The organism is Prevotella sp. oral taxon 376 (assembly GCF_003043945.1).
Lineage (GTDB): Bacteria > Bacteroidota > Bacteroidia > Bacteroidales > Bacteroidaceae > Prevotella.
This window is the reverse complement of record NZ_PYXG01000002.1, coordinates 115,344-230,686: the sequence shown is the minus strand read 5'-3', so window position 1 is coordinate 230,686 and position 115,343 is coordinate 115,344. Positions and strand designations below refer to the sequence as shown.

Annotated in this window: 95 protein-coding genes, 7 tRNA genes, 1 other RNA gene and 4 pseudogenes (2 of these 107 cut by a window edge); 51 read left to right on the top strand and 56 right to left on the bottom strand. The window is 44.4% G+C overall.

Annotated elements, in window-relative coordinates:
• Nucleotides 1-651, top strand: partial view of a histidinol-phosphate transaminase gene (gene hisC, locus C7120_RS10465; protein WP_107621624.1) — the 3' portion only. 384 nt of this gene lie to the left of the window's left edge; 651 of the gene's 1,035 nt are visible here — the last part of the coding sequence; its start codon lies beyond the left edge, outside the window; its stop codon occupies nt 649-651.
• Nucleotides 652-842: 191 nt separating this feature from the next.
• Complete coding sequence (locus C7120_RS10460) at nt 843-2,318, top strand: anaerobic C4-dicarboxylate transporter (protein ID WP_107621623.1); 1,476 nt, start codon at nt 843-845, stop codon at nt 2,316-2,318.
• A gap of 242 nt (nt 2,319-2,560) precedes the next feature.
• Here C7120_RS10460 and C7120_RS10455 read toward each other — a convergent pair whose 3' ends face one another.
• On the bottom strand, nt 2,561-4,309 hold the full coding sequence (locus C7120_RS10455; protein ID WP_107621622.1) for a phospho-sugar mutase: 1,749 nt from the start codon (nt 4,307-4,309) through the stop codon (nt 2,561-2,563).
• 124 nt (nt 4,310-4,433) lie between these two features.
• Here C7120_RS10455 and C7120_RS10450 point away from each other — a divergent pair, with 124 nt between their 5' ends.
• From C7120_RS10450 to C7120_RS10435, 4 genes are all read left to right on the top strand, one after another.
• On the top strand, nt 4,434-4,793 hold the full coding sequence (locus C7120_RS10450; RefSeq protein WP_369916886.1) for a DUF4491 family protein: 360 nt from the start codon (nt 4,434-4,436) through the stop codon (nt 4,791-4,793).
• A complete protein-coding gene (gene rlmH / locus C7120_RS10445) occupies nt 4,765-5,235 on the top strand; it encodes a 23S rRNA (pseudouridine(1915)-N(3))-methyltransferase RlmH (protein ID WP_107621621.1) in 471 nt (156 codons plus the stop codon). Before C7120_RS10450 ends, rlmH begins: the two co-directional genes overlap by 29 nt.
• Before the next feature lie 176 nt (nt 5,236-5,411).
• Nucleotides 5,412-5,498: transfer RNA gene (locus C7120_RS10440), tRNA-Ser, on the top strand.
• A 29-nt stretch (nt 5,499-5,527) separates the two neighbouring features.
• Nucleotides 5,528-5,599 (top strand) — tRNA-Glu (locus tag C7120_RS10435).
• A 116-nt stretch (nt 5,600-5,715) separates the two neighbouring features.
• On the opposite strand, the gene nqrF is transcribed toward C7120_RS10435, so the two are convergent.
• The 6 genes from nqrF to C7120_RS10405 are packed head-to-tail and all read right to left on the bottom strand — an operon-like array spanning nt 5,716 to nt 11,453.
• The gene (gene nqrF, locus C7120_RS10430; protein ID WP_107621620.1) at nt 5,716-6,984 is read right to left on the bottom strand and encodes an NADH:ubiquinone reductase (Na(+)-transporting) subunit F; all 1,269 of its coding nucleotides are present in this window, start codon (nt 6,982-6,984) and stop codon (nt 5,716-5,718) included.
• A 9-nt stretch (nt 6,985-6,993) separates the two neighbouring features.
• Nucleotides 6,994-7,602: an NADH:ubiquinone reductase (Na(+)-transporting) subunit E gene (gene nqrE / locus C7120_RS10425; RefSeq protein ID WP_107621933.1), complete on the bottom strand. Its 609-nt coding sequence runs from the start codon at nt 7,600-7,602 to the stop codon at nt 6,994-6,996.
• A complete protein-coding gene (locus C7120_RS10420) occupies nt 7,602-8,231 on the bottom strand; it encodes an NADH:ubiquinone reductase (Na(+)-transporting) subunit D (protein ID WP_107621619.1) in 630 nt (209 codons plus the stop codon). The genes nqrE and C7120_RS10420 overlap by 1 nt, the downstream gene beginning before the upstream one ends.
• A 1-nt stretch (nt 8,232) precedes the next feature.
• The gene (gene nqrC / locus C7120_RS10415) at nt 8,233-8,934 is read right to left on the bottom strand and encodes an NADH:ubiquinone reductase (Na(+)-transporting) subunit C (RefSeq protein ID WP_107621932.1); all 702 of its coding nucleotides are present in this window, start codon (nt 8,932-8,934) and stop codon (nt 8,233-8,235) included.
• A gap of 13 nt (nt 8,935-8,947) precedes the next feature.
• On the bottom strand, nt 8,948-10,099 hold the full coding sequence (locus C7120_RS10410) for an NADH:ubiquinone reductase (Na(+)-transporting) subunit B (protein ID WP_107621618.1): 1,152 nt from the start codon (nt 10,097-10,099) through the stop codon (nt 8,948-8,950).
• Nucleotides 10,100-10,103: 4 nt separating this feature from the next.
• Nucleotides 10,104-11,453, bottom strand: coding sequence for a Na(+)-translocating NADH-quinone reductase subunit A (locus C7120_RS10405; protein ID WP_107621617.1), 1,350 nt, complete (start codon nt 11,451-11,453; stop codon nt 10,104-10,106).
• A 271-nt stretch (nt 11,454-11,724) separates the two neighbouring features.
• On the opposite strand from C7120_RS10405, the gene C7120_RS10400 reads away from it, so the two are divergent.
• The 3 genes from C7120_RS10400 to rho all read left to right on the top strand — a co-directional run bounded on the left by C7120_RS10400 (nt 11,725) and on the right by rho (nt 20,844).
• Entirely contained in the window at nt 11,725-16,035 is a 4,311-nt protein-coding gene (locus C7120_RS10400) for a translocation/assembly module TamB domain-containing protein (protein ID WP_233247089.1), read from the top strand.
• 928 nt (nt 16,036-16,963) lie between these two features.
• Nucleotides 16,964-18,733: a 30S ribosomal protein S1 gene (gene rpsA / locus C7120_RS10395; RefSeq protein ID WP_107621616.1), complete on the top strand. Its 1,770-nt coding sequence runs from the start codon at nt 16,964-16,966 to the stop codon at nt 18,731-18,733.
• Between the two features lie 170 nt (nt 18,734-18,903).
• Entirely contained in the window at nt 18,904-20,844 is a 1,941-nt protein-coding gene (gene rho, locus C7120_RS10390) for a transcription termination factor Rho (protein WP_107621615.1), read from the top strand.
• 39 nt (nt 20,845-20,883) lie between these two features.
• On the opposite strand, the gene C7120_RS10385 is transcribed toward rho, so the two are convergent.
• A complete protein-coding gene (locus C7120_RS10385) occupies nt 20,884-23,070 on the bottom strand; it encodes a lipopolysaccharide assembly protein LapB (RefSeq protein WP_146154258.1) in 2,187 nt (728 codons plus the stop codon).
• 60 nt (nt 23,071-23,130) lie between these two features.
• On the bottom strand, nt 23,131-23,928 hold the full coding sequence (locus tag C7120_RS10380) for an ABC transporter substrate-binding protein (protein ID WP_369916873.1): 798 nt from the start codon (nt 23,926-23,928) through the stop codon (nt 23,131-23,133).
• Nucleotides 23,929-24,123: 195 nt separating this feature from the next.
• Here C7120_RS10380 and radA point away from each other — a divergent pair, with 195 nt between their 5' ends.
• Complete coding sequence (radA, locus tag C7120_RS10375; RefSeq protein ID WP_107621612.1) at nt 24,124-25,527, top strand: DNA repair protein RadA; 1,404 nt, start codon at nt 24,124-24,126, stop codon at nt 25,525-25,527.
• Between the two features lie 75 nt (nt 25,528-25,602).
• Here the strand turns inward: radA and queC are convergent, their stop codons facing one another.
• The gene (gene queC / locus C7120_RS10370) at nt 25,603-26,256 is read right to left on the bottom strand and encodes a 7-cyano-7-deazaguanine synthase QueC (protein ID WP_107621611.1); all 654 of its coding nucleotides are present in this window, start codon (nt 26,254-26,256) and stop codon (nt 25,603-25,605) included.
• A 126-nt stretch (nt 26,257-26,382) separates the two neighbouring features.
• Here queC and pgk point away from each other — a divergent pair, with 126 nt between their 5' ends.
• From pgk to C7120_RS10350, 4 genes and pseudogenes are all read left to right on the top strand, one after another.
• Nucleotides 26,383-27,633: a phosphoglycerate kinase gene (gene pgk / locus C7120_RS10365; RefSeq protein WP_107621610.1), complete on the top strand. Its 1,251-nt coding sequence runs from the start codon at nt 26,383-26,385 to the stop codon at nt 27,631-27,633.
• 240 nt (nt 27,634-27,873) lie between these two features.
• Nucleotides 27,874-29,115 carry a DUF5103 domain-containing protein gene (locus C7120_RS10360; protein WP_107621609.1) on the top strand — a complete coding sequence of 414 codons (1,242 nt, stop codon included), beginning with the start codon at nt 27,874-27,876 and terminating at the stop codon, nt 29,113-29,115.
• 116 nt (nt 29,116-29,231) lie between these two features.
• Nucleotides 29,232-29,663 (top strand): Fur family transcriptional regulator, encoded by a 432-nt coding sequence (locus tag C7120_RS10355; protein WP_107621608.1) that lies wholly within the window; start codon nt 29,232-29,234, stop codon nt 29,661-29,663.
• A 51-nt stretch (nt 29,664-29,714) separates the two neighbouring features.
• Nucleotides 29,715-30,270 (top strand): annotated as a pseudogene (locus C7120_RS10350) (NADH peroxidase).
• A 134-nt stretch (nt 30,271-30,404) separates the two neighbouring features.
• On the opposite strand, the gene C7120_RS10345 reads toward C7120_RS10350, so the two are convergent.
• The 10 genes from C7120_RS10345 to C7120_RS10300 form a co-directional block, all read right to left on the bottom strand.
• Entirely contained in the window at nt 30,405-30,926 is a 522-nt protein-coding gene (locus C7120_RS10345) for a hypothetical protein (protein ID WP_107621607.1), read from the bottom strand.
• Nucleotides 30,927-32,291 (bottom strand): histidine--tRNA ligase, encoded by a 1,365-nt coding sequence (gene hisS, locus C7120_RS10340; protein ID WP_107621606.1) that lies wholly within the window; start codon nt 32,289-32,291, stop codon nt 30,927-30,929.
• Nucleotides 32,291-33,568: an adenylosuccinate synthase gene (locus C7120_RS10335; protein WP_107621605.1), complete on the bottom strand. Its 1,278-nt coding sequence runs from the start codon at nt 33,566-33,568 to the stop codon at nt 32,291-32,293. Before C7120_RS10335 ends, hisS begins: the two co-directional genes overlap by 1 nt.
• Before the next feature lie 11 nt (nt 33,569-33,579).
• Complete coding sequence (locus C7120_RS10330) at nt 33,580-34,032, bottom strand: Fur family transcriptional regulator (RefSeq protein ID WP_107621604.1); 453 nt, start codon at nt 34,030-34,032, stop codon at nt 33,580-33,582.
• A gap of 73 nt (nt 34,033-34,105) precedes the next feature.
• Nucleotides 34,106-34,729, bottom strand: a complete 624-nt coding sequence (locus tag C7120_RS10325; RefSeq protein ID WP_107621603.1) for a DNA alkylation repair protein — start codon at nt 34,727-34,729, stop codon at nt 34,106-34,108.
• Nucleotides 34,726-36,684: a dihydrofolate reductase gene (locus C7120_RS10320; protein ID WP_107621602.1), complete on the bottom strand. Its 1,959-nt coding sequence runs from the start codon at nt 36,682-36,684 to the stop codon at nt 34,726-34,728. The genes C7120_RS10325 and C7120_RS10320 overlap by 4 nt, the downstream gene beginning before the upstream one ends.
• 6 nt (nt 36,685-36,690) lie before the next feature.
• Nucleotides 36,691-37,182: an AraC family transcriptional regulator gene (locus C7120_RS10315; RefSeq protein ID WP_107621601.1), complete on the bottom strand. Its 492-nt coding sequence runs from the start codon at nt 37,180-37,182 to the stop codon at nt 36,691-36,693.
• A 170-nt stretch (nt 37,183-37,352) separates the two neighbouring features.
• Entirely contained in the window at nt 37,353-38,231 is an 879-nt protein-coding gene (locus tag C7120_RS10310; RefSeq protein ID WP_107621600.1) for an N-acetylmuramoyl-L-alanine amidase-like domain-containing protein, read from the bottom strand.
• A 24-nt stretch (nt 38,232-38,255) separates the two neighbouring features.
• Nucleotides 38,256-39,383, bottom strand: a complete 1,128-nt coding sequence (locus tag C7120_RS10305) for a DUF4421 domain-containing protein (RefSeq protein ID WP_233247088.1) — start codon at nt 39,381-39,383, stop codon at nt 38,256-38,258.
• Nucleotide 39,384: 1 nt separating this feature from the next.
• Nucleotides 39,385-40,365 (bottom strand): Gfo/Idh/MocA family protein, encoded by a 981-nt coding sequence (locus tag C7120_RS10300; protein WP_107621929.1) that lies wholly within the window; start codon nt 40,363-40,365, stop codon nt 39,385-39,387.
• Between the two features lie 682 nt (nt 40,366-41,047).
• Here C7120_RS10300 and yihA point away from each other — a divergent pair.
• Entirely contained in the window at nt 41,048-41,644 is a 597-nt protein-coding gene (gene yihA / locus C7120_RS10295) for a ribosome biogenesis GTP-binding protein YihA/YsxC (protein WP_107621599.1), read from the top strand.
• A gap of 12 nt (nt 41,645-41,656) precedes the next feature.
• Nucleotides 41,657-42,448, top strand: a pseudogene (locus C7120_RS10290) (ABC-F family ATP-binding cassette domain-containing protein); the annotation flags it as partial.
• On the opposite strand, the pseudogene C7120_RS10285 reads toward C7120_RS10290, so the two are convergent.
• Both C7120_RS10285 and dnaB read right to left on the bottom strand, forming a co-directional pair.
• Nucleotides 42,444-43,481: pseudogene (locus tag C7120_RS10285) on the bottom strand (2-isopropylmalate synthase); the annotation flags it as partial. The pseudogenes C7120_RS10290 and C7120_RS10285 overlap by 5 nt on opposite strands.
• Before the next feature lie 190 nt (nt 43,482-43,671).
• Nucleotides 43,672-45,186, bottom strand: coding sequence for a replicative DNA helicase (gene dnaB, locus C7120_RS10280; protein ID WP_107621598.1), 1,515 nt, complete (start codon nt 45,184-45,186; stop codon nt 43,672-43,674).
• A gap of 104 nt (nt 45,187-45,290) precedes the next feature.
• On the opposite strand from dnaB, the gene ispE reads away from it, so the two are divergent.
• Complete coding sequence (gene ispE, locus C7120_RS10275; RefSeq protein WP_107621597.1) at nt 45,291-46,130, top strand: 4-(cytidine 5'-diphospho)-2-C-methyl-D-erythritol kinase; 840 nt, start codon at nt 45,291-45,293, stop codon at nt 46,128-46,130.
• Nucleotides 46,127-46,651 (top strand): NUDIX domain-containing protein, encoded by a 525-nt coding sequence (locus tag C7120_RS10270; RefSeq protein WP_107621596.1) that lies wholly within the window; start codon nt 46,127-46,129, stop codon nt 46,649-46,651. The genes ispE and C7120_RS10270 overlap by 4 nt, the downstream gene beginning before the upstream one ends.
• A gap of 195 nt (nt 46,652-46,846) precedes the next feature.
• Here the strand turns inward: C7120_RS10270 and C7120_RS10265 are convergent, their stop codons facing one another.
• The 12 genes from C7120_RS10265 to rnpB all read right to left on the bottom strand — a co-directional run bounded on the left by C7120_RS10265 (nt 46,847) and on the right by rnpB (nt 53,318).
• On the bottom strand, nt 46,847-47,005 hold the full coding sequence (locus C7120_RS10265) for a DUF4295 domain-containing protein (protein ID WP_107621595.1): 159 nt from the start codon (nt 47,003-47,005) through the stop codon (nt 46,847-46,849).
• An 18-nt stretch (nt 47,006-47,023) separates the two neighbouring features.
• Nucleotides 47,024-47,212: a 50S ribosomal protein L33 gene (rpmG, locus tag C7120_RS10260; protein WP_092111173.1), complete on the bottom strand. Its 189-nt coding sequence runs from the start codon at nt 47,210-47,212 to the stop codon at nt 47,024-47,026.
• Nucleotides 47,213-47,217: 5 nt separating this feature from the next.
• Complete coding sequence (gene rpmB, locus C7120_RS10255; protein WP_107621594.1) at nt 47,218-47,481, bottom strand: 50S ribosomal protein L28; 264 nt, start codon at nt 47,479-47,481, stop codon at nt 47,218-47,220.
• 119 nt (nt 47,482-47,600) lie between these two features.
• Complete coding sequence (locus C7120_RS10250) at nt 47,601-48,116, bottom strand: CinA family protein (RefSeq protein ID WP_107621593.1); 516 nt, start codon at nt 48,114-48,116, stop codon at nt 47,601-47,603.
• Nucleotide 48,117: 1 nt separating this feature from the next.
• Nucleotides 48,118-49,143, bottom strand: a complete 1,026-nt coding sequence (tsaD, locus tag C7120_RS10245) for a tRNA (adenosine(37)-N6)-threonylcarbamoyltransferase complex transferase subunit TsaD (protein ID WP_107621592.1) — start codon at nt 49,141-49,143, stop codon at nt 48,118-48,120.
• Nucleotides 49,144-49,149: 6 nt separating this feature from the next.
• Nucleotides 49,150-50,013 (bottom strand): type I methionyl aminopeptidase, encoded by an 864-nt coding sequence (map, locus tag C7120_RS10240; protein WP_107621591.1) that lies wholly within the window; start codon nt 50,011-50,013, stop codon nt 49,150-49,152.
• Between the two features lie 143 nt (nt 50,014-50,156).
• The gene (gene smpB, locus C7120_RS10235) at nt 50,157-50,636 is read right to left on the bottom strand and encodes an SsrA-binding protein SmpB (RefSeq protein WP_107621590.1); all 480 of its coding nucleotides are present in this window, start codon (nt 50,634-50,636) and stop codon (nt 50,157-50,159) included.
• Nucleotides 50,633-51,139: a DMP19 family protein gene (locus tag C7120_RS10230; protein ID WP_107621589.1), complete on the bottom strand. Its 507-nt coding sequence runs from the start codon at nt 51,137-51,139 to the stop codon at nt 50,633-50,635. The genes smpB and C7120_RS10230 overlap by 4 nt, the downstream gene beginning before the upstream one ends.
• A gap of 391 nt (nt 51,140-51,530) precedes the next feature.
• The gene (gene trxA / locus C7120_RS10225) at nt 51,531-52,013 is read right to left on the bottom strand and encodes a thioredoxin (protein WP_107621588.1); all 483 of its coding nucleotides are present in this window, start codon (nt 52,011-52,013) and stop codon (nt 51,531-51,533) included.
• Nucleotides 52,014-52,069: 56 nt separating this feature from the next.
• On the bottom strand, nt 52,070-52,477 hold the full coding sequence (locus tag C7120_RS10220; RefSeq protein WP_107621587.1) for a YkvA family protein: 408 nt from the start codon (nt 52,475-52,477) through the stop codon (nt 52,070-52,072).
• 7 nt (nt 52,478-52,484) lie between these two features.
• Nucleotides 52,485-52,892, bottom strand: a complete 408-nt coding sequence (locus C7120_RS10215; protein WP_233247087.1) for a hypothetical protein — start codon at nt 52,890-52,892, stop codon at nt 52,485-52,487.
• Nucleotides 52,893-52,924: 32 nt separating this feature from the next.
• An RNA gene (gene rnpB / locus C7120_RS10210) (RNase P RNA component class A) lies at nt 52,925-53,318 on the bottom strand.
• Between the two features lie 381 nt (nt 53,319-53,699).
• Between rnpB and C7120_RS10205 the strand changes: the two genes are divergently transcribed.
• The 7 genes from C7120_RS10205 to C7120_RS10175 all read left to right on the top strand — a co-directional run bounded on the left by C7120_RS10205 (nt 53,700) and on the right by C7120_RS10175 (nt 59,287).
• Nucleotides 53,700-55,166 carry a S1C family serine protease gene (locus tag C7120_RS10205; protein WP_107621586.1) on the top strand — a complete coding sequence of 489 codons (1,467 nt, stop codon included), beginning with the start codon at nt 53,700-53,702 and terminating at the stop codon, nt 55,164-55,166.
• Between the two features lie 138 nt (nt 55,167-55,304).
• The gene (locus C7120_RS10200) at nt 55,305-56,168 is read left to right on the top strand and encodes an RNA polymerase sigma factor RpoD/SigA (RefSeq protein WP_107621585.1); all 864 of its coding nucleotides are present in this window, start codon (nt 55,305-55,307) and stop codon (nt 56,166-56,168) included.
• Between the two features lie 15 nt (nt 56,169-56,183).
• Nucleotides 56,184-56,693: a hypothetical protein gene (locus tag C7120_RS10195; protein WP_146154257.1), complete on the top strand. Its 510-nt coding sequence runs from the start codon at nt 56,184-56,186 to the stop codon at nt 56,691-56,693.
• Between the two features lie 47 nt (nt 56,694-56,740).
• A complete protein-coding gene (locus C7120_RS14055) occupies nt 56,741-57,628 on the top strand; it encodes a hypothetical protein (RefSeq protein WP_199220696.1) in 888 nt (295 codons plus the stop codon).
• Nucleotides 57,604-58,089 carry a S24/S26 family peptidase gene (locus tag C7120_RS10185; RefSeq protein WP_107621583.1) on the top strand — a complete coding sequence of 162 codons (486 nt, stop codon included), beginning with the start codon at nt 57,604-57,606 and terminating at the stop codon, nt 58,087-58,089. The genes C7120_RS14055 and C7120_RS10185 overlap by 25 nt, the downstream gene beginning before the upstream one ends.
• 4 nt (nt 58,090-58,093) lie before the next feature.
• Nucleotides 58,094-58,363, top strand: coding sequence for a PqqD family protein (locus tag C7120_RS10180; RefSeq protein WP_107621582.1), 270 nt, complete (start codon nt 58,094-58,096; stop codon nt 58,361-58,363).
• 54 nt (nt 58,364-58,417) lie between these two features.
• Nucleotides 58,418-59,287: a hypothetical protein gene (locus C7120_RS10175; RefSeq protein ID WP_107621581.1), complete on the top strand. Its 870-nt coding sequence runs from the start codon at nt 58,418-58,420 to the stop codon at nt 59,285-59,287.
• A gap of 156 nt (nt 59,288-59,443) precedes the next feature.
• Here C7120_RS10175 and C7120_RS10170 read toward each other — a convergent pair whose 3' ends face one another.
• The gene (locus tag C7120_RS10170; RefSeq protein ID WP_107621580.1) at nt 59,444-61,651 is read right to left on the bottom strand and encodes a S9 family peptidase; all 2,208 of its coding nucleotides are present in this window, start codon (nt 61,649-61,651) and stop codon (nt 59,444-59,446) included.
• A gap of 86 nt (nt 61,652-61,737) precedes the next feature.
• Here C7120_RS10170 and C7120_RS10165 point away from each other — a divergent pair, with 86 nt between their 5' ends.
• The gene (locus tag C7120_RS10165) at nt 61,738-62,649 is read left to right on the top strand and encodes a TIGR01212 family radical SAM protein (protein WP_107621579.1); all 912 of its coding nucleotides are present in this window, start codon (nt 61,738-61,740) and stop codon (nt 62,647-62,649) included.
• On the opposite strand, the gene C7120_RS10160 is transcribed toward C7120_RS10165, so the two are convergent.
• Entirely contained in the window at nt 62,628-63,431 is an 804-nt protein-coding gene (locus tag C7120_RS10160) for a gliding motility protein GldB (protein WP_107621578.1), read from the bottom strand. The genes C7120_RS10165 and C7120_RS10160 overlap by 22 nt on opposite strands.
• Before the next feature lie 3 nt (nt 63,432-63,434).
• Here C7120_RS10160 and C7120_RS10155 point away from each other — a divergent pair, with 3 nt between their 5' ends.
• The 6 genes from C7120_RS10155 (at nt 63,435) to C7120_RS10135 (ending at nt 68,521) form a co-directional block, all read left to right on the top strand.
• Nucleotides 63,435-63,860: a hypothetical protein gene (locus C7120_RS10155; RefSeq protein WP_107621577.1), complete on the top strand. Its 426-nt coding sequence runs from the start codon at nt 63,435-63,437 to the stop codon at nt 63,858-63,860.
• An 89-nt stretch (nt 63,861-63,949) separates the two neighbouring features.
• Nucleotides 63,950-65,515, top strand: a complete 1,566-nt coding sequence (locus tag C7120_RS10150) for an acyl-CoA carboxylase subunit beta (RefSeq protein ID WP_107621576.1) — start codon at nt 63,950-63,952, stop codon at nt 65,513-65,515.
• A 26-nt stretch (nt 65,516-65,541) separates the two neighbouring features.
• A complete protein-coding gene (locus C7120_RS13975) occupies nt 65,542-65,694 on the top strand; it encodes a hypothetical protein (RefSeq protein WP_158267371.1) in 153 nt (50 codons plus the stop codon).
• 6 nt (nt 65,695-65,700) lie between these two features.
• The gene (locus tag C7120_RS10145; RefSeq protein ID WP_107621575.1) at nt 65,701-66,129 is read left to right on the top strand and encodes a biotin/lipoyl-containing protein; all 429 of its coding nucleotides are present in this window, start codon (nt 65,701-65,703) and stop codon (nt 66,127-66,129) included.
• Between the two features lie 137 nt (nt 66,130-66,266).
• Nucleotides 66,267-67,094: a glycogen/starch synthase gene (locus C7120_RS10140; protein ID WP_107621574.1), complete on the top strand. Its 828-nt coding sequence runs from the start codon at nt 66,267-66,269 to the stop codon at nt 67,092-67,094.
• A gap of 14 nt (nt 67,095-67,108) precedes the next feature.
• Nucleotides 67,109-68,521 carry a DUF4270 domain-containing protein gene (locus tag C7120_RS10135; protein WP_107621573.1) on the top strand — a complete coding sequence of 471 codons (1,413 nt, stop codon included), beginning with the start codon at nt 67,109-67,111 and terminating at the stop codon, nt 68,519-68,521.
• Between the two features lie 176 nt (nt 68,522-68,697).
• On the opposite strand, the gene C7120_RS10125 is transcribed toward C7120_RS10135, so the two are convergent.
• From C7120_RS10125 to C7120_RS10115, 3 genes are all read right to left on the bottom strand, one after another.
• The gene (locus C7120_RS10125) at nt 68,698-71,142 is read right to left on the bottom strand and encodes an ATP-dependent helicase (protein ID WP_107621571.1); all 2,445 of its coding nucleotides are present in this window, start codon (nt 71,140-71,142) and stop codon (nt 68,698-68,700) included.
• Between the two features lie 7 nt (nt 71,143-71,149).
• A complete protein-coding gene (mtgA, locus tag C7120_RS10120) occupies nt 71,150-71,878 on the bottom strand; it encodes a monofunctional biosynthetic peptidoglycan transglycosylase (RefSeq protein WP_107621570.1) in 729 nt (242 codons plus the stop codon).
• Nucleotides 71,879-71,954: 76 nt separating this feature from the next.
• A complete protein-coding gene (locus C7120_RS10115; RefSeq protein WP_107621569.1) occupies nt 71,955-72,656 on the bottom strand; it encodes an OmpA family protein in 702 nt (233 codons plus the stop codon).
• A 205-nt stretch (nt 72,657-72,861) separates the two neighbouring features.
• Between C7120_RS10115 and proS the strand changes: the two genes are divergently transcribed.
• The 5 genes from proS (at nt 72,862) to C7120_RS10090 (ending at nt 83,828) form a co-directional block, all read left to right on the top strand.
• Nucleotides 72,862-74,343, top strand: a complete 1,482-nt coding sequence (gene proS / locus C7120_RS10110; RefSeq protein WP_107621568.1) for a proline--tRNA ligase — start codon at nt 72,862-72,864, stop codon at nt 74,341-74,343.
• A gap of 489 nt (nt 74,344-74,832) precedes the next feature.
• On the top strand, nt 74,833-75,705 hold the full coding sequence (locus C7120_RS10105; protein WP_107621927.1) for an RNA polymerase sigma factor RpoD/SigA: 873 nt from the start codon (nt 74,833-74,835) through the stop codon (nt 75,703-75,705).
• 77 nt (nt 75,706-75,782) lie between these two features.
• Nucleotides 75,783-77,813 (top strand): DUF5686 family protein, encoded by a 2,031-nt coding sequence (locus tag C7120_RS10100; RefSeq protein WP_146154256.1) that lies wholly within the window; start codon nt 75,783-75,785, stop codon nt 77,811-77,813.
• Nucleotides 77,755-80,967 carry a UvrD-helicase domain-containing protein gene (locus tag C7120_RS10095; RefSeq protein WP_369916871.1) on the top strand — a complete coding sequence of 1,071 codons (3,213 nt, stop codon included), beginning with the start codon at nt 77,755-77,757 and terminating at the stop codon, nt 80,965-80,967. The genes C7120_RS10100 and C7120_RS10095 overlap by 59 nt, the downstream gene beginning before the upstream one ends.
• Nucleotides 80,964-83,828, top strand: a complete 2,865-nt coding sequence (locus C7120_RS10090; protein WP_107621565.1) for a PD-(D/E)XK nuclease family protein — start codon at nt 80,964-80,966, stop codon at nt 83,826-83,828. The genes C7120_RS10095 and C7120_RS10090 overlap by 4 nt, the downstream gene beginning before the upstream one ends.
• Nucleotides 83,829-83,878: 50 nt before the next feature.
• Here C7120_RS10090 and C7120_RS10085 read toward each other — a convergent pair.
• The 12 genes from C7120_RS10085 to C7120_RS10030 all read right to left on the bottom strand — a co-directional run bounded on the left by C7120_RS10085 (nt 83,879) and on the right by C7120_RS10030 (nt 94,325).
• Nucleotides 83,879-83,966: transfer RNA gene (locus C7120_RS10085), tRNA-Ser, on the bottom strand.
• Between the two features lie 159 nt (nt 83,967-84,125).
• On the bottom strand, nt 84,126-84,527 hold the full coding sequence (locus C7120_RS10080) for a hypothetical protein (RefSeq protein ID WP_107621564.1): 402 nt from the start codon (nt 84,525-84,527) through the stop codon (nt 84,126-84,128).
• A gap of 239 nt (nt 84,528-84,766) precedes the next feature.
• Nucleotides 84,767-85,354 (bottom strand): YigZ family protein, encoded by a 588-nt coding sequence (locus C7120_RS10075; protein ID WP_107621563.1) that lies wholly within the window; start codon nt 85,352-85,354, stop codon nt 84,767-84,769.
• Entirely contained in the window at nt 85,351-86,598 is a 1,248-nt protein-coding gene (locus C7120_RS10070) for a DUF1015 domain-containing protein (RefSeq protein WP_107621562.1), read from the bottom strand. Before C7120_RS10070 ends, C7120_RS10075 begins: the two co-directional genes overlap by 4 nt.
• A gap of 8 nt (nt 86,599-86,606) precedes the next feature.
• The gene (locus C7120_RS10065) at nt 86,607-87,524 is read right to left on the bottom strand and encodes an NAD(P)-dependent oxidoreductase (RefSeq protein WP_107621561.1); all 918 of its coding nucleotides are present in this window, start codon (nt 87,522-87,524) and stop codon (nt 86,607-86,609) included.
• Nucleotides 87,525-87,578: 54 nt separating this feature from the next.
• A complete protein-coding gene (gene serC / locus C7120_RS10060; protein ID WP_107621926.1) occupies nt 87,579-88,646 on the bottom strand; it encodes a 3-phosphoserine/phosphohydroxythreonine transaminase in 1,068 nt (355 codons plus the stop codon).
• A 78-nt stretch (nt 88,647-88,724) separates the two neighbouring features.
• Nucleotides 88,725-90,050, bottom strand: coding sequence for a DEAD/DEAH box helicase (locus C7120_RS10055; protein WP_107621560.1), 1,326 nt, complete (start codon nt 90,048-90,050; stop codon nt 88,725-88,727).
• The gene (locus C7120_RS10050) at nt 90,047-91,243 is read right to left on the bottom strand and encodes a M48 family metallopeptidase (protein ID WP_107621559.1); all 1,197 of its coding nucleotides are present in this window, start codon (nt 91,241-91,243) and stop codon (nt 90,047-90,049) included. Before C7120_RS10050 ends, C7120_RS10055 begins: the two co-directional genes overlap by 4 nt.
• A 10-nt stretch (nt 91,244-91,253) precedes the next feature.
• Nucleotides 91,254-92,348, bottom strand: a complete 1,095-nt coding sequence (locus C7120_RS10045) for a lipopolysaccharide assembly protein LapB (protein WP_107621558.1) — start codon at nt 92,346-92,348, stop codon at nt 91,254-91,256.
• Nucleotides 92,349-92,420: 72 nt separating this feature from the next.
• Entirely contained in the window at nt 92,421-93,638 is a 1,218-nt protein-coding gene (locus C7120_RS10040; RefSeq protein WP_107621557.1) for a M48 family metallopeptidase, read from the bottom strand.
• Between the two features lie 512 nt (nt 93,639-94,150).
• A tRNA-Gly gene (locus C7120_RS10035) sits at nt 94,151-94,221 on the bottom strand.
• 28 nt (nt 94,222-94,249) lie between these two features.
• Nucleotides 94,250-94,325: transfer RNA gene (locus C7120_RS10030), tRNA-Thr, on the bottom strand.
• Between the two features lie 293 nt (nt 94,326-94,618).
• Here C7120_RS10030 and C7120_RS10025 point away from each other — a divergent pair.
• The 3 genes from C7120_RS10025 (at nt 94,619) to C7120_RS10015 (ending at nt 97,457) form a co-directional block, all read left to right on the top strand.
• Nucleotides 94,619-94,691: transfer RNA gene (locus tag C7120_RS10025), tRNA-Lys, on the top strand.
• A 31-nt stretch (nt 94,692-94,722) separates the two neighbouring features.
• A tRNA-Lys gene (locus C7120_RS10020) sits at nt 94,723-94,795 on the top strand.
• Between the two features lie 136 nt (nt 94,796-94,931).
• On the top strand, nt 94,932-97,457 hold the full coding sequence (locus C7120_RS10015; protein ID WP_107621556.1) for an ATP-dependent Clp protease ATP-binding subunit: 2,526 nt from the start codon (nt 94,932-94,934) through the stop codon (nt 97,455-97,457).
• Between the two features lie 163 nt (nt 97,458-97,620).
• Here the strand turns inward: C7120_RS10015 and C7120_RS10010 are convergent, their stop codons facing one another.
• A complete protein-coding gene (locus C7120_RS10010; protein WP_107621925.1) occupies nt 97,621-100,089 on the bottom strand; it encodes a DUF4982 domain-containing protein in 2,469 nt (822 codons plus the stop codon).
• 913 nt (nt 100,090-101,002) lie between these two features.
• On the opposite strand from C7120_RS10010, the gene C7120_RS10000 reads away from it, so the two are divergent.
• From C7120_RS10000 to C7120_RS14195, 11 genes and pseudogenes are all read left to right on the top strand, one after another.
• Nucleotides 101,003-101,185 (top strand): hypothetical protein, encoded by a 183-nt coding sequence (locus tag C7120_RS10000; RefSeq protein ID WP_107621924.1) that lies wholly within the window; start codon nt 101,003-101,005, stop codon nt 101,183-101,185.
• A 22-nt stretch (nt 101,186-101,207) separates the two neighbouring features.
• Nucleotides 101,208-102,878, top strand: a complete 1,671-nt coding sequence (locus C7120_RS09995; protein ID WP_107621923.1) for a hypothetical protein — start codon at nt 101,208-101,210, stop codon at nt 102,876-102,878.
• Between the two features lie 347 nt (nt 102,879-103,225).
• Entirely contained in the window at nt 103,226-103,423 is a 198-nt protein-coding gene (locus C7120_RS14370) for a hypothetical protein (RefSeq protein WP_107621554.1), read from the top strand.
• A gap of 201 nt (nt 103,424-103,624) precedes the next feature.
• Nucleotides 103,625-103,942 carry a 50S ribosomal protein L21 gene (gene rplU / locus C7120_RS09985; protein WP_092110612.1) on the top strand — a complete coding sequence of 106 codons (318 nt, stop codon included), beginning with the start codon at nt 103,625-103,627 and terminating at the stop codon, nt 103,940-103,942.
• Between the two features lie 17 nt (nt 103,943-103,959).
• Nucleotides 103,960-104,250 carry a 50S ribosomal protein L27 gene (rpmA, locus tag C7120_RS09980; protein ID WP_107621553.1) on the top strand — a complete coding sequence of 97 codons (291 nt, stop codon included), beginning with the start codon at nt 103,960-103,962 and terminating at the stop codon, nt 104,248-104,250.
• Between the two features lie 206 nt (nt 104,251-104,456).
• A complete protein-coding gene (gene serS, locus C7120_RS09975) occupies nt 104,457-105,746 on the top strand; it encodes a serine--tRNA ligase (RefSeq protein WP_107621552.1) in 1,290 nt (429 codons plus the stop codon).
• Nucleotides 105,747-105,829: 83 nt separating this feature from the next.
• On the top strand, nt 105,830-108,172 hold the full coding sequence (locus C7120_RS09970) for a bifunctional dihydroorotate dehydrogenase B NAD binding subunit/NADPH-dependent glutamate synthase (protein ID WP_107621922.1): 2,343 nt from the start codon (nt 105,830-105,832) through the stop codon (nt 108,170-108,172).
• Nucleotides 108,173-108,270: 98 nt separating this feature from the next.
• Nucleotides 108,271-109,395 carry a hypothetical protein gene (locus C7120_RS09965; RefSeq protein ID WP_107621551.1) on the top strand — a complete coding sequence of 375 codons (1,125 nt, stop codon included), beginning with the start codon at nt 108,271-108,273 and terminating at the stop codon, nt 109,393-109,395.
• 17 nt (nt 109,396-109,412) lie between these two features.
• Nucleotides 109,413-110,285, top strand: coding sequence for a nucleoside phosphorylase (locus C7120_RS09960; RefSeq protein WP_107621550.1), 873 nt, complete (start codon nt 109,413-109,415; stop codon nt 110,283-110,285).
• Nucleotides 110,286-110,294: 9 nt separating this feature from the next.
• Nucleotides 110,295-111,653: a tRNA uridine-5-carboxymethylaminomethyl(34) synthesis GTPase MnmE gene (gene mnmE / locus C7120_RS09955; RefSeq protein WP_107621549.1), complete on the top strand. Its 1,359-nt coding sequence runs from the start codon at nt 110,295-110,297 to the stop codon at nt 111,651-111,653.
• Between the two features lie 300 nt (nt 111,654-111,953).
• Nucleotides 111,954-112,199: pseudogene (locus C7120_RS14195) on the top strand (hypothetical protein); the annotation flags it as partial.
• Between the two features lie 111 nt (nt 112,200-112,310).
• On the opposite strand, the gene rd reads toward C7120_RS14195, so the two are convergent.
• The 4 genes from rd to nth all read right to left on the bottom strand — a co-directional run.
• On the bottom strand, nt 112,311-112,472 hold the full coding sequence (rd, locus tag C7120_RS09945; RefSeq protein ID WP_107621548.1) for a rubredoxin: 162 nt from the start codon (nt 112,470-112,472) through the stop codon (nt 112,311-112,313).
• A gap of 395 nt (nt 112,473-112,867) precedes the next feature.
• Nucleotides 112,868-113,974, bottom strand: coding sequence for an alanine dehydrogenase (gene ald, locus C7120_RS09940; RefSeq protein WP_107621547.1), 1,107 nt, complete (start codon nt 113,972-113,974; stop codon nt 112,868-112,870).
• A gap of 86 nt (nt 113,975-114,060) precedes the next feature.
• Nucleotides 114,061-114,774 carry a DUF2461 domain-containing protein gene (locus tag C7120_RS09935; RefSeq protein ID WP_107621546.1) on the bottom strand — a complete coding sequence of 238 codons (714 nt, stop codon included), beginning with the start codon at nt 114,772-114,774 and terminating at the stop codon, nt 114,061-114,063.
• A gap of 12 nt (nt 114,775-114,786) precedes the next feature.
• A protein-coding gene (nth, locus tag C7120_RS09930) for an endonuclease III (RefSeq protein WP_107621545.1) crosses the window boundary here: on the bottom strand, nt 114,787-115,343 show its 3' portion. It continues 91 nt past the right edge of the window; only the last 557 of its 648 coding nucleotides appear in the window; the start codon falls outside the window, past its right edge; it ends in the stop codon at nt 114,787-114,789.

The following is a 115,343-nucleotide window of genomic DNA, read 5'->3' as shown; positions in this document are numbered from 1 at the left end:
AGTGCGGGAAAATTGCTGTCTGCATGCGATGAGAAAACAAAACTAATCTGGATTTGTTCTCCAAATAATCCTACTGCTAATAATATATGTCGCGAAGAGATCGTAGGGGTATTACAAGATTTTCAAGGGATTGTTGTCGTAGACGAGGCATATAGCGACTTCTCCAAACAGCAGACTTTCCGCTCTGAATTGGGGAAGTATATCAATCTTATCGTTTTGAACACAATGAGCAAGGCTTGGGGATCTGCGGCAATTCGTTTGGGAATGGCATTTGCGTCAAGGGATATTATTTATTTATTCAATAAGGTGAAGTATCCCTATAATGTGAATTTGCTTACCCAGAATCAGGCCATAGAAGCTTTACGAGATCCTTATCAAGTGCAAGATTGGGTGAAGACCATATTAAATGAACGCACTCGATTGGTATGCGCTTTCCGTGATTTGGCTTGCGTAGTGAAAGTTTATCCTACTGATGCGAACTTCTTCTTGGCTAAGATGACCGATGCGCAAGGTATTTATAATTATCTCGTGGAAAAAGGGATTGTCGTCCGGAACCGCAACAAGATCACACTTTGTGGTAATTGCCTTCGCATCACAGTCGGCACTAAAAGCGAAAACAGCGAATTACTTGCTGCTTTGAGGACTTTTTGATTGTGCGAGATACAAGCCCCATAGGGATGTAAAAGAAGCGCATCATCAGTGTGTTGTGTGTCCTATGCTTCTTTTTCAAGAAAAAAACGATCGAAAAAAACATGCGGTTTCATTATTAATTCGTATTTTTGCGATATATATCCAGCAAAATGATTGATATGAAACTTAAATACACATAAAACTAAAAGTCTATGACACTATTAATGCTAATTGAATTGCTGGTAGTATTACTGGCTCTTTGGGTAGGAGCCCGCTATGGCTCGCTGGCGCTTGGAGCAATTTCCGGTATTGGCTTGGCCATTCTTGTTTTCGGTTTCCAATTGGAGCCCAGCACTCCTCCTACAGATGTTATCTACATCATCATTGCCGCCGTAACTTGCGCGGGTATGCTGCAGGCCTCAGGAGGCATGGACTGGATGATTCAGATTGCGGAAAAGCTACTGCGCAAGCATCCGGACCGCATCACGCTCTTAGCTCCTTTCACAACATTTATCCTCACCATCATGGTCGGAACCGGGCATGTGGTATATACACTGATGCCTATAATCTGTGATATTGCGCTGAAGAAGGGCATCCGTCCTGAGCGGCCTTGCAGTATTGCAAGCATATCCTCGCAGATTGGTATTACCTGCTCGCCTATAGCCGCTGCCGTTGTCGCATTCTCTGCTATTTCCGCGGAGAATGGCTATAATGTGAGTAATCTGCAGGTTATCATGGTTACAATTCCAGCCTGTATCATTGGTATTTTGATGGCCGTGGCCTATAGCTGGAATCGCGGTCTCGATTTGGATAAGGATCCTAAGTTTCAGGCTCGCTTGAAAGATCCTGTACAGTATAACTACATTTACGGCAGCAGCGCTACGACCTTGGATAAGGAAATTTCCCCGGAAAGCAAGCGGGCCGTCTACATCTTCCTCGCGGCCCTTGGACTCATCGTCCTCTTTTCCGTCTTTACGATGGCTGGCCATAACATTCTCCCCTCTTGGAATGAGGTTACGGTTGTCAAAGGTGGACCGGCAGAGATCACGCTGGCCAATGGCGTTACGGAATCTGCCAAGCAGTTGGCGAAAGCCGGCGTAGTTCTTGCAGGTGTAACGGAGACAGTTCCCAAACATCTGACAATGAACCTTGTCATCCAAATTGTCATGATCTCGGCCGCCGCGTTGATGATTCTCTTCTGTAAGGCCAAGCCGAAGAAAGCCATTGCCGGTTCCGTATGGCAAAGTGGTATGGTTGCCGTAGTCGCTATTTATGGTATTGCCTGGATGGCCAATACATATTTCGACAACTATAAACCCGAGATGCAGGCTATGCTGACCGACCTTGTGAAAGCCTATCCATGGTCTATGGCGTTTGCCTTTTTCCTTGTATCGGTTCTCATCAACTCACAGGGAGCTGTTGTCGTAAGCATGTTGCCTTTGGCATATTCTCTTGGAATTGACGGCTGGGTATTGCTCGGCATCATGCCTTCCGTCTACGGCTACTTCTTCATCCCCAACTATCCGTCGGATATTGCAACCGTAAACTTCGACCGCTCTGGCACGACAGTCATCGGCAAATATCTGCTAAACCATTCCTTCATGGTTCCGGGATTGATCTCTATTGTTACTTCTACCATCTGTGGCTACGGCGTTGCATTCCTCTTCCATTCCATTGGGTGGATTTAGCGATATGAGATGTGCGAGCTTCCCCACATTCAAGAAAATCGGTAGAGATAGCCCGTTTATGTGTGGTTACCGATAAACTCAATTGTGAATGGCAGCTTTTTGATTTACGAAATCGGCGAAATCGTCGGACAAAATCGCCGATTTCGTCGCACAAAGTCGCCGATTTTGTCTTATTGACAACAAGAGAAAGGAGCGTCCCCAGAGAGGATGCTCCTTAGTATGAGTTTTAATTTATATCGGGATTAATTAAGGTCGAGACTTTTTTTGATAGCTGCAATCTTGTCGGCCCCATCCTTGTCGCAGCGAGTATAGCAACTGGCACAGTTCATTTTTCCCTTCACCTCAATGTAGAACTTTATCTTTGGCTCTGTGCCAGACGGACGGACACTGACTTTCGTGCCGTCATCACAGAACCACTGGAGTACATTGCTTGTTGCGGGCATGTCGAGTTTTTGCTTACTGCCATCTTCATGAGTAGCCTCAAGCGTTTCATAGTCTTTCCACAGAACGACCTTTGAACCTCCGAGCTCCTTAGGTGGATTATTACGGAAATTGGTCATCATCTGCTTAATCTCGTCAGCCCCGGCCTTTCCCGGGCGTACCACATTAATGGTAAATTCCTTGGAGAAGCCATATTCGAGATAGATATCCATCAGCAAATCATATAAGGTCTTTCCCTGATCTTTCGCATAGGCACAGATTTCAGCAAGCAAGCTCATCGCCGAGACAGCATCCTTGTCGCGCACAAAGTCTTCGGCCAGGAAGCCATAGCTTTCCTCTCCCCCACCAATATACTGTTGTTTGCCTTCTGAAATGCGAATCTCACGGGCAATCCACTTGAAACCAGTGTAGCAATCGCGCATTTCAATGTGGTTCTTGTCCGCAATCTTCTTGATAACTTCGGTCGTAACGATGGTCTTTACGATGAAATCGCTCGGCTTCAGGAGGCCTTTGTTCTTACGGTTAGTGATGATATAATATAGAAATAGCAGACAGGTCTGGTTGCCGTTGATAAGCACCCATTCCCCCTTGTCGTTCTTGCAAGCCATGCCGACGCGGTCTGCGTCCGGGTCGGATGCCATTACGATGTCTGCGTCAAGTTCTTTCGCGTCGCGGATAGCCAATGTCAGTGCCTCTCCGTTCTCTGGATTTGGACTGACCACTGTCGGGAAGTTGCCGTCTTTTACCATCTGTTCCTTTACGCAGTGGACATTGTCGAAGCCCCAATATTTCAGGGAACGAGGAATCATAGTCATGCCGGTTCCATGCAATGGGGTATAAACTATCTTCAGGTCATGCTGTCGCTTGATGACTTCCGGATCTATGCTCAAGGTCTTGATTTCCTCAAGGTAAGGCCTGTCGATATCTTCTCCGATAACTTGGATGAGTTCCTTGTTGCCTTCAAACTTGACATCTTCAATCTTTACCTTGTTTACTTCCTCGATAATACCGGCATCGTGCGGTGCGAGAACCTGTGCGCCATCCTCCCAATAGGCTTTGTAGCCATTGTATTCTTTCGGGTTATGGCTCGCCGTTACATTTACGCCTGCCTGACATTTCAGTTTCCGAATGGCATAAGAGCACTCCGGAGTAGGACGCATATCCTCAAAAATATATGCCTTGATGCCATTTGCAGAGAATATGTTTGCGACCGTCTGGGCAAAAACATCACTATTGTTGCGGCAGTCGTAGCAGACCACAATGGATATCTGCGCCCGATCGGCAAAGTTTTTCTTCAGGTAATTGGCAAAGCCCTGAGTGGCCATGCCCACAATATAGATGTTCATCCGATTTGTACCGGCTCCCATAATACCGCGTAACCCACCAGTTCCGAATTCCAGGTTCTTATAGAATGAATCAATAAGTTCTGACTTATCGTCATTGTCCAACATGGTCTGAACTTCTTTACGGGTCTGTTCGTCAAAGGACGGCGACAACCATTGTTTGGCGCGTTCTTCACACCGAGCAATAAGTTCTGAGTTATTTTCCATATTAATTAAATTGTTTGTGAATAAGAATGTTATATTTGCAAAGATAATATTTTTATTGGTATTTTATAGCTTCTTTATCCCTTTTTTTAGTAAATTTGCACATAATTACGATAAACAGATCAAAATGTATTTTACCGGCATCATAATAGCAATCACTACTTTCCTAATTATTGGATTGTTCCACCCAATTGTAATCAAGGTGGAATATTACTTTGGAACTAAACCCTGGTGGGTGTTCTTGATCTTGGGATGCCTTGCCATCTTTGCGGCCTTTTCTATTGAGAATGTACTGGTGTCGGCCCTCCATGGCGTATTTGGCGCCTCATGCCTTTGGTCAATAGGCGAAATCTTTGAGCAGAAAAAGCGTTGTGAAAAAGGCTGGTTTCCCAAAAATCCCAAACGAAAGAACTATTATAAGAAAGCAGATGAGGTGAAACTCTGGATAGACAGGAAAAATGAAAACGAAGCTGATTCTTGTCGGTAAAACCGCCAACAAGCATTTCGCGGCAGGAATCGAGGACTATGTAGGGCGCATAAACCATTATATGCCCTTTGATGTAATTACGATTCCGGAACTGAAGAATACAAAAAATCTCTCGGAAAATCAGCAAAGAGAGAAGGAAGGCGAGCTTATCTTGAAACAAGTTCTTCCTTTTGATACTGTAATCCTGTTAGACGAGCATGGAGAAGAGTTTCGTAGTGTGGAATTTGCATCATGGCTTCAACGGAAACAACGCACATCCCGCGAGCTGGTTTTTATTATTGGGGGGCCTTATGGATTCTCACAAGATGTATATAATCGTGCAAATGGCAAGTTGAGCCTTTCCCTCCTGACTTTTTCCCATCAGATGGTAAGACTAATCTTCACGGAACAACTCTATCGGGCTTGTACAATTATAAAAGGCGAACCTTACCACCATGAATAGCATTCCATAGCTATGGCTTCATGTTTAACGACCATATCTGATGGCAACCAATGCCAGCTTAGGATGGAAATCAATTATTTAGCAAAAAAACACAGAAAAGATTTGCAGAATTAAAATAAAAGCCTTACCTTTGCACCGCATTTGAAACGATGCTTGGCAAATCGGAAACGATCCCGGGAAGGATGGGTGAGTGGCTGAAACCAGCAGTTTGCTAAACTGCCGTGCGGGTTACCGTACCGGGGGTTCGAATCCCCCTCCTTCCGCAGACAGGTATGATGCCAAATGCACTAACGGTCGGTTCATCTAACGGTTAGGATACAAGATTCTCAATCTTGGCATACGAGTTCGATTCTCGTACCGACTACAAAAGCGTTTCCTTATCCGAAACGCTTTTTCCTTTAATATGATTTCAATCTTCTTTTGGAAAAAAGCATGAATCTAATAATTCCCCGCCCGAAAGGAGTGGGGAATATGGCAGGTCTATCCAAAATTATCATATAGAATAGAGTCGGAATCAACTCCTAAGCTGTCTAAGTAATCAGTAACGGTCTTTATCAGCATCGGTGGCCCACAAAGATAGTATTCACAATCTTCTGGAGCCTCATGATTCTTCAAGTAAGTATCCCGTATGCAGTTAACCGCAAACCCTGCATAATATTTAACTCCGGCTGCATCCGCTTTGGGATCAGGACGGTCTAAGGATAAATGAAAATGAAAATTGGGGTACTCTTTTTCCAATTCCCAGAAGTCTTCAAGGAAGAACGCCTCAACTAAAGCACGGGCTCCGTAGAAGAAGTGCATCTCTCGGTCTCGGGTATGCAGAGTTTTCAGCATATGCATGATTTGTGAACGCAATGGTGCCATGCCTGCTCCTCCACCAATCCATATTATCTCTTTTTTTGAATCAAAGTGAGGATGAAAGTCTCCGTATGGGCCGCTCATCATTACTTTGTCTCCGGGCTTGAGAGAGAAAATATAGGATGAGCCTATACCTGTGGGTACATTCTCGAACCCCACTTGTGGCCGCGGAAGGAAAGGTGTTGAAGCTATGCGCACCGTAAGAATTATAATATCGCCTTCTGCCGGATAATTGGCCATGGAATATGCACGGACAGTTGGCGTGGGATTATGGGCTTTCAACGATAGAATATTAAATTTCTGCCATGTCCCTATATATTCATCTCCTATCATGCCTTTATCAAAATCCTTATCGTAATCAATACACTCATATGCTGGTATCTTGATCTGGGCGTAAGAACCGGGCACAAAATTCATATGTTCTCCAGGAGGCAAGGCAACCTTAAACTCCTTGATAAAGCTTGATATATTCCTATTGGAGATAACGGTACACTCCCACTCCTTGACCCCAAGAATTGATTCGGGTACCTTTATTGCCAAATTCCCCTTAACTTTACATTGGCATCCCAAGCGCCAATGTTCCTTAATCTGTTTGCGGCTAAAGTGAGGACGCTCTGAGTCTAAGATTTCCCCACCACCTTCAAGGACTTGCACCTTGCATTGTCCACAGCTGGCTTTGCCGCCACAGGCTGAAGAGAGGTAAATGCCATTTTCGTTCAAGGTAGACATTAGACTATTACCTTGCTCTACACTAATTGTCTTATCGCCATTAATCTTAATGTTTACATTCCCACTCGGGCTCAGATATTTCTTGGCTATGAGTAGGATGACCACAAGAAGTAAGATGGTAACCAGAAATACAGCAACACTATTTAGAATAAACAGTTCCATGGCAATACATTATATTTTAAGTCCAGCAAAGCACATCATGGCCATAGCCATGAGTCCCACGGTAATAAATGTTATGCCGAGACCTTTCAAGGGCTTGGGCACATCACAATATTGCATTTTTTCTCGGATAGCTCCCATGGAAACAATTGCCAGCATCCATCCCAGGCCGGAACCTAATGCATATACTACCGCATCTATCACATTGCCTATATATTGGCTATTACTCGGATCCATGTGGATGCGCTGCTGCATAAAAAGAGAAGCTCCCATAATGGCACAGTTTACCGCAATGAGGGGCAAGAATATTCCAAGTGCACCATAAAGTGAAGGTGAATATTTCTCCACAACCATTTCAACTATTTGCACAATCGCAGCAATTACGGCAATGAAAAGGATGAAGCTCAAATATGAAAGCCCCAATGGGTCTAAGATTTTTGTTTGTAGCAGATAATCGACAGGAACAGTAACCACAAGCACGAAAGTAACAGCCGCTCCAAGTCCAAAGCTGGTTTTTACATTCTTTGAAACTGCCAAGTATGAGCACATTCCAAGGAAAAATGCAAAAATCATGTTGTCAACGAAGATGCTGCGAAAGAATAAGTTTATCAAGTGTTCCATCATTTATCCTCCTCTTTATAAAAATAGGCACGATGTATCCAAATGACACCACCCAAAAGGATGAGTGCCATGGCTGGCATGGTCATCATGCCGTTGTTCATATAACCAGCTTGATATATAGAGTCTGGAATAATCTGGATACCCAATAAGCTGCCCCGCCCAAAGAATTCGCGAACGGTACCCACAATGACCAGAATCATGGCATATCCCAGTCCATTGCCCAAGCCGTCAAGAAATGAAGGCCAAGGCTTGTTCATCATTGCAAAAGCCTCAAGCCGTCCCATGAGAATGCAATTGGTAATGATTAATCCGACATATACTGATAGCTGTACGCTCACATCATAATTATAAGCCTTGAGCACTTGGCTGACAATAGTAACGAGTGCCGCAACTACTACAAGCTGTACGATGATGCGTATTCGCGTTGGAATCGTATTGCGGATAACAGAAATGATTACATTCGAAAATGCCGTGATTACTGTAACTGCCAATCCCATAACGATGGCAGGCCTCAGTTGGGTGGTTACGGCGAGTGCTGAGCAAATGCCGAGCACCTGAACAATAATAGGGTTGTTCAGGTTAAGAGGCTCTGTAAATACCTCTCGATTTTGATTATTAAATAGTGCCATGTTATTTATCGTTTAAGAAGACCATATATTTTTCAAGACAAGAATGTAGCATGTCTGTTACTCCATTAGATGTAAGTGTTGCTCCCGTAACGGCATCTACTTGTGTTGTGGCATCTTCTACTTTCTTGTTTACAGAAAGAGATATAGATTTGGCACTTTCTGTCTTAAAAATTTTCTTACCTTGAAATTTCTCTTGCCAGCTTTGGTTATCTTTAATTTCTGCTCCTAAGCCGGCAGTCTCACTCTCATGGTTAAAGTAGACTCCATAAACGGTGGCTTTGTCTTCATTTAAGGAAATATAACCAGAAATGGGACCCCAAAGGCCCATCCCATAAAGGGGTATTACATACTTTCGCTTGCCGTTCACCCTGCACAAGAATAGAGCAAGTTTTCCTGATTTCTGGTCGGCGCTATTGAGGGTGAATCCATCATTTTCTCCACCTACTGCACCAGGAGAAAGAACCTTATTGTTTTCGTCTATAATTTCGTCAGCCTCCACCACCTTTTTATATTGAGCTTCTGCTTTCTCATTGGTTATGTTGCGAATATTGAGAGAATAGAGTATTTGTTTCTTTTTGTCGAGGGCTATATTGGCATTTTGTTTCCTTTCCAGACTCTTAGAGACAAAAGCCAGCAGGAATGCAACTATCAGCACAAGAATGGCTGAATAGATAATCGTATATGAATTAGAATTTGTTTTCATATTCCATCCTTTCTTATTTTTTATTGATGCGGTTTGCACGATGAGTGATATTACGCTGAACCACACAATAGTCAATAAGCGGTGCAAACATATTGCCAAAAAAGATTGCCAGCATCATGCCCTCTGGATATCCGGGATTCATTACTCTGACGATAATTGCAAGAGCACCGATCAATAGTCCGTAGATATATTTTCCCGTCTCCGTGCGGGCGCTTGTAACAGGGTCTGTTGCCATGAATACGGCGCCAAAGCAGAATCCGCCAAGAATAATGTGTTGCCACCATGGTATTCCGGTCATTCCCAACGCTTGAAAAATATATGCCATTGCAATGCCTCCGACAAAAACGCTCCCCATGGTCTTCCATGAAGCAATACCTGTCCATAAGAGTATGAATGCCCCGATGGCAATCGCAATTACGGATGTTTCTCCAACAGATCCGGGAATCAGTCCGGTTATCATGTTCCAATTGAATGGTACGGCGCCCCCCTGCATGAGCATACTGAGAGGAGTGGCACAGGTAAAGGCGTCAGGGAGTGCATGCCCCAGTCCGCAAATGGTGTCGTTGGCTACCCATACCTGATCTCCTGTCATCTTATTGGAATAGGAAAAGAAAAGGAACATACGAGCTGCTATGGCAACATTAAAGATGTTCATCCCTGTGCCGCCAAAAATCTCTTTTGCAAAGATAACGGCAAACGCGATAGCCAACATCAACATCCATAATGGAGTATTAATTGGAATTATCAGAGGAATCAGAATGCCTGTAACTAAGTAGCCCTCTTGTATTTCCTCGTGTTTCCACTGAGCCCATGCAAATTCAATGCCGAGACCTGTGATATAACTTACCAGAATTTTCGGTAACAATGCAAATAGCCCATAAGCAAAAGCACTCCAAAATGGGACATTATCAATTCCGGCAGCCATATAGTTTTGGCAGCCAATATTATACATTCCAAAGAGCATGGCAGGCATTAGGGCTATTACAACAAGACTCATAATGCGTTTAGAGTCGATGGAATCATGAATAGAGACTCCGCTTTGGGATGTTTCATTGGAAACGAAGAGGAAGCTCTCAAAACCAGTATAAAGACTCCAGAACATATGGAACCTGCCACCTTCTTCGAAATTTGGTCTGATTTTATCAAAATATTTTTTTAACCACATATCCTTAAGCGTTTTCTTTTCTTAATGTATCCAATCCCTTGCGAACAATTTCCTGCAATGGTAATTTACTACTATCTACAAACTCGGCTATTGCAAAGTCTTCTGGTGATATTTCGTAAATGCCCAGTTCCTCCTGTTTGTCAATATCTCCGGTGATAATTGCCTTTATCAGATATTCTGCATAAATGTCCATAGGAAGAACTTTGTCATATTCTCCACTCATGATCATGTGGCGCTCTCCCCCCTTTATGCGGGCGTCGAGGTCGTATTCCTTTTCCTTTTGCAACCAACTGAAATAGCTTCTGCTTATAGAGAATTGCTTGGTACGCGGTAGAATCCACCCTAATATCTCGTCTGCATTATCCCCTTCAGGAATCACACAGACCTCAGAAGTATGCGCTCCTAAATAGTCTCCCACATTAGCTTTTCTTCCAGTAAGTGGATTTCCATTGATGATACGGATGTGATCGGTTCTCACCAAGTTACCTTCTAATATTGATTTCAATGGAGTTCCTACAAGTGTGTCAACATATTGGGGGCTTGTAACTCCACTTCCCGCAACGGCAATGGTGCGCGTGAGATCAACTTTCCCTTCAAGAAACAATCTGCCAAAGAAGATGACGGCCGTTGGATCCACAACCCAAACAACTTCACCTTTATTTACGGGATCAAGATGATTAACTTGAATGCCAACATTACCTGCTGGGCAAGGACCGTCAAATACGGTAATTTGTACATCCGTTGCAGCTGTTAGTGCTTTTGCCTTAGCTTTAGGTCCAATGCCAAGATAAGTTTGAGAGATTTTGCTAAGAGCTGTCAATCCGGCTTGAAACGCAGCTTCGTTTCCTTTAAGCTCAATCTCGAAGTCGCCGGCTAAAGGCATATCCCTTAATGCTGAAACAAAAATGGCCTTTGGCCTTGCCTCCGGATTAGTTGATATTGCATAGGGTAATTGGTTAATATAACCGAACAGGCCAGCCTCGAGAAGTGAATCCTTTACCTCCTTAGCATCAAGCAAAGAAGGATCTTTTTTCCCAAAGTCTATATATTCTTGCTGGACATCGGCATTCACTTTGACACAAAGCACCTTGCGACGGTCTCCCCTAACAATTGCGGTGATGGTGCCACTGACAGGAGAGGCAAACTTCACGCTAGAATAGAATTTGTTGACAAACAAGGCTTCGCCAACCCTTACATGATCTCCCTCTTTTACGGTTACTTTCGGAGAAATGCCGGTGAAATCATCTGGCACGAGTGCATATTCCTCACTCTTTCCGAGACTTATCTTAGCATTTACGGCTTTGCCTTTCAGCTTAATGTCTAAGCCCTTGCGCAACTTAATAACATTTGCCATATTAATTAATAATATTTCGAGAATTTTAATTCTTTAATGTGATGTTGCAAAATTAACAAAAAATACTCATAAAAGAAAGAAAAACCATTTATTTATTTTTTATTACAACAAAATTAATGTACTTTTGTGGCACATATTCTTACCATTGAAGAGGTTAAAGCATATAATACTAAGTATAGTATGGACTTTGGCTGGGTTGTATCTATTACTGATTTTACTGACGCATCTTTCGTCGGTACAGCATTTTGTAGCTGTCCAAGTTAGCAACTCGTTGGCTCAGAAATTAGGAACGGAAGTTAAAATCAGCCGTGTAGATCTTGGCTTTTTGAATCGTTTTATTATAGATGATCTTTTAATAAAGGATCAGAAAGGTTATCAAATGCTGAAAGCCACCCGTCTGTCCGCAAAAGTAGATTTGTTGCCTTTTATACAAGGACGGGTGTCTATTTCATCTGTGCAGTTATTCGGTTTGCAAGCTAATTTATATAAGGAGACGGAAAAAGGAGGTTTGAATTTTCAGTTTCTTATAGACTCTTTGGCATCAAAGGATACGACAGCCCACACCTCACTCGACTTAGCCATCAATTCCTTGATTATTCGAAATGGAAAACTAAAGTACAATGAACTATATTCTGTTGAGACTCCCAATACAGTATCATTACACCACTTAGATATAAAAGATATCAGCGCACACTTTATCATAAATGTACTTAGAGATGACTCCCTGAACTTGAATGTAAAGAAAATGATATTTAAAGAAGTAAAGGGAATAGATGTGAGATTGCTTAAATTTAAATTGATAGCTAATAAGACAAAGGCTGAGTTAGCCAACTTTCGCCTTGAACTCCCCAACTCTTGGCTAAAGACAGATTTAATAACAGCAGATTACATACTTAAGAGAGACAAGTTGGAATTACCCTCATTAACCTATCACGGCGAATTTGCGGACTCAAAAATAGCTTTATGCGATTTGTCGAGTTTAGACAATTTGCTAAAAGGTTTCGATAATCCACTTTATTTTTCTTCTTCATTTTCGGGAACAAGTACTTCGTTAAGGATAAAGGACATTAAAATGGAATCCCACCGTCGTGGCTTTAAATTAATAGCGAAGGGGGCTGTGAGCCATTTTGGGGGCAATCCCAGGTGGAATATGGAGATTGAAAATTTGTCTATAAGTTCTGACGATATAAATATGATTGCTGAGAATTTGGGGCGAAAACTAAACTTACCCAAAGAATTAAGCAGGGTTGGAAGCCTCAAATATCACGGTGAAATCGGAGGTTTTGACAAGAATCTGTCAGCAAAAGGAGTTCTTGTAACAGATGTGGGAAGTGCAAATCTTGCATTAGGCAAACATGGGTCAACCTTTAATGGACATATTGAGACAGAGGGCATTAGTCTGAATAAGGTTTTAGCTGATGATGATTTCGGAATAATAGCAACAATTATTGATGTAAATGGAAAGTTGGATGGTAAATCGCTACCTAATTTAGCAGCTAAAGGAATAATCCAAAGGTTTGATTACAAAGACTACAGTTACAGGAACTTAACGATAAACGGGACTTTGCTGGATGGACAATTTGATGGTGCGTTGGGAATAGATGATCCCAATGGAAAAATCGATTTGAAAGGCATTTTCAATATCAGTAGATCAAATCCATCTGCTGATATTATAGCACAGGTTAGGCTTCTCAATCCATCCGTGCTAAAGTTTACGAATAAATATCCTGGCACGATATTCAGTTTTGATGCTAATATAAACCTGAAAGGCAAAAAACTGAATTCACTAAATGGCATGATTAATATTCGTAATTTCTCGATGGAATCGAGAGAAAATGCTTATAGCCTGTCATCTTTAACGATTCTATCTTCATCTGAAGGAGGTGCCCGTCAAGTTGAGATGACAAGTGACTTTGGAAATATACAAATTCATGGTAAGTTTGATTACGCCTCTATTGTCAATAGCATTTCGGGCCTGGTAGGTAATAAATTGCCAACTCTTCCCGGGCTTCCGACTAATATTTCTAAACATGACAACTGCTTTTCTATAAATGCAACTATAACCCGCTCTGACTGGCTCAACAAATTGTTGGATATCCCATTAAAGTTGGATCAGCCCGCTCATATGGAGGGATATATTGATGATTCCAAGGAAAAGATAAATCTAGTATTCCGGATGCCCCGATTTGCATATAAGGGAAAACAATATGAGCAGGGATATGTGGATATTGACACGCCCAATGACACATTGGTTGCCAATGTCAAGTTCCGGCAGATGGGGCAAGTTGGCGATTTTACAAATTGGGCTATTAAGGCAAGCGCTGTGAATAATAAACTTGTAACCCTGCTTTCGTTTCAGAATAAGGGAGATTTAGATTATGCCGGAGTCCTTGATACGGAGACTCAGTTTTTCAAGAATGAGAAAAATGAGTCGGCCGCGCACATCATGGTTCACACATCTGAGATTAATGTCGGTGATAGTATATGGACTATTAACCCATCTGATATAGTCTATAGTAAAGATCGTGTTGTCATTGATCACTTTGCTATCGAGCATAATAAACAACATGTCATTATTAGTGGAATTGCCACGAAAAGTATTAAAGATACGGTGGAAATAGATTTGCAGGGAGTTGATGTGAATTATATTTTAAATTTACTCAATTTCCATTCTGTCGAATTTGGCGGGAAGGCTACTGGGCATGCACATCTATCGAGTGTTTTTGAAAAGCTGGAAGTCCATGCTAATTTGATGGTTTCAGACTTTACTTTTGAAGATGGGCGTATGGGCATTCTCTCTGCTGATGTAAACCTGAATAATAAAGAACAGCAGATAGATATAGATGGGATCGCGTACGATGAGGATAATAGTCGCACATTAATCAAGGGGTATGTGTCGCCTCAAAGAAATTATATCGATTTAGGCATTAAGGCACAGAACACGAGATGTGAATTCCTGCAGGGCTTCTGTGGAAGTTTTATGCGAGATGTCAATGTGCATGCAGATGGAGCTTGCAGGGTTATAGGAGCTCTTGACGAGGTGAACTTAACTGGAAAGCTTGTAGCGAATGGAACCATTGGCATCATCCCACTGAATACTACATACATTCTGAAGAATGATACGATCATGATGATTCCGAATGAAATCATATTTTCAAACGATTCCATTCTGGACTATAGGGGGCATCATGGTATTGTAAACGGGGCGTTGCATCATAAAGCACTTACAAATTTGACATATGACTTGAATTTCTCTGCTGATAATCTATTAGTTTACGATTTCCAAGAGTTTGGGGCTAACTCTTTCTATGGGACAGTCTATGCGACGGGCACCTGTGATATCGTAGGTCGCAACGGAAGTCTCGACTTTCATATTAATGCGACTCCAGAGAAAGGCTCGTTTATGGTCTATAATGCAGCAAGCCCAGCAACAATTAGTAATCAGACTTTTATTCATTGGAGAGATAGAGATAATTTTCTCCAGACAGATACCATAGGAAGCGGCCGTCTTCTACAATCGAAAGGCACAACTGTAGACATCCCAACAGATATTCACTTGAATTTCCTTATTAATTGTAATCCAAACTTTAATCTACGCGTGCTTATGGATCAGGAGTCAGGCGATATGATTTCTTTGTTCGGTAATGGCGCTATTCGTGCCACCTATTATAATAAGGGAGAGTTTGACCTGTTTGGTAATTATAATGTGGATTATGGGACTTACAAGCTGACCATCCAAAATGTCATCAGCCGCAATTTTGAGTTCCAGGAAGGGAGTTGTATTGTTTTTGGCGGGGATGCATATAACGCCACTTTAAATTTAAAGGCAAAGTATACCGTAAATGGAGTAAGTCTCGCAGATCTGAACATCGGCCGGTCGTTCTCAAATAACAATATCCGCGTAAACTGCCTGATGAATATTACGGGGACTCCCGCCTCTCCCCAAATAGACTTTGACTTAGATCTGCCCACCGTAAACAGCGAGGCAAAACAGATGGTAATGAATCTCATCAATAGCGAGGAGGAGATGAATCAGCAGGTTCTATATCTTCTGGCCATCGGCCGATTCTATTCCCAAGGAAACAATAATGCCGTTGCCGAAGGAACATCCACACAGCAAAGTGAAACATCATTGGCCATGCAAAGTATTCTGAGTGGTCAGCTAAGTCAACAACTGAATAATGTCCTGAAGAGTGTCGTCAATAATAGCAATTGGAATTTAGGCGCGAATATCTCAACGGGAACGGAAGGCTTTAACAATGCGGAGTATGAAGGCATTCTGACGGGCCGTCTACTCAATAATCGCCTTTTATTCAACGGACAATTTGGATATCGGGATAATGCAAATACAACGACGAGCTTTATAGGGGATTTTGATTTGCGTTATCTTATTGTCCCGAATGGAAACTTTGCCATTCGGGTTTATAATCAAACCAATGATAGATATTTCACGCGTAATAGCCTGAACACGCAGGGATTGGGATTCATTTTAAAGAAAGATTTCTCCAATTGGGCAGACTTATGGAGGAACTCTCGGAAGAGAAAGACAAAATCACAGAATAAAGTAATAAAAGCACACTAAAAGGCAATCTCGATAGGGTTCTCCTTTTATGGATATAAAGACATGGCAAAAATGGCACTTTCAAAAATAAAACTCGCGCACCACCAGTCTTGAGAGGGTTTTCGAGGGAGTGTCATAACAGGACGGTAAACAAACTCAACTTGGATGTCTTTCAAACTCTATCATGGTTTCAATTCGTAACCCACAAAGACTTAGCGTGAAAAACACAAATTGTATATGCGCTTCTTATTGAATAATTATTCAGAAATAACCGTAATGGCAAATGGAATATGCTTTTCGGAAACCTTCTAACGGCCTTAAGGGAGACCGGAAGTCGTCGTTCGTAGACCTGAAATCCATTAAAAGCATTGCCGGAGACGGCATTTTAGTCGCATCGCCGTGGCGTCTTCTGTGAACAACAACTTCATTTTGTAAAGAAAGAAGATTTTGGAGGCTTATAAATGCCCCACAAGGAGCTTACGGGAAGACGGTGGCATTACATGAAGCCGCCCATCCATACGAGCTCTTATACAAAATGCATAATTATTCGGTAACAATTTTTAAGAAGACGCCTATCGTTACATCCATTCCCACCCTCTTCCCATGAGCCTGTCTGCGATCATACCACCAACCGGATATAGCTTATTATGTTCCATCACAAAGCATCTTTCCGCATTTTCCGTAGATTCATACATCACGGAGGTTTATGCTTCAAACAGAAAAGTGTGGCAGTCAAGAGTGTTTTTCGCCGATTTCGCACTTCCTTTCGAAATCGACCTCTCAGACCCTGATTGTTAATTTTATTTAAAAGAAAGATTTTGTCCGTATTTTCAGACAGATATCTATTTGAAAAACAGTACCTTTGCAACTGATTTGACAATTGTTGTCTTATCACGAGTTAATTCACATAAAGTCTAACTTTATTAATTTTAATCATTTTAATTATTTTATGGCAGATTTCAAGAACATTGAACCATTACAGGACTTCAATTGGGAAGAGTATGAAAATGGGGCAAATGTAAATGTCAGCAAAAAAGACCTCGAGAAGGCCTATGATGAGACTCTCAACAAAATTTCTGAGCATCAGACTGTTGAGGGAACAGTTATTTCGGTAGACAAAAAAGAAGTTGTCGTTAACATCGGTTACAAGAGTGATGGCATTATTCCAGCATCTGAATTCCGTTACAACCCCGATGTTAAAGTTGGCGACAAGGTAGAAGTTTATGTAGAAAATCAGGAAGACAAAAAGGGACAGTTGGTGCTTTCTCACAAGAAGGCCCGCCTCGAAAAAAGCTGGGAGCGTGTCAATGCCGCTCTTGATAATGACGAGATTGTCCAAGGATATATTAAGTGTCGTACAAAGGGTGGCATGATTGTTGATGTGTTTGGCATTGAGGCATTCCTGCCAGGTAGCCAGATAGATGTTCATCCCATCCGCGACTATGACCAGTTTGTAGGCAAGACAATGGAATTCAAGGTTGTTAAGATTAACCAGGAATTCCGGAATGTTGTCGTTTCCCATAAGGCCCTGATCGAAGCAGAGATGGAAGCGCAGAAGAAAGAAATCATTTCTAAGCTTGAGAAAGGCCAAGTACTTGAGGGTACTGTTAAGAATATCACTTCCTATGGCGTATTCGTAGATCTTGGCGGTGTCGACGGATTGATTCATATTACAGATCTTTCCTGGGGACGCGTCAGTGATCCTCATGAGGTTGTCGCACTTGATCAGAAGATCAATGTCGTAATCTTGGATTTTGATGAAGAAAAGAAGCGCATTGCCCTTGGCCTGAAACAATTGACTCCACACCCATGGGATGCCCTTGACGCAGACCTGAAGGTTGGCGACCATATTAAGGGTAAGGTGGTCGTGATTGCTGATTATGGAGCATTCGTAGAAATCCAGCCGGGTGTAGAAGGTCTGATTCATGTGTCGGAAATGTCGTGGAGTCAGCACTTGCGTTCGGCTCAGGAATTCATGCATGTAGGCGATGAGGTAGAGGCCGTGGTCTTGACGCTCGATCGCGAAGAGCGTAAGATGAGCCTCGGCATCAAGCAACTGAAAGAAGACCCATGGGAAAATATTGAGGAGAAGTATCCTGTAGGAAGCAAGCATACCGCAAAGGTTCGCAATTTCACCAACTTTGGTATTTTCGTGGAACTTGAAGAGGGTGTCGACGGATTGATTCACATTTCTGACCTTTCTTGGACCAAGAAGGTTAAGCATCCGTCAGAGTTCACTCAAGTTGGGGCTGAAATTGAAGTGGTAGTTCTTGAAATAGACAAGGAAAACCGCCGCCTGAGCCTTGGACACAAGCAACTTGAGGATAATCCTTGGGATACATACGAGACGATCTACACTCCGGGTTCAATCCATCAAGGCAAGATCACGGAGATGATGGACAAGGGGGCTGTCATAACCTTGAACGAAGGTGGTGAAGGCTTTGCTACTCCTAAGCATCTCCAGAAAGAAGATGGTTCTCAGGCCAAGCTTGGAGAAGAGCTTCCTTTCAAGGTGATTGAGTTTGCGAAAGAGACACGCCGCATAATCCTCTCCCACTCTCGTACATTCGAGGATGTCAAGGAAGATGCTAAGCCTGCCCACAAGCATTCTACCAAGAAGAGTGATGCGCCAGTAGTCAATAATGTTGCGGCTGGTACTTCCCTTGGTGATCTTGATGTTCTGGCAGATCTCAAGGCAAAAATGGAAAAAGGTGAATAACGAACTCCATTCCTATTATTAAATTAAAAGCTCGCTTCAAAAAAGCGAGCTTTTTTTTGGTATTTCCAATAACTATTTGTATCTTTGCATTCAGTTTTTAGCAACTACTGTTTCTGTTCTGGAAGCAGCATCATTCACAAACATTCATTATATTATATTATACTAAATATATGTATAGCAAAGACGAATTATTATCTAAGAATATCTCTGAGTTGGAAGATATAGTAAAGAAACTTGGTGTAGACGCCGCACCAGGTGCAACCATTGAGGATATTGCTTATGCCATTCTGGATAAACAAGCCGAGGATGAAAGCAATAAGAATCCATTAGCTACAACGAAGAGACACCGTACTCGCATTGTGAAAAAAGAGGTGGACCGAGTGTATTCCGTAAAGGGAAAAGAGGGCGAGAATTATGATCTGAAGAAGAAAAAGCCTGCAGCAGAAGAAACTCCCTTGTTTAAAGAAGAGATTACTACTGATCCGGAAAAATCATCAGAAATACCATCTCCTGAAAAGGAGTCGCCCGTAGCAGCTTTTAAGCCCAGGGGCAGAAAGACCAAGCGTGAGTCAGGACTTACCGCACAAGCAGAAATAGAGAGTGCCGGCAAGGAACCAGAGGAAACGACAGGAGAAACTGCTCCTGCCGTGGAAGAAGACAGTCTTATTCCGGAGGCACAGTTTGCGTCTGGAGTAGAACCAGAAAACGAGGAGACTGAGGGGGAAGGTTTGCTCGCTCAGCTTCAGGAAAAAATCAATGCGCATAACCAGAATAATATAGAGGAGCAGCGTGACGCGATAGAAGATGAGGTTTGGAGAGGCGATCCTGGCGACGGCACAGATTTCATAGTAACAGTAGATCTCCCGATTGAAGATCAAGGAGCCGTTCCCACATATGACATGTTCGATCGTCCTACGGTACCTGGTCCCGTCCCGATGTCTGCCTATCAGGCTCCGGTAGTAGCTCCTATGGTTACCAATGCGTATGACTTTTCTGATATTGTAACAGCTAATGGGGTTCTTGAGATTATGCCTGACGGCTATGGTTTTCTGCGGTCAAGTGATTATAACTATCTTTCTTCACCTGATGACATTTATGTTTCTGGAAATCAGATAAAACACTATGGTTTGAAGACCGGAGATGTTATCCAGTGCCATGTCCGTCCACCACATGACGGAGAGAAATATTTCCCGCTTACAAGCATTGACAAGATTAATGGAAGAGAACCTTCTGAGGTTCGTGATCGTATACCTTTTGAACATCTCACCCCACTCTTCCCTGACGAAAAGTTTACTCTCTGTGGCGATTCTGCCACAACAAACCTTTCCACTCGCATAGTTGATCTTTTTTCTCCTATTGGTAAGGGCCAGCGCGCGTTAATCGTGGCTCAGCCTAAAACAGGTAAGACTATTTTGATGAAAGATATTGCCAATGCAATTGCGGCAAATCACCCAGAAGCATATTTGATGATGCTACTCATCGATGAGCGTCCGGAGGAGGTTACAGATATGGCGCGTACCGTGAAGGCCGAGGTTATCGCGTCAACTTTTGATGAGCCTGCAGAGCGCCATGTAAAGATTACGGGTATTGTTCTTGAAAAGGCTAAGCGCATGGTTGAATGTGGTCATGATGTAGTAATCTTTCTCGACTCTATCACCCGATTGGCGCGTGCTTATAACACCGTCAGTCCCGCATCGGGTAAGGTGTTGACAGGAGGTGTTGACGCAAACGCGCTTCAGAAACCGAAGCGTTTCTTCGGTGCGGCTCGTAATATCGAAGGTGGAGGTTCACTGACAATTATCGCAACTGCATTGATAGATACAGGCAGTAAGATGGATGAAGTGATCTTTGAGGAATTTAAGGGTACAGGAAACATGGAGCTCCAGCTTGATCGCTCATTGTCCAACAAGCGTATTTTCCCATCTGTAAACCTTGTTGCATCCAGTACCCGCCGTGATGATCTTTTGCAGGATAAGACTACGCTTGACCGCATGTGGATCTTGCGTAAATATATTAGCGATATGAATCCTATAGAAGCTATGAATACCATACATGACAGAATGATTCATACCCGTGATAATGAAGAATTTCTTTTGTCGATGAATTCGTAAGACATATTAAAGGCTGCCCATCGGAGCAGCCTTTAATGATTATGCTTGAGTTGCGATCTCTATCATTAAGAATCTCTCTGTTTTGTCTATATTGTAAGTCGAAAGGATTTGCTCATCTTCATCAAATGCCTGTGTGAGTAAAGACTCGTTATCCATTCCGCTCCGGGGATCATCACTATACTTTTTAAACAGTCCGGCTGCTTCTTTTATATTGTGTTGTCCCCATGCGGCATAGCCCATATTCAGATAGTCATCTATGATGGTGTTGCCTTTCTCTATCAGGCCTTTATAAATAGCATAGGCTTGCTGTGCATTTCCTTTGCACAGTAGTCCCCACCCTAAAGCACGGCTTACATTTTCGTCATCTGGATTCTCTAAATTTAATCGATAGAGGGTATTCAGGGCCAAATCATAATTTCCAGTTTTAACGAGTGCCAAGGAATAATTGATCTGATATGATTTTCTTTCAGGATGAAGCAGCATTAGTTTTGCATAAAGAGCTGCTGACTCTTCTGCATTTCCATCCCTGAGTTCCGTACGGGCAAGACCTTTGATGGCTTGTTCGTTTTCCGGCTCAAGCTCTAATGCATTTCGGAAGTAAGATGATGAATTCCCCCAAGAATTATTAGAAGCGAGAAGTCCCATTGCAATGAAGTATCCTGCCTCTTGTTTATTGGGGTATGCATGAGCAAAATCATAAAGTACACTTTCTTTGGGCCTGAAGTTTTTTCTTAGAAAGGAAATCATTTCTAAGCTGTATTTGGGGAGTTCTGTAGCCTGAAATAATCTGCTACACATAAACTCCCGAGTTTCTCCATTTGGGCTGTAGAGGCTGTTTCTGAAATCTCGATTATCTGTATAGAGATTGAAGAACCTGTAAAAATCCTGCAGATACATTCTCCGGATGTATGCAGGAGATTCCGTATTGTCAACTGCTACGCCACCAAAGGTCGCATCTGGATTATTCAGCATTTCCTTGACATTATCGGGAATCATGTCAATTGTGGAAGAGAGAGCCAGTGCAAAAGAATATTTGTCGCTATCACAGAACGGTCCTTTCTCGAGAAGGTTTTTCATGAATGATATATTCTGTAATTTCGTATTGGCCCGCTTTAGGTCGGGATGGTCTATATAAAAAGGCACGAACCAGTTACTCAGGTCGTAGAAGAAAGCATAGCGTTTCATATGACTGAAGCCGCCGAAATATATGTCCATGCCTTGCTTCTGCATGTCGGTAAGTTTCCTCATGGCATCTTCCACCTCTTCCATGGCCTTCTCGGAAGCATCTGGATGTAGGATATCGTTCAGAGAATCCTCTTTTTCTTCTATGCCGAACCGTGTAAACTTGAGATTCGGGTTTCTCATAAGATCTCCCATAATCTCATTTTGAATGCGGTTGCTGTCAATCTGTGTATTGTTACAATAATAGAATTGCTTCTGGAGTTCGAATAGATCTTGGATGTTAGATTCTGATTTACAAACTGTTTCACACAACGCTTTCAGTTCTTGTTCATAGGCCGGAAAGCCGTCATCCAATGAGAAAACCCACCCTACTAACGCTCTTTGCCGGACATGCTTATCGGTTGTTTTCAGATAAATATCTGCCAAAGACTTGTTTTTCTGGAAATCGAAATATTGCGAACCGCTAAGACTTATTGCACTTGCGAGAGTCTGGGCATCATTCGACTCTATGGTCGGCGACAAGATGAGTTCGGTATAGAATTGGGAATCTGCTTCTGTCCATCCGTCAGAAACAAGAATGTGATCAAAGATCCTGCTCATTTTCTTTTGATGCGTATCGAAGATCTCGGCTTGCTTCTGCTGTTTTAGCTCTTCCGACTCAAGACTCAGCATGGCAATGCCAGTAACCATGTCCTCCATGACCGACCGGATTGCCTCATGTGAGAAGTCGTTATTGGCAGTACGGCTCTGGGCTCTAAGAAAGGAGGGGCGCGCCTGCATGTCAAGCCGCTTATAGAGGTCAAGCCCTATATTCGTCGCTTTCACGAAGAGTTTATGGTATAATATGCCGCGCTCAGGATCCTGATACCCCTTACGCATGAAGTCTAACATGCGCCTGTAGTCTTCCGAGACGCGCTCTATCCGATGATGGATGTCATGGATATGTTCCTCTTCCGAGAGTTGCATGATAATTCTGATGAGATCATTGCAACGATAATTTGCATGGAGATACGCTCTGAGGTTATCCTTAAGTTTTATATTCATAGTTTATTGTTGGCCGCTTTGGGCTCTCTTTCTTATTGCCTCCTCGGCTCGTTGATATTGTTATTGGTTTGCCTTCCTGCCGCTCTTTATTACGGCATCCGATAGGTGGATATATTTTAGTGCCGGCAATGCTTTCAAAGTTTTCCCGTCAGTTTTGCAGTAAGTCTTTACTAAATCCGCGTAATGTTTTATTCCATACTTGTTTATGGAATCACACGCGTCATTATATCCTTTCACGAAATTGCACACCTGTTGTCGTCTTCTTTCGTCCGTAAGTATGCGGGAGCGAAAGGCTACGACCCCTAATGTCTCCTTCATTTCGCGGCTGTCCTTTAATACCGGATTCTTATAAAGGCGTGCCGTGGTAGCCTGAGGTTCTGTAAGCCACATGGCATCCATCTCGTTGTTGAGCAACATATGGAGCCTGACGGTAACATCATTGATTTGGACTCGGAAGACGGATGCGGTAGTCTTAACGCCCTCAAGTGCTTTCTCGGTAAGATAATCGGTTGCCGAATAACGGGTCATGGCAACCATCTTGTCGCCTAACTGCTTTACATGTTTGATCCGGGCCGTATGGTTTGCTATCAATTGCCAGTAGGCATTGGTATGCCCCAGAATCTCAAACTCGACTCCCCTGCTCTCCATCTTCTCCACCCTTTTTATGTCAGTAATGGCTCCTTCTATACTGCCATTTATTAAAGCTGCATCTGCATCCATTTGCGCATTCCACATGCGGAGGTGTACATCCACCTTGGTGGTGTCGAAGAGATTATGCACTTTTGCCAAATAAACAGGCAGGCAGTCGAGTGTCGGCAGGACCGCAACCTTCAACGCCAAAGAATCCAGCCTCTTCAAGCGAGCTCTTTCGGCTCTTGAAACAGCCTGTTTCTCCTCATATGATTGTCCACACGATATCAAAAAGATCAGGGCGCAAATATATATGACAAGTCTCTTCATGTTCTGACTTCTATAATAAGTGCAAATTTAGCAATTAATTTTGATACTAAGAAAATAATTTGTATTTTTGTAGAAACGAAAAAATAAATACACATGGCAAAAGACAAGACTGCTTATGTCTGCTCAAATTGCGGTCAAGAATCCCCCAAATGGATAGGAAAATGCCCGAATTGCGGACAGTGGAACACCTTTAAGGAGATTCGCATTGCCTCAGAGTCCGGCTCTTTGGCGGCAAAGTCAGCAGCCTTGACCATCAATGAGCATAGAAACGCGATTAGGGAGGGGGCTGTGCCTGTGTTCCTAAAAGAAATCTCTGCTGAAGACGAACCCCGCTTGGATATGCGGGATGTGGAGTTAAACCGGGTATTAGGAGGAGGGCTTGTGCCCGGAAGCATCGTTCTCTTAGGAGGAGAACCGGGCATTGGAAAGTCAACTCTCACCCTCCAGACAATCCTGAACATGAAAGACACCCGGGTGCTCTATGTCTCGGGAGAAGAGAGCGCGCATCAAATTAAGATGCGGGCTGAACGAATCAATGGCAGAAAAGGTGCCATGGACAATATCATTGTCTTATGCGAGACATCGCTCGAAAACATCTTCGGCCACATTAAGGATGTGAAGCCACAGCTTGTAGTCATAGATTCTATCCAGACCATAGCGACAGAGCAGGTAGACTCAAGTCCCGGAAGTATAGTCCAGGTGCGTGAATGTGCGGCGGCCCTACTTCGTTTTGCAAAGTCAAGCGGTATTCCTGTTATCCTTATCGGACATATTAACAAAGAGGGAACCATAGCCGGCCCGAAGATACTTGAACATATCGTAGATACGGTGATTCAGTTTGAAGGCGACCAACACCACATGTATCGCATTCTTCGCAGTATCAAGAACCGATTCGGAAGTACATCAGAATTGGGAATTTATGAAATGGAGCAGACCGGACTCCGCCAAGTATCAAATCCTTCGGAACTACTTCTTTCCGAAGACCATGAAGGCCTTTCAGGTATAGCCATCAGTTCCGCGATTGAAGGGGGGCGGCCATTTCTCGTTGAAACCCAGGCCTTGGTGTCAAGCGCCGCTTATGGAACACCTCAGCGATCAGCCACGGGATTCGACCAGCGGAGGTTGAATATGCTCCTTGCCGTTCTCGAAAAGCGCGTAGGTTTCAAGCTGATGCAGAAGGATGTGTTCCTTAATATTGCCGGTGGACTGCGCGTTACAGACATGGCAATGGATCTGAGCGTCATTGCCGCGGTACTTTCCAGCAATGTGGATACGGCCATAGAGGCAGGCTGGTGTATGTGTGGCGAGGTGGGACTGAGCGGAGAAGTCCGTCCGGTAAACCGCGTTGAACAACGGGTGGCTGAAGCTGAAAAACTGGGATTTGTGCACCTTCTACTCCCCGCCTATAACCTCAAGGCATTCAATCCGCATAAATATAAGATAGAATTGCATCCTGTGCGGAAAGTCGAAGAAGCCCTCAGGGCTCTGTTTGGATGATTCCGAATCTGATGCCAAAGGTCTTCCCATGTGCAAGAAGGTCTTTGATGTGGGAATGCCTGATCACGGCTTGCATTAGCCGTCGTAAACGGTCCTGTCTTCGATCTCGGCATCCTTGAGCGCTTCCTTGCGCTCAAGGCAGGTTCCGCATTTGCCGCAATGATGCTTACCTCCCTTATAGCAGCTCCAAGTTTCAGCGTAATCAATGCCCAAAACCTTGCCGTGCCTGGCAATGTCTGCCTTAGCAATGCCGGTATAGGGCGCCCAGAGTTCAATGCCGGCAAAGGTGCCGGCCGTGGCCGCGGCCGACATGGCGCGCACGAATTCCGGCCGACAGTCTGGATAGATGGTATGGTCGCCCCCATGATTGGCCATCATTACATACTTTAAATGATGGCTCTCTGCTATGCCGACGGCAATGCTCAGCATGATCCCGTTGCGAAACGGAACCACCGTCGACTTCATGTTGTCTTCATCATAGTTGCCCTCGGGAATAGCGGCTGCTCCCTCTAAAAGTGAACTTTTGAAGTACGAGCGCATGAAACCGGGGTTCAGGACGATGTGCCGGATGCCCAGCCTCTCGCAATGCAATTGTGCAAACGGGATTTCCCGGGCATTGTGATTACTTCCATAATCAAAGGAAACACCCAGTTTGATACGGTCTTTATATTCATAAAGCATGGTGATGGAATCCATCCCACCACTTACTATAATTACAGAATCTTTCATCTTCCTTGAATTTCAAGGACAAAGGTAGTGATAAAAAACGAAAAAACTCATACCCTCTGCATTTTGTTTAAAGAAAAAGTAGTATCTTTGCAACAAGAAAGGATTAACATATAAAATATACAAAAAATGAAAATTGAACAATTCAACTTTGCTGGTCATAAGGCAATCGTTCGTGTAGACTTCAATGTGCCATTGGATGAGAGTGGCAAGGTTACTGACGACACTCGCATCCGCGGTGCCCTCCCTACTTTGAAGAAGGTGCTCGCTGATGGCGGTTCACTCATCATGATGAGCCATATGGGTAAGCCGAAGGGCAAGGTGAAGGCAGAACTTTCGCTTGGACAAATTGTCAAGAATGTAAGCGACGCCCTTGGAGTAGAGGTTAAATTTGCCCCTGACTGCGCTCATGCGGATGAGCTCGCTGCAGCCTTGAAACCAGGTGAAGTCCTCCTTCTTGAGAACCTCCGTTTCTATCCGGAGGAAGAAGGCAAGCCTGTAGGCGTTGAAAAAGGCACACCCGAATATGACGAGGCAAAGAAGGCCATGAAGGAAAGCCAGAAGAGCTTTGCCGCAAAGTTGGCTTCCTATGCGGATGTATATGTAAATGATGCGTTCGGTACGGCTCATCGCAAGCATGCTTCTACTGCCGTTATTGCCGATTCTTTCGACCAGGATCACAAGATGCTTGGCTTCTTGATGGAGAAAGAAGTTACTGCTATCGATAATGTATTGAAAAACGCGCAGCATCCTTTCACTGCCATTATCGGCGGCTCAAAGGTAAGCTCTAAGCTGGGTGTTATCAAAAATCTGCTCGACAAAGTAGACAATCTCATCATCGGCGGCGGCATGGGATATACCTTTATTAAGGCGCAGGGTGGCCACATCGGCAAATCGCTCCATGAAGATGAACTCATGCCAGAGGCATTGAATGTCATTGCGGCAGCCAAGGAGAAGGGTGTGAATTTGAGCCTTTCTATTGCCACGGTATGCGGCAAGGAGTTTTCTAACGATACAGAGCGTTGCGTTTTCCCGATATATAATATTCCTGACGAATGGGAAGGAATGGATGCTTCCGAAGAGAGTATTGCCGAGTGGAAAAAAATTATCCTCGACTCAAAGACAATTCTCTGGAATGGTCCCGTAGGCGTGTTTGAGTTCGAGAACTTTGCCAAGGGTACTGGCGAGATTGCCAAGACTGTGGCTCAGGCTACTCAGGAGAATGGCTGCTATTCACTCGTTGGCGGCGGAGACTCTGTCGCCGCGGTTAACAAGTTCGGACTTGCAGACAAGGTAAGCTATGTTTCCACGGGCGGCGGCGCCATGCTCGAGGCCATTGAGGGCAAGGTGCTCCCCGGCGTTGCGGCTATTGAAGGCTAATCTAAAACAACTTTATAATGTGAGGGCGGATACATCTTAACAGGTGTGTTCGCCTTTCTTTATATTATAAATGGCCGTCTTGAGCACTACAAAATCGGCGATTTCGTCGCACAAAATCGCCGAGATTGTCGTTCAATATCGCCGATTTTGTAAAGCTGTCAACGGCATTTAAAATAGAAAACCCTAAAATATGCGATGAAAGAAGGCGGATGAAGATATTTTTTTGTATATTTGCAGGAGATGCAAAAGAAAACTTTTCTCATAATCACTTTCATCATGCTGGCCCTGAATATAAATGCACAACGCCAGCAGATTCTCGCGAACAACATCCGTTCACTTCAAGTCGTAGCCGGCAATCGATGGCGCGACTTGCCCGTCATCGGCATTTCCAATGGGGAGACCGTCAACATCTCGTTTGACGACATGACCCATGAGCACCATCGTTTCACCTATTCTGTCAGGCATTGTGAGGCTGACTGGACGGAAAGCCGGGAACTCTTTCAAAGCGATTTCTGCGAGGGCTTTGCAGAAGGAAATACCATTGACGACTTCAAGGAATCGTTCAATACGAATACGCTTTACACCCACTATACCCTTCAGGTGCCTAACGACAGATGCCGCTTGAAGATGAGTGGAAACTATGAAGTTACCATTTATGACGAAGACAATGGAGAAAGACCTGTGGCAAAGGTGTATTTCATGGTGCTTGAGCCTTTGATGAGCGTATCTTTGAGGATGCAGACCAACACGGATGCAGATATAAACGGTCGCCATCAGCAGATTTCCATGAGAGTCAACTATGGTGAGATGAAAGTCTCAGACCCGGCGCGGCAGATAAAAACCGTGCTTCTGCAGAACGGCCGCTGGGACAATTGCAAGGTGAATGTAAGCCCACAGTATACGATGAATGATGGACTTCGCTGGGAGCACTGCCGTGCCTATATCTTTGATGGAGGAAACGAATATCGAAAGTTTGAGATGCTGGATGTCAATCACACCACCATGGGACTTGAGAAAATGGACTGGGACGGACACCAATACCATGCCTACACATGGACGGATGAGCCTCGACCGAGTTATGTCTACGATGAAGCGGCCAAAGGAGATTTCTTTATCCGCAACAGCGACAATCGTGAAAACGACACCGAGTCGGAGTATCTCCTTGTCCATTTCCGCTTGAAGTGTCCGCACATCGCTGACAGGATTTATCTGAACGGCAAGTGGACTTACGACCTGTTTACGCCGGAATACGAAATGCTTTGGAATAAAGAGCGCCAGCAATATGAAGCAATCGTGCTGCTCAAGCAGGGCTATTATTCTTATCAATACCTCATCCTGAGGGCTGACGGAACTACTGCCCCCCTTCAGAGTGAGGGGAATTTCTATCAGACCAGGAATGAATACCAAGCCCTCATATATTATAGAGGTATTGGGGAAAGAGCAGATCGGCTTGTGGGATATGCAGCTATTTTAGGCAGATAGCTTTATTGCCGTTTTATAGGAATTATAAAAAGGAATTAAAAAATGATGGCTTATTTTTGTATAGATTACAAAAATAACCTACCTTTGTAATTGGAATATAAGGTAAAAGGTAACAAATGAATATCAAATCAACAGACACGCATGCATATAATGCTCTCATTGAGCATGGTATAAGGCCGTCGATACAACGGCTGGCCATCATGGACTATTTGCTGACCCATTACACCCATCCTACAGTGGAAGAAGTCTTTCTGGCATTACGCGGTGAGATTCCAACACTAAGCAGAACCACCGTATATAAGACCTTGCGCATGTTGTCGGAGCATAAGGCTGCACAGATGATTACCATTGACGATCATCGTGTCTGCTATGACGGGGATACCACCCCCCATGTGCACTTCTTTTGCAAGCATTGCGGAAAGGTATACGACCTTGTTGACGAAGTAGCTCCGATGCCCTCTAATAATGTGATTGACGGTAATCTCATCGATGAGAGCCAACTCTACTACAAGGGCATTTGCAAAAAGTGCCGAGAAGCAGAGCTGTAGGCAAGAAGAAACGCGAAGAAATCTATTTCAACAAGTCAATACAAGAACATTATGAAGAAGAGATTTATCTGTACCGTCTGCGGTTATATCTATGAGGGGGATAAGGCTCCCGGGCAATGTCCGATTTGAAAAGCCCCTGCCAGCAAGTTCAAGGAAATGGCCGTTGAGGACAAACCGGAGTTTACGACGGCACACGAACTGGGGGTTGCCTATAAGGACAAGGTCAGCGACGAACTCATTTAACACTCTAAGGACACCTTTTCGGGTGAATGGGGTGAGGTCGGCATGTATCTCGCCATGACCCGCCAGGTAGACCGAGAGGGCTATCCGGAAGTTGCACGCGTCTTTGAGCACTATGCCTATGAGGAGGCTAAACCATGCAAGTCGCTATGCAGAAGTGCAGCGAGAAGTGCTGAACGACACCAAGAGCAACCTTAAGGTTCGTATTTCCGCAGAGAAAGGAACGAGTGCAGAGAAGCTCGAGGCCGCAAAGCTTGCCAAGAAAGAGGGGTCGGCTGCACCCCATGACACGATTCATGAAATGGCAAAGGACGAGGCCCGCCACGCCGCAGGCTTCATCGGGCTGTATAACCGTTATTTCAAGTAAACTCTCTTAAACGACAAGAATGCTCTTTTTAGAAATTCTCTATAATAAAAGAAGGACTTCCATGCATATGCCGACATGGAAGCCCTTTATGGTTCTTCGTCCCTCTTGCTTTCCGAAGAACGGAAGTTGGCTGTTCACAGAGTTTCAGAGCCTTCGTCAAGAATCCCCTTGATTTGCAACCAAGAGGTGTCCTTATTTGCGTCAAATATCTGCTTGCTACTCTCTACAGGTACCAATCCCCTATCCTGAGCTGGCTTCCAGAATAACACGGAAATGGTGTTATTTTTAGCATCACAGCTCACAGACAGGGCACAGGAATGGCTATAGAAATCGCTATATGACTTTGCTTGATGAGCTTTTAAGAACTTCGTGCGATCATATTCTATGCTTCGTGTGTCTATAGCTCCGGAGTTTTGAAGGGCTTTCTTTAGAGTCTGTACGAACTCCCCTCCCTCCAAGGTTCTCGGGAGAACGAAGACCGTCTCGTCCTCACTCAAATAGCCGCACTCATTCTGATGTTCGGCAACAAATTGATAGGTATCCTTGAATCTATATATCACTGCATGCCGCCGCCCCACAAGATAGCCACGCCGGAGCCAGTGCCTGTATTCCAGGCGATGCAAGATTGTCCGAGACCGTTCAGTTATAGACCACATTTATCCTTTTATCATAGAAATCACTTCTTCCACGGAGACCATTCTCTGTTCTCCCGTATGCATATTCTTCAAGGTAATCTTGCCCGCTTCGATCTCCGTATCGCCCGCAAGGGCTACAAAGGGTATCAGCTTCGCGTTGGCATAACTCATCTGCTTCTTCATTTTTGCCTTATCCGGATAGATCTCTGTACGGATATCGGCTTCCCGAATCTTAGCAACAATAGGAAGGCAATAGGCTGTTTCTTTCTCGCCAAAGTTGATGAAGAGCAACTGGGTGGCGTCCACGGCTTCCTGCGGATAAAGGTCGAGCAGATTAAGAACATCGTATATGCGGTCTGCACCGAACGAGATGCCCACACCGCTCAAGCCTGGCATTCCGAAGATTCCCGTAAGATTGTCATAACGGCCGCCGCCGGTAATACTTCCCATGGGCACATCGAGGGCCTTTACCTCAAATATAGCACCCGTGTAATAGTTCAAACCTCGTGCGAGAGTAAGGTCGAGCTGAATCTCGTTCTTCAGGCCCGTGATCTTTAGGGTGTCAAGTATAAAACGAATTTCCTCAACACCCTTTAACCCAATCTCAGAGGTTTCAAGCACCTTGCTTATAGTATCGAGCTTTTCGGCATTAGTTCCCTTTAAAGAGATAATTGGCTGAAGTTGCTCAATGGCCTTTTCGCTAAGGCCATTATTGCGGAGTTCTTCGTTTACATTCTCTATCCCTATCTTGTCGAGCTTGTCGATGGCGACGGTAATATCTACGATCTTGTCAGCCTCATCAATCACTTCTGCTATACCGGAAAGTATCTTGCGGTCGTTAATCTTTATCTGAACCCTGATACCAAAACGACTGAAGACCGTGTCCACAATCTGCATCAATTCAACCTCGTTGAGGAGGGAGGCCGAGCCCACGATGTCCGCGTCGCACTGATAGAATTCCCGATACCGTCCTTTTTGCGGACGGTCGGCACGCCAGACGGGCTGAATCTGATAGCGCTTGAACGGCAACTGCAACTCATCGCGGTGCATCACCACATAGCGGGCAAAGGGAACTGTCAGGTCGTATCTCAATCCCTTCTCACAAAGTTTAGAAGCCAAATGGAGAACATTGCGTGTCGCAAGTTCCTCGTCGCTTATCTTATTCAAATAGTCCCCAGAGTTTAATACCTTGAAAAGCAGTTTGTCCCCTTCCTCCCCATACTTGCCCATAAGGGTCTGGAGGGTCTCCATTGCGGGAGTTTCTATCTGTTGAAAGCCGTAGAGGGAATAAACCTCTTTAATCGTGTTGAATATATAGTTACGCTTGGCCATCTCAATGGGGCCAAAGTCTCTGGTACCTTTTGGTATAGACGGTTTCTGTGCCATTATTTCCTTATGATAGTTTGTTCGCGATCAGGACCGATTGATATGATTTTGATAGGTGTCTCTAAGTAGTCTTCTAAGAAATTAATATAGTCCTTGAATGGTACGGGGAACTGATCTTCAGATGTGAACTTTGTCATATCTGTTTCCCATCCTTTGAACTCTTTATAAATAGGAGTAACATCATATATATCATATGGGAATTCCGTTGTCTCAGAACCATCCGCAAGTTTATATGCTATACAAGCCTTAATGGTATCGAAACTGTCAAGGACATCACTCTTCATCATGATAAGCCGGGTAACGCCATCTATCATAATGGAATACTTCAGCTGCACAAGGTCAATCCAGCCACAACGGCGCTCTCGCCCGGTAACGGCACCGTATTCATGGCCTATCTGACGGATTTGAACTCCCGTTTCATCAAAAAGTTCCGTAGGAAACGGCCCGGAGCCGACACGAGTACAATAGGCTTTCATGATGCCATAAACCTCACCAATCTTATTGGGGCCAATGCCAAGTCCTGTACAAGCACCTGCACAAATCGTATTTGATGAGGTTACAAATGGATAGCTACCAAAATCAACATCAAGCATGGTGCCTTGGGCCCCTTCGCAAAGAACCTTTTTGTTTTCATGAAGCAAATGGTTGATTTCGTGCTCGGCATCAACAATCACAAACTCTCGTAGATAAGCAATGCCTTCAAACCAGTGCCGCTCAACATCTTCAAAGCCGTTGAAGTCTGTCCAACCCATAGCCTTGAGCATTTGCATATGTCGATTTTTATGTAAATCATACTTCTCTGCGAAGTTTTCGAAAATATCACCAACTCGTAATCCATTGCGTGAGACTTTGTCGGTGTAAGCCGGACCAATTCCCTTTCCTGTAGTCCCAACCTTGTTTTCTGCCTTTAACTTTTCTTGGGCATGGTCGAGGATGCGATGAGTAGGCATTATAAGATGAGCCTTTTTTGAGATGTGCAAACGCGATTTTAATTCGTGTCCGCTCTTTTCCAATGCGATAACTTCTTCCATGAAAAGGTCTGGAGCAAGAACCACCCCGTTGCCGATAATGTTTATCTTGTCTCCTTGAAAGATACCGGAAGGAATAGACCGAAGAACATATTTCTGTCCTTCAAATTCTAAGGTGTGTCCAGCATTAGGTCCTCCTTGAAAGCGAGCTACAACATCATAATTTGGAGTAAGGACATCTACAACTTTACCTTTACCTTCGTCTCCCCATTGGAGCCCCAATAGGACATCAACTTTACCTGTATTCATATTTCTTGTGTTTATAATCTACTTGTTTTCTGTTTACAACTGCAGCAAACGCCATAAATGTAAAGCGAGAATACTTCCTGGGCGAACCGGCGGAGTTTGGTATCCTCAATGGCATGTACAATCTTTGGAGCCTCCAATTCTGTAACTTGTCCGCATACCGTACAAATCTGGTGGATATGGTTTTCCTTGTCGTTTATCGCCTCATACTTAGTTCCATCTGCAAGACGGTGGCAAATGACAAGGCGCAGATAGATGAAAAGTTTTATGGTATTATAGAGAGTTGCCCGGCTCACGGGGAAATGTTTCTTCTCAAGTTTTTCCCTTAAGGCATCTAATGAAAAGTGTCCTTTCATCGAATAAACGGCCTCCAAAATAGCATAACGTTCAGGCGTCTTCCGATGGTTGTTGGTCTCAAGATAATTATCCAGAATCTTTTGAGCTTTTTCTTTGGAACTCTTTTTCATTATACATATAATAAACAGGCATACAAAGTTACCTATTTTTATTTATATTAGAAAATGGATATCTTTAAAAAATCTAAATAATATCAAACCCTTGAGATTTCATGGCATTGCGTGCGATAACTTTATATTCTGTGCCTAAGTCGATAAAACGCATCAAGCTGTTGTATGCAGCATGCCTGACACTCACATTGCTACTCTGTAATGCAACCGCAACTTGATCGAGATATTCATTGATTCCGCGCTCGTTAGGCTCTTGTCCTTTCGTGAAGAGCTTTGACAATATTTGATAAGCGGTAATTTGAGAAAAGGGATCATCACTTGCCATCCATTGATATGCTAATACTGATGCATAGTCAAGATGCTGAAAGAGATTAAATGCAAGCATCTCGGCAATTTCCTGCGAAGGACATTGTTCCATCCATATCTCAGTTATTTCCGGAAGCATTCTTTCTTGCGGCATGAGTAGGGTTGCAAGGATTTTACATTCGCGTATATCCTCTTTATAGAGTTCTATGGCAAGTTCATAGTCTTTGGGGTATTCTTCTGCCATTTTCTGAAGTTCAATCAATGGTACGCCCCAATTAATCTTGTAATTAATACCTTTCTCACGCATTGACTGGGAAATAGGGCCATTCATGATCAAACGAAACGACTGCTTTATCTTCTTTATCTTTTCTTTAGTTTCTTCTGAAATCATAGTATTCCATATTCTTTCGAGTATCGCAGCATTTGATGCTCATAACTTTCAGTATAATCGAGTTCTATGTCAGTAATATTCTCTTTACTGTCAATTACAGGCCTCATAACCGGATTGATGAAGCCCTTGAAAGGAGCAATGTCAAGGGCTTTATAGCGTGCCAAAACCTCCTTGTGGAGTTGGGGATCTACTTTAACGCCATACTTCTCTACGAGTTCACGAGCCGCATTATAGTCTCCTTCGCTTTTAATGCGCTGAATCTCGGCAAGCTCCTTGCCAAATATAGCGCGAAGAGCTTGGAAGTCTTTGATTTGTACATACGACTTCCCATTCCGCGTTACGATTCCTATGTTCTTCCTATCAAGGTCCATAGTCCAATGTGCTATCAAGGAGCGATTGCGCATGTGAGCTTCTTCGATTTGAAAGCCAGGCTTGATACGAACATATTGTGTCATCAGTCCATTCATCATATAGGTGTAATATTGCGACTTGTAAGCTTCTGGATTTGGAAGAAGACACAACTCCATTAACTTCTCGTCCGCAAGATAATAGAGTCCGAAGAGGTCTGCCCTGGCTTCCTCAATTGTGCTTCCGTATGCCTTTAGGGCGTCCGGACTTGTCTGGGGAAGCAACTGTCCGCTACCATGCCCCACGCATTCGTGAAGATCTGTATGTAGTTCATTGCATACATCACTATATTGGTTGATGCAATCTCGTATTTCTGTATCCGGGATTACGAATTCCTCTCGAAAGCCATTGCCATAGGCAGCTTTGTTGTAAGCCTCAGTGAGGTTTCCAATCGTTACACTTTTGCTTCCATATTGAGTGCGAATCCATTCTGCGTTCGGTAAGTTGATACCAATGGCAGAAGAGGGATATTCGTCTCCACCAAGCATAGCAGCACAAATAACCTTTGCCGTAACGCCTTTTACTTTGTTCTTTTTAAAACGCTTGTTAACGGGCGAGTGGTCTTCAAACCATTGGGCATTCTCACTGATAATGTGAGTGCGTTTGGTCGCTTCTTTATCCTTATATTCCACGAGACCTTCCCATGTTCCTTTCAGTCCTAAAGGATCTCCATATACTTCGACAAATCCGTTGATGAAGTCTATTTCCCCTTCCTGTTCTTTGAGCCATTCAATGGAATATTCATCAAAGGTCTGTAGATTTCCGGAATGGTAATACTGGATCAAGAGTTTGATAACTTTTTTCTGCTGTTCGTTTTCTGAAACATCCGCGGCTTTTTCCAACCAGTAAACAATTTGTTGAATAGCCTTGGCATAACAACCATCGGTTGTATATACTTCTTCTTTTATAACACCATCTTTTTTCACCAGTCGAGAGTTCAGTCCGAAAGACGGAATCTCCCTTGCAGCTGGCCATGCGAGTCTTTTCTCTTCATAGAAAGTTTCAACTTCCTTTTGTGTTACGCCCTCATAAAAATTGCAGGAAGAGGTGAGCACAAGATCCTCGCCATCGGCTAAGCTAACGCGTTTCGGCAAGACCTGCGGATTAAAGATTACAGGAAACAGGTCGTTGCATAGGTCATCAATATCCTCCCCCTCCCTCAGAGGCAACTCCTCTGGCCGCATGCCCAATATGGCTTTTCGGAGAAAGTCCTCCGTAAATCCGGGTGTAAATTTCTCGCACCCATAGTGATGATAGATGCCGTTGGAGAACCATACTCTTTTAAGATATATTTCTAAGGCCTTGAAATCCTTGGTTTCTCGGTTTCCCTTATATCCACAAAATATAACCTCCAGAATTTTTCTTATTCGGAGGTTATATTTGCCAAATTGATCTGTGGTGATATCACGACCGGCCAATGTGGCTTTAGCCAGATAATAGACAAAAGTCTTTTGCTTGACAGAGAGACTTTCAAAACCGTTCAGACGATAGCGGAGCAATTGCACATCGGCAAATCGTTCGTCCGAATATTTGAAATCATCTTGCATCTTTTTTTATCTTTCTGTAGTTTTTTTATTTTTTGAGCCCGGCCTGCGACCTCTTTTCTTAGGCTTTTCCACTAAAGCCGGATGCTGTGAGAGGTGCTTCAGCTTATAGTCACGGGGTGTACAGCCATTTACTTTAAAGAATGAGGCATAGAAAGACTGACGATTAGAGAATCCAACCATATCGGAGATTTCCTCCATGTTCAAATCCTGATAACGCTTGTCGACCAACAGGGCCATAGCTTCCTCTATGCGATATTTGTTGACGAAAGAGGTATAGTTCATGTGGAACTTTACATTTACCACAGCCGAAATATAGCGTGTGTTGGTACCAAGGTCCTTTGCAAGCTGTTTCGCAGAATAATCCTTATCTTTGTATTTCTTTTGGATGAGGATGACTTCCAGAATTTTTTCCTTTAACTCATCCATCAAACGGGGACTGACTAATGTGCGGTAAGTGGCTTCTTTCTCTTTGAGCTCTGTGATATTATACTTCGACATATTAATGATGATGTTATAATGTTGTTTTTTCGGATTTATATGTTTATCCCTAAACTGGTAACAAAGGTATGTATAGATTTTGGAAATATCAAGTATTTTAACAAAGTTTTTAATTAAAAATGTAATCTTTGTTCAAAGATACAAATAATAGGGATAAGATAAGGGCCTTATTACCGCAACTGATTCACCCTTATGACGCGAATGCCCATCTGTGAGGGATGTCTTTTCATGTAAGCATTAAGTGTCATTGGTTCTTCAACGACCTTTTTGTGGATTTGTGAAGCATTGAGCAGATGGAGACCGTCCACATGCCACACGGCTATCCCGATATGGGATGTATCCAGACCCGGCTTTGATGTAAGGATTGCAATGATGTCCCCATCATGTATCGCGTTACGAAATACGGCAGTATTCGCGATCTCTTCTTTGGGTATATATGGGAACTCTCTGCCCTGCAGTTCATGTTCCACACTCTGAATGCCGGATATCCAAGATGGATTTTTGACCAGCATGGGATAAAGTGAAACATGGGTCGACATAAAGTTTATCACAATCTTTTGAGTTTTCGTAAAGGGAGGATTGGGCTCTGAAACTTCTTCTACATACCCCATGCGTGTGTTATTCGCAATCCATTCCGTGAAATAATGCAGTCGGTTGACATAGGTAACTTCGCCGTTACGATAGCGAATAAGGCGCAAGAATGTAAGAAAATCCTCAAAACGAGTCAGATGATTCCTGGCACATAATGTCAATGCGAGCGTGTTTTCCACAAATGTCGTACAGTCAAATTGCCGCAGATTCACCACGAGTCTTTCCCGCGGATTCTTCTCAAGGGTCTTTGCCACATAGGGCGCACCTATGAGCTGCCGTCCGAAATAGAGCATCAGGTTGGTGTCTTTCTTCAAGGCGTCAGCCTTCCGCAACATCGTTACCACCTGGATACTATCCTGTTTGGAAAATTGGATCTGTCCGAAAAGAGACGAGGAAAATATGAGCAGCAGCAGACCTGTGATGTTTCGCCTACAGTGTTTGTCGATATCGTGTTTCATAAATTTACTAAACTCTTCCGAGGATTATTTCCTTTTTCCGAAATTGAATCCGATGTAAATATTGATATTGCCAAAGTATGTGTTCGTCGAGAACTGACTCTTGCGATAATTATAAGAATGGAAAATAGCGTTCGCGCCCGCATACCACTTGCCGTTGTTCCATATTATACCTGTGCGAAGGACACCGTCAAGATTGAAGTTGGCAAAACTGAAATCACGAAACTTAAACCGGCTGCGCTCCATGTCGCCGGTGGAATGCTTATAGGCCAGCGCAGCCGACAGGGACATATCAAACAGCCAGTTGTAGGCAAACACCCAGTTATAGGCATATCCGGCGGATAGGGAAACATCTGCATAGTGGATGCGCTCGTGCGCCAAGGTATTGTCTAACACCTGGGCAGCAAGCGTTGAGCCGAGGCGATCTTCTATAATTTGGCCTAATTTCTTCCAGTCTACTTTCAGACTGTGCGTTGTATACCCGAATCCCGCAAGAAACGAGCCGACGCTTCTGCGCTGGACAGTGCTCTGGCTATAGGCTGCCGGATAGGAAAACTTTCGATGATTGAAGATATAGTAGACATTAAAGCCTTTGATGCTCGCCTCTATTCCGTCGAAGTCGACATTCTTTAGCGGACTCGTATCAATATCTTTTCCAAGGTCCATCTCGCGGATCTTATAGTCTCTTCCTGTCTTGCGATAGAACAGGTCTAATCCGATTTGCGAACTATAGAAACTCATGTTGAAGTCCTGCTTGTTGCCACCGCCGCTGAGATGGCTGAAATCAATGGTATACCCGAGGAATATCCACCTCCACCCTACATATGGTCCCAGCTTCATGCTCACATCCGGAGAAAAGCGGATATGTTGCCCGTTGGAAGTAGATAGTGCATAGGCCTCATAGGTATTGGTGTTTTGCAGCATCACCTCAAAGTTGTATTTCTGAGGCTCTACATAATTAGTGTCCAGCTGGCTGAACTTTTTCACGAATTGGTAAAGCGCATTGCCAATACCCCTTTTCTCTTGTTTGGGGACAGAAGCCACGACTGCACCTTCCGGCGGACAAGGAAGCGTGTCCCGGGTAAGGATGCCCGCCTCTGCCGCGGCCATGACGGCCGGAACGGCCAGACCTATGATCAACGCTGCCCTTCTCATGTTACATCTTACCAAGGATGCGGTCCATCACCCAGTTAGTAGGAGTAGCACTTACGCTTGTACTACGACAGATATCACTGCCCTGCAGGTCTTCTATCACATTTTTGATAATAGGAAGCTGCACATAGTCAGGATTTTTGACCACAATATTTGTAATGCCGTCGCTGGTAACAAGCCTGATCGGGTCGTAGTTGTATACCGAGAAAGAGAGCGTGCCTCGGTCGCCGATGATTTCAACGCAGTCTTCGCTGGCACTTTTGTGTCCTACAAAGCACCATGAGCCAGAGCCTACAAGCCCGTTCTCGAAACGGAAACAGGCGCTGATGGTGTCTTCTGCCTGATAGAGATGGGCCCTGTTGGCCGTATATCCGTGGGCCTTGACAATTACGCCGAAGATGTCCTGAAGCAGATCTATCTGATGCGGGGCGAGATCATAGAAATATCCGCCCCCCGAAATGTCAGGCTGCAGCCGCCAGGGAAGGTCGTTGGAATTGTAGTCGAGTTCGCGCGGAGGAGTGGAGAAACGAATCTGCACATTGACGATATTTCCCAGAACCCCATTGTTTACAATGCTTTTCACCCTCCTGAAATAAGGCAGATAGCGCCGGTAATACGCCACGAAGCAGGGCACGCCGGTTTGTTCGCTGATGCGATTGATACGCACACAGTCCTCGTAACTTGCCGCAAGGGGCTTCTCTATATAGACGGGTTTGCCCGAACGCATGGCCATGATGGCAAAGGTGGCATGGCTCGATGGCGGCGTCGCGATATAGATGGCATTGATTTCCGGGTCGTCAATGAGTTCTTGGGCATCCGTATACCATTTCTTGATATGGTGTCGTGCGGCATAGGATGCGGCATTGTCGGGGTTTCTGCTCATCACGGCCATTACATGCGAGCCGTCGACAAGATTGAAGGCCGGCCCTGATTTTTTCTCGGTAACTTCGCCGCACCCGATGAATCCCCAATTAATTTCCTTCATATCAACAAGTTTTATCCACTTCGGTCGCCCATTCCCGAAGGAACATTCGCCAAAGCTCGAATTCTCTTTTGCATGCAAAGATACAAAAATCCCGGGATAACGCATGAAAAACATGTAGTTTTTGAGGGAAATTAGAAAGAAAGCAGAAAACCTTTTACCTTGAGGTTTCTCATGCAATGAGCTCCTTGCCAGGAAAGCCTGGGAATGTCCTGCTGGGCGTGTTCATCTGTTGTGGTTCGGCAGAAAAGTCTTTTAGGCAACAAGGAATGCGATTATGGACAGGCATGAAAGTGTCAAATCTCCTTTCTGCATGTCGTCCCGGGGAAATGTTTCAGCCATCGACGCTCTTAGTTTCAGTTACTGAAACTCGGAGTTTCAGCCGTTGAAACAAGAAGTTTCAGCTGTTGAAACTATGATTACACACTGTTTGTAATCCTGCAAGATGCCACCTCCTTGTCTGGCGGGGACCATGGGAGGATGTCTTGCTTGCCATTTCCCGGACTGTTGATTAGACAGGTATGGGTTGCCGCAAGTGACAAGTATTGTTTGGCGACGACCGCTATATTTGTTTATTTATCCCTTTCTCTTTCCGTCGATAACAGTTCCGAGCCGTATTAAAACTCTGGTTCTCCTGCGGTTATTAGCGTATTTTTTCTTATCTTTGCAGGCAAAATAAAGATGTATGGAAATAAAGAAGTCGGAATTCGTCATTTCTGCGCCGAGAGTAAGCATGTGCCCGAAGGACACTAAACCCGAGTATGCTTTTATCGGGAGAAGTAATGTGGGAAAGTCGAGCCTTATCAATATGCTATGCAATCATAAAGGTTTGGCGAAGACCAGCTCCACGCCGGGCAAGACGCTGCTTATCAATCATTTTATCATCAATAATGAGTGGTATCTTGTAGACCTGCCAGGCTATGGCTACGCCAAGCGTTCCAAGAGCGTGCAGGAGAAGTTGGACCTGATGATTCGCAGCTATATCCTGCAACGGGAACAGCTCGTCAATGTTTTTGTGCTGGTGGATATTCGGCACGAAGCCATGAAGATGGATCGCGAATTCATTGACTGGCTCGGAATTAGCGGAATCCCCTTCGCCATCATATTTACCAAGGCCGACAAGGTGGCGATAACCAAAGCCAGCCTATATGCGGAAAAATGGATGGAAACCCTAAAGGATACTTGGGAGACTTTGCCCCCTTACTTCATCTCGAGCAGCGAGAAGAAGACAGGGCGCAAGGAAGTCTTGGACTATATAGAAGATATCAACAAGACGCTTTAAGCCTATAAGCCCATGGCCATGACCCCCTATCTGGATGTACAGAACCTAAGTAAGAGCTTCGGCGCACAAGTGCTGTTCCGCAATCTGAACTTCTCTATTGCCGAAGGACAGAAGGTTGGGCTCATTGCGCGAAATGGCACGGGGAAGTCTACGCTGCTCTCAATCCTCGTCGGAAAGGAGAGCCGGGATTCCGGCGACATCATTTATCGCAATGGCATTCGGGTGGGCTATCTGGAACAATCGCCAGCGTTCGACCCCGAAGACTCCGTACTCGATGCCTGCTTCAACCATCAGGGGAATCCGGAGCAGGTGCTCAAGGCAAAACAAATCCTGACCCAGCTACATATAGACGACCTCAATCAGCCCATGGGACAGCTCAGCGGTGGACAGCAGAAGCGCGTGGCTCTTGCCAATGTTCTCCTCACCGAGCCGGACATGTTGATCCTCGACGAGCCCACCAACCATCTTGACCTCGTGATGATAGAATGGCTTGAAAGCTTCCTGAAGCGAGGAAGCAAAACTCTTCTGATGGTAACCCACGATCGATTCTTTCTCGACCGGATATGCAACCTGATACTCGAACTCGACAATCAAACCATCTATACCTATCGGGGAAACTACAGCTACTACCTGAAGAGACATCAAGAACGCATTGACAATCAGAGAGCCGAGATTGCGCGAGCCAACAACCTGTATCGCAAGGAACTGGAATGGATGCGGCGAATGCCACAGGCACGAGGACACAAGGCGAAATTTCGGGAAGACGCCTTCTATGAGCTGCAGGCCAAGGCCAGGCAGTCTCTATGCCATTTACATGCAGGCGATATTTTAAGGCAGCTCGGCCACTCCGGGCCGTTAATACAATCGCGTTGTCATCTAGGCCTACATCCTTTGGATCCATAATCTCATATGTCTGCGCATTTTTCAGAACGCCGTCTTGATGGATGCCAGAGGAATGGGCAAATGCATTCCTGCCGACAATAGCCTTATTGGGCTGTATAGGCATATTCATAAGACTTGACACCATGCGCGATGTAGGATAAATCTTCGTAGTGTTGATGTTGGTTTCAATACCGATTCCCTTATGGCATTTCAAAATCATAGCAATCTCTTCAAGCGATGTGTTACCAGCCCTTTCTCCTATGCCATTAATGGTTACTTCTACTTGACGAGCCCCATTCAATATCCCTTGAAGCGTATTGGCTGTTGCCATGCCAAGGTCATTGTGGCAGTGTGTGGATATCTGTACCTTTTCAATACCGTCCACATGTTCCATGAGATACTTGATCTTAGCACCATACTCTTCGGGTAGACAATACCCTGTTGTATCTGGAATATTGACAACGATGGCCCCCGCTTTAATGACAGCCTCTATGACCCTTGCGAGATATTCATCATCGGTTCTGCCAGCATCTTCCGCGTAAAACTCTACATCTTCTACATAGCGTTTGGCATATTTAACGGCACGAGCTGCTGTCTCTATGATTTCTTCACGGGTAGAATTAAATTTGTACTTAATATGGCTGTCGCTGGTGCCAATCCCAGTATGTATACGCTTTCGCTTTGCATATTTTAGCGACTCCGCAGCAATGTCTATATCTTTTTCCACAGCACGGGTCAATGCGCAAATGGTCGGCCAAGTAACAGCCTTGCTGATTTCAACGATGGAATTAAAATCACCGGGAGATGATACGGGAAATCCTGCCTCGATGACATCAACACCTAATTGTTCCAGTTGTTTGGCAATCTGAATTTTTTCTACCGTATTTAGTTGGCAGCCAGGAACCTGTTCGCCATCACGCAATGTCGTATCAAAAATGTAAAGCCTGTCGTTCATTTTTTCTCGTTTAATAATTTCTTTATAAAAAGAAAAGCCTATCATTCTTTTGTTATTAAGAAAGGCCTTTCATATACCAAGTTAAATTCTTTTGACGAATAAGGATTTGACAAAGATAGTTGTTTTTTACGCAATAAACAAGAAAACGATTACTTTCTCGTGCTATTTGGTAGCAAATTGGAGTTTTTTGTCAGAATGGCACATCCTCGTCTGAAGGCAAAGGAAGAGGCAAAAGAGTTTCTTCCCCATTCATTTTGCTTCCCAGGATTTCGCCACCTTGGTCAGGTCCGCTGTTAAACTGATTGGCATCAGGATTGTCAAAGCGAGTATATTGTCCCTTAAAGTTCAACAACACATCCCCTGTGGCACCCTTGCGGTGCTTGGCTATAATGATTTGAGCCATTCCGTGAAGGTCATGTCCGTTCCCATCGTCAAATATATGATAATATTCAGGGCGATGTACGAACAATACCATATCGGCATCTTGTTCAATAGCACCAGACTCGCGAAGGTCGCTCAGCTGTGGGCGTTTACCGTCAGCTCCATCTCGATTCTCTACGGTACGGTTCAACTGCGATAAGGCGAGAATGGGTATATCCAACTCTTTGGCAAGCCCTTTCAGCGATCGAGAGATAGTGGAAACTTCTTCTTGTCGATTACCAAATCTCGCCCCATTGGCATTCATCAGCTGTAGATAGTCGATCATGATAATCTGCACCCCCTGTTCTCGAACCAGTCTCCGGGCCTTTGTCCGAAGCTCGAAGATAGACAGCGCAGGAGTATCATCTATATAGAGAGGTCTTCCCATGAGTCTATTAAGATTTTTGTCGAGGCGCTCCCATTCATCGGGCGACAGCTGACCATTCAAAATTTTATTTCCGGCAATCTCGCAAGTATTGGATATCAGGCGGTTTACCAGCTGCACATTATTCATCTCAAGTGAGAAGAAGGCTATCGGGCGATTATAATCCACGGCGATATTTTTCGCTATGCTTAAAGCAAAGGAAGTTTTACCCATGGCCGGTCGGCCAGCAATAATGACAAGGTCTGACTTTTGCCATCCGGAAGTTATTTCGTCAAGCTTCGTGAAACCAGAAGGTATACCCGTCATGCCGCCAGCATTTGCCGATGCTTGGGTCAGAATATCTATGGCCTGCTTGACGACAGGATCTATCTGGATATAATCCTGGCGCATGTTTTTCTGCGATAACTCAAACAACTGCCCTTCGGCAGTCTGCATCAGTTCCTCTACATCTATGGTTTCGTCAAAGGCTGATGTCTCGATGCGGGAGGCATAAGATATAAGCTGACGAGCCAAAAACTTCTGAGCAAGGATATGTGAATGATATTCAATGTGTGCGGAAGATGCCACATTATGCGACAGCTCCAGAATATACATGGGACCGCCGACATCTTCCAAGGTACCGTCCTTCTTCAACTGCTCCGTAACAGTAGAGATATCAACGGGATGCTCTTCAAGATTCAAAGTTTGAATGGCTTGATAAATCTTTTGATGTCGGGGCTCGTAGAATGTTTCCGGATGCAAAATCTCGGAGACCATGGAAAAGGCATCCCGATCTATCATCAAAGCACCCAAAACCAATTTCTCTATGTCTAAAGCCTGTGGCTGAAGATGTCCATAAGAAGAATCGATTGGTACCGATGAATGTCTGCGATTGCTATTATTCGTATTGTTGCCTAGCATTTCACACATGTTTAGAACACAAAATTAATAAAAAGTTTAGAGTTTCCTATCATTAGTCATGATAATTTTGTATTTTTGTAAGAAATAAAATAAATCTTTTGCTTATGATTACATTTCCCTGTGCCAAGATCAATCTTGGGTTAAATATCATATCAGAACGCCCTGACGGATACCATAATCTTGAGACAGTGTTCTATCCTATCCCGCTGACGGATGTACTTGAGATAAAGAGTATGAGTGATGAGTTTCTTTCAGATGTATCATGCGATTTGAAAGTTACAGGGAATATAGTTGACTGCAACGAGCGCCAAAATCTGGTTGTCAAAGCTTATGAGCTGATTGCTAATGATTTCAAGATCCCTCGCGTACATGCCTATTTATATAAGCGGATTCCCTCACAGGCCGGGCTGGGCGGAGGTTCAAGTGATGGAGCTTTCATGATTAGACTGCTGGATGAGCGTTTCCGGCTGAACATAGGAATAGCAGAGATGGAGCGTTATGCTGCAAAACTGGGTGCTGACTGTGCCTTCTTCATCACGGCAGAGCCAGCATTTGCCTCCGGCATTGGGAATGAACTTGAGCCCGCAGACGGTCCTTGGGGAAATTTGGAGGGGTATTATATCGCTATTGTCAAACCAGATATTGCTGTCTCGACGAGAGAAGCCTATCAGATGATAACCCCTAAACAACCTTCTAAGAATTGCCGAATGGTTGTAAGGCAGCCTATTGAGACCTGGAAAGACGACCTTATCAACGACTTTGAACAGTCTGTCTTTTTGAAGCATCCAGAATTGAAAGCCATCAAAGAGCGTCTCTATGATTTCGGGGCAAGCTATGCGCAGATGTCTGGAAGTGGAAGCGCACTCTTCGGCATATTCAGAGAAAAACCTCATGGCCTAAAAGAAAGCTTCAAAGATTGTTTCACTTTCTCTGCGCAACTATGAAAGACAATCGTTACGAGCTTTTTCCAGTAGTCAGCAGAAATGGAGATTTTCTCGGAACCATATCCCGGGAACACGCCCATGACGGATGCAAGATATTGCATCCCGTTGTTCACTTGCATGTTTTCAATAGTCATGGGGAACTCTACCTCCAAAAGCGCCCCACATGGAAGGATATTCAACCAGGCAAATGGGACACTGCCGTGGGAGGGCATGTGAATTTGGGAGAAGACATTGTCTCATCCCTTAGACGCGAAGCCATGGAGGAATTGGGAATTACAGAGTTCACGCCTGTCGCGATGGGCTGTTATATATTTGAGAGCAAGAAAGAGAAAGAGTTGGTGTATGTCAACCGCTGCATTTATGATGGTCCTGTCAAACCCAGTGAAAAAGAGCTTTCTGGAGGGCGCTTTTGGAGTCAGACAGAAATTCTTGAAAACATCGGGAAGAATGTCTTTACTCCAAACTTTGAGCAAGAATATTTGTCAGAGATCCTTCCATGTCTCTCGACAAATATTCAATAGCTATGCCGACAAGGACATTCCGCAATCCTTGCGACGGATTTTTGTTCGGGGAAGGTTATTATGCATAAAGAGCATAGGCTGTCTGCATTATGGGTACAGACAGCTTGTAAGATTTGGTAAGAATCACATTTAATAGCGAAAGACGAGGCTGCAGGCATTGCCTGCAGCCTCGTCTTATATAACTTGACTTATATGTTAGTCTTTGAAGAAGTCTTTAACAGCTTCATTGGGAACCATCCGCTCATCAAAAACATAAGCACCGGTCTTAGGGCTCTTAACCATCTTAATTACCTTCGTGTAAGCACGGCCGTCAGTTGAGCCTTCGTGCAAGGTAGCTACCGCTTTCTTTGCCATAGTTTAAAATCTCCTCTATTACTTTATTTCCTTATGAAGAGTCATCTTCTTAAGAATCGGATTATACTTCTTCAATTCCATGCGTTCAGGAGTGTTCTTGCGGTTCTTCGTCGTAACATAACGGCTTGTCCCCGGAAGACCACTGTTTTTCATTTCCGTGCATTCGAGGATAACCTGAACCCTATTGCCTTTCGCTTTCTTTGCCATGGTGATTAATCTCCTATAACTTTAATGTCTTTCCAGTCTACATAACCCTTCGCAACAGCCTGCCGGAGGGCAGCATCCAGACCAACTTTGTTAATAAGACGAAGACCAGCTGCACTGATCTTGAGGCTAATCCAGCACTCCTCCTCTACATAGTAGAACTTTTTGCTGAAAAGATTTACATCAAAACTCCGCTTTGTACGGTGCTTTGAGTGAGACACATTATTACCTATTTGTGCCTTCTTTCCTGTAATCTGACAAATCTTAGACATTGCTATCTATAATTTTTTGTTTCTAATTTTGATACTTATTCCAAACAGGTTGCAAAGTTACAAATATTTTCGGAATTAACCAAATAATTCTTTAAAGAATCTTTTTATTAAGTATTTTTTTATTTTTCAGTCTCTTCAACCGGCGGATTCTGCTCTTTGTAGTAATCCAAAAATAGCTTGAGGGCCTTGTTCGTGGCTATTGCGAGGTTGGTATCGCGACCCTGATCCTCCGTCAACTTAAAAGTACGCACCTCTTCCATCGATCCATAGGCAATCCAAATCGTACCAACCGGGATTTCCGGAGTGCCTCCTCCCGGACCCGCAATGCCTGTAATGGAAATCGCGTAATCGCAATTCAGAGCCGCACAGGCACCTTTCACCATCTGAACAGCTACCTCTTCACACACGGCCGTCTTGTTTTCAAGAATCTCATGCGATACATGCAGAAGGCGTTCTTTCACTTCGTTGTCATAGGAGATAATGCCCCCCTTGAAATAATTAGAAGCTCCGGGCACAGAAATGATAGCTTCCGCAATACGCCCACCTGTACAACTTTCCGCTGTTCCAAGGGTTTTTCCATTGTCATAAAGAGTGTTCAATATCTCTTTACTGATTATTTTTGTTTCGAATTCCATCTTATTTGAATGTTACTTTTGAAAAGGCGGGAAGGTTGATAGTCGCAAAATCTTCATCAAGATATTTAAATGTTCCCACACAGGCTATCATCGCCGCATTGTCAGTCGTATAGCTGAACTTAGGGATGTAAATTGTCCATCCGTACTTTTCCGCGTGCTCCTTAAAAGCATTGCGCAGACCGTTATTGGCCGATACGCCTCCCGCTACGGCAACATGGGTTATCCCCGTTTCTTTAACAGCCAATCGCAACTTCTTCATGAGAATATCTACAATTGTAAACTCGATGCTTGCGGCCAAGTCAAATTTATTCTTTTCGATAAATTTCGGATCATCGGCAATCCATTTGCGAAGACTATATAGAAACGAGGTTTTAAAGCCTGAGAAGCTATAGTCAAAACCCTCGATATGAGGCTCAGAGAACCTGAAGGCATGCGGATTACCTTGCCGCGCATATTTGTCTATAACCGGTCCGCCCGGATAGCCCCACTCTAAAACTTTTGCACACTTGTCAATCGCCTCGCCAGCAGCGTCGTCTATGGTCTGCCCGAGAACTTCCATATCATTGTAGGCGTTCACCTTGACAATCTGGGAATTACCTCCGCTGACCAGCAAACAGATGAATGGAAACGGCGGCATATGGTCGTCGGCCTCATTTTCCTTGATGAAATGTGCCATGACATGCCCCTGCAAGTGGTTCACATCAATCAAGGGAATCTCCAGCGAACGGGCAAATCCTTTTGCAAAATTCACACCTACCAATAGTGATCCCATTAACCCGGGACCTCTCGTAAATGCTATTGCGCTCAGTTGCTCCTTGGTTATCCCTGCCTTTTTCAGAGCTTGATCGACCACGGGGACCACATTTTGCTGGTGTGCCCTTGAGGCCAACTCCGGTACAACGCCGCCATAGGCACGGTGAACTTCCTGCGAAGCGGTAACATTACTCAATATCACTCCATTCTTCAGCACTGCCGCTGATGTGTCATCGCATGAGGATTCTATACCTAATATATATATATCAGCCATATGTTCTCAATAACTTAAGATTTCAACGCCGTTATCGGTCATCAGGAAGGTGTGCTCCCATTGTGCCGACGGCATCTCGTCCGCGGTGATAACTTCCCAGCCATACGGGTCGTCAGCATCTATAAAAACTTTCCATGTGCCCATATTGATCATTGGCTCAATGGTAAAGACCATGCCGGGAACCAACAGCATGCCCGTCCCTCTGTGCCCATAGTGCATTACATCCGGCTCTTCATGCATGGCAAGGCCTACCCCATGCCCACACAAATCGCGCACGACGCTGAATCCGTTTTTCTCCGCATGCTTCTGAATGGCATGCCCGATATCACCGACAAAGCAATAAGGTTTTGCCGCCTCCGCGCCAATATCAAGGCACTCCTTAGCTACACGAACGAGCTTCTCTTTCTCTGGAGTGGTTTTTCCGCCGATAACGAACATGCGGGATGCGTCCCCAAAATATCCGTTTACGCTCAAAGTCATATCCACATTGACGATGTCTCCCTCTTGAAGGACATCTTCTTTCTTCGGAATACCATGGCAAACAACCTCGTTAATACTGGTGCATACACTTTTCGGGAAGCCTTCATAGTTAAGACTTGCTGGTATCGCATTGTGCTCTTTGCAATATTCCATGCAGATGTCGTCAATGTCCTGGGTTGTCATTCCTACATGAATTTCGGCAGCAACAGCGTCTAAACAGCCCGTATTAACGGCACTGGCAATACGGATTCCCTCTATTTGTTCAGGAGTCTTCACCAACTCACGCGTTGGCACTTCTTTCCCCTTATTCTCCCAATATATTATGGTTTTGTCAAGTTCCGTAGGTTCCTGCCCCGGCAGGCAATGCCATCTTCTCTTCTTCTTAAACATCCGTTTCTTTTTTTATTCCGATGCAAAATTACTTCAATTTAGATATAACGCCAAAAGATGTGCGGTATTTTTAAAATATTTCACTTAAATAAAAGCGAGGAACATGTCTGTGTACTTTCTGAGAAAACAAACTTATAGCACCATTAATAGTGCTTCATGGCTTTGTCCATCTCCCGCCGGTCTTCCTTTTCCTTCAGTGTCTGGCGCTTGTCAAATTCCTTCTTGCCCTTGGCCAAGGCTATGTCCATCTTGGCTCTTCCGTGCTCATCGATAAAGATGAGAGTGGGAACGATGGTATAGCCGACATCCTTGCTTGCTTCTTCCAGCCGGCGTATCTCACGTTTGTTGAGTAGTAATTTGCGGTCGCCCTTGGCCTCGTGATTGCTGAAAGACCCGTAGAAATAGGGACTGATATTCATTCCCCGAACCCAAATTTCCCCTTTTTCGACAACACAATAGGAGTCTACGAGCGAGGCCTTGCCGGCGCGGATCGACTTGATTTCCGTTCCGGTAAGTACCATCCCCGCGGTATAGGTGTCGACAAAGTAATATTCAAAAGACGCCTTCTTATTGCGTATCTGTACAGGACTTTTCTTTCTTATGTCTTGCCCCTGTTTGTTCATTGTTCTATCGTTGCGAAATCCTCTATATGCTCGTCAATATAATGAGCAATGGAAGCAGTGAACTCCTCCTCATGTTCCAAGAACTCATCGTCGAGCTCGTCGAAAGCAGGATGTTTTTCAAACAAGGCCATGAATTCCTCGTCTGAACAATCCCGCTCTATTTCGTCATGATGCGCGAAGTAGAGCTTATGCCCTTTCCGAATGAGACTACACAATTGGGGTAAGCCCCACTCGCGAATGGCCTTGTCAAAAGGATTGCGAAAGATGAACGCTCCCCATCCATTATGAATCAGCTGAACGAATCCACCGTCCATGACCTCGTCGTGCAAGGCCTCCCAACCGAGCAAGGTTATTTGGTCGCTGCTAAGCTCGTGCATGTTCTCCGCGTTCAGATTGCCGCCTATTGCCTCGTGAATTGCTTTCAGAAAGGCCTTCACAAACTCGTCCATTCCGGCTTCGGCAGCTTCCTTAAGAACAGAATCCCGAATCTTCACTTCTTTCATGATGCAAAGATAAATATAAAAAATGGAATATGAAAGCGAATTTTTAAAAATCAAATAATGCTATCAGCATTAAGGCAACTCTTGATATCAGCAGATAGTTCATAGTTGCCCGGAAATGAGAAAGAGGCTTTCTATCCCCCGTTTTCCCATCTTCCTGTCGAACAGATAGTAGCTTATGCTTGACAAAATCGCCGATTTCGTCCGACAATTTCGCCGATTTCGTCTGACAAATTCGGCGATTTTGTGGAATGGGAAGCCGCCTTTTATAGCTTAGCTGTCTATATCCCATAAAGCAGGTCTTCCGTTTGTCGCTTTCTTATGGCAACTTCAGATACGGAGCGCATTTATCTATCTGTTTTGGATAAATGCGGGATGCAGGATGTTTTCTTAATTACTTGAGCAGTTTTTCCTTGATGATTTTTTCAAGGTCTGCTCTTCCCATAGCCCCGACTTGCATCAGCGGTTGTCCCTTTATTGGGATGAAGAGCAGGCTGGGAATAGATTCTATTCCAAACATGGAAGCCAATTCACGCTGTTTGTCGACATCGACTTTATACACTTCAAGTTTTCCTTTATATTCAAAAGCTAAAGAGTCTAATATCGGCGCAGTTATCTTACACGGGCCGCACCAAGTAGCATAAAAGTCTATTATGGCCGGGCGAGTACCTTTATAGGCCCATTTATTGGGATTATTCTTCATGTCCATAATCCGCTCATTAAACATTTCCAGGGTCATTTCCATTGTGTTCTGCTTCTTATCAGAAACAGAATCCGGACTTGTCTGCGCAATTTTCTGGTTCGCATTTTTATTGGAACAGCTGGAAGTGAAAATTCCCGCGAATAGCATTAGTGCCAATATGTTTCTAACTTTCATGTTGTGTTTATGTATTTTTAGTGAATAAACAGGGGATAAAATCTTGAATAGGAGCGTTAGACGGGGTCTTGATTAGGGTCTTCAAGAAAAAGATTGTCGGCTTCTTTGATTTCGTCCTCGTCAAACCATTTGGTCAGCTTGGCCTTTGCTTTTTCCTTAACTTCCTCGGAGACCTCGTTCCATACCTTATGAATTACATAGATTAATACGGCAAGATCGTCGCTCAACCCTGCCAGTGGGATAGCGTCGGGAATGACATCCACGGGAGAAATCAGATAGCCAAGTGCCCCGATGATGATGGCCTTGTCTTTCACTGACACTTTGTCGCTGTCAAGGGTATAGAACAATAAGAGTGCCCCGTAGACCATCTTGGCTCCGGCGCGCTTGGCAATTCTTTGTATTTTCTCGACAAATCCTTTTGGAGTGAACTTGTCTTTGTATTTCATAAAATCAGGTAAACCCATAGTAAGCTTATTCGTAATTAAGAACCTTATCTATATAATTCTCTATTTTCGCGTCGTACAGACGCCTTAATCGAATCCTGCGAATGAGGCGTTGTATGCCGGCAACCAGCAAGGCAAGTACAATTCCGATTGCTATTGAGATGAGCGAGCCGCCCAACGCGCCTCCGGGAAGACTTTCCTCGGGAAATGCAGCAGCGATAATGACAGGAAGGACAATCAGTATGCCCGCCTGGGTATATTGGGATTTTTCCGACCCCAGACTGTCAATCAGCGCCTGTTTGTCAAAGAGGTAGTCGTCCAGCAGTTCTTTCGTTATGCCGTAATCTTCCGGCATGGGGAAACCGGCCGTCTTTCCGAACTTCTTTATCTTATCGGTTACGCTGTGTTCAAAATCGTTCAGGATGCTATCTTCCATAATGGACAAATTGATGATGAGACATAAAAAAGGAAAGCAGACTCCTGATAAGCCGGGTTCTGTATCCTCAAAGAGGAGCTTCATCATTTATCTACTGCGCAAGTCGCCCTGCGCCTCAAGCATTCTACCCTCCATCGCAGCAAAGCTTCGGGCGAGCAGCCCTCAGGCGATGGTATACATGAACTTGCAACCTCCAGCGGCACGGCACAGTGATCACCCACTGCCCGGTGGTCTCTTACACCACCTTCTCACCCTCACCCGACTTGCCTGTTCTCCTTGCGAAGTTCAGTATTGTATCGGGCGGTCATTCTCTTCTGCCTTACCCTATTGTCGCCAATAGCTTCTATTTTCGGAAGTGGAGTGCTCTCTGTTGCCCGGACTTTCCTCTCGTCTTTCATAAGACCAGCGACAAAGCCGGGAGTCTGCCATTCCGTTGCAAAGATAGTATTTTTTCTTAGAAAGCAAATACTCTGGGGGCAAAAAATAAAAACAGGATGTATGTAATTGCATCTACAGTAATAGAAGAGGCGTTGGCCGGCTGGGCTTTAAGGGCTGTCAAGATTATAAATGAATGTAAAATTAAGTGTTGCCGAAATTAAGATAACTTAACCGAAGAAAAAGAAATGTTAAAATGAAATAAAGATAATGGACATAATGGCAGTTTAACAAACTTTGCGCCTATTTTTGCAGTTAAATCAAAACAGTGGGAATTGCAAGCGTCTTAACAGATATGACTGCTGTAAAGGCGGGAATCATCCTCCCAAACTTGTAGAAAAAAGAATAGAAACTAATTAAATATTTTAAGGTATGAAAAAGATTTCAAAGTATTTGCTTGCGGCTATGTGCGTCGTAGCATTGGGATTGTCAGCAGGCTCACTCATGAAGGTTTATGCGGCAGAATCATCAAGTCCTTCTGCCGTACCTGGTCAGCCGGTTGACTTGACATACGCAACGGACAAAGCCTTGCCCGCTGTCGTACATATCAAATATGTTCAGAATTCAAAAACACAGACTGTAGATGTGCAATCAAGTCCATTTGACGATTTTTTCGGTGATTTCTTCGGATTCGGACAGGGACAGGGCGGCACGCGCAAACAGCAGATTCAAACTCCCAAAAAAGAGGCTACGGGAAGTGGCGTGCTTATCAGTTCCGATGGCTATATCGTTACCAACAACCATGTGGTAAGTGGTGCTGATGAATTGACAATAACATTGAATGATAATCGTGAGTTCTCTGCACGCATCATTGGTACTGATCCCTCGACGGACTTGGCACTTATAAAAATCAATGGCAAGGACCTTCCCACTCTTCCCATCGGCGACTCCGACAAGCTGAGAGTCGGCGAATGGGTAATCGCAGTAGGCAATCCCTATGGCTTGAACAACACCGTAACCGCAGGTATTGTCAGTGCTAAGGCTCGTTCACTATATGCCAGTACAAATGGAATAGAAAGCTTTATACAGACTGATGCAGCGATAAATCCGGGCAACTCGGGAGGCGCTTTGGTCAATACGCAGGGGGAACTTGTCGGCATCAATGCCATGCTTTATTCACAGACTGGATCTTATAGTGGTTATGGCTTCGCTATTCCGACATCTATCATGAACAAGGTTGTGGACGATTTGAAAAAATACGGTACGGTTCAGCGTGCGGTCCTTGGAATCAGCGGAGGGGATGTACTTAACTATATCAACGCCCAAAAAGAAAAGGGCGTAACGGCAGACCTTGGAACAAACGATGGAATTTATGTGAATGGAGTGGATGCAGATGGAGCTGGTGCCGCGGCAGGCCTTGAGAAGGGCGATGTCATCACCAGTGTTGATGGCAAGCAAGTCAAGAAGATGGCAGAACTGCAAGAAATGCTTGCAAAGAAGCGTCCCGGGGATCAGGTTACCATAACCTATCTCCGCAACAAGAAAAAGATAAGTAAGACCGTAACTCTAAAAAACGCCCAAGGTAACACGAAAGTTGTTAAGACGGCCGATCTCGATGTGCTCGGCGGCAGTTTTGCTCCTGTTGGCAATGAGATTAAGGAGCAACTGGGGATTGCTTATGGTCTTCAAGTATTGAAAGTTGGGAAGGGCGCATTTAAGAATGCGGGTATCAATGCCGGTTTTATCATCCAGAATGCGAATGACTCTTCTATCAAAACCATTACCGACTTGCAGGATGCCGTGAAAAAAGCATCTACAAGCAAAGACCCCGTACTCTATATTAAGGGTATTTGGCCCACCGGTAAGCGTGATTATTTTGCTGTTCAAGTTAACGAATAAATAATCTGAAAAGGTAAAATATCATATTGGGGGGAGCAATGTATAATTGTTCCCCCTTCTCGTAAAAAGATAAGGAAAAATTTGCTCATATTAGGTAAATTGAGTAAATTTGCATTGAAGCATAAAACCGGATGCCTAATGAGACAGCTAAAAATCACAAAATCCATCACCAATCGAGAGACCCAATCACTCGATAAGTACTTGCAGGAAATAGGACAGGAAGATCTTATCACTGTTGAGGAAGAGGTGGAATTGGCTCAGAAAATCAGGGAAGGGGACCATAAGGCACTTGAAAAACTGACGAAAGCCAATTTGAGATTTGTGGTTTCTGTTGCCAAGCAATATCAGAATCAGGGATTGAGTTTACCGGACTTGATCAACGAGGGAAACCTCGGACTAATTAAGGCTGCCGAGAAATTTGACGAAACCAGAGGGTTTAAATTCATCTCGTATGCCGTATGGTGGATTCGTCAAAGCATTTTGCAGGCAATTGCAGAGCAAAGCCGCATTGTAAGATTGCCCCTTAATCAAGTGGGCTCTGTCAATAAAATCAATCGGCTGCTCAATAAATTCGAGCAAGAAAATGAACGCCGCCCAAGCATTGATGAGATTGCGGAAAACATAGATTTGCCTGAAGACAAAATAGAAGATGCCCTCAAAGTGAACAACAACCGCCATGTTTCCGTTGATGCGCCATTCATGGATGGAGAGGATAACAGCCTGTTGGACATTCTTCCTAATAATGATGCTCCTTTGGCAGACAAAGAACTGGTCATGGATTCTCTGAGAGAAGAAATTTCCAGGGCATTATCCACTCTCAATGAGAGGGAGCGCAATATTATCGAGTGCTTTTTCGGTATCAATCAACCCGAAATGACATTAGAGGAAATTGGCGATAAATTTCAGTTAACTCGAGAAAGAGTTCGACAGATAAAAGAGAAAGCTATTCGCAAACTTAGAAAGAATACAAAGAACAAACTCTTGAAATCATACTTAGGGTAATAATAAATCAAAGAAATGGGAAGTAAATTGGAATTGAGATTAAAAGTGATATTTACGGCCTTAATGCTATTGGTCGCAATGAATGTATCAGCATCTAATAAAAAAGCCACCATATATGCTTTTGGATTTTCAGCTTCATTCAATGATTCTACTGTTTATTTCACGGATGTCCAACAGATAGATAATGCCACCATAGAATCCAAAAGTAAGTTCTTGTCGGGTCGTACTGAATATGCAGACCAGTTTCGCGATTATTTTAACTCAATCGGATTGGAGCATCGCACATGCATCATCTTATATAGCTTGACTCTGAAGAATGCGGAGAAAAAACTTGTGAAGTTACGCAAGAGATATTCCAAGGATGGGCATTATAAGGTTAAGTATCTGACAGGGAACGAGTTCAAATTCAAAGTTGTCGGTCATGAAGAGCAAGTAACAGAACTGCCAACTCCTAAAATCGACGAAAGCAAGAAGAAGGGGAAAAAGCTTCCCAAAGAAAACCGGATTACAGACGATTCTCAATAAAGGGATTGAATTATGTCCCGTTAGGTATTTTTCACTAACACCGTTTCATGGATAGCATCAACCATTTCCAAATAGCTGAACTGAATATAAGGATTATCTTCAAAGAAGGTAGCCTTAATTCCATGACTCTTCTTCCATCCTTCGAACCCTTTCGGGTAAACGAGCTTAAAGGGGATCTTTTCTTCCAATTGACGATAGATGACTCTTTAAGGCCGATTCCAAAAAAACGAAGGGAACGAATCCGGGCTTTTGATACAGGTAATGGGGATACGATCGTAGACAGGATAGATGATGGCGGGTATCAATATATTATCAAAAACATTAATGGAGCTGATTGCTGCCTGTTAGAAAGCGACAAGAACTTCCGCGAATGCAAGTGTGCCCTAAACGGTAATTATAACATGCGCTCCTTCGGACTCAACAATGCCCTCATGCTGATCTTTGCTTTTGCCGGGAGCAGGAAACAGGTGTTGCTGATCCATGCCTCGCTGGTTCGGCAGAAAGGATATGGCTATGCGTTCATCGCCAAAAGTGGAACAGGAAAGAGTACACAAGTCAGCATGTGGCTTCGTTATCTGTCTGGCTGCGACTTAATGAATGACGATAATCCCATTATAAGGATTATTGATGGTGAGCCATTCATCTATGGCAGTCCATGGAGCGGCAAGACACCATGCTATCGCAATGCAAAAGCTCGTTTGGGAGCAATAACTCGAATTGACCGGGCAGAAGCCAACAGCATCGAGAAGCTTCCCCCAGTCGAGGCATTTACCTCCTTCCTCCCGTCGTGCTCGGCCATGAAATGGGATATCGACATCTACAACAGAATCTGTAATACCATCACCAAGGTGGTCGAGACAACAGGCATTTACACATTACATTGCCTGCCAAACCGCGAAGCAGCAGAAGTATGCAACAAGGCAATATCGAGATAAGGGAAGTCCAGTTCTCTAATGCGGAGCTCCTGCCGGAAATCGTGAAAATGATGGACGAAGGGCACACCGTAACCTTACGGTTGAGGGGCTACTCGATGCGTCCGTTTCTCGAGGACAACAGAGACAAGGCACTCATGGCAAAGGCAAAAGATTTTAAAAAGGGAGATGCCGTATTGGCAGAGATTGAGCCCAAACATTTTGTCTTGCATCGTGTCATAAAGATTAGTGGAAATGATGTAATCCTACGAGGAGACGGTAACCTTAGTACCGAACATTGCACGAAAGAAGATGTGAAGGGCTTTGTCATAGGGTTCTACAGGAAGGGTCGGGAAAAAATGGATAAGACCAACGGCCTCAAATGGACACTCTACTCACTTGTATGGGGAGCGCTCTACCCCATCCGCCGCTATCTGCTCGCCGCCTACAGGCGAATATGGCTAAAACTTTTCAAACCGATATAAGAATATGAAAGCAAAACCAGGTTTTAATCTCCGTGAAGTGTGTGGGGAAAATATCATTGTTGCAGAAGGTAAGGAGAACATAGACTTCAGCAACATCATCAGTATGAACGAAAGCTCCGCATATCTCTGGAAGAAAATCCAGGGGAAAGACTTTACGGCGGAGACCCTCCAGCGGCTCCTTCTTGAGGAATATGAAGTAAAAGAGGATAAGGCACTTGCCGATGCAAAGGACATCGCCCAGCAATGGGTGAAAGCCGGAATCGTGGAAGAATAGCCTGAGAGCCTCCTTCTCGTTATCACTTCTGACCGGAATGTTGGTAGTCGCAAGATGAAGAAAGAGCTTCTCATAGCCATTTCCATGGCTGTAGTTTCCGTACCGGCATCGGCCCAAACAACAATCTTTGGGGATGTCAAGAATACTGACGGGCATCACATCGAGTATGTCAGCCTTAGGGTTGACAGCCAGTACACCATCTCCGACAAAGACGGCAACTTCGTGCTTCGGATACCAGAGGGGCATAGGTCGGACCTTGTTGTCAGCCATTTAAGTTACAAGACCCAGACAATACCCTATGCACAGTACAGGTCGGGAAGCCTTCATGTGCGTCTGGAAGAAAAGGTTCAAACGATTGGAGATGTAACCATTGCCGCTCCAAGAGCCAAGATAGTTAAAGTCGGGCGACAGGGGATGAAGATGCCGGGGGATGCCGCGTTCACGACAAATCCGGAAGATGGGGGCAATCATTTCTACGATTACGAGCTTGGCCCAGTCATAAAACCCGGCAAGAATTACCTTTTGAGGCAGTTCTCCCTGCACATAGATAAGTGCACCTACCAGTCCTGCGTCCTTCGCCTGACGGCCTATGAAGTATGTGGAGGGAATATTGCCCCCGTACAACACAGGCCGATATACATCCACTGCGGCAAGGATCACCAGAATACAGACTACACGCAAAGATTCCTCGACAATATCGTTTTCAAGAAAGGCCATACCTATTATATCGGTATAGCCCTGGTTTCTGCCGAGGGGGCTGGCAGCATCAGCTTCCCTGCCTGCCTCCATAGAGGCTATGCCCACAAACTTGATACGGGCAGAATCAAAAAACTTCCTGCCTCATTAGCCTTAAATCTTAGCGGCATCGTTGTGAAGGAACAGGCCTTGCCGGGTCGCAGCGACCGCGTCCCGAACTCACGGTAACGGCAGACCACCCGTCTTGAGGCCGCCTCCACAAATCTTACACGCCGTGTGTAAACGCATTACAGACAACGAGTAACGAGTTTACACACGGCGTGTAAGAACGCTATATGCAGCCTTTTCCGGGGGCAACCGTATGTGCTCTGGCTGCCTACTGCCTTATTTCAGCTCACTGATAAAGAAGTTTGCCACCTGACGCAACAAGTGATTACGCGTATTGCCACCATATATACTATGATTGCGGTTGGTGTAAAACAGTTCCTTAAAATCCTTGTCTGCCTGTACCAAGGCCTCCGAATACTCAAAACTGTTCTGCGGATGGACATTGTCATCGGCCACTCCGTGGCATATCAGCAGGGAGCCGTGCAGCTTCGAGGCACGCTCTATGGGATTGGTGGCATAGCCTTCCGGGTTCTCCTTTGGAGTCCGCATGTATCGCTCTGTATAAATGGTGTCGTAAAACTTCCAGTTTGTGGGGGGAGCTATTGCCACTCCTGCCCTAAACACATTGCGGCCTTCGCTCATGCTCATCAGGGTGTTGAAGCCTCCAAAGCTCCACCCCCAGATGCCGATACGGTCTTTGTCCACATAGCTTTGCTTGCCCAGCCACAGGGCTGCCTCCACCTGATCCTTTGATTCCAGGTCTCCCATTCTCAAATAGACTGCCTTCTCGAAGCCCGAGCCACGGCCTCCTGTCCCTCGTCCGTCAACAGAGACGACGATAAAGCCGTGCTCCGCAAGATAATAATCAAAGGCCCCTCCCTGCCCCATGCTGCCGGCACTCCATGAGTTTACGACCTGCTGACTGCCCGGACCACTATACTGGTGCATGATTACGGGATATTTTCGGGAAGCGTCAAAGCCTGCCGGCTTTATCATCCATCCGTCAAGTTTCACCCCCTCGGGTGTCGTAAACGAGAAGGCTTCCTTCTTTGTCCATCCATATTGAGCCACCTTTGACCTTAAGGCCTGATTGTCCTCAAGTATTGAAAGAACTTTCCCGTTCTGGTCGCGCAGTGTATATAAATAAGGTGTATTGTAATCGCTCCATGTGTTTATAAAGAATTTATAGTCTCCGGAAAACATCGCGGTGTTCCAGCCTTCCTTATCGGTGAGCCTTTCCGTCTTTCCGTTCTTGTGGGAAACATAGACCTGACGATCGTGAGGGCTTATTGCCGCAGCCTGATAATATACATCTCCCGTGGCTTCATCATACCCGTATACATCCGTTATGTCATAATTGCCATCGCCAATCTTCCTGATCTGCGTCCCTGCCATGTTGTAAAGGTAGAGATGCATGTAACCATCACGATCACTGGGGAGAAGAATCGTGCTGTGTCCCACAAGCACCCCTTCCACAGCTTCTTCTTTCACATAACATTTCGATTCTTCCTTTATCAGCAACCGGGCTACAGTCGAACGAGGGTTGACCATGTAAAGATTCAGCTCATCCTGGTGTCGGTTCATCGTGTAGACAATGATTTTCGAGGCGTCGGCCGTCATTTTGATTCGTGGAATATAGCCTTCTGCCTCCAATGGTATTTGCAGTTTATAAGTCTGATGGCTCTTTATATCATAGCTCCACGCCGATACGATCGAATTATCTTCACCTGCTTTAGGGTACTTATAGGAGTAATCTCCCGGGTATGAGGCAAATTCCATCATCTCCGGCTGCAACCCTTTAAACAACTGCAAGGAATAGGTTTTGACTTTCCGCTCGTCGTATTTAATCCAACAGAGCATTGTCCCATCCGCATTGAAGCAGAAGGCCCGGTTGAAGCCGAACTCTTCCTCGCTCACCCAATCTGGGATACCATTCATGATTTCATTGAATTTCCCATCTTTGGTAACTTGACTTTCCGCGTTGTCATATAGCAGTTTTACGAGAAAGAGGTTATTGTTGCGGACAAATGCTATCTGGTTTCCGTCTGGCGACCATAAGGGCACCTGCTGCTTGCCGTTGTCTGAAAGTTTTTCAAGCTTTGTCGTTTTAATGTTGTAAATATAGAAATCAGCCTTATAGGATCGGCGATAGATTCTTTCGGTATTAGTGGCAATCAGCATTTTGTCTCCTTTCGGTGAGAACATATAGTTGTCAAAACGACTTATTTTCTCCCCCATCGTATTGTCCACATCAAATAAGACGGCGGTCTGTTTGCCCGTTTTGAAAGAGTACTGGAGAATCTGCTTGCCGTCTTGAGATATGCGGGCATACTGATCCGTCCCATCAATAGGATAAATGCCGCTGATGGTCTTGGCTGCAAAAGCTCCTGAAGTGATGTCTTTAATGCTCATTTTCTGCGCACTTACCGCAACGGAAGAGACCGCTAAAAGCAATGCCATGGTCGAAAGAACTTTCTTTATCATATCTTAATTTGTTTTATTGCAAAGATACTAAAAGATTGCCAAACAAGCAGTGTTTTGGTTTCTTTTTTGTAAATTTGCGGCAGAATATGCGGAAACATTTCAATGATTACGGTTCCTGGATCCACTCTAAATTCCCATTTAAGGTTCAGAAGATATCCATCGACGCCGGTTTTTCCTGTCCTAACAGGGACGGGAGAATCTCTCAGAGAGGATGTATCTATTGCGACAACCGTACTTTTAATCCCTCATATTGCAATCCTGGGAAAGGCATAAAAGAACAAATCCGGGAAGGAAAGATATTCTTCGGTCGGAAATATCCTGACATGAAGTACCTCGCATACTTTCAAGCCTTCACAAACACTTATGCTCCGTTAGACGACTTGAAGAGACTCTATGAAGAAGCCCTGCAAGATCCTGATATCGTGGGGCTTGTAATTGGCACGCGCCCTGATTGTGTTTCTGACGAATTATTAGATTATTTAGCTGAATTAAGCCATAAGACCTTCTTGATTGTAGAGTACGGCATTGAGAGCGCAAACGATGAAACTCTCAAGCTGATAAATAGAGGACACGGCTTCAAATGTTGTGAAGAAACCATCCGAAAAACACACGAGAAGGGCATCATTACAGGCGGTCACATCATCCTTGGCCTGCCGGGAGAAGACTGCAACGAGTCGTTAAGGCAAGCCCCTATTATATCTTCTCTCCCACTCAACATTCTGAAAATCCACCAAATGCAGGTAATCAAAGGGACTAAGCTCGCAAGAATGTATGCCGAACACCCATTCCATCTCTATTCCGTGGAAGAATACATCGAGCTGATAGCCCGGTATATTCAGTTTCTTCGGAAAGACCTGGTATTGGAAAGGTTTGTCAGCCAGTCGCCTTCCGACCTTCTCATAGCCCCGAAATGGGGACTGAAGAACTTTGAATTCACGCATCTCCTGACAAATTACCTAAGAAAGAACGGCATCTATCAAGGCATGATCTTGGAATAATCGTCCAAGGCAAGCAGTTCAGATACCGTCAGCCCCTTGTGCAATGTCATGAAATTATCTATGATACGGGTGTATTCTGTGTTAAAGAATGGCGTTTTCAAAGCCTGGTTCGTTACCCACATCACCTTTGCCATATGAAGGTCGTGCTCGAGCTGGGTACGCCTTTCGAAATCTTGAATCGGATAAAGGCTCAAGAGATAGAAGGTTACGCAGTCCGGAACGATGTAGGAGCGGGTCATAGACTCCCGCTGCTGATAGCTGTAATACTTCTCGTAAAGCGGATAATTCTCGCCCATATACTTGTCCAGGCAAATCCCTATGCTCTTGTCGCCTATGATGATGCTCTGATCCAAGGCGCCGATTTGCGCATAGACCCGCGGTATGGAAAGACCCGGGATCTGCTCCTTCAAATAATCGAAAGCCGCATTCAATCCCTTGTTCAAATCGTCCATATTGGCATATTCGGCCTCCGTGTCGGAAATGAGCGTCAGCAATGTAGAATCCTGAAAGAAGCGAAGAAACTTGGAACTGATTTCCGGATCATTGACTTCACCAATCTGCAGAACCTTCTCCAACAAAGTTCGGGTCTCCACGGGAAACTCGGTGTTCATCCTTTGCAAGGCTGAAAAATCACTGGTGGTGAGATAGCGGCTCTCCAAACGGTCATAACGCAGCACTTCAATGCGGGCATTATGATCTTCGTCCCCATACGGCCTCTGCTTAAGCTCACAAGCCGTAAAAAGAAACAGGGTCATTAAAATGACAAGATAGAGATTCTTCACCTTATGTCAACAATCTTTGTTTTTATAGAGGCAAAAATACTAAAAAACATTTTTAATTCCAAATTTTTTGCTAAAAAACTTAAATATTTTCGTGGAATTTCCCGTTTTAACTTAAAATCGCAAAAATCTCCATGGGAGCTCAAGGCGTACTTTTGTTTTTCTCCCCTTAAGGAGAATTCCCATCAGGAGGGGCTGCATAGAGCAAGAAATGCCGACAACCGGTTTACAAAATCGGCGAGATTGTCGGACGAAATCGCCGATTTCGTAAGGAAGGAAGCCGTCTTTCGCTTCATGACCAGCCGGCAGCAGCCCGAAGAAATGTGTTTTCTCCCATTATCTATAGGCATCAATGCCGGAACAAAAGGTGTGGACGGTTACATTATTTTATTAAAAAACAGCCAACTTTTTTCATATATCAAGAATTCTTAGTACCTTTGCAATGTTTTTTAGACACAAGGAGGCCTGTACTCAAAAGCCTGTTTTGGAACACAATAAAGAAATAACTATAAGATTCAATTATGAGTAGACAAGTTGAAAAGATCAAGGACCTGATTGCCAAACGCGAGCAGGCCCGCCTTGGAGGCGGCGAAAAAGCCATCGAGAAACAGCATGCCCGCGGCAAATACACGGCGCGGGAAAGAATCGAGATGCTGGTCGACGAGGGCAGTTTCGAGGAATATGACATGTTCAAGCTGCACCGTTGCCATAACTTCGGCATGGAAAAGAAGCAGTATTATGGCGACGGCGTGGTAGCCGGCTCGGCAACCATCGACGGAAGACTGGTATATGTCTATGCCCAAGACTTTACCGTGAACGGCGGCTCGCTGTCAGAGACCATGGCACAGAAGATCTGCAAAATCATGGATATGGCTATGACCATGGGGGCGCCGGTCATCTGTATGAACGACTCTGGAGGTGCCCGTATCCAAGAAGGCATCAACTCTCTTGCCGGCTATGGCGAGATCTTCGAGCGCAACATCCTTGCAAGCGGCGTGGTTCCCCAGATCTCTGCCATCCTCGGGCCGTGTGCCGGAGGTGCCGTTTATTCCCCCGCTCTGACCGACTTCATCTTTATGAAGGAGCAGACTTCATATATGTTCCTTACCGGACCGAAGGTTGTAAAGACCGTAACGGGCGAGGACATTGACGCCGAACATCTCGGTGGGGCAACCGTGCATGCCACAAAAAGCGGCGTTACGACTTTCACGGCAAAGACAGAAGAGGAATGTATGGAGATGATCAAAACCTTGCTCTCCTATATTCCATCTAACAATATGGAAGAGGCTCCACGCGTGGAATGCAACGACCCGATTGACCGCAAGGACGATTTACTCAACGAAATCATCCCCGACGACCCCAATATGGCCTATGACATGTATAAAGTCATCACCGCCATTACCGACAATGGTGATTTCTTTGAGGTGCAACCCAAATTCGCCAAGAATATCATCACAGGTTTTGCCCGCTTCAACGGGCAGAGCGTAGGCATCGTTGCCAACCAGCCTTCGGCCTATGCCGGCGTTCTCGACACGAATGCCTCTCGTAAAGGAGCACGCTTCGTGCGCTTCTGCGACGCGTTCAACATTCCTATCGTCAGTCTTGTGGATGTGCCAGGCTTCCTGCCGGGCACCGGTCAGGAATATAATGCCGTCATCCTTCACGGAGCCCAATTGCTCTATGCCTATGGTGAGGCTACTGTTCCAAAGATTACCATTACGCTCCGCAAGAGCTATGGCGGAAGCCACATCGTGATGGGATGCAAGCAATTGCGTGCCGACCTGAACTTTGCATGGCCAACTTCTGAGATTGCCGTGATGGGCGCATCCGGGGCGGTTGCCGTCCTCTCGGCTAAGGAAGCCAAGGCCAAAAAGGATGCGGGAGAGGATGTCAAGGCTTTCCTCGCAGAAAAGGAAGAAGAATATACAGAGCTCTTTGCAAATCCCTATCAGGCTGCGCAATATGGCTACATTGACGATGTTATCGAGCCTCGCAATACCCGTTTCCGCATCTGTCGCGGTCTGGCTCACCTTGCGACGAAGAAGCAGAGTCTGCCGGCAAAGAAGCATGGCTGCATGCCTATGTAACCCGAAAAAATGAATATCAATTGAAGATGATGGATAAGAACATATATGCAGCCATTGCCATGGCCATATTCGAATATCAGGGAAACAATGTGCACGACAAGGAAGCGGGGCTCATTACGATCAAGCAACGCCCCACTCTCTGGAATGCAAAGTTCTTGAGTGTAACACCAAAACCATAAAGAGGAATGAAAGAATTTAAATATACCATTGGTGGTAAGGAATACAAAGTTGCCATCGGTGAAATCGACGAGAACAATGTAGCTGAGGTTACCGTGAACGGAGAGAGCTACAAGGTGCAGATGGAGCAAACTGCCGAACCGGAGAAAGCAAAGGTTGAGCTCGGCAAACCAACTGCAGAAGAGCCTGGAGAAACTTCAGCTTCCGCAGCAAATGTAAATACGGCCAATGCCATCAAGGCGCCGCTTCCTGGCACAATCACAAGTATTGAGGTTACTGTTGGCCAGGAAGTTAAGGCGGGCGACACCGTTGTGGTCCTTGAGGCCATGAAAATGGCAAACAACATCGAAGCTGAAAAAGACGGCACGGTTACCGCTATCTGCGTAAAGCCAGGACAATCAGTTCTCGAGGAAGACGCTCTCGTTGTAATTGAGTAAAATTTACAACAAAAGCAAAAATAAAAAGCAAAATACAAAAATTCCCTAATAAAGCGTTCACTTTTGTTTGAAAAACAGCAAAAGTGGACGCTTTCTCAAAAAAAGAATGTATCTTTGCATAACCAACTATAACTGATATGGCAAAGAAAATATTATTCATCAACCAGGAGATAAACCCTTTTGTACCTGAAACAGAAATGTCGGTTATGGGGCGTGAGCTCCCCCAGACGGCACAAGAGGCTGGATTCGAGATTCGCAATTTCATGCCCAAATGGGGAACCATCAATGAGCGCCGCAATCAGTTGCACGAGGTAATCCGTCTCTCTGGAATGAATCTTATTATCAATGAGAGCGACCACACGCTGATCATCAAGGTGGCCTCTATCCCAACTTCCCGTATCCAAGTATATTTCATAGATAACGAAGACTATTTCTCGAAGCGGCAAATGGAAAAGAACGAAGCAGGCGTCGAATATTCTGACAATGGCGAACGCGCCATCTTCTATGCCCGCGGCGTATTGGAAACCGTGAAGAAACTCCGCTGGGTTCCTGACTTGGTAGTATGCCACGGATGGATATCCGCCGTTATTCCTTTCTATATAAAGACGGCCTACAAGGATGAGCCTTCGTTCTCCAACAGCAAGGTGGTTATGACACTTTATGAGAAACAGCTGACAGATAACTTGTCTGACAGATTCAAGGAATGTTTGGAATTCCGTGATGCCAAATCCAACTTGCTAAAGAATTATAAGGATAAATTTGACTTTTTAGAATTGGGCAAACTCGCAATTGACTACAGCGATGGTGTCATCGAGGGCGGTAAGGATGTCAACGCAGAACTTCTCGGCTATGCAAAGGACAAGGAAATCCCCCTGCTTGATTTCCCTGGTTATGGCAATACCGATGCCTATACAGATTTCTACAAAAGCCTTATAGGACAAGAAAAACAGAAAGATTGCTTTTAGATATACACAAATTAATGAAACCAAAGTTCTTCGCAGGTCTTGTACTTGCATCTTTCGTTTTCGCATCTTGCGACACAACAACAGATTCATTGGGGATTTCCATAACGGATATCGCCGATAATCTGACCATTAAAACAGATACTTTCACGGTAATGACACGCTCCCTGAAAGCCAACTCTGTATTGTCTCGTACAACAACAGCTTATCTCGGCAAGGTCCGCGATCCGGAGACAGGAGCGTATATTACAGGCGACTGTATGATTCAATTTCATAATTTAGAGAATTACGAGTTCCCCAAGAAAGATGATATACGGAGTCTGAAAGATGGAGAAGTAATTGCTGACTCGGTAGAAATCCGCCTCTATTATGACACATTCTATGGGGATTCGCTTGTGCCAATGAAAATGAGCGTCCATGAACTTGACAAGCCTCTTGCTGACGGGAATTATTATACAGACTACGATATTGAAGGAATGGGCTATCTCCGTAAGAACGGCCCGATTGCAGAACTGCCTTATACGCTGACAGACCTTAATATTCCGGAAAGTCTCCGCAAGAAAAGTTCATACCGAAAGAATATTCGCATAAACCTTGACAAGTCCTATACTGACAAGGAGGGTAACTCCTATAACAACTTTGGCACATATATTATGCGTACTTACTATAAGAATCCGTCTTATTTTAAAAACGCATACACATTCATACAGAATGTCGTGCCGGGCTTCTACTTTAAGAGTGAAAGCGGTCTTAACTCCATGGCATATATCTCGGCAAGTCAATTGAATGTGTATTTCAGGTACAATTATAAGGATAGCATTTACACCGGAATCGCATCATTTGCTGGTACGGAAGAGGTTTTGCAGACAACGCATTTCACCAATGACAATCATGTCATAGACCAGTTGGTGGCTGATAACACCTGCTCCTACCTCAAATCTCCTGCCGGTATCTTTACAGAGATGACATTGCCAATAGACGAGATTGTAAAGGGACATGAAAATGATTCAATCAATTCGGCCAAGATAAGCCTAAACCGCATAAACAATTCCACGAATAGTGAATATTCGCTCGATGTCCCATCAACAATATTAATGATACCAAAGGCGCAGCTTCATTCTTTCTTTGAAAGCAATAGTCTGCCTGACTATAAGTCATCGTTTCTCGCTACATACACAAATAGCACCAATACATATACCTTTAACAACATCTCGGGCATGATTAGCTATATGAACAAACACCGCACGGGAAACGATTGGAATAAAGTGGTATTGATACCAGTAAATGCAGCATACACGACCGTGAGCTCATCAACGATCCTTACGAGCATAACGCATGACATGTCGCTTACAAGTACGAAATTAGTGGGGGGGCTCAATAATCCGGGCTCACCAATAAAGATAGGCGTAATCTATTCTAAATTCAAGTAAATGGCAGATAACTTCTTAGAACGCCATAGGGATGAATATGAGGCTCGAAAAGCGGAATGGTTACTCCGAAAGAAAAGCCCTTATAAAACAAATAGAAGTTTGGATAAACCCGAAGATGAAAGTTTATAGGCAACGATGGCATTCCCTATATGTGGGGATGCCATCGTTGCTGCTAATTAAGAAATAACCTTGAATTTCGCAAACTTCAGCAACAATTGTTTGGTTCCGGTATTTTGAAATTCCACGGTAGCTTTCGCGTTTTCTCCTGTTCCTTCAACTTTAATGATTTTTCCAAGGCCAAAACGCTGGTGTTCAATCATTACTCCTTCTGCCAAGGAGGTCATATCATGCGGAGAGGGCGATTCCTTTGTTTTTCTACCGCCATTCTGAATCGCATCAGTAACCTTTCTCAAACTTCCACCACTACGGACTAATCGCTGTTTAAAAGACTCCGACAAAGGGTCAACAGCTATCTCTTGTTGATGCCGGGAAGTGATTTTCTGTTTAGGATCTGCCATAAACTGTCCAGCAACAGGTTTGGAATTTTGCCATCTATCAGATCTCTGCGGATAGAATGTATTTATTTCACCATCTGCATCCCAAAGCTTTCTTTTATACCTTTCCCATTTGGAATCCATATCGGGAACAGTCCCCTCCTCTATACTTATATGTCTCGGATCTATCTCTTTAAGGAAACGGCTTGGCGTATCAAATTCCATTTTTCCATATCTAAAGCGATTTCTTGCACAAGTTAAGATGCAATGCCGTTCAGCTCGTGTTATGGCAACATAAAGCAGTCTTCGTTCCTCTTCTAATTCACGAAGGTTATTAGCTGCCATCGGGCTTGGAAAAATGTTCTCTTCCATTCCCACTATGAATACCGTGGGGAACTCAAGCCCCTTTGCGGAGTGTATAGTCATTAAGGCAACTTTGCTTGTTTCATTATCATTACTGTCGAGGTCGGAAAGCAACGACACTTCTTGCAAGAAATCCGGAAGAAGCGCCTCGTGTTCTCTCCCCTCCTCTTTTCTTCCTTCGACAAAGTCATTCATCCCGTTTAAAAACTCCTCAAGATTCTCTTGTCTGGACAATCCCTCTGGGTCCGAATTAGAATATATATCCATGCTAATACCGCTTATGGAAATAATTTCCTTTCCCAGCTCATATACATCAGTACTGTTTAGCTTTTGAATGAAGGCTGTTATCATATTCCTGAATCCATTGATTCTCGAAAGTGTGCCTTTGCTTAAATTCAACTCATATAATGCCGGGGTATTGATAATTTCCCATAAGCTCACCGTACTTTGCTGGGCAGCTTCAATAATCTTTTGTATGGTTGTATTGCCTATTCCTCTCGCAGGATAATTAATTATTCGTTTAAATGCCTCTTCATCATTAGGATTTACCACCAGGCGGAAGTATGCGATGATATCCTTTATTTCCTTTCGCTGATAGAAGCTCAGTCCTCCATAGATACGATAAGGAATTCCTTGCTTCCGCATTTCTTCTTCGAAAGGCCGGCTCTGTGCATTTGTCCTATACAAGACGGCAAAATCAGAATATTCACAACTTTCCTGTCTCTTAATCTTTTGGATGTTCTTCGTAACAACGGCGGCTTCCTCACGGTCGCTATATACAGGTTTCAGTATCAGTTTCTCTCCTTCTTCATTTTTACTATATACATCTTTATCTATCTGCCGCTGATTATGTTTCATCAGACTGTTAGCTGCCAGGACGATCCGCTGAGTTGATCGATAGTTTTGCTCCAGTTTAAAGAGCCGGGAACTCTTATATATTTTCTGGAAATCAAGTATATTGTCAATGTTGGCACCACGAAACCCATAGATACTCTGATAGTCATCGCCGACAACGCATATCTTCTGGTTTTCTTTTGTCAAAAGCCATACTATTTGCTGTTGTACATAGTTGGTATCCTGATATTCATCGACCAATACATATTGGAACCGCTCCGCATACTTCTCCCGAACAGATTGATTATCCCGGAAGAGCTTAAATGTATTCGTCAACAAATCATCGAAGTCCATGGCATTGGCTTGCCGAAGTCGATTTTCATAGGTTGAATATATCTTATATAGCTCCGGCATTCTCATTTGTTTATCCCGCTCCAGCAGACTTCCGTCATTGGCATATTGTTGGGCAAAGCACAAATGATTCTTCGCCATGGAAATTCGATTATGTACCGAAGCAGGCTTGTATGCCTTGTCGTCCAGTTGCATTTCCTTGATAATAGCCTTCAAGAGTGAGCGACTATCCGCTTCGTCATATATGGTAAATGCCGGCGTATACCCCGCCAAATCGGCCTCGTATCTGAGAATTCTGGAAAAAATCGAATGGAAAGTGCCCATCCATAACTCGCGCGCCTTACCGTTTCCCACAAGACTGCCTATGCGCTCCTTCATTTCATTTGCCGCCTTATTTGTAAAAGTGAGGGCAAGAATATTCCAAGGACTCATGCCTTTCTGTAGGAGGTATGCTATCTTATAGGTCAGCACGCGGGTTTTCCCAGAGCCCGCACCTGCAATTACAAGTTCTGGCCCATCGCAGTATTCTACAGCCTGACGCTGGCTTTCATTCAATTGGGTGAGTATGTTTTCCGTCATTACGAACTTATCTTTTATTGTGATATATACCGCCAGATACCGTTTTGGGATCTATATCTTTGCCCTCTTTGGGGAATGAGGGTATGAATTTCATTTCCCGTTCTATGCGACGCTGCCTTTGCCTCATATATGCACTTGGATATTTAGAGGAGAATTTCCGCGGATTGGGAAGGGTTGCGGATATTAACGCACAGTCTGCCCTGGACAGTTCTTTGGCAGTTTTTCCAAAATGATATGCCGCGCACGCGTCAACGCCATAAACGCAATCCCCCATTTCTATGGAATTCAGATAGACTTCCATGATGCGCTGCTTGCTCCATATCAGCTCGATGAGCGCCGTGAAATAGACCTCAAATCCCTTTCTGACCCAACTCCGACCCGGCCACAAAAAGACATTCTTAGCCGTCTGCTGCGAAATCGTACTTGCCCCATGCACCTTAGCGGTCTTACTCTTGAGATTATGGGCGGCAGCCTTTTCTATGGCATTATAATCAAATCCATGATGCAGCAGAAACCTTTGGTCTTCACTTGCCATTACGGCAACGGGCATATGCGGCGAGATTTCATCCATGGAGACCCAATGGTGGCGCATCGTAAGGCTTCCATTTTCCACACACCTTATAATCATTAACGGCGTTACATAAACAGGCAGAAACCTGTATGCAACCACAGCTGTTATTGTGGAAGCAAAAAAGAGAGCTGTTATCCAACGAATGGCCTTGAGTATCAACCTCATTTCTACAGAAAGAGGGATGCACACTTTCTATATGGCATGCATCCCTGTTTTAGTTTGACTTAAAATTCTATACACTTTACTTCAATGTACCGGCATTGGCCGCGTCGACCATCGTCTGGGAAGCATACAAATATACTTCTACACGGCGATTCTGCTGTCTGCCTGCCGAGGTGGAGTTGTCTGCCACAGGCTCCGAGCTGCCCTTGCCTACGATGTTCTTGAATTGGGAAGACGGGACTCCACAGCTCTTAAGATAGCTTACGACACTCTGCGCGCGGCTGTTGGACAACGGGATGTTAATACCATCGTTCCCCGTAGAATCCGTGTGCCCATAAATATCAACATGGCAATCGGCATTATTCCTCAGCACTCCCGCGAATTTCGCAAGCTCGTTCTTGGACCTTGCGTTCAATACCGCCTTGTTCGTAGCAAATAGGATACCGCTGTCAAAGGTTACCTTGACTGCAGCCAGTCCGTTGGCATCGGTTACTTCCTCCACTTTGGCATTCTGGACCTGGGCGGCCGTTTCCTGCGCGACTTTATCCATGTGTCGGCCAATCAGCGCACCTGCGCCCGCACCGACGGCACCGCCTATTGCCGCACCGATAGCCGTGGCCTTAGAATCTTTACCGATAATATTACCAAGTATACCGCCCAACACGGCACCACCTCCGGCGCCGGCCAGACTGCCCGTTCCCTGCTTTGTTGCGCAAGAAGTAACTCCACTCATTACGGTCAGGAAAGCAAGGCCCAATGTCATCAATTTCATTTTTCTCATAATCTATTTAATTTTAAATGTCTGTATCAATAGGATTTGAATCTATTGCAAAGATAATTCTTTTTTCGCATAATGGCTGTTTTACCAACTTTTTTTAGTACTTTTGCTGCAAAATTAGAGATTCCAGAAATCTCTGCGCCGGGATTTTGCCTAAAGGATGATAGGCATTTCCCTAAAAGCAGCAAAATAAAGACAGAAATAAATTATGGCAAAAGAATTAAAAGAGCTTACCAAGCGTGCCGACAACTACAGTCAGTGGTATAACGACTTGGTAGTAAAGGCAGACCTCGCCGAGCAGTCTGCCGTCCGGGGATGCATGGTCATCAAGCCATATGGCTATGCCATCTGGGAAAAAATGCAGGCACAGCTTGACAAGATGTTTAAGGAAACCGGTGTTCAGAACGCCTATTTCCCATTGCTAATCCCCAAGTCATTCCTTTCGCGAGAGGCCGAACATGTGAAAGGATTTGCCAAGGAGTGTGCCGTAGTTACCCATTACCGCCTCAAGGCCGACGAAGATGCCAATGGCGTCGTGGTCGATCCTGCGGCTAAGTTGGAAGAGGAACTCATCGTGCGCCCTACTTCCGAGACCATCATTTGGAACACCTATAAGAATTGGATACACTCTTATCGCGACCTTCCCCTGATGTGCAACCAGTGGTGCAATGTCATGCGCTGGGAAATGCGCACCCGGCCCTTCCTCCGCACATCAGAGTTCCTGTGGCAGGAAGGCCACACGGCCCACGCCACCCGTGAAGAAGCGGAGTCTGAAGCACAGAAGATGCTGCATGTATATGCCGACTTTGCCGAGAAATGGATGGGCGTTCCCGTAATCCAGGGAGTAAAAAGTGAGACCGAAAGATTTGCCGGAGCTCTCGACACTTACACCATCGAGGCTATGATGCAGGATGGCAAGGCGCTTCAGAGCGGCACATCCCACTTCCTCGGGCAGAACTTTGCAAAATCCTTTGATGTAACATTCCTGAACAAGGAGAACAAACCCGAGTATGTGTGGGCTACCTCCTGGGGTGTCTCGACGCGACTCATCGGAGCCCTCATCATGACCCATTCTGACGACAACGGCTTGGTGCTTCCTCCACGGCTCGCACCGATTCAGGTTGTCATCGTGCCTATCACCAAGGGCGAGGAACAGCTAAAGGCGATTACCGGGAAGTTAACCCCTGTCATCGACGCTCTTCGTGCGGCGGGTATCAGCGTGAAATACGACGACTCTGGCAACAAACGACCAGGTTTCAAATTCGCGGACTACGAATTGAAAGGCGTCCCCGTGCGCCTCGTAATGGGCGGTAGAGATCTGGAAAACAATACCATTGAGATCATGCGCCGCGACACCCTTGAAAAAGAGAGCGTGTCTTTCGAAGGCATTGTTGAGCGTGTGAAAAATCTTCTTGAGGACATTCAGGAAAACATATTCGAGAAGGCCCGCACCTATCGCGATGCTCACATTTATGAATGCGACGACTATGAGGAATTCAAAGAGCGCATTCAAGGGGGAGGATTCTTCCTTTGCCATTGGGATGGAACAGCCGAGACCGAGGCGAAAATCAAGGAAGAGACACAAGCTACGATTCGCTGCATTCCCTATGGTTTCGAGCAGACGCCGGGAGTAGACATGGTTTCTGGCAAGCCAGGCAAGGCGCGCGTGATTATCGCCCGCAGCTATTAACTTACTGGTCCGCACCCCTATATCATCCTTGTAGCGGCTCCTAATAGGCAGGCTGTGGTTGCTTGCCTATTAGGATGCTGCCACTTATTATCATGGAATCTGCCACCCTGATGAGGGATAATCACCCCCCTTGTGCCTGACAGCCGCAAACAGAATGACAAAATCGGCGATTTTGTCTGACAATTTCGCCGATATTGTACGACAAAGTCGCCGAAATTGTCATCCCACTAACCGCCTTTACACATTCTCCCGATATCGGCCAGTCGAAGCGGGCACGACTTCTGAATTTCCTGTTGCCTATTTATGGCATGTTTTTTGCTGTATTTAAGAGACGACGGGGAGGGACGCCGCTTAACATTTTTTATGCAAAAATAAATCCGATATATTGAACAAGGTATCGTTATTTTTTGTAATTTTGCAATGTTTTTCGGTAACTTCAACCGGAAAATAACTGATTATCAAGTTGTTAGAAAGGATAAGCTATATAAGATGAGACAATTAAAGATTCAAAAGAGTATTACGAATCGTTCAAGCGAAGCCCTGGATAAGTATCTGGTGGAGATTGGGCGAGCACCTCTCATTTCAATTGATGAAGAAATAGAATTAGCACAAAAGATAAAGAAAGGAGGACCGGAAGGCGAACGGGCAAAGGACAAGCTGGTAACGGCCAACCTGCGTTTTGTTGTCTCCGTGGCAAAACAATACCAACATCAAGGCCTTACCCTCACCGACCTCATAGACGAGGGTAATATCGGCTTGATAAAAGCGGCTCAGAAATTTGACGAAACTCGCGGTTTTAAGTTCATCTCCTATGCTGTTTGGTGGATTCGGCAGAGTATTCTTCAGGCCATCGCAGAGCAGAGTCGCATCGTTCGCCTGCCGTTGAATCAGGTAGGGTCTCTGAACAAAATTAACCACGAAATCAACAAGTTTGAGCAAGAGAACCAGCGCCATCCTTCAGTCGGCGAACTTGCTGAGGCAACAAACATCGATGAAGAGAAGATTGGGCAGAGCCTGATGGCCGATGGCCACCATGTAAGTATTGACGCTCCCTTCCAAGACGGCGAAGACAACTGCATGCTCGATGTAATGCCTTCCGGTGATGACAGCCGTACGGACAGACAGGTCGACCACGAGAGCATGGCCATGGAACTAAACCAAGTATTGATCAAGGTACTGAAGGATCGTGAAATAACGATCATCCGAGAGTGCTTCGGAATCGGCTGCCACGAAAAAGGTTTAGAAGAAATCGGCGATCAGCTCGGTCTCACCCGTGAGCGAGTACGCCAGATTCGCGAGAAAAGCATAGCCAAACTTCGCGACAGCGGCAATGCTAAAATTCTGATGAAATATCTCGGATAAGTTTAAGATCATTCAAAAATATCCCCCCGTCTCTATTGTGGAAACGGGGATTTTTGTTACCTTTGTAAATGATGCGCATGGCAAAATACATATTTTTATTAGCCTTTACATGCTTGTCCCAAGTAGTGAGAGCAGACAGCGAGGAGAAGAATGATGCCCTCATGTTGGGTCGCGTGTTCAACTATATATCTACCGTCGACACCGCAGAGTTGAACGATGCCATCAGCTACTCATATGTAAAGAGCAAATTTGAGGTGGAGAGACGAAACATCGCACTGCTTCCCGTTCCTTCGATGTACCGAGTTGCGCACGGCCCCCGGCGGAAATATATCACCGAAAGCTATTATCGCGTTATTCATCACAACATGGAAAATGTAGAAACGAAAAGAATGGTTTTCCTCAGTACAATACCTCATCATGGAAGTGCTTTGCCCACAATCGGCAAGTTTCTGAGGCCAACAATATACTCTGAAACCATCATTGAAGATTACATTCTGTCTCCATTCTGCCAGACGAACAAGCGATTTTATAAATACAATGTTATCTTTCTTCCTCAACATAAGGTGAATATCTATTTTCAGCCGAGAATAGAAAATACACAGCTGGTCAAAGGATCCGTAGTGGTCGACTCGCTTTCCGGCCGCATTATAAGTGGATATATGGATGGAGAATATGACATGATATCATTTCACTTGACACTTAAGATGGGTGATGAAGGGGCGAGATCATTATTTCCCGTAAGCTGCGATTTGAAGGCTGAGTTTGACTTCATAGGGAATAAGATTGCCGCAAGGTATTCAGCTTATTTTGGTCTGGAAAAGACGATAGATGATTATGTCGACGAAGTAGAGGATTTGCGGCTGATGTCTCGATTGCGGACGAAGGAGTTAAGGCCTGAAGAGATTGAAGTGTATAAAGAGTTCTACGGCGATTCAACACAACTAAATATTAAAGAAACGAAGAGAGAACGCAGTTGGGTTAAACGCGTATTCTGGGATACTATCGGAGAACATTTGCTGCAAAAGACAACTGGCTATTATGGAACCAACGACCAGGGCTATATTAGGGTGAATCCACTCTTCAACCCGCTTTATATGGGTTATAGCAAAAGGAAAGGATTCTATTACAAGTTTGACATCCGAACAACCTTTTCGTTTTCGGAAAATAGTTTCGTATTTGCCAGGTTCAAGGCCGGGTATTCTTTCAAACAAAAGCAATTCTATTATCAAATTCCCTTTGAATATCATTACAATCGCAAAAAGCATGGATACATAGAACTCTTCGTTGGTAACGGAAACTGGATAAAAAACGCTGCAGCACGGGAAGGTGCTCTCGCCAACCTGACTGAAAAGGAGGGCCTCAATATTGAAAGGATGGAGTTTTTCAAAGATTTCCAATTGAAATTATTAAACAATTACGATATATCCGACAGGTTTAGTTTTCAAGTTGGCCTTATTGCGCACCATAGAGATGCAGTTGAAAGATATGCTTATAAAAAAGCAGGAATGCCTGTTTCGTATAGATCTGTTGCGCCCATGCTGGAAGTCAGTCTGCGCCCCATAGGATGGAGAGGCCCTGTGCTGAACCTTGACTGGGAACGCTCAATTAGAGGATTTATGAATGCAGATATCGCATATGAGCGCTGGGAAGCAGACTTACAATATATTCTTCGTGTACACCGATTGAGAAATCTCTCATTCAGAGGTGGCGTCGGGCTATATACATTCATTGACGGAAGCAACTATTTTCTTGATTATACCAACTTCAAGGACAATAACATACCTGGTGGATGGAACGATGATTGGACTGGTGAATTTGAACTTCTGTCCAGTGATCAATATAATCTTTCAAGATATTATGTCCGCTCTAATATAACTTACGAATGCCCTCTGCTTTTTTTAAGCTGGATGCCACTTGCCGGACATTTTATAGAGAAGGAACGCCTCTATGGAAGCACCTTGATCGTACCCCATCTACATCCCTATACGGAATTCGGCTATGGATTTACGACAAGATGGGTATCCATAGCCATCTTCTCGGCATTCAGGAATGGCAAGTATAACGGTTTCGGAGCAAAAATCGGCTTGGAACTATTTAGACAATGGTAAACCTATGAAAAACTCAAAACCATTAACTATTTATAAAGCCAGTGCGGGCTCTGGTAAAACCTTCACACTCGCAGTGGAATACATGAAACTTGTGATACTCAATCCACAAAGCTATCGCAATATCCTCGCTGTTACATTTACAAACAAGGCCACAGAGGAAATGAAGATAAGGATTTTAAGTCAATTGTATGGGATATCACAGGACGACGGGAAATCTCAGACATACAAAGATAAAATCATAGAAGAAACTGGACTTGCAGAAGATATTATAAAAAGGAATGCCAATATTGCTTTAAGAAATCTATTACACAACTACAATTACTTCCGCATTGAGACAATAGACGCTTTCTTCCAAACTGTGTTAAGGAATCTTGCCAGAGAACTGGACTTAACTGCAAATCTTAAGGTTGGGCTAAATGACTATCAAGTAGAAGAACAGGCCGTCGATGAGCTTATTGAGAATCTGGACTCACACGACAAGATTCTTACATGGATTATCGAGTATATAGACCAGAACATTTCTGACGATAAGGGGTGGAATGTAATAGGGAAAATCAAGAAATTTGGGGCTACCATCTTCAAAGATTTTTATAAGGAGAACAGTCGGCAGTTGAATGAAGTTCTCAACAAAGAGAATTTCTTTAATACCTATACACGAAAATTACGCAGCCTTAAACAGGAGTCAGAAGAGAAGCTTAACCATTATGCAAAGCTTTTTTTTGATGTTCTGGACGAAAAGGGACTAAAGGTTGACGACTTCTCAAAAGGCGCGTCAGGAGTATGTGGATATTTCATTAAGCTTAGAGATGGCAAGTTTTCCGATAAAGAATTACTTACCAAGACAGCTGTTAGCGGCATGGAGCATCCCGAAGAATGGGTTCTTAAGGCAGAGGCCAATTCCACAAATGAAAAGTTTATATTTGTTCAGACTACCCTCATGCCCCTTTTAAACAAAATAGAGCAAGAAAGACCACAATTAGTAAAGATATATAAGTCCGCGGAACTTACATTGCGGCATTTAAACCAATTGCGCCTATTAAGTAGCATAGAACGAAAAGTCCAAGAACTAAATATTGAAGCCAACCGCTTCTTATTAAGTGATACGCAATCACTTCTGCATGCCCTGATTGATGACAGCGACTCCCCTTTTATCTTTGAGAAGATAGGCTCTCAGTTGGAGCATGTCATGATTGACGAATTTCAGGATACGAGCATAGTTCAGTGGAGCAATTTCAAAGTTCTGCTACTTGAATGTATGAGTCATGCTAATGCGGATAATCTCATTGTGGGCGATGTGAAGCAAAGTATTTATAGATGGCGGTCAGGAGACTGGAGGCTTCTTAATGAGATCGAAAAGGAATTTCCATCACCTCTGCTTCAATTAGATATACAGAATCTGCAAATAAACTATCGCTCACAAAGAAATATTATAGAATTCAATAATGAGTTTTTCAGCAGGGCTTCAGCCGAAGAAAGCAGAGTTTTGGGCACAGATAATCCTGTTGATGTTTTGCAGATGAAGCGTGCATATGCCGATGTGTGCCAAGAAATCCCCATAAAGAAAGCTGAAGGCTTAGTACGCATAGATTTATATAATGAAACGGACGAGATCTTAGAAAACCTTTCAACAACTATTAAGGAATTGCGATCATTAGGCATAGGCTATGACAAAATGGCAATTTTAGTGCGTAACAACAAAGACATTCAACTACTTGCAGACCATTTTAGCCATAACTTCCCCGATATTCCTTTGGTTTCTGATGAAGCATTCAGATTAGATGCTTCCCAAGCCGTATGCACCTTAATTAGTGCCTTGAGATTTCTTATACATCCTGACAATCAACTGGAAAAAGCCTTTCTCAAAAAGATTGGTGCCAAAGAAGATGTTTTTCTTCACCGGGATGATTTGGTGTCCATGCCACTATATAGCCTTGCAGAGCAGCTTCTCTTAACTTTTAACAAGAAAGAATTCGAGCAACAAGGTGCATATATTTGTGCGTTTTTTGACCAACTCAATAAATTTCTTCAAGACAATATACCTGATATCGATACCTTTTTAAAAGAATGGGACGAAACCATCTGCCAGAAAACAATACAGAGTGGAGATGTACAGGGAATCCGTCTCTTAACTATCCATAAAAGCAAAGGTCTTGAGTTTGATAATGTTTTTATTCCGTTTTGTGATTGGAGACTTGAAAAAAGCGGCACTACGATCTGGTGCAAGCCTGAAAGAAAGCCTTTTGACGAGTTACCGCTTGTGTCCATAGACTTTAGTTCCAAGCAATTAATGGGAAGCATTTATGAAAAAGACTATTTGCATGAACATCTACAAAACATGGTCGACAATATGAATTTGCTCTATGTGGCATTTACCCGTGCCTCAAGAAATCTATTCATATCTGGTAAAAGAAGCACGGCCGCGACCCGTAGTGATATTATTGAAAAAGTCATTGAGGCAGTCTCGGTTTCATTAAAGGATAGTATATTTAAAGGAGATGTTAAAGACAAGAAATCAAATATATCCTTTTCCTATGGCACTATCTCCATGTCAAAGGGAGAAGAAAAAGCCGAGACTGGCAATGTCTTCATTCAAAAGCCAGAAATTATCACCATTGAGAAACTCGAAAACTACAATCATCACACGGAATTCCGCCAAAGCAATAAAAGCAAGAGCTTTATCGAAACGGAAGGAGATGAGGAGCAGAATCGGTTCATCAAGCTGGGTAATATCCTGCATGCGGTACTTTCTATGATCCACACGACCGACGATATTACATCCGCGTTAAAGCAATTGGAATTAGAAGGCATATTATATGATGAAAACCAGAATGCAGAAAGTCTGAAGAAACTGCTGCAGAAGCGATTGGAATTTCCTCGGATCAGAGATTGGTTTTCTCCTAAATGGCAGTTATTTAATGAATGCACGATACTCCATATTGAGCCGAATACGAATGAAGTGGTCGAACACCGGCCAGACAGGGTGATGACAAATGGAAAGGAAACCATTGTTGTTGACTTTAAATTCGGAAATCCTCGAGATGAATATAAGGATCAGATCAGGCTCTATATGCAGCTTCTTAAGGATATGGGACACAGGAATATCAAGGGATATTTATGGTATGTTTATAGCAACAAAATAGAAGAGGTGAAATGAAAAAGGGATTTCTTGAATATGTAGCAGAGGATATAATCGGTAAAATTGGTACAAATCTTGCGGATGTAGCGGTGGTTTTCCCCAATAAGAGAGCCGCGTTGTTTATCAATGAGCACCTCGCCCGCATTGCGGACAAGCCGATATGGAGTCCGGCATATATAACCATCAGCGATCTTTTTCGCCAACAGACAGAAGTGGAAGTCGGTGATTCCATTAAGCTGATATGCGACCTTTACAAGTCTTTTATTGAATGTACAGGAACGGATGAAACCCTTGACCATTTCTACGGATGGGGCCAATTGTTGCTCACCGACTTTGACGATATAGACAAGAACATGGCCGATGCCGACAAAGTATTTAGCAACTTGAAAGATATCCATGAGCTCGACGACATCTCGTTTCTCAACGAGAGCCAGAAAGAAATATTGAAAAAGTTCTTCCATAATTTTACTGACAGTCACCAAACAGAGATGAAGAAACGGTTTCTTACCTTGTGGAATCATTTAGGCGACATATATCATAATTACAATGAAAGGCTTACGGCACAAAACTTAGCGTATGAAGGGGCTCTATATCGGTCGGTAGTCGCTGACGGAAATGCCGTTTTTAAATACAACACATATATCTTCGTGGGGTTCAACGCATTGCACAAAGTGGAACGCGAACTGTTCTTAAAGCTGAAACGGGAAGGCAAAGCACGCTTCTATTGGGACTTCGACGATTATTATATGAAAGACAACGAAGCCGGTCATTATGTTAGTCAGTATCTTTCGGACTTTCCCAATGAGCTGGATTCAATGGATGGCGACATCTACGGGAATCTTGTCAAACCTAAGAAAATCAACTATATCAGCGCAACTACGGAGAATATCCAGGCACGATATATATCCCGATGGCTTCGCGAGAACAACAGGATTGCCGCAGGCAAGAAGACGGCCATTGTCATGTGCGACGAGAGCCTGCTGCAGACAATCATCCATTGTCTGCCCCCGGAAGCAGACAAAGTCAATATAACGACAGGCTATCCGCTATCACAGTCCCCCTTTTCCGCACTGGTGGGTTTGCTGTTTAGACTTCAGACCATTGGGCACCCTGCCAACACAGAGAAGTTCCGGATTCGCCAGGTGAGCCAAGTCCTGTCTCATCCATATGCCCGATATCTCTCTGAAGGCTGCCTTCCATTATTAAACGACCTTCAAAGCAAGAAGACATATTATCCTACGAGGGAAAGACTCTGTATAGACGAAGGACTCACATTATTATTCGGCAGTATCGAGACTGGCGACAGCAGCTTTAATGTCAAGCTGCTGCAATGGATGCTGGCCATATTGAAGCGGATTGGCACCAATGCGAAGACAGAGAGTAATCCTTTGTTTCAGGAATCCCTTTTCAGGATGTATACTCTGCTCAACCGCCTCTCTGAGTTATCTCAAAACGGAGACCTCTCGGTCGACCTGATCACGCTCGAAAGATTAATGCACCAGCTCATACAGTCTACATCAATTCCTTTCCATGGTGAGCCTGCCGTTGGAATACAGGTCATGGGTGTTCTGGAAACCCGTAATTTGGATTTCGAACATGTGCTGATACTTTCATGCAATGAAGGAAACATGCCCAAAGGGGTCAATGATTCCTCTTTTATTCCCTATAACATAAGAAAAGCCTTTGGATTGACGACCATTGATAACAAGGTGGCCATCTATGCTTATTATTTCCATTCACTGCTGCAGAGGGCAACGGATATAACCCTGATGTACAATAATGCCACGGAAGACGGACATACGGGAGAAATGAGCCGCTTCATGCTCCAGCTCATGGTGGAAAGTCCTCACAAAATCAAGCGACTATCATTGCAACCAGGACAAATCGCCTCGGTGAAATATCCTACAAAAATAGATAAGAGAAACGATTTCATTCGAGGGAAACTCAAGGCGATGGAGGAAATCTCCCCTACTGCCCTGAATCGGTATATCCGCTGCCAACTTAATTTCTATTACAACATGATACTGGGTATCAAGGAGCCTGATATGGATGATGAAGACATGATGGATAACCGCACATTTGGTAATATCTTTCACTACAGCGCCGAGCTCATCTATCAATCACTAAGGGAAAGCCACCCTGTAATCCACGAAAGCCACCTGAAAGAGCTGTTGAATCACCCGGAGATGATAGAGCGCGTCGTAGACAGGGCTTTCAAGAAAGAAGTCTTCAAAAACGAGAATGAGACTTTCAAGCCCGAATATAATGGCATTCAACTCATCAATCGCTCTGTCATCATAAGGTATCTTAGGCAGCTGCTGAGTATTGACGAGCAACTGACTCCTTTTGAAATAAAAGGCTTGGAATTGCCAATAAAAGAAGAAGTCAGATTCTCAACTGCCGAAGGAGAGCGAGGCATATCCGTCAAAGGCAATATCGACAGGCTTGACCAGATGGCATCCAATGGGGAGAGCCATATCCGCGTTGTTGACTATAAGACAGGAAATATACCAAGCATGAGAACCAACAGCATTGAAGATATATTCTCGGGCATTAACCTGCTCAAGAACCATAGCAACTATCATTTGCAGACAATGCTGTATTCTCTGCTCGTATACGACAACACGAAAATAAATCCCATGCATTTCCCCGTTACCCCTTCCCTGCTCTATATTCAGCATACGCAAGGTGAGAACGCAGACCCGACATTGTCTTTGGGAAAAAAGAAAATAGACAATATAGCGGAATACAAAGATGAATTTATGGAGAAACTGAGGTCGCTGCTCTCAGAAATATTTGATCCAGAGACGACATTTACGCCTACTGACGACAGAGATCGCTGCAAGAGCTGTGCCTATCATCAACTGTGCTGGTCGTAACGATAAAAAAGAACAAGGCCTCCCAACCATAATGAGAGACCTTGTTATCGCGGAAGATGAGGGATTCAAACCCCCGATACCCAAAGAGGGTATACCGGATTTCGAGTCCAGCGCATTCGATCACTCTGCCAATCTTCCTCAACTTTCGTACTGCAAAAGTAATACTTATTTTGAAAACGGCAAAGAAAAATCCGATAAAAAGCTTCTCATTTCGTAAACTTAACAACCTACGAAACACCGAAGGGGGCAAACTATGACCTCAAAACCACGGCCACCTGCCAGTATGCAACCGAATCTTTACTTCTTCTTTTGAGCCTGCTTGCGATAGGTTTCATCTTTAATGAGAAGTCGGCCGTCATTCAAGTCAATGGCTCCGGGATCCTTTACGATCGCGTCAATGCCCTTACGGCTCACCTTGATTTCTGCCATGCCGGCTGCCGGCTGTGAGGCAAGCTCCCACTCCGTATATTCTTGGTCAATGCCTTTTGTTGTTATCGTTCCGTCAGCATTCAGCGTTATCGTGCGCTGAAGGTCATAGCTCAGATAATCTCCCGCAGCACCTTTCATGAAATTTGAATCAAGCAGGACTTTGGATACATCCGTTGAATCTTGGCTCTCTGCGGTATTAGATGCCTTATTGCCGCATGAAACAAAGCCTATCAGCAAGGAAGAAACAAGAAGAATAGAGATTTTTTTCATTTTTCTCAAGTAATTTTATGGTTTATCAATGTCGCAAATATAAGAAAAATCAGAAAGAACAAAGAAGAACAAGGGTGATTTTCTAAATATTTAACAGAGAAAGAACTCGGAAGGGCTGGTTGCTTCAACAGATTCCGTTTGCCGCTTCCAGGTTTACAATCTCGGCGATTTCGTCTGACAATTTCGGCGATTTTGTGCGACGAAATCGCCGAGATTGTCAGAGGGCTTGCGGCATCCTATCATAAGAATGAAAGCTTAGCCAGGCGATCGCGGAGATTCTCGGCCTCGCTCTTGCGGATGCCGAGCGTTATCGAAGAGGTGTTGTCAAAGTGTTGGCTGATGATTCGGGCATTCATGTCCTTCACGATCCGCATGACCTCATTCATCATCGGATAGGTGAAATCATAGGTAATATGTTCTTCAACGATCTCTTCCACGATCCGGGCATTCCCTATCGCGTCCGCCGCCGCGCTCCTATAGGCAGCAATCAGGCCGCTTGTTCCCAAGTTAACTCCCCCGTAATAACGGACAACTACTATCAGGATATCAGTCAGACCATTGCTGTTGATCTGTCCGAGGATGGGCTTCCCCGCCGTTGAAGAAGGCTCGCCGTCATCATTTGAATGGAATTCCTTGCGCTCCGCGCCTAACATATACGCATGACAGACATGCCGTGCATCAAAGTATTTCTTACGATAAAAAGCCACGATAGTCTTTATCTCGTCAACAGAAGTTACATGATGCGCAAAAGCGAAGAACTTACTCCGCTTCTCAGAGTAAAATCCTTCGCTTATTTCGTTGGTTATCGTTTGGAATGAGTCTATCAAGACAACTTGTGAATTATCAATCCGCTACGCAACTTAGGTTCAAACCATGTGGCCTTGGGTGGCATGATCTTACCGCTATCGGCAATATCCATTATCTGCTTCATGCTAACAGGATAAAGGGCTAATGCCATTCGCATTTCGCCAGAATCAACCCTGCGCTTGAGTTCCTCCAGGCCTCGGAGCCCACCCACGAAATCTATCCGCTTGTCTGAGCGTAAGTCCTTGATTCCAAGAAGCTCATCCAGGATAAGGCGGGAGGAGATGTCTACATCCAGCACTCCGATAGGATCCATGTCATTATAAGTACCCTGCTTGGCTGTGAGGCTATACCATTCACCGTCAAGATAGAGACTGAATTCATGCAGGTGCCGAGGCTTATAGTTGGCTGTTCCTCTCTGCTCGACCTCGAAGTTCTTAGTCAAGGCAGAAAGAAATTCTTCCGATGACATGCCATGCAAATCCTTAACTACACGATTATAGTCGAGTATTGTCAACTGTGAAGCCTGAAAACATACGGCCATAAAGTAGTTATACTCCTCCGCTCCCGTATGATTCGGATTTTGTCTGGCTTTCTCGGCTCCTACCAGAGCTGCTGCCGCACTGCGGTGATGGCCATCCGCGATATACAGACTCGGCATCTTGCGAAACTCTTCGGTGATCGTGTCAATGTCTCCCTGGTCAGAAACCACCCAGAACTGATGGCGGAATCCGTCTATCGGAGCCACAAAATCATATTCTGGAGTTGTCTTGGCATAACGCAGGAGCAACGCGTTGAGAACGGCGTTGTCTGGATACGCAAAAAAGACAGGTTCCATATTGGCGTCGCAGATGCGCACATGCTTCATGCGGTCTTCTTCTTTATCTCTGCGGGTAAGTTCGTGTTTTTTGATCACGCCCGTAAGATAATCGTTCACATAGGCACCTACGACAAGACCATACTGCGTCTTTCCATTCATGGTCTGAGCATAGATATAATAATGGTCGTCGGCATCCTGGACAAGCCAGCCTTTGTCTTGGAACATCTGGAAATGTGCCGCGGCCGACTCATAGACCCGGGGATCATATTCTGATGTTCCCGGGGCAAAGTTTATCTCAGGCTTGATAATATGATAAAGACTTTTCTCATTATGGCCCGCCTCTTGCCGGGCCTCTTCAGAATCAAGGACATCATAAGGCCTGCTCTCCACCTCCTCCACATATTCCCGTGGTGGACGGACTCCCTTGAAAGGTTTGACTGTTGCCATAGAAGAAACTACTTATTTACCTGAAACTTAGTTGAACCTTCTGCAAAGAAGGCGTTAATCTGCCTGGCGGCAGCTATACCGGCATTGATGTTGGCCTCAGCCGTCTGGGCACCCATCTTCTTGGGTGTGGCAAAATAGCGCCCCTCAAATTTCTTGAACTCCTCGTCTGCATCAGGCTTAATGTCGGATATATATTTTAAATCCCCACGATCAGCAAACAGCTTGAGGAGCTCTGGCTCATTGATAACTTCCTTTCGGGCCGTATTAATCAAGATGCCACCTTTGCCCATCTGATTGACAGTGCGATAATCGATGCTCTGAATGGTTTCCGGAGTTGCGGGGATGTGAAGGGAAACAATGTCATTTGTCTGGAACAACTCGTCTTGACTGTTGCAAGCATGCACACCGGCAGCCTCTATAATCTCGGCAGGACAGAAAGCGTCGTATGCGCTGACCTCCATTCCAAAGCCTTTGGCAATCCTGCCCACATTGCGGCCAACATTTCCAAAAGCAAGGATGCCAAGTTTCTTTCCCATCAGTTCCGTACCGCTCTTGCCATTATAAAAATTGCGAACGGCATAGACCAAAAGGCCGAAAACTAATTCTGCAACAGCATTTGAGTTCTGACCGGGGGTATTCTCCACGACCACACCTTTCGTCTTGGCATATTCAATGTCAATAGAATCATAACCGGCACCTGCGCGGGCTATGATTTTTAGATTCTCCGCCGCATCAAGCACTTCCTGGGTAACCTTGTCTGAACGGACAATCATGGCGTCTACATCCCGAACAGACTCAAGCAGTTGGGTCTTATCGGTATACTTCTCAAGCAGAACCAACTCATGGCCTGCCCCTTCTATCTCTTTTCTAATATCTTCCACAGCCTTTGGAGCAAAAGGCTTTTCGGTTGCAACTAAAACTTTCATACCTTATATATTTATGTGAGGACGGAGATGTCCCGTCCCCATGATTATTGAAATTTAATACTTAGACTCGAAGTCTTTCATTGCCTGAACGAGAGCATTAACTCCCTCAAGAGTCTGGGCGTTATAGCAAGAAGCCCGGAATCCGCCTACTGAGCGATGTCCCTTGATGCCAACCATACCACGCTCTGTAGCAAAGTCGAAGAAGGGTTTTTCCAGTTCTTTGTATTCGTCATTCATTACAAAGCAGATGTTCATGACAGAGCGGTCTTCTTCTTTTACCGTTCCATGGAACAGTTTGTTGCGATCTATCTCATCATAAAGCATCTTGGCACGCTCCAACGCACGACGGTCCATTTCCTTTACTCCACCTTGGGCCTTCACCCAACGCATGGTTTCAAGTACACTATAGATTGGCACAACAGGAGGGGTATTAAACATGGAACCTTTTTCCACATGGGTGCGATAGTCTATCATCGTAGGCAATTCACGGGGAGCTTTTCCAAGCATGTCATCTTTAACGATCACTACCGTTACACCAGCCATAGCCATATTCTTCTGGGCACCTGCATAAATAGCGGTATATTTGCTAACATCTACAGGGCGCGACATGATGTCTGAGGACATATCTGCAATCATTGGAACTTTCACATCAAGGTCCTTACGGAGCTCCGTTCCGTAAATCGTATTGTTTGTGGTAATATGCAAATAATCCACATCCTCTGGAACATGATACTCGTGCGGATAGAAAGTGTAGTTCGCGTCAGCAGAAGAAGCCACCTCTACAACTTCCCCATAAAGCTTTGCTTCCTTCAATGCCTTCTTTGCCCATGTTCCCGTATTAAGATAAGCAGCTTTTTTGATCAAGAAGTTTGCGGGAATCTGCATAAACTGCAATGAAGCACCGCCACCAAGGAAGATAACCGAGTAGCCCTCTGGAATATCAAGTAATTCCTTAATGAGTGCGACTGCCTCGTCAACAACAGGCTGGAAATATTTTGCTCGATGGCTGATTTCCATAAGAGACAATCCTGTACCATTAAAATCCAAAATCTGTTTTGCCGTGTTTTCAATCACTTCCCTTGGAAGCATTGAGGGGCCTGCATTAAAATTATACATCTTCATAGCCATAAAATTTAAATGTTAAAATTATGCTGCTAAGTTACATTATTTATTTGAATAAACAAAATTTTAAGCAAAAATTTATCTAACTTCCTCAAATACAGTTTTAATTCCTTTGATTTTCTGACCATTTGTCAGTGTTAGGACTTGGTTGACTTTCGATTTCGGAATAGCCACATAAGTATAATAATCCTTTATATCTATGTGCCCGATCTCACTTCCTTGCAGGTTGGCTTTTTTACAAAGAAAGCCAACAATATCACCTTTCGACAGTTTTTCTCTTTTTCCTTTACCAATATATAATGTCGACATCTTAGGAATGGGGATCGTCTTCTTGTTGCCCAAGGGAATAAACGGACTCACATCGGCATCCACATAATCGGGAACCGACTCTCCTGGACCTAAAATAAAGAAACTGTTTCCTTTGGCATCCCAGCGCGCACTTCTGCCAACACGGTGGGTATAGCCTTCTTCAGCTTCCGGTAAATGATAGTGAATAATATTTTCAATATTGGGTATGTCCAGACCGCGTGAGGCTAAATCAGTGCTTACAAGAATATTTGCAGAGCCATTTGAGAACTTATAAAGGGCAGCCTCTCTTTGACTCTGCTCTAATCCTCCATGGAAACAACTTACACCGAAACCCTCTTCTTGCAAGTAGCCAGATACCCGCTCTACACTCTCACGGTAATTCAAGAACACAATACTCTGAGCATCGCCAAGATGAAGAAGTAGTTCGCGCAGAGTATTCAGCTTGTCCTTCTCGGGACTTTGGACTGTATAAACCGTAATCCTGTCTGATATCTGTTTTATGTTGGAGATATAATTGAGCGTCTTAAATTGGGGGTTGAGAATCCTCTGATCTTTCATTTCCTCCGCGGGCGTCGCAGAAAGAAGTATCTGGCGAGCACTTTGGGGCAAGCGAGTTATAAGATTCTGCATCTCAATCTGAAATCCCATCTCCAGACATTTGTCAAATTCGTCGATAACGATATACCGGAGATTGTCTACCAAAACATTAGCCTTGTCCAAATGGTCGTTTAATCTTCCCGGCGTCCCAAATATAATATGAGGCTGCACTTGACGAAGAGTTCTATGTTCATCCATGGTCGCACGCCCTCCATAGCAAGCACAGCTACGAAGTCCGCTGCTCATATCTTTCAAGACGGAAGAGGACTGCAAGGCCAACTCTCTTCCAGGGACAATAACTATAGCCTGTACCGCATTTATCTCAGATTTCAATCGTTGGCACAAAGGCAAGAGGTATGCTAATGTCTTGCCTGTACCTGTAGGCGACAATATCATGAGATTGTCCTCGGTATTGAGAATCGCACCGGACACAGCTTGTTGCATTTCATTGAGAGACTCAAGATGCATCTTCGCTAATATTTCACTTATCTCTTTCATTTCTTTAATATATGGTCGATTTCGTCAAACTCCTTTCCCATATTGAGGTTTAAATAGATTGTATATAGCGGAACTGCCCATCGCTCCTTCTTATTGGGGGCCATTTTGCGATATTCTTCTAAATAGGGCCTCGATTTCTTGTAAAGCTCCACGATCTTGTTCCTTCGTGAATGCGACACCTGTGTGGTCTTGTCTAATTCCACGGCCTGATTGAAGTAAGCCAGACCTATATTGAGTTGAACATCTGCAAGATGGGTGTTTTCCGCTAAAAGCTCATTACAGATGGAAATACACTCCGCATATTTGCCCATATTAAGTAGAATGCTACTTTTCACAAGACGAAACAGATGGCTTGTCGAATCTGCCGCCAAAGCATAATTACATACCTGCATCGCATCGCTCCACTGTCCACGATTTGAATAATACTCTATCAGACGCGGAAAGAAAAACGGGAATTTAGGATATTTCTGGAATCCCTCCTGAATGGTTTGGAAATAGCGGACAGTATCCTTTTCCAGCTTATATGTCTCGGCAAGATATTGCAACATTAAGTCATAGTGCTTCTCATCTTTAAGGGCCAAATATGTATGATGTAAGGTAAGTTTTGGGTCTTGCATCTTATAGCCACAATAAACAGCCCAGTAAGCAGCCACTGGCATCAATGGGTCGGTCTCATTATATTTGAAAGAACTGAAAAGAGGCTCATGGGCACATTCTATATATTGGTTAAAAAGCATATATGCTTCTTTGTATTTCTGTTTGTTTATAAAAAAGGTTCCGCCATTATATAGATTTGGGCGATATTGGTTTAAGTATTCGGCATGCTTTTTCCTATACTCGATATTAACCTTTCCTTTCTTATCCGGTTTCATTTCAAGGGAGTCCAATCTTTCCGCAGTCGTAAACATCCTACTTGCAATAGTAAACAAAGCTACCGTATCATATGGATGCTTCAGATAGAGCTTTTCGTTCCCTTGTTCATACTGCTTTCTCTGAGCATCAAAAAGTATTGCCCATATCTTCTTATTCTCCCGATGCGCTGTGTCTTCCAATAATTTTTGCATTAATTGCTCGGCCTGTTCAAGATTCTTGCCAGACTTCAAATAGTCCCTTGCCTTGGAGATGTCTTTTTTCTGGGCAGCAACGCTTAGTACCATCAAAAGTAAAAAAACTATATTTATTATCCTTTTCATCTCTCAATTCCTATTGCTTTATTAACGGTTTGACTGACGCCGCTTTACTGTCATCAAGCGCATATAAAACCTGATAAAGTGGAGCGGCCCATTGTACAATCTCTTGTTTTGGGTCAAGCCTTTCAGCCTTTTCCAAATACTGCCGACTTAAGTCGAACTTATGTTTAAGCCTTCTTATATCTTCTCCCTTCAGTCCTCCATGGTCTTTTTCCTGGCTTGCCTTTTCCTGCTGTGCCTCTGAGGAGTAGCAAACCCCGATATTATATATCGCTGGCACATAAAGCGAGTCTATCTTAATGGCACGATTAAATGCGGCAATGGCTCCTGCCCAGTTATGCCGCGACATCTCTACCTCACCTTTGAACTCCCATATAACTTTATTCCGGGGATACTTTTGGACCTCGCCATTGGCGAACTGCATCACTTCCCGCTCATGCCCAGGTGATGAAAAATAGCGTATCAGTTGAAGTAGATAATTTTGATTCTGCGGATCTTTATCATGTAAATCCAACAAGGCAATGACATACTTGGATGAATCGGTGCTTGTTCGCATCAACTGGCGCATACAATCCACTTTTATCTCGGCCGCTCTTTTCGCATATTTTTTTTCATAGAGCGCAGTATTTGCATAATGCTCCGCACGCTGATAATCTTTCAGGCCATAGGCAATACGGGCCGCGTAATAGGCTGCCGCGGGATTCGTTGGCTGTTCTTTGAAAAGAGAGCTTTTTCCTGTTGATAAATATAACTCTAATGCTCGGATGGCATCTTCTCCGCGCGAGTGTCGATAATAATAGCATGCGCCATCTATCAGATGTTCGCGAAGCGGTACTACTTCATGTTTAAGTTGTTGGAAATATTTGTTTTTTATCTTCCCCCCCTTGTTAGCTCTTGAATCATATTCCGCGCATTGTAGGGCTGTACTTATGGTCTTTTGAAGCGTGTTGTAATAATAAACGGAATCGGTCGTACTCTCAAGTTGACCTATTAGAAAGTTGACTTGATAATTCAAATTCTCCGCCTCTTTACGATAATCCATCCGCTGGGCGCATAAATTTAACCATGTGCCCAACATCCAAATTGTAAGAAGAGAAAACCGCTCCATCTGCTATAATTCAAAATGGGAAAGCCTTTATTCCAAGAATACAGGCTCCCCCATCAGATTGGTTTATACTATTTATTTAATTAAAGTCTCAAGTTCTTTTGTACGGGCATCGTTTTCGCCATACAAGGAATAGTAGCACTGAAGTAATGGATATGCCCAATTGGCATGCTGACGATCAGGATCAATCTGGCGGCATTTTTCCAAATAAGGCAGACTTTCTGCATAAAGATTCTTCTGATCTTGTACGCTCTGGCTGGCAGCAGCCTTTGCATTGATGCAGAAACCCATATAGGCATAAACCAACGGCTCATCATCTTTTACGGAGAGCGCTTTCTTGAATCCAGCAATGGCTTCGTCATACTTCTGGGCGTTCATGTCTGTCTGGGCTTTCATTGCCAACGCGGTATAATTGTTCGGATCTTTCGCAAGACGATCCTCTATCATCTTTGTCCCTCGCTCTGGCTGACCGAGCGACTGGTAGAGGGAGGTCAGCTGACCAAACACCACATCACTTTCCGGATTCTTCACATAGAGTTCTTCCAAAGTCTTTTCAAATTTCAATGAATCCTCTCTGTTCTTCAGACCTTGAGACGCAAAGAATATCTTCATGTCCAGAGCCTGTTTATAAGTAGATGTATCTTCCAGCGCAATATCTACATATTTGTTGGCCAAGTCGATATCCTTTGTCTGGTAAGCATAAACAGCCGCAACACGGGACACCTCACCTAAATACTCATCCGGACGCTTCGACTGATCAATACCGCTGAACAGGCTGCTCTTGTTGCTATCTACATATGTACTAAAGACTTTTAGTGCCAAGTTCTTGTCCTTTTCTCCAATCCCCTGACCGTACATAATCAACTGTGTACGGATAGGCCACAAGCGGTTAGCATTCGCATCATGAAATTTAGGTTTGACCTTGCCCTTTACATTCGGGAGAATGTCGTATTTTTCACATTCAAGACCATTCAGAACTGCATCATAGCAAGCCTTCTCATAGCCGATTGTATCAACAGGGACGAGCTTTCCTGTCTTCAACTGATCAACCATCTGGTTATTTTGCATGGCCTCTTGTTCCTTTGAGACCTTTTCCATAGCAAGGTCAGTAAGTTTATTATAGGCCGCGGCTTTCTCTTCGTTGCCCATAAGAGAATTGAGGCTTGACTTAACTAAAGCTTCAGCCTCGTCAAAGGTTTTTGCTTTCAAAATGGCTTTCAAGGCATCACTTTGAGCGGCAAAAGCTACTGATGTGCCAAGCATCATCAGAACCAAGATCATTAACTTCTTCATATTCGTTTTGTTTTAAAGGTTTATTGTCGTTCTACTTACTCCAGAGCCGCATAAAGCCCTACATGAGATGTTCTCCAAGCTGAAATTCTCATCTAAATTATATACTGCGGATATATTTTTCCATATAGATCAGTCAGCCCGTTTCAAGTTTCAAAGATACAATATTTTTTTTATATCGCCTTATTTCTTTTCTAAAAACACACTTTATTTTACGATAATTTAGTTTTTCACACCAAAACTCGACATTGACTTTCCCCATCAAGGTTGGCTTGAATTCATGAGGGAATGTGAATAGGGTCCAGTTTCTTTATTTTAAAACATGAAGATGTCATGTGAATCAATTTGAAGATAACATATACATAGATGCATAAGAAACGGGGCTGTGACACAAAGACTTTCGCTAAAAGATCCCAAGTCTTTATCCATCAAACATTTTGCAGCAATAAAAGCCCCATCAAACAAACGGGCCCTCTTCTCAAATCTCAAGAAGGGAGCCCGCCGTTAAACCCATGAGCGGAATACGGGAGTCGAACCCGCCTCCCAGGCTTGGGAAGCCCGTGCACTACCGATGTGCTAATTCCGCGAATATGCCATGCATTCAAAGTTACCTTTGGAGCCGATACCGGGACTCGAACCCGGGACCTACGCATTACGAATGCGTTGCTCTACCAACTGAGCCATATCGGCGAATACGGCTGCAAAGATAGCTATTTTTTCTGTAATAAAAAACAAAACCGGATATTTTTTTCCTTTCCGCCCTTCTTTTATGGAAAATCCCCATTCCTATTTGAATAAGGTCCTGCTTATCTCGCAACATGGTTTATAAGCCTACATATTATAAATATAGATACCGTTATACAGTCATTTTGCGATGAAAAATAATTCCAAAAAAAACAAAGAAATATTTGGTGGTTTCCTCAAATAGTAGTACCTTTGCACACGCAATTCGAAAACTACACTTCGAAGAGCAACGGCAGAATGCACCCTTAGCTCAGTTGGTAGAGCAACTGACTCTTAATCAGTGGGTCTAGGGTTCGAATCCCTAAGGGTGTACAACCGCTGTCAATACAGAGAAGATTCATGAGCACCCTTAGCTCAGTTGGTAGAGCAACTGACTCTTAATCAGTGGGTCTAGGGTTCGAATCCCTAAGGGTGTACGATGGCTAAGGCAACCGGAAAAATCGGGTTGCCTTAGCTTTTTAGTTATTTTTGGCACAACATTTGCCTATATTATGCAGGAAATAAGTATATTTGCAACAACGATATTAGAAAAAGAAAGGATAAAAGAGAGATATGACTAGTCAATTTTCACCTAAAGTTTCCGAAATTCTTGCATTTTCACGTGAAGAGGCGACAAGGTTGGCCAGTCGGTCAGTCGGGCCAGAGCATTTGCTGCTCGGAATTCTGAGGGAAAAGACGGGGATCATCCCCGACCTCTTCGCTCGCATGAATGTAAATATCCAGTCAGTCAAGACTGAACTCGAGCTGCGTGTCCGCGAAGATGAGCTTAACGAACCGATTGTTACAGCGGAGCTCGTGCTTAACGAAAAGGCCAGCAACATTCTTAAACTGGCCGTTTTGGAGGCCCGGGTACAACATACCCAGATGGTGGACATCCACCACCTTCTACTTGCCATCCTGCATGATCAGGTGAATAACGGCGCAAAGGAAATACTTGAATTCAACAATATAAATTACGAGAATACCCTTGCGTACCTGCAAAAGCAGACAAGCACACATGATGGGATCGGACTGCCGGACGATGATGAGATGGACGAAAACGACGGGGCTACCGACAACAACAAGGGACAACAACGACAAACTGTCACCCAAACAAGCCGACAAAATGGCAAAACCCCGGTATTGGATAACTTTTCCACTGATCTCACGCTTGCTGCCGAAAAAGACAAGCTCGACCCCGTGGTGGGCCGAGAGAAGGAAATTCAACGGGTCATCGAGATTATCGGCCGCCGGAAGAAGAACAATCCGATTCTCATTGGCGAGCCGGGAGTCGGCAAAAGTGCCATTGTTGAAGGACTTGCCCAACTTATCGCTAAGAAGAAGACCTCTCCGGCCTTGTTCAACAAGCGGCTGGTCAGCCTCGACATGACGGCCATCGTCGCGGGAACCAAATATCGTGGCCAATTCGAGGAGCGTATTCGTGCGCTGCTTAAAGAGCTGGAACAAAATTCCGACATCATCATCTTCATCGATGAGATACACACCTTGATCGGTGCGGGCAGCACGCCCGGGAGTATGGATGCGGCAAATATCATGAAGCCGGCTTTGGCACGAGGAACCATTCAGTGTATTGGCGCCACCACTTTAGACGAATACCGTAATTCCATCGAGAAAGACGGGGCCCTGGAAAGGCGCTTCCAAAAAGTGCTCGTAGAGCCCACGACGGCCGAAGAAACCCTGCAAATACTTCGCAATATCAAAGACAGATACGAAAGCCATCATCATGTGAACTATACGGATGAGGCGCTGCAGGCCTGCGTGAAGCTTACCGACCGGTATGTCAACGACCGCTTCTTCCCCGACAAGGCCATTGACGCAATGGACGAGGTGGGTTCCAGAATACACCTTCAGAATGCCGTGATCCCACCGGAAATTACGGAGAAGGAGAGGCTGATTGAGGATTTGAAACTGAAGAAACAGCAAGCTGTGAAGAATCAAAACTTTGAATTGGCAGCGGGCTTCCGCGACAAACAGCTCGAATCCGAGGCCGAACTCGTCCAATTACAGCAGCAATGGAAAAACGGAGACACGACCAATCGTGTTGAAATCACAGACAAAGAGGTGGCCGATGTCGTCTCCATGATGACCGGAGTGCCTGTCCAGAAAATGGCACAAGCCGAAGGCATTCGCCTGAAAGGCATGGCTGATGAGCTCCGGAAGGCCGTGATAGCCCAAGACGCGGCCATTAACAAGATGGTCAAGGCCATCCAGCGCAACCGTGTGGGACTGAAGGAGCCGAATCATCCCATCGGCGTCTTCATGTTTTTGGGCCCCACCGGAGTTGGCAAAACCTATCTCGCAAAGAAACTTGCAGAATTCATGTTCGGTTCTCCTGAGGCCCTCATCCGCATCGACATGAGCGAGTACACGGAGAGTTTCAATGTGTCAAGACTCATCGGGGCTCCCCCAGGATATGTCGGATATGAAGAAGGCGGACAGCTTACGGAACGAGTCCGCCGCCATCCCTACTCCATCGTACTTCTCGACGAGATCGAAAAGGCGCACGGGAATGTATTCAACCTCTTGCTGCAGGTGCTCGACGAGGGTCGTCTCACCGATGGCAACGGCCGCCTGATAGACTTCCGCAACACCGTCATCATCATGACCTCAAACGCGGGAACCCGCCAACTGAAGGAGTTCGGACATGGAATCGGGTTCAACGCGAGCGGTTCTACCGGCCTCAGCATCAACGAGGAAGACAAGCAATACGCCCGATCCGTCATCCAGAAGAGCTTGAGCAAGCAGTTTGCGCCCGAGTTTCTCAATCGTCTCGACGAGATTATCACCTTCGACCAGCTGGATATCAATGCCATCAAGCAGATTATCAATATCGATTTGAGCGATCTGTTTAAAAGGGTTGAAGACATGGGATATCATCTTCAGATCACCGACAAGGCCAAAGAATTCGTCGCCTCGAAAGGCTATGATGTGCAGTTTGGGGCCCGGCCTTTAAAGAGAGCCATCCAAAATTATATCGAGGACGGCCTCTCGGAACTCATTCTCTCGGGCGATCTCAAGCCCGGGGATACGATTTCCATTGGAAAGAATCCTAACAAGGAAGAGCTCACATTCAGGTAAGCTGTCGTTCCAAGCACAGCAACAGGATACTTCCGAATGTGTTACCAGTCGTTGATGACGGCATTACAAACAGCCTGTAACAGGATTACCAGCCGCTGGTAAGGGTGTTACAAGCTGTTTGTAATTCATTCAAAGGCACTCGCTCTTCCTTCTCCGGCGCTCTTCATTCACCACGGAATGTAGTCTTGATTCGACCATCCGTTACCTCCAGCCTATAATGCCCGTTCGGTTGGGTTCTCTTGAGGGTGATGACGAGTTTCCCCTTAAACAGCTTCATCCGCGGCTTCGTGAAGGATTCCAGACTCGTGGCATCGCCATTGCATACAGCCTTAAACTCCGCATTGCCACTCACGAAGAAACTCAAGTCCCTATCGGCATCGGGCACTTCGACGCCTTTTTTGTCTACGGCACTGATCGTAAGATACACCAAGTCGCTGCCATCATAGGAGGAAGGCTCCTTGGAAACATCGACGCGATATCCCGCCACGATGCCTGCGGTGCGGCGCACATCCTCGCCAATCTCGTTTCCCATTGAGTCGTAGACCACGACACGCAGTTCGCCGGGCTCATAGCGCACATGATTCCAGCGCAGGCGATATCTGTCCAACAGGGGACAGGCATTCACGCTATCGGGTTCCATGTCCCATGCATGCTTTGAAAAGTCTTTCTTGATTCGGCCTTGCGACTTGCCGTTGATGAACAATTCGCCCTCAACTCCATCTGTATAACAATACACCGGCGTAACCTTCCCTTCCCGTCCCGGCCATGTCCAATGAGGAAGCAGGTGAACGGTGTGGTTCTTCTTGTTCCATTGTGAGCGGTAAAGGTAATACCTATCCTTCGGAATCCCTGCCAAATCGCAGATTCCGAAGTAGCTGGAACGCGAAGGCCAGTACTCATCATAGGGAGTAGGCTCACCCAAATAGTCAAATCCCGTCCACACAAACTGCCCTATCGTCCACGAATAATCATCCTGCATCATGAAGTCTGTCTCCGGCAAATTGCTCCATGGGCAATACTGATTGTCATAGCCGTTCACCTGTCCGTCAGAATAAGTTATATCCTTGTTTACCGCAACGGGAAACTTGTACACTCCACGGCTGCTTACAGTAGAGGCCGTCTCAGAACCAAGGAGGAACCCTTGGGGAAGCTCATCGTGTCCCTTGATGTATCTATGCACTCGATAGTTAAATCCGGGCACATCCATCACTTGTGCGAATCCCGATTCCAGGGCATTGTCCACTTGGTCTAATCCCTGGGTTACCATGCGCGTGGAATCCAGCCTATGGCAAATATCCTGCAAATGCCGGGCATACATCACACCCTCTTCACTCCCCTGCTCCGGTATCTCGTTTCCGATGCTATACATAATCAGGGAGGGATGGTTGCGATGATTCAAGACGAGATTGGCAATGTCTTTGTCGGCCCATTCCTTGAAAAAGCGTGCATAGCCGTTCTTACACTTCGGATAGATCCACATGTCGAAACTCTCGGCCATGACCATCATGCCCAATGAGTCGTAGACTTCCATTTGCATCGTAGAGGGCATGTTGTGCGCAGTTCGTATGGCATCACACCCCATATCCTTTAAGATTTTTACCTGGCGAATGAGGGCATCCTTGTTGACTGCTGCCCCTAAGGGACCCAAATCATGGTGCAGGCAAACTCCCCGAAGCTTTCTTGACTCGCCGTTTAATTGCAGTCCCCGTTCCTTGTCTATCTTCACGATACGCACCCCCACCTTTTTTACCAGCTCGTCAAACAGGGTGTTATCACAATATAGCTGGCAAACAAGCGTATAGAGAGAGGGCGTTTCCGGAGACCACAACCGTGGACTTGGTATCTTTATCCGTGCACGAGCCTTGTCCTCCTTGTCCAATGAGACATCTTGCGAAGCCATTTCTTTCCCCTTATCATCTAAAAGCATGAACCTGACAAATGCGGGCATATCCTCAAATTGCAAGGCATTGACGGCCTGTATGTCTATGCCCACAACCGCCTCGTTGGCATTCTGGCTTATGGTGCGGAAATAAACAGACCAGTCGTCCAGACGACAATCACTTGAACTGACCAGTCGCACAGGGCGATACAGTCCGGCCCCAGGATACCAGCGACTGCTTTCCTCCATGTTCCGCAGATGCACGAGCACCTCGTTCTTTTCTCCATTATTATTTAAATAAGGTGAAATGTCCACGCGAAAAGCATTATATCCATAAGGCCAATATCCTGCACGCATGCCATTTACATAGACCATGGGCTCCGACATGGCACCATCGAACCAAAGTTCCGTGTGCGACCTAAAATCATAAACGCCGTCGTCTGCCGGCGGAATCACGACAGAAGTCCTGTACCAGCCCTCCCCAATCCAGGGAAGAGCTCCCGAACGACCGGTTTTCTCCGTAGCCAGAGTTTCGCCGTTCTGAACAATTGCCACCTTCTGCAAGTCCCATTTTTTGTCAAAAGGGCCATTGATTGCCCAATCATGAGGCACTTTTACCGATTCCCAGTGCAGACTATCGTGGGAGAACTCCCAGTTTTCAAGGCTCACATCATATCTCACCTGCGATGAGACAAGAAGGTCTGGAACGGTAAGGCAAAAAACAAGTAGCCCGATTTTAAAGAGTTTCTTCATCATACGCATATTATGTATATAGTGGCAAAAATACAAAAAAAATAACGATTATTATTATTTGCATGAAGAATTACACTAACAAAAAGGAGTTGTGTGGGCGCACAATCTGAATTTTCAAAAAAGTTTCTTTAAAAATTTGGAATTTTCAGAAAAACATATTACTTTTGTTCTCGTTATCCTGAAAACAATCTTTTTACCTTAAAGAAAGCTAATACCTATTGAATGTGGAGCGATTGACTGTGAAGTTCATCGCTTTTTTGTTTCCCCATATTTTCCCGAATCGTAGAAGTGTCGGTTTCTCCCCTATTTCACCGGCATCAACTGTCCTCTTGTAATACTTCGGTCAAGGAATCCGTCGCATATCATATTTCCTTTCACAGAATCGGTGATCTCATCTCGCGGAATCACGATTTTGCCGTGCGGTTTCACCGACTTTGTCGCATCTTTGAAGGCCTTTGATATGCCCCCTTGCTTCCCTAAAGGCCCAGAATCAACCCAAATCAGAAGCTGCGCTCTTTCCAATTAGAAGTGCAACATCTCTGAGATAAGATAACATTTCTTTCGTAATTCTTTGGTTATTCTAAAAAAATGTTATACCTTTGCCGTTGTGAGTAATGGCAACATGACATATCGAACAGGTATAAAGGGTGTAAGCCTTGAGCAGAAGAGCGGTAACTTTTCCGCGATTTTTATGCCCGATTATTTGGTCAATCCAAATAATTTGCTAACACACACAGGAGAGAGACCTATCTAACTACATAAATTCATACTTTTTCGTACGCGCGTGTGAGAAGCGTGTCCCCCATCAACAAAGGGCTCTATGGAGTTCCCTTTGTTCGTTTCGTCGTGCCTTTTCGGCAAGGGACGAAAAGCAAAATAAGACCAAAATTATTCATTAAAATATATGAAAGTTATGAGAAAGAAGACAAGTGATTTAACCGATTGGGTTCGGCCGTACGAGGCACCGCAGATCGAGACGATCGAGGTGCAGGTCGAACGGTTTATCTGCACATCCGTGCGCCCGAACCCAGGTTCGCAACAAGAAGACTGGGACGCCGACGAGGATGTCGACGGAGGAGAATACGAATTTGAATAATGAAAATTTAAAGCAAATGACAATGAGAAAGAATACGATTTTATCAGTGATAACCGGCGCGGCCCTGCTGCTATTCGTAGCAGCTTGCAGCAACAGCGACGACAGCATCAACGGGAACAACAACGAACAGAAAGAACCGACACAAACGGTTCAGTTCAGTTTTACCGATGAAGACTTCGGCGAAGACGAGGCATTAACCAGAGCCACAGGGGCAGCAGAAGCGAAACCGCAAACAATAGATATGGGCGACTGCGAAGCCGAGATCAGCGTAGAGAGCGAGCCGGCGGCAAAGAAGACCCGCGGCGCTCAAACCCCGGCCAACGGCCACTACACCATCCGCGCCTACCAAGCCGGCGTGCTGAAAGGCGAAATGAGCGGCACCTTCAGCGGAGGCAACTTCACTCCTGACGGCGGTTCGCAAAAGAGCTTCAGATTGCCCTACGGCACTTACGACTTCGTTGCGTTCAACGACGATGTAACCGTTAGCGGTAATGAACTGACCGTAACACGCAACAAGGTACAAACAACACGAATGGGCGCAACCACCATCAACATTACCGGTAGCGCAGATGTGCACGTGAATTTCTCGATGAAGCATGTCGGTGCCCGCCTGCGCACTCAATTCGTTTGCCAGAAACATATCCCTACTGCTATCACGGCTACCCTTGAAGCCACAGCCACCAATGTAATTCCTGTGAGTGTAACCTACAATCCCACAACAAAAGCCTACACCGGAACTCCTGGCGCTATAGCCGCAGAATCCAACAATTCACCAGCTAGTATCCAGGGCAAATACTGGGGGTCGAGGTTCGGTCAAAACTATACTTACACTTCTACATGCACCGATTATCACTACTTTCTCCCCACCACCGAAACCTCTAACCTGAAACTTAGCTTTTCGGCAGGCACCCTCTTCTGGAAACCGCTTACAGCTACCATCCCTCAACTCAATACTACGCTATCAATGCAGCCGGGAAAATCATACCTCGTCAAAATCAAGCTCAAACCTAACTACACTTACCTCATGAGCGACGGAACCACCGGTCATTTTAAAGACACCGCTTTTGGCGGTGCCCCTACAGCAACAGCAAAAACGCCCATTGCTCTGGTATTAGACAAAGATAATCATATGGCTATCGCCTTAAACGATGCCAATGGCGGAGCTACAGTGAGGTGGTGTACAAACACGTATTACAATACACAAACCAACACGCACATGGTAACAAACATGGATGATGCTTTAAATAGCCAAGCCGCCAGCGGTATTGACGAAACATGGAATTCCAGTTACAGCACAGGAAGTATCGGCGTAAAAGCAACCAATCCCGATTTTCTTCCTTTTAAAGCTGCTGCCGATTACAATCCTGGCGTAGCTTATTCCGGTTCACCTGCACTACAATGGTACCTGCCATCGTATAGCGATTTTAAATGGCTATTCCCCTTGGGCTTTGTTGATATACCAGCTATAACTGAGTCTTATCACAGCTACTACTGGTATGGCTACTTGGCAGAGGTCGCCTTTACTCAAGTGGGGGGAACTGAATTAGCAAGTTCAAAGCAGTATTGGTCGAGTTCTGAGAATAATACTACTAGCGCTGGCTTTTGCGCCCCGAGCACCTCCTTCTTAAATTGGGGCGCAAACTTCAAGTATTATACTAGGGGCTACCATGTCCGCCCCTTCGTGAAGTACTAAACTAAGAGGTAAAAAGCAGATGGATGTAGCAGCAGAGACTCTGCTCGCTCTTTCCAATTAGAAGTGCAACATCTCCGAGATAAGATGCCAATGAAAACCACCGTGGTGGTTTTCATTGCGGCAGGGGGCACGATGCCCCCAAGAGCATCGGCGGATAACTTAAGTAATACAAAAAAGGAGAAGGACTTTCGCCCTTCTCCCTAAAATTAATTAATTTTGTAAATGCTCACTTATTTTCATCGCTGATACGATTGGTGTGTCAGTCAGCACTGATGCCGTGAGCGAAAACGCAATTCCAACGCGAAGGGAGTTTATGACGGGCATCTGGCCGTGTTGAGGACAAAGAGGTGCAAGGCGCAAAAATCCAGATACCCAACCGCATGTCCATCGATGACAGGCCTGCCCACGCCAATGGTCAGACCTTGGGTGACTGGAAGACGGATACCATTGTCGGAAAGAATGGCAAGGGAGCGATTGTTACCTTGGTGGAAAGGAAGACAATAGGCCCAGAAAGAAAAACAGATTTGTCAAGCCAAAAGACATGATTAAGGAAGAAATATATTAAATTTGTACTTGCTTATGGAATCCGCCGTTAATTTCTCTTAAAATTAAGATTTCTGATTGCCTGCATCACCCTACTTTCAACTTTTATTATTAATTTTGCATCCGATTTAGTTCGTATAGGCTCGAAAAAGTTCCGATATAAGGTCGGGCGCCTTGCGGAAAAACCCGTTTATAAAATTAAAATGTACGCAATTGTAGAAATTAACGGTCAACAGTTCAAGGCTGAAGAAGGCAAAAAGCTCTTCGTGCATCACATTAAAGATGTAGAGGCTGGTAAGACTGTTGAATTTGACAAAGTGCTCCTCTTAGATAATGAGGGAACTGTCAAAGTGGGCGCACCCACGGTAGAGGGCGCAAAAGTTGTAGTAGAAGTAGTGAACCCTCTTGTCAAGGGAGACAAGGTCATCGTCTTCAAGATGAAGCGTCGTAAGGACTATCGTAAGAAAAACGGTCATCGCGCTCAGTTCACAGAAGTTGAAGTTAAACAAGTAATCGCTTAAATCAAGGAGGATTAGAAATGGCACATAAGAAAGGTGTAGGTAGTTCTAAGAACGGACGCGAGTCAGCTTCTCAGAGATTAGGCGTTAAGATTTGGGGAGGCCAGAAGATTGTAGCAGGCAACATTATCGTTCGCCAGCGCGGTAACAAGCACTTCCCCGGAGAAAATGTAGCTCAAGGTAAAGATGATACCCTTTATGCTCTTACCGACGGTGTGGTTTATTTCCACAAAGGTCGCAGAGATAAGAGTACAGTCTCAGTCCTCTCACCAGAGGCTTACGCTGAGAAAACAAAGAAGGCTGAAGTTTAATACAACCAACAAAACTTATTCCACACAAATAAATAGAATGCCAATCTTCAACCCGAAGATTGGCATTCTTCATTAGTAAATGTCTCTCGAGAATCCCAAAGGAAACAAAAAATATTCACCTTGGTTTTAAATATTATTTGTTATTTTGTTTGAAATATATTTTGTATCTTTGCAAAGATAAAAAAAATCTTATAAAATATAGCAATATGCTCACATTAAAACTCATCAGTGAGGAAACCGAACGCGTTATCAAGGGGCTTGAAAAAAAACACTTCCATAATGCCCGTAGTACCGTAGGAAAAGTTTTGGAATATGATAAGCTCCGTCGTCTGACACAGCAGAAGCTGGATGCTAATAAACAACGGCAGAATCAACTTTCACAGCAAATTGGCAGCTTGATAAAGGATGGCAAAAGAGATGAGGCTAACAAGATAAAGAATCAGGTAGCAGAACTAAAATCCGCCGATAAAGCACTTCAGAAAATCATGGAGAAAGCACAACAAGACATGATAGAAGTGCTGCTTACCATCCCGAACATTCCCAATGAGGAAGTTCCAGAGGGGAAAGATGCAACAGATAATGTGGTAGTAAGAGAAGGAGGCGTGATTCCAGACCTCGGACCTTCCCCTCTCTGCCACTGGGATCTCTTGAAAAAATATAATCTGGCTGACTTCGATCTTGGCGTTAAAATCACAGGCGCAGGATTTCCCATCTATATCGGCAAGATGGCTCGTTTTCAGCGTGCCTTGGAAGCTTTCTTTTTAGAGGAGGCTCGCAAGTCTGGATATCTCGAGATTCAACCTCCCTATATGGTGAACCAAGCCTCGGGGCTGGGTACAGGGCAGCTTCCAGACAAGGAAGGACAGATGTATCATGCTAATCTTGACGATCTTTACCTCATCCCGACAGCAGAAGTTCCTGTTACAAATATCTTCCGTGATGTAATTCTTGACGAAAAGGATCTGCCCATCAAGCGTTGTGCCTATTCAGCATGTTTCCGCCGCGAAGCTGGCAGCTATGGCAAGGATGTAAGAGGTCTGAATCGTCTGCATCAGTTCGATAAGGTTGAAATTGTGCGCATTGATAAACCAGAACACTCTTATGAAAGTCTGCGAGAAATGCTCACACATGTGGAGGGGCTGCTTCAGAAACTTGAATTACCTTATCACATTCTGAAACTTTGCGGCGGAGATATGAGCTTCACTTCGGCAATCTGCTATGATTTCGAAACCTATAGTGCCGCCCAGAAACGCTGGTTAGAGGTCTCCTCGGTAAGCAATTTCGAAAGTTATCAGGCCAATCGGCTACATTGTCGCTACCGCCACACAGAAGACAAAAAAATAGAGCTCTGCCACACCCTGAACGGATCGGCGCTGGCGCTTCCCCGTATTGCCGCGACCATTATCGAGAACAACCAGACTCTGGAAGGAATCCGCATGCCCAAGGTGCTCATTCCGTATTGTGGCTTTGATATGCTTGACGACAAGAACTTTTGACTATTTCGATAAACTCTCTTAACCTTTTTATATGTGGCGAAGAGGGTTTATTATATTTATACAAGGACATTAATCTTCATATCATGTATAGAATCGTTTCCAAAAATCAATACTCAGAAAAAGTCTTCAACATTGAAGTCGAGGCCCCATTGATAGCTAAGAGTTGCAAGCCTGGCAACTTCATTATCATCCGTGTTGACAACAATAGTGAACGAGTGCCCTATACCATTGCTAAAGCTGATGTGGAGAAAGGTACACTTAACCTGGTAATCCAAGAAGTTGGCCTTTCTTCGACCAAACTCTGCAGTCTGAATGTCGGCGACGAGGTAAAAGATATTGTGGGGCCTCTCGGCAATCCTTCAAAAATAGAGAATTACGGAACGGTTCTATGCGCAGGTGGCGGCATTGGAATTGCCGCAATCCTACCTATTCTAACAGCTTTGAAACAGGCAGGTAACCGTATCATTTCCGTTCTTGCAGGGCGCACGAAAGAACTTGTCATCATGGCAGATGATGTAAGGAAGTTTTCCGATGAGGTCATCATTATGACAGACGATGGCTCGTGGGGAAAAAAAGGAGTCATTACGGTTGGTATGGAAAAGGTCATCAACCAAGAACATATAGACAAGGTACTTGCCATCGGGCCTCCTGTCATGATGAAATTTTGTTCTTTGCTTGCCAGGAAATACAATATTTCTAATGATGTATCCTTAAATACCATCATGGTAGACGGTACTGGCATGTGTGGCGCATGCAGACTTACCATCGGTGGAAAGACCAAGTTCGTTTGTATTGACGGTCCGGAATTTGACGGAGATTTAGTTGATTGGGACGAGATGTTCAAGCGCATGAGCACATTCAAAAGCGTAGAGCGTGATGAAATGGAACACTATGCGGAACACATAGAGAAGATTAGCCATGAAATCCCGAGGACGCAAAAGGGTACCGAAGAAAAGATTAGGGTAGACGACTCTATAGGGCTATTAACAGATCGTAATGCCCAGTGGCGTAAAGATTTACGAATATCCATGAAACCAAAGGAACGGATGGCTATCGAACGCGTTAAGATGCCCGAACTGGATCCTGCGTATCGTGCAACGACACGACTTGAAGAGGTAAACAAAGGACTTACAGAGGAGATGGCTGTCATGGAAGCAAAGCGTTGTCTTGACTGTGCGAAACCAACCTGTGTAGGAGGCTGTCCTGTAAACATTGATATTCCTTCGTTCATCAAGAATATTGAGCGTAGAGAGTATCTGGCCGCTGCCAAGGTCTTGAAGAACACCTCTGCCCTTCCGGCTGTATGCGGTCGTGTATGCCCACAGGAAAAACAATGCGAGAGCCAGTGTATCCACCTTAAAATGAATGGCCCTGCAGTTGCCATTGGACATCTTGAACGATTTGCTGCTGACTATGAGCGCGAAAGTGGAAATATTTCACTGCCAGAAATGGAACCTGCCAATGGCATTAAGGTTGCCACTATAGGCTCTGGGCCTGCAGGATTGAGCTTTGCCGGCGACATGGCCAGAAGAGGGTTTAGCGTTTATGTTTTTGAGGCTTTGCATGAAATCGGCGGGGTTTTGAAATATGGCATTCCGGAATTCCGCCTTCCTAACCGCATCGTTGATGTCGAAATAGAAAACCTGAAAAAGATAGGGGTTCATTTCCAGACTGATTGCATAGTCGGAAAGACCATTAACATAGATGAACTTGAGCAAAAAGGATTTAAGGGCATCTTTGTTGGCTCTGGGGCAGGGCTCCCAAATTTCATGAATATTCCTGGGGAGAACCTCATCAATGTCATGAGCTCCAACGAATATCTTACTCGTGTGAACCTCATGGATGCGGCAAATCCTAAAACTGACACTCCTATCATATTGGGGAAAAAGGTCTTAGTAGTAGGTGGAGGTAACACGGCCATGGACTCTTGCCGCACAGCCAAGCGTCTCGGTGCCGATGTTACACTGGTCTATCGTCGGTCTGAAATAGAGATGCCTGCCCGTCTGGAGGAGGTCAAGCATGCAAAGGAGGAAGGCATCAAATTCCTAACCTTGCATAATCCTAAAGAATATATATCTGACAAAAACGGCAGGGTTGCGGCAGCAGTTCTTGATGTAATGAAGCTTGGAGAACCTGATGCAAGCGGACGACGCAGACCAGAAGTTACCGGAAAAACATTAACCGTGGATTGCGACCAGGTGATTGTTGCCGTTGGGGTCAGCCCCAACCCACTGGTTCCAAAGTCAATTCCCGGCTTGGCACTTGGGCGGAAGAATACCATCGTTGTCAATGACGAGATGCAAAGTTCGCAAGCCAATATATTTGCAGGCGGAGACATTGTTCGCGGTGGTGCGACTGTAATCCTCGCCATGGGAGACGGGCGGCGTGCCGCAACTAACATGGCTAAAAGACTCATACAATCATAAATGGATTTGTATACTGCTCAGTATATTTAATTTTCATAAAACAGACATTTCATATAACTGATTTTGTAATATAAGATATTATTACTATCTTTGCAGATATGGGAAAAGTGAACATTGTTTTACTATTAATTGTATTTTCTCTAACCAGTGCCTCTGCGCAAAAGGGAAAAACAAGGGGAGCGCCTAAACCTGTCGTGACGCGAGAGTCCCTTCAGGACAAGCTATTTAAGTCGATGCTGCCATCAACAGCAAAGGTTATGTTCATTGACAGTCTCGTTGTCGATAAGGATTCTTTCCTGATAAGAATCCCGCTAAACCACGAATCCGGCTACCTTTATACAACTAAAGACGGTGTCAATGGTTATACGAATGAATTTGAGAATCACACCTATTACTCTGCGGAGAATGATTCCATCCGCCATCTCTATTCTGCAGATAAATTAGGTGAAAGTTGGGGAACGGGAACAACGCTTGATGGCATTGGAGACGAATATATTGATCAGAATTTCCCGTTCCTTATGTCAGATGGCATTACTCTGTTCTTTTCAGCCAAAGGAAAACATAGCTTGGGAGGATACGATATCTTTACTACAATGTTCGACAGCCAGTCTGGCCAATTCTATGAGCCGCAGAACTATGGGCTTCCTTTTAATTCTCATGCCAATGACTATCTGCTCGCCATTGATGAAGTTGACACACTCGGTTGGCTTGTTAGCGATCGTTTCCAGCCTGAAGGAAAGGTCTGTATATATACTTTTATTCCCACAACTCCACGACAAAGTTTTGAAGGGGAAGACATCACTAATGAAGAGCTTACCAAATATGCAAACTTGAATGCCATTGATGAAACTTGGCAGTTTGGCAATTATAAGACAGCTATTGTAAGACTTAAAAGCATGAAGGCACGAGAAGAAAAAAAACACAATGCAAACACAATTGATTTCGCCATAAACGATGATATAGTCTATCACGATATCCAAGATTTCAAGTTTTCAAATAATCGACAACTATTCCTTGAGTGGAAAAACCAGAAAAGCATGCTGGTGAACGAGGAAGAAAAGCTCCACAAGCTACGAGAAATATATGCCAAAAGCAACAAATCTACGCAGCAGCATCTTCAACAAGAAATTATTCGCACAGAAGAGAATGTGGAACAACTAAGGTTGTCCCTCCATCAAAAAGAAAAGAGAATTCGAAACAATGAAATCAGTATACTAAAATAACTAAAACCAGATGCTACATGAACAAATATTTTGCTCCATCAGAGTTGATTATTAATGAAGACGGAAGTTGTTTCCATCTTCATTTGAAGCCAGAGCAACTGGCAGACAAAGTAATCTTAGTCGGTGATCCTGACAGAGTTTCTCTGGTTTCCTCTCATTTTGAAAGTATTGAAGACGAAGTTCAGAGTCGTGAATTCCATTCTGTTACCGGCATATATAGAAGCAAGCGCATCACGGCTCAGAGTACAGGTATAGGGTGCGACAACATTGATATTGTAATGAACGAATTAGATGCCCTTGCCAATATTGATTTTAAGACCCGTAAGGAAAAATCCAGACATCGTACACTTTCTATTTGCCGTATAGGAACTTGCGGTGGTTTACAACCAGATACTCCTGTTGGCACATATATTGCCAGTGCAAAGAGTATAGGTTTTGACGGGCTCATTAACTTTTATGCGAATCGCAATGAAATTTGCGATTTGGAGTTCGAACATGAATTCAGGAGTCAAGTCAAATGGGATGATCAACTTGGGAACCCATATGTCGTAGATGCGGACAAGGAACTCGTCAAGCATATTGCGGGCGAGGAAATGGTACAGGGTGTTACGATTGCATGCGGTGGATTCTATGGTCCACAAGGTCGTGTGCTCCGTGTCCCTTTAGCAGATCCGAACCTGAATGAGAAAATAGAAAACTTTGAATACAAAGGCTTGCGAATCATGAACTTTGAGATGGAAAGTAGTGCGCTTGCAGGCCTTGCTAAGTTAATGGGACACAAAGCGATGACATGCTGTATGGTGATTGCTAATCGCCGCATTCTTGAGGCTAACACCAGCTATAAAAACAGCATAGATGGGCTAATCAAATTAGTCCTTGAAAGAATTTAAACGAATTTGATGATACAAGATCTTCAAGATACTATTGCAGCAATGTCGACACCTGCAGGTGGCGCCATTGGCATTGTTAGGGTCTCTGGCCCTGATGCAATTACTATTACCTCTAAACTTTTTAGTAAAAATCTTACTGACTCAAAGACCAATAGTCTCTATTATGGAAACTTTCATACCTTACATGGCGAGTTATTGGATGATGTTATGATCAGCATCTATCGTGCCCCCCACTCTTACACAGGAGAAAATGCGACGGAAATTAGCTGCCACGGTTCTCGTTATATCATGCAAAAAATACTTCAGACTCTTATTGATGCCGGGTGTCGACAAGCAATGCCAGGGGAATATACACAGCGTGCATATCTAAATAATAAAATGGATTTAAGCCAAGCAGAAGCTGTAGCTGACTTAGTTTCTTCCAGCAATTGCGCCTCCCACAAACTAGCCCTTAGTCAACTTCGTGGACACTTCAGTAGTGAACTTAGCCAACTTCGTGAACAGTTACTAAAGATAACTTCACTTTTAGAATTAGAACTCGACTTCAGTGATCATGAAGAATTGGAATTTGCCGATCGTACAAAGTTATTGAAACTAACAGGTAAGATTCTAAAGCATATCAACACTCTAATTCATTCCTTCGAAACGGGAAATGCACTAAAAAATGGCATCCCTGTTGCTATTATCGGCAAGACGAATGTAGGTAAAAGTACATTACTAAACAAATTACTTCACGAAGAAAAAGCCATTGTGAGCGATATCCATGGAACAACGCGTGATGTTATCGAAGACACCACTGAAATAGAAGGAATAACTTTCCGCTTTATTGATACGGCTGGCATACGCAATACCCAAGATAAGGTTGAACAACTCGGCATTAAGCGAACCTACCAAAAACTGGATGAAGCCATCATCGTTTTATGGATTATTGACAGAAGCATAACAGATAAGGATGTTGGCAAAATGCAAGAGAAATGCAAGGGAAAAAAACTTATCCTTGTACGCAATAAGATAGACTTAAACCCGGAGGACGAGACTCCTATAGAATATAGACCTTTCGTTGAGATTAGTGCCAAATATGGCGAAGGTTTCGCAGATTTAGAAACTGCATTGATTAATAGTGCTGATATCCCAGAAATTAATGAGAATAGTGTTATTGTTACCAATATACGACACTATGAAGCTCTGACTAAAGCCCGAGAAAGTATTCTGAGAGTCATCGAATCCATACAAATGGGACTTAGCGGAGACCTCATTTCAGAAGATCTTCGCAATTGCCTTGATCAACTCTCTGAAATTACCGGAACACCGATTACACCTAATGAGGTTCTAAGCAATATTTTTAAACATTTCTGCATCGGCAAATAAGCCTGCAGAGATGTGAACAAATCAAATACCAGGCAAACACAACTACTGCGAAATATATCATTATAAATCAATAAGATGCAAAAACAAAAAATAAATCATAATTTTGCAGTAGTTGTGTTTGTTTTTTCGTTTATTTGTTGCTCGCTTTGTTGCTTGAAATTATAAAGCAACAAAGCGAGCAACAAAATTATGGGACAATCAAAGGAATCTTAGTAAGCCCGTGCTATGGCCAGGGAAAACGCATTATAAAAATCATTCCTCTTCATAATCAAATGATATTACCCGTTTGGAGCAAGGGCGGTGTCATCCGCCAAAGCGTCCGCTCACTTTGAGCAAACGCCAAAGCAAAACTTTTGCAGGGATTGCGGCGGGCAATTTCAAGGTAGTCAGTATATAAATAAAGTCTCTTTATGGAATGATTATCTGACTGCCAAGTGAAGCATTGCTGAACTTTCCATTCTTCACAAATGCTCAAAAAGAACCATACGCCGTAGGTTAAAGTTTGTGGCGGACAGCTTTACGCGAATCTATCCTATGTCTGCAACAAACACACCAAAAGACTCTTAATAGTACATTTGAATAAGTCGTTTATAGTAAAAAGGTTACGCCAATCAATTGTACTGGGCGCAACCTTTTTTGTAACAAGAGACTCTGGAGCTACTCTTCTGGACTGAAATCCTCTTTTCCGACACCGCACTCTGGGCATACCCAATCTTCTGGTAAATCTTCGAATGCCGTTCCGGGCTGAATGCCGTTATCCGGGTCCCCTACTTCTGGATCATAAACCCATCCGCAAACATCACATACATACTTCTTCATAAAGTTCTTGTTTTAATAATTAGAAAAATTTTATCTACTATTATCTTCTCAGAATATATATTCTTACGAAATTTAAATCTGTATACAAAAATAATAAATAATATCAAATAGGGAAGAATTTTTATATATAATTTTTATTAAAAGTTTTGTTATATGCTTCTCCTGAAAATATGGAGAAATCCGATAATAATACTTCGGTTCCTTTAAGTACCGTTTTCCCCTGTTGTATCCTCAACAATTACACTGTTTTACTGATATCGTGCTGACTTAGAGAAATGACTCCTTTATATCATTGGACAAAATACAATAGACCTGTCGCACATAGTTTGAGCAAGTCTATTGTATTAGGTATTATATTCACTTTCCGCATAAATATATGGAATAAGGACCTGCTATTACAATGTCAACGGTTCATAAGGCAAACCGAACACATCTGCAATGGCTTTATAGGTAACTCTTCCACCAACGATATTCAGACCTTTATATAAGGTGGCATCCTCCTTACAAGCTTGCTTCCATCCTTTATCTGCCAGCTTCAGAGCATAACGAAGTGTAGCATTCGTAAGAGCGGTCGTCGAAGTATTGGGGACTGCTCCGGGGATATTAGCGACAGCATAATGAACAATGCCATCTACTGTATAAACAGGGTTGCTATGGGTTGTCGGATGCGATGTTTCAAAACATCCTCCTTGATCTATGGCGACATCAACCAGAACCGTTCCTGGCTCCATGAGCTTTAACATATCGCGAGTAATAAGATGAGGAGCCTTGTCTCCCGGGATAAGCACGGAGCCAACAACAATATCCACATTTCCTAACTCGTTTTGTATATTATGGAGGGATGAATAAAGTGTATGAACATTCTCTGGTAATTCAAGTTGTAACTGGCGCAGTCGGGACAGATTTATATCGGTAACATAAACTTCTGCCCCCATACCGGCAGCCATGCGGGCAGCAGCCTCTCCCACTGTACCACCACCAAGAACGAGCACTTTAGCCGGCTTTACTCCTGGGACCCCACTAATAAGCTTGCCTTTGCCGCCATGGGTTTTCTGAAGATAGTAGGCACCTTCCATAAGTCCCATCCGCCCGGCAACCTCGCTCATTGGGACAAGAAGGGGTAAACGATCATCCGAAGTCTGTACTGTTTCATAGGCCAAACAAACAGCCCCACTCTTAAGCATGGCATCTGTCAGCGGGCGATCACATGCAAAATGGAAATAAGTGAAGAGCAGCTGTCCACCATGGACCAGTGGATATTCCGGAGCAATAGGTTCCTTTACTTTAAGGATCATGTCCGCAATACCATATATATCTTCTATGGCCGGGAGCATTCTTGCCCCCACTTTCTCGTACATTTCATCAGCAAAGCCACTACCCTCTCCCGCCGTATGTTGTACATAGACTTCATGACCGTGCCTGACCAATTCAGATACTCCCGCTGGGGTCATACCTACGCGATTCTCGTTGTCTTTGATCTCTTTTGGGATACCAATTTTCATGATAGAATGATTTAAAAAGTTAAAAAATATCTGCGGTAAATATACAAAAAAATCCTATACAGTATATAGGATTTAAATATTTTTTATTATTCATAGTCATCTATCACAGAATTTATGATATCCATCATAGGCTTAGCTATCTTGAAGTAGTCTGTAATCTTCTTGATCCAACCATCGCCATCGAAAAAATCTTCGGATAGAACATGCCATGCCGCATAATCCTTCATCCTCAGATAATCAAGAAATTCATAATCATTGGGAAAACCTTTAGGAGCTGTACGAAGAAGAGAAATGCCAAATCCTTTTTGAGAAATGTTACCATCGTCTTCCCAGTGTCCTTCACCTGGGTAGCCATAGTATTTTATGAATTTTCCATTTTCTACTGCATGTCTCCATTCGCCAATATTCCCCATGATTTCATTCCGGCACGATGTAAGGATATTTGTTGGAAGCCAATAACTTCCAGTACAAACCAGACATTGGCCGGGTTGAATGTGAATATAGTAACCACCACGCAATGCCTTGCGCCCATGAGAGCATATAAAAGCTCCAAAATGTCGCTTGTAAGGCGATTTGTCGTTCGAGAAACGGATATCACGATAAAATCGGTAGCAGCAGTCCTTTGTCGTAAGATGAGATATTTCCGGATCAAACTTAGAGATTTCCGCGATCAGCTTCCCTACTCCGTCTTCAAAATCAGCCTTGCATGCCAGGTATTCAACCTTATGCTCTTGAAACCATGGGCGGTTATTATTAGCCGCGATATCTGTGAGGAATTTCAATATTCGCCGTGTATTCATAACATTCAGACTTTATAGTTTAGAATTCTCCAATAGTTTCGGACAAATCTCATCAAAAGGGCATACCTCACACTTCGGCCTACTACTCTGGCAGATATAGCGACCATGGAGCAAGAGCCAGTGATGCGCACTGGGAATATCAGCTTCTGGGATGTTTTTCATCAACTCATACTCTACTTTTAATGGAGTATTAGCCGTTTGAGGAACAAGTCCTAAACGACGACTTACCCGATAGACATGTGTATCCACTGCCATGGCTGCCCGTCCAAACCATACTGCTTGAAGTACATTCGCAGTCTTACGCCCTACTCCTGGAAGTTTAATCAGGTCTTCCATTGCAGAGGGCACCTCTCCGGCAAACTCATCTACTATCATACGGGACATTTCAACCAGATGACGCGACTTAGCATTTGGATAACTTACCGACCGTATAAACTCAAAAACATCTTCCGGCTCCGCTTTTGCCATTTCTTTTGCTGTCGGATAATGGCGAAAGAGTTCAGGAGTAATTTGGTTTATACGCTTATCAGTACATTGTGCGCTAAGGAGCGTGGCACAAAGTAACTGAA

What these genes read in the sequence shown, in the direction of transcription:
- C7120_RS10460 (WP_107621623.1), top strand. Translation starts at nt 843, where the DNA reads ATGACACTATTAATGCTAATTGAATTGCTGGTAGTATTACTGGCTCTT.
- C7120_RS10455 (WP_107621622.1), bottom strand. Translation starts at nt 4,309, where the DNA reads ATGGAAAATAACTCAGAACTTATTGCTCGGTGTGAAGAACGCGCCAAA.
- C7120_RS10450 (WP_369916886.1), top strand. Translation starts at nt 4,434, where the DNA reads ATGTATTTTACCGGCATCATAATAGCAATCACTACTTTCCTAATTATT.
- rlmH (WP_107621621.1), top strand. Translation starts at nt 4,765, where the DNA reads ATGAAAACGAAGCTGATTCTTGTCGGTAAAACCGCCAACAAGCATTTC.
- nqrF (WP_107621620.1), bottom strand. Translation starts at nt 6,984, where the DNA reads ATGGAACTGTTTATTCTAAATAGTGTTGCTGTATTTCTGGTTACCATC.
- nqrE (WP_107621933.1), bottom strand. Translation starts at nt 7,602, where the DNA reads ATGGAACACTTGATAAACTTATTCTTTCGCAGCATCTTCGTTGACAAC.
- C7120_RS10420 (WP_107621619.1), bottom strand. Translation starts at nt 8,231, where the DNA reads ATGGCACTATTTAATAATCAAAATCGAGAGGTATTTACAGAGCCTCTT.
- nqrC (WP_107621932.1), bottom strand. Translation starts at nt 8,934, where the DNA reads ATGAAAACAAATTCTAATTCATATACGATTATCTATTCAGCCATTCTT.
- C7120_RS10410 (WP_107621618.1), bottom strand. Translation starts at nt 10,099, where the DNA reads ATGTGGTTAAAAAAATATTTTGATAAAATCAGACCAAATTTCGAAGAA.
- C7120_RS10405 (WP_107621617.1), bottom strand. Translation starts at nt 11,453, where the DNA reads ATGGCAAATGTTATTAAGTTGCGCAAGGGCTTAGACATTAAGCTGAAA.
- rpsA (WP_107621616.1), top strand. Translation starts at nt 16,964, where the DNA reads ATGGCAGATTTCAAGAACATTGAACCATTACAGGACTTCAATTGGGAA.
- rho (WP_107621615.1), top strand. Translation starts at nt 18,904, where the DNA reads ATGTATAGCAAAGACGAATTATTATCTAAGAATATCTCTGAGTTGGAA.
- C7120_RS10385 (WP_146154258.1), bottom strand. Translation starts at nt 23,070, where the DNA reads ATGAATATAAAACTTAAGGATAACCTCAGAGCGTATCTCCATGCAAAT.
- radA (WP_107621612.1), top strand. Translation starts at nt 24,124, where the DNA reads ATGGCAAAAGACAAGACTGCTTATGTCTGCTCAAATTGCGGTCAAGAA.
- queC (WP_107621611.1), bottom strand. Translation starts at nt 26,256, where the DNA reads ATGAAAGATTCTGTAATTATAGTAAGTGGTGGGATGGATTCCATCACC.
- pgk (WP_107621610.1), top strand. Translation starts at nt 26,383, where the DNA reads ATGAAAATTGAACAATTCAACTTTGCTGGTCATAAGGCAATCGTTCGT.
- C7120_RS10360 (WP_107621609.1), top strand. Translation starts at nt 27,874, where the DNA reads ATGCAAAAGAAAACTTTTCTCATAATCACTTTCATCATGCTGGCCCTG.
- C7120_RS10355 (WP_107621608.1), top strand. Translation starts at nt 29,232, where the DNA reads ATGAATATCAAATCAACAGACACGCATGCATATAATGCTCTCATTGAG.
- C7120_RS10345 (WP_107621607.1), bottom strand. Translation starts at nt 30,926, where the DNA reads ATGTGGTCTATAACTGAACGGTCTCGGACAATCTTGCATCGCCTGGAA.
- hisS (WP_107621606.1), bottom strand. Translation starts at nt 32,291, where the DNA reads ATGGCACAGAAACCGTCTATACCAAAAGGTACCAGAGACTTTGGCCCC.
- C7120_RS10335 (WP_107621605.1), bottom strand. Translation starts at nt 33,568, where the DNA reads ATGAATACAGGTAAAGTTGATGTCCTATTGGGGCTCCAATGGGGAGAC.
- C7120_RS10330 (WP_107621604.1), bottom strand. Translation starts at nt 34,032, where the DNA reads ATGAAAAAGAGTTCCAAAGAAAAAGCTCAAAAGATTCTGGATAATTAT.
- C7120_RS10325 (WP_107621603.1), bottom strand. Translation starts at nt 34,729, where the DNA reads ATGATTTCAGAAGAAACTAAAGAAAAGATAAAGAAGATAAAGCAGTCG.
- C7120_RS10320 (WP_107621602.1), bottom strand. Translation starts at nt 36,684, where the DNA reads ATGCAAGATGATTTCAAATATTCGGACGAACGATTTGCCGATGTGCAA.
- C7120_RS10315 (WP_107621601.1), bottom strand. Translation starts at nt 37,182, where the DNA reads ATGTCGAAGTATAATATCACAGAGCTCAAAGAGAAAGAAGCCACTTAC.
- C7120_RS10310 (WP_107621600.1), bottom strand. Translation starts at nt 38,231, where the DNA reads ATGAAACACGATATCGACAAACACTGTAGGCGAAACATCACAGGTCTG.
- C7120_RS10305 (WP_233247088.1), bottom strand. Translation starts at nt 39,383, where the DNA reads ATGAGAAGGGCAGCGTTGATCATAGGTCTGGCCGTTCCGGCCGTCATG.
- C7120_RS10300 (WP_107621929.1), bottom strand. Translation starts at nt 40,365, where the DNA reads ATGAAGGAAATTAATTGGGGATTCATCGGGTGCGGCGAAGTTACCGAG.
- yihA (WP_107621599.1), top strand. Translation starts at nt 41,048, where the DNA reads ATGGAAATAAAGAAGTCGGAATTCGTCATTTCTGCGCCGAGAGTAAGC.
- dnaB (WP_107621598.1), bottom strand. Translation starts at nt 45,186, where the DNA reads ATGCTAGGCAACAATACGAATAATAGCAATCGCAGACATTCATCGGTA.
- ispE (WP_107621597.1), top strand. Translation starts at nt 45,291, where the DNA reads ATGATTACATTTCCCTGTGCCAAGATCAATCTTGGGTTAAATATCATA.
- C7120_RS10270 (WP_107621596.1), top strand. Translation starts at nt 46,127, where the DNA reads ATGAAAGACAATCGTTACGAGCTTTTTCCAGTAGTCAGCAGAAATGGA.
- C7120_RS10265 (WP_107621595.1), bottom strand. Translation starts at nt 47,005, where the DNA reads ATGGCAAAGAAAGCGGTAGCTACCTTGCACGAAGGCTCAACTGACGGC.
- rpmG (WP_092111173.1), bottom strand. Translation starts at nt 47,212, where the DNA reads ATGGCAAAGAAAGCGAAAGGCAATAGGGTTCAGGTTATCCTCGAATGC.
- rpmB (WP_107621594.1), bottom strand. Translation starts at nt 47,481, where the DNA reads ATGTCTAAGATTTGTCAGATTACAGGAAAGAAGGCACAAATAGGTAAT.
- C7120_RS10250 (WP_107621593.1), bottom strand. Translation starts at nt 48,116, where the DNA reads ATGGAATTCGAAACAAAAATAATCAGTAAAGAGATATTGAACACTCTT.
- tsaD (WP_107621592.1), bottom strand. Translation starts at nt 49,143, where the DNA reads ATGGCTGATATATATATATTAGGTATAGAATCCTCATGCGATGACACA.
- map (WP_107621591.1), bottom strand. Translation starts at nt 50,013, where the DNA reads ATGTTTAAGAAGAAGAGAAGATGGCATTGCCTGCCGGGGCAGGAACCT.
- smpB (WP_107621590.1), bottom strand. Translation starts at nt 50,636, where the DNA reads ATGAACAAACAGGGGCAAGACATAAGAAAGAAAAGTCCTGTACAGATA.
- C7120_RS10230 (WP_107621589.1), bottom strand. Translation starts at nt 51,139, where the DNA reads ATGAAAGAAGTGAAGATTCGGGATTCTGTTCTTAAGGAAGCTGCCGAA.
- trxA (WP_107621588.1), bottom strand. Translation starts at nt 52,013, where the DNA reads ATGAAAGTTAGAAACATATTGGCACTAATGCTATTCGCGGGAATTTTC.
- C7120_RS10220 (WP_107621587.1), bottom strand. Translation starts at nt 52,477, where the DNA reads ATGGGTTTACCTGATTTTATGAAATACAAAGACAAGTTCACTCCAAAA.
- C7120_RS10215 (WP_233247087.1), bottom strand. Translation starts at nt 52,892, where the DNA reads ATGGAAGATAGCATCCTGAACGATTTTGAACACAGCGTAACCGATAAG.
- C7120_RS10205 (WP_107621586.1), top strand. Translation starts at nt 53,700, where the DNA reads ATGAAAAAGATTTCAAAGTATTTGCTTGCGGCTATGTGCGTCGTAGCA.
- C7120_RS10200 (WP_107621585.1), top strand. Translation starts at nt 55,305, where the DNA reads ATGAGACAGCTAAAAATCACAAAATCCATCACCAATCGAGAGACCCAA.
- C7120_RS10195 (WP_146154257.1), top strand. Translation starts at nt 56,184, where the DNA reads ATGGGAAGTAAATTGGAATTGAGATTAAAAGTGATATTTACGGCCTTA.
- C7120_RS14055 (WP_199220696.1), top strand. Translation starts at nt 56,741, where the DNA reads ATGGATAGCATCAACCATTTCCAAATAGCTGAACTGAATATAAGGATT.
- C7120_RS10185 (WP_107621583.1), top strand. Translation starts at nt 57,604, where the DNA reads ATGCAACAAGGCAATATCGAGATAAGGGAAGTCCAGTTCTCTAATGCG.
- C7120_RS10180 (WP_107621582.1), top strand. Translation starts at nt 58,094, where the DNA reads ATGAAAGCAAAACCAGGTTTTAATCTCCGTGAAGTGTGTGGGGAAAAT.
- C7120_RS10175 (WP_107621581.1), top strand. Translation starts at nt 58,418, where the DNA reads ATGAAGAAAGAGCTTCTCATAGCCATTTCCATGGCTGTAGTTTCCGTA.
- C7120_RS10170 (WP_107621580.1), bottom strand. Translation starts at nt 61,651, where the DNA reads ATGATAAAGAAAGTTCTTTCGACCATGGCATTGCTTTTAGCGGTCTCT.
- C7120_RS10165 (WP_107621579.1), top strand. Translation starts at nt 61,738, where the DNA reads ATGCGGAAACATTTCAATGATTACGGTTCCTGGATCCACTCTAAATTC.
- C7120_RS10155 (WP_107621577.1), top strand. Translation starts at nt 63,435, where the DNA reads ATGTCAACAATCTTTGTTTTTATAGAGGCAAAAATACTAAAAAACATT.
- C7120_RS10150 (WP_107621576.1), top strand. Translation starts at nt 63,950, where the DNA reads ATGAGTAGACAAGTTGAAAAGATCAAGGACCTGATTGCCAAACGCGAG.
- C7120_RS13975 (WP_158267371.1), top strand. Translation starts at nt 65,542, where the DNA reads ATGATGGATAAGAACATATATGCAGCCATTGCCATGGCCATATTCGAA.
- C7120_RS10145 (WP_107621575.1), top strand. Translation starts at nt 65,701, where the DNA reads ATGAAAGAATTTAAATATACCATTGGTGGTAAGGAATACAAAGTTGCC.
- C7120_RS10140 (WP_107621574.1), top strand. Translation starts at nt 66,267, where the DNA reads ATGGCAAAGAAAATATTATTCATCAACCAGGAGATAAACCCTTTTGTA.
- C7120_RS10135 (WP_107621573.1), top strand. Translation starts at nt 67,109, where the DNA reads ATGAAACCAAAGTTCTTCGCAGGTCTTGTACTTGCATCTTTCGTTTTC.
- C7120_RS10125 (WP_107621571.1), bottom strand. Translation starts at nt 71,142, where the DNA reads ATGACGGAAAACATACTCACCCAATTGAATGAAAGCCAGCGTCAGGCT.
- mtgA (WP_107621570.1), bottom strand. Translation starts at nt 71,878, where the DNA reads ATGAGGTTGATACTCAAGGCCATTCGTTGGATAACAGCTCTCTTTTTT.
- C7120_RS10115 (WP_107621569.1), bottom strand. Translation starts at nt 72,656, where the DNA reads ATGAGAAAAATGAAATTGATGACATTGGGCCTTGCTTTCCTGACCGTA.
- proS (WP_107621568.1), top strand. Translation starts at nt 72,862, where the DNA reads ATGGCAAAAGAATTAAAAGAGCTTACCAAGCGTGCCGACAACTACAGT.
- C7120_RS10105 (WP_107621927.1), top strand. Translation starts at nt 74,833, where the DNA reads ATGAGACAATTAAAGATTCAAAAGAGTATTACGAATCGTTCAAGCGAA.
- C7120_RS10100 (WP_146154256.1), top strand. Translation starts at nt 75,783, where the DNA reads ATGGCAAAATACATATTTTTATTAGCCTTTACATGCTTGTCCCAAGTA.
- C7120_RS10095 (WP_369916871.1), top strand. Translation starts at nt 77,755, where the DNA reads ATGGCAAGTATAACGGTTTCGGAGCAAAAATCGGCTTGGAACTATTTA.
- C7120_RS10090 (WP_107621565.1), top strand. Translation starts at nt 80,964, where the DNA reads ATGAAAAAGGGATTTCTTGAATATGTAGCAGAGGATATAATCGGTAAA.
- C7120_RS10080 (WP_107621564.1), bottom strand. Translation starts at nt 84,527, where the DNA reads ATGAAAAAAATCTCTATTCTTCTTGTTTCTTCCTTGCTGATAGGCTTT.
- C7120_RS10070 (WP_107621562.1), bottom strand. Translation starts at nt 86,598, where the DNA reads ATGGCAACAGTCAAACCTTTCAAGGGAGTCCGTCCACCACGGGAATAT.
- C7120_RS10065 (WP_107621561.1), bottom strand. Translation starts at nt 87,524, where the DNA reads ATGAAAGTTTTAGTTGCAACCGAAAAGCCTTTTGCTCCAAAGGCTGTG.
- serC (WP_107621926.1), bottom strand. Translation starts at nt 88,646, where the DNA reads ATGAAGATGTATAATTTTAATGCAGGCCCCTCAATGCTTCCAAGGGAA.
- C7120_RS10055 (WP_107621560.1), bottom strand. Translation starts at nt 90,050, where the DNA reads ATGAAAGAGATAAGTGAAATATTAGCGAAGATGCATCTTGAGTCTCTC.
- C7120_RS10050 (WP_107621559.1), bottom strand. Translation starts at nt 91,243, where the DNA reads ATGAAAAGGATAATAAATATAGTTTTTTTACTTTTGATGGTACTAAGC.
- C7120_RS10045 (WP_107621558.1), bottom strand. Translation starts at nt 92,348, where the DNA reads ATGGAGCGGTTTTCTCTTCTTACAATTTGGATGTTGGGCACATGGTTA.
- C7120_RS10040 (WP_107621557.1), bottom strand. Translation starts at nt 93,638, where the DNA reads ATGAAGAAGTTAATGATCTTGGTTCTGATGATGCTTGGCACATCAGTA.
- C7120_RS10015 (WP_107621556.1), top strand. Translation starts at nt 94,932, where the DNA reads ATGACTAGTCAATTTTCACCTAAAGTTTCCGAAATTCTTGCATTTTCA.
- C7120_RS10010 (WP_107621925.1), bottom strand. Translation starts at nt 100,089, where the DNA reads ATGAAGAAACTCTTTAAAATCGGGCTACTTGTTTTTTGCCTTACCGTT.
- C7120_RS10000 (WP_107621924.1), top strand. Translation starts at nt 101,003, where the DNA reads ATGAGAAAGAAGACAAGTGATTTAACCGATTGGGTTCGGCCGTACGAG.
- C7120_RS09995 (WP_107621923.1), top strand. Translation starts at nt 101,208, where the DNA reads ATGAGAAAGAATACGATTTTATCAGTGATAACCGGCGCGGCCCTGCTG.
- rplU (WP_092110612.1), top strand. Translation starts at nt 103,625, where the DNA reads ATGTACGCAATTGTAGAAATTAACGGTCAACAGTTCAAGGCTGAAGAA.
- rpmA (WP_107621553.1), top strand. Translation starts at nt 103,960, where the DNA reads ATGGCACATAAGAAAGGTGTAGGTAGTTCTAAGAACGGACGCGAGTCA.
- serS (WP_107621552.1), top strand. Translation starts at nt 104,457, where the DNA reads ATGCTCACATTAAAACTCATCAGTGAGGAAACCGAACGCGTTATCAAG.
- C7120_RS09970 (WP_107621922.1), top strand. Translation starts at nt 105,830, where the DNA reads ATGTATAGAATCGTTTCCAAAAATCAATACTCAGAAAAAGTCTTCAAC.
- C7120_RS09965 (WP_107621551.1), top strand. Translation starts at nt 108,271, where the DNA reads ATGGGAAAAGTGAACATTGTTTTACTATTAATTGTATTTTCTCTAACC.
- C7120_RS09960 (WP_107621550.1), top strand. Translation starts at nt 109,413, where the DNA reads ATGAACAAATATTTTGCTCCATCAGAGTTGATTATTAATGAAGACGGA.
- mnmE (WP_107621549.1), top strand. Translation starts at nt 110,295, where the DNA reads ATGATACAAGATCTTCAAGATACTATTGCAGCAATGTCGACACCTGCA.
- rd (WP_107621548.1), bottom strand. Translation starts at nt 112,472, where the DNA reads ATGAAGAAGTATGTATGTGATGTTTGCGGATGGGTTTATGATCCAGAA.
- ald (WP_107621547.1), bottom strand. Translation starts at nt 113,974, where the DNA reads ATGAAAATTGGTATCCCAAAAGAGATCAAAGACAACGAGAATCGCGTA.
- C7120_RS09935 (WP_107621546.1), bottom strand. Translation starts at nt 114,774, where the DNA reads ATGAATACACGGCGAATATTGAAATTCCTCACAGATATCGCGGCTAAT.